The organism is Enterobacter quasihormaechei (assembly GCF_004331385.1).
Classification (GTDB): domain Bacteria; phylum Pseudomonadota; class Gammaproteobacteria; order Enterobacterales; family Enterobacteriaceae; genus Enterobacter; species Enterobacter quasihormaechei.
The window spans coordinates 1-115,343 of record NZ_SJON01000002.1; the positions used below are offsets into that span (position 1 = coordinate 1).

Genomic DNA, 115,343 nt, shown 5'->3' on the forward strand with positions numbered 1-115,343 from the left:
CGTAGGTCTGATGGTGATTTCGGTGGTATCGACACTCTCAGGCGCCTCGATGATATGGCGCACGGCGCGGGCGATATCAGCCGGTTTGAGGGCAATAGCCCGGTACGCATCCATCACCGCCATGGTTTCTTCGTGCGTAATGGTCGAGGCCAGTTCGCTTTCCACCACTCCGGGGTTGACGCAGGTCACGCGGATGTTCGAACTTTCCTGACGCAAACCATCGGAAATGGCCCGGACCGCAAATTTGGTTGCACAATAAACGGCGGCTGTGGGCACAACGGACAAGGCACCGATCGAGCCAATATTAATGATCTGCCCCGAGTTCTGGGCTTCCATAATTGGCAGAACCGCGCCAATTCCCCACAGTACGCCTTTAATATTCACGTCAATGGTGCGTTCCCACTCATCCTGCTTGCCTGCGGAAAGCGGAGAGAGGGGCATAATGCCCGCGTTGTTAATCAGTACGTCAATGCGGCCCCACTTTTCCCGTGCTGCCTGAACGAAGGCAGCCATCGACTGGCGGCGGGTTACATCTAATTCCTGCGCCTCTGCCTCCCCTCCTGCGCTGCGGATTTCTTCAGCCAGAGCGTGGATGCGATCCAGCCTGCGTGCCCCGAGGAATACTTTTGCGCCTGCCTTGCCCAGCTCTCTGGCAATACCTTCTCCAATACCGCTGGAGGCACCGGTAATTAAGATCACTTTGTTCATGTTTTACTCCTTCAGTTGAGTTCAAAGCAATCATAGAGTCTCAACATTGTTTCTTGTATCCTGCCTTTACTGGACTCACTGGTTAGCGATGTTAAACAATGAAAATTGATCTTAATTTGTTACCGCTTTTTCTGGCGGTCGCCGAGGAGCGCAGCTTTAGCGCGGCCGCCGGGCGGCTGGGCATCACCCGTTCCGCTGTCAGCCAGGGGATAAGACGTCTCGAAGATGGGTTTCAGACCCTGCTGGTGATGCGCACCACGCGCTCGGTAAGCCTTACCGAAGCGGGTGAACGGTTGCATAAATCGTTGCAGGGGCCCATCGCCAACATTGAAGCGGCTTTTGACGATGTCACGTCAGACAGCACACCGCGCGGACAGCTCAGGATCGCGGTCACCTCAATTGCGGAAGCGTTTCTTTCTGGCCCCCTGCTCGCCTCGTTTGCGGCAGCGCATCCTGCGGTATCGCTTGATGTCTTCGTGTCAGATGAGGAATTCGATATCGTGGCGGCGGGCTATGACGCAGGGGTGAGGCTGGGCGAAGTTATCGAAAAAGACATGATCGCCGTTCCCCTTACGGGCCAGCAGCGTGAACGGGTGGTGGCTTCACCTTCCTATCTGGCGACGCACAGCGCACCGGCGCATCCCCGAGAGCTGGTCGCTCATCGGTGTATCGGCTGGCGCCCTTCCCCGGACGTCGCACCCTATCGCTGGGAATTTGAAGAAGCAGGCGTCCCTTTCGATGTGGCCATTGAACCACAAATCACCACTAACGATCTGCGTCTTATGCTCAGTCTGGCGCTGGCGGGCGGTGGAATTACCTTTGCCACGGAGGATACCTTCGCGCCGTACATTGAATCAGGACAGCTGGTTTCCTTACTGGATGCGTTTCTTCCGTCTTTTCCTGGCTTCTATCTCTATTTTCCCCAACGCCACAATATGGCCCCCAAACTCAGAGCCCTGATCGAGCACATCCGCCAGTGGCGCCAGCTCCCCGCCACGCAACCTGCTCAGCGATAAACGGTTCCAGCCCTGGATGCAGATTTTCCTCAATCTACCGCGTCCTTTTGATGAGCATCAACGACAGCACAGCGTTACCATGGAAAATGACAAAGGACACGATGGGCAGGACTTTACACAAGGATGGAACCGTAAAAATGCACAGACCAATGGTCGTTATCCTCTTTATTCTTTTGACATTAGCCGCCCTCGTGGAAATCGGCCTAATTTCTTTCGGCTAAACCGGTTACTTCTGAAAGGCCACATTTGTGGCCATTTATTTATTAAACATGAGAAGAAATCACTTTATTTTTTGAGTAGCAGAAATTAAAGGCCCTATGAAAATATATTTTATAAATGAGATAATTTTAAATATATCATACACCAGATAATTTAACCTAACTTAAACCGCAATTAAGCAGCAATTAAACCTAACCAAAATTATATATATATCGCACATTTTAATTATTATTATCGCCCTGCCAGCCCCGTTTTAAGGGTTGCACCTTTTACGCCAAAACCCTTTCGCCACGCGCCCTTGTAGCGAACGAAATATATTCATGCTATCAATTAATTTCCCCTGCAATAACCGCGCTGGGTTTACGAACGCTTAATTTGCATATTCAGACATTTATAGCTATATCATTTTCATAACGAAATAAATCAATACCTGCACAAATAATAAGGCTTATAAATCGCAAATATATAAATAAACAACAGTTTCCTGACTAAATAATTAGCTTTGCCCTGAGGTTGCCACTTTTAATCCTGGCGGGCATCGGTCGTGCTAAAGAAAGTGACGGTAAATTCTGTTTTTTAAACAGTATTTTCGCCGGGAGCGCGCTCATCCCTTCAGAAACGATGGCCTTGTTTGACACGCCGTAACCAATAACTCTGCTGGAGTAATAACTGTATGAGCCAAATATCTGTTATATCTAAATTAACTGGCGTGGAAACGACCACGGAAGGGACACAGATAACACTCGATCACTCATCTGTCGTTAAGCTTAACGTGGATCGAGCCGACATCGCAGGTTACTCCCGCAGCGGAAACGATCTGGTGATCACCCTCAACTCGGGCGAAGTGATTACCCTGAAGAATTTCTACGTCACTGATGCGCAGGGCGTAAGCCAGCTGGTACTTGAGGAGAGTGACGGCGCGCTGTGGTGGATTGAAGATCCAACCGGTGCCGCGACCTATGAATCCATCGCCTCCACCGATGCATTACTGGCGGCGTCAGGGAGCGATGCCGGCGGCGCCGCAGCGTGGCCCTGGGTGCTGGGTGGCCTGGCCGTCGCAGGGGGGATTGCCATCGCGGCGGGAACCGGCGGTGGAGGGGGCGGAGATGACGATAACAACAACCCGAATCCTGGCAATCCGGGAAATCCTTCCGAACCTGATACTACGCCTCCGAATGCCCCCACCAATCTTCAGGTCTCACCTGACGGCAAAACCGTAACCGGTACGGCTGAACCGGGCAGCACGATTACCCTGAAAGATGCCAATGGCAACACCATTGGAACGGGCAAGGTCGGCAGCGACGGTAAATTCACTATCGATCTCGGTACGCCGCTCACCAACGGAGAGCAGATCACCGCCACCGCCACCGATCCGTCCGGCAATACCAGCCAGGGCGGTCAGGTCACGGCACCGGATCTCACCGCGCCGGATGCACCTGCCAATCTGGAGGTTTCACCTGACGGCAAAACCGTAACCGGTACGGCTGAGCCGGGCAGCACCGTGACCCTGAAAGATGCCGACGGCAACACCATTGGAACGGGCAAGGTCGGCAGCGACGGTAAATTCACTATCGATCTCGGTACGCCGCTCACCAACGGGGAGCAGATCACCGCCACTGCCACCGATCCGTCCGGCAATACCAGCCAGGGCGGCCAGGTCACGGCGCCGGATCTCACCGCGCCGGATGCGCCTGCCAATCTGGAGGTTTCACCTGACGGCAAAACCGTGACCGGTACGGCTGAGCCGGGCAGCACCGTGACCCTGAAAGATGCCAATGGCAACACCATCGGCACGGGCAAGGCGGGCAGCGACGGTAAATTTACTATCGATCTCGGTACGCCGCTCACCAACGGGGAGCAGATCACCGCCACCGCCACCGATCCGTCCGGCAACACCAGCCAGGGCGGCCAGGTCACGGCGCCGGATCTCACCGCGCCGGATGCGCCGCAGATTGTCACCGTCAGTGATAACGTGGGCACCGACGCGGGCCCGCTGAGCAACGGACAGCGCACGGACGATGCACGCCCGACGTTTAGCGGCATCAGCGAAGCTGGCACCGTCATTACCTTCTATGACAACGGCAAGCCGATCGGTACCGCCACGGCCGATGCCAGCGGTAAATGGAGCTTTACCCCGTCGACCAACCTGTCTGAAGGAAACCACGCTATTACCACCACCGCGACCGATGCCGCAGGCAATACCAGCCCGGCGTCCACGGCGGTAACTTTCGTGGTAGATACGGTCGCGCCGGGTGCCCCGGCGATCGTCAGCATAACCGATGACGTTGCGCCCAATACCGGCACGCTCGGAAGCGGAAGCACCACGAACGATCCGCGCCCGCAGCTCACCGGCACGGCGGAAGCGGGCTCTACGGTCACCATCTATGACAACGGCATTGCCATTGGCACTGCGGTTGTGGGCAGCAACGGAAGCTGGAGCTTTACGCCGTCGGTAAACCTGAGCGAAGGCAGCCACCAGCTTACCGTACGCGCCACCGACGTCGCCGGTAACACCGGTCCGGCCTCGCCGGCCTTTACCGTAACGGTGGATGTCACCACCCCGCCTACACCAACAGGATTTATCGTTAACGACGATACCGGAGGACTGAAAGGCGCGATTACCGCCGGACAGGTTACCGACGAGTCGCAGCCGCGGCTGACGGGCCGAGGAGAGCCGGGCAGCACGATTACGGTTTACGATAACGGCGTTGCGATTGGCAGCACCACCGTTCTGCCGAACGGTACCTGGAGCATCACGCCGACAACGCCGCTGGCAGAGGGTGCACACTCAATTACCCTGCGCGAAACCGATGCGGCAGGCAACCAAAGCGGCCTGTCTGAGCCGATCAACTTCACCGTCGATCTTACGCCGCCAGACATGCCGGAGGCGACGCTCAACTCCACAGGCACGCAAATCACCGGTACCGCCGAGCCGGGCAGTAAAATTGTCATCACCAACAACGCTGGGGTGCAAATCGGGACCGCCACTGCCGACAGCAACGGCAACTACGTCGCCAACCTCAACCCTGCACAAGTGAACGGCGAGATCATCTCCGTGGTCGCTTCCGATGCGGCAGGCAACCAGAGTTCACCGGCGCTGGTTAACGCCGCGGATATCACCCCTCCTGCCGCACCGGGTAACCTTGTGGTGGCAGAAGACGGGGCAAGCGTCAGCGGAACCGCCGAGCCAAACAGCACGATTATCATTAAAGCGCCAGACGGTACGACCATCGGCCAGGCCACCGCCGGCCCGGATGGCACCTTCACTATCCCGATTTCGCCAGCCCAGACCAACGGCGAGGCCCTTGAAGTGACGGCTACCGACGGCAGCGGCAACACCAGCCCGTCCGGCTTTGCCGACGCGCCAGACAGCACGCCGCCGCAGGCGCCGGAAAATGTGGTTATCTCTGCCGACGGCACCACGGTGACCGGTACAGCCGAGCCGGGCAGCACCGTGACCATTCGTGAAAATGGCGTGAAGGTCGGGGAAGCGGTTGCCGACGATCAGGGTAATTTCAGCGTTGATCTGATCCCGCCGAAAGCCAACGGCGAAGCCCTGACCGCCGATGCCACCGATACCGCCGGCAACACCGGCCCGACCACGCCGTTTGACGCGCCGGACATCACCGCAGCGCAAACCCCGGTCATCACCGGCGTGGTGGACGATGCGCCAGGCGATACCGGTCCCGTCAGCCAGAACGGTCTCACCAACGACAGCACGCCAACCATCAACGGAACGGGCGAGCCAGGCACCACCATCACCCTTTACAGCGGCACTACCGTCATTGGCACCGGTACGGTTGGGCCTGACGGCCAGTGGTCCATCACGCTGGCTACCGCGCTGCCGGACGGCGGGCACGTGCTGACGGCGACTGCGGTTGATGCCGACAACAACCTCAGCGTGACATCGAACACCTGGAGCATCACGGTGGATACCGCCGTTCCGGGCGCCCCGGCCATTACGCAGGTCGTTGATGACGTACCGGGCACTACGGGGGCGCTGGACAGCGATGGCATCACCAACGACACGCTCCCTACCGTGAACGGTACCGGCGAGCCGGGAACCACCGTAACGATCCGTCTGGATGGGCAGGATATTGGTACAGCCCTCGTTAACAGCGCCGGCGCGTGGACCTTTACGCCTGCCACGCCATTAGTGAACGGCCAGCATACCTTCACCGTCGTTGCGAGCGATGCGGCAGGTAATACCAGCGCGCCTTCTGGCGGCTTTACCTTTACCGTCGATACGACTCCGCCACTGGCGGCCACCATTGACACCGTCTCCGATAATATTGGTCCAGTACAGGTTCCGCTTAACAGCGGGGATACTACCGACGATACGCTGCCGCAGTTGCAGGGTACCGCACCGGCAGGCACCACCATCACTATCTACGACGGCACCACCCTGCTCGGCACGGCCGTGCTCGACGGCAGCGGCGGCTGGAGCTTTACGCCAACCACGCCGCTGACGGAGGGTCCGCATTCGCTGACGGTCCACGCCACGGATGAAGCGGGTAACACCACCATCTCGCCACCGTTTGAGCTGGCGATCGACACGACCGCGCCTGCAACGCCGGATATTCCTGACATTACCGTCAACCCGGACGGCGGCACGCCGGGTACTGCCCTGAATCCGGGGGAGACTACCCGCGATACCACGCCAACCCTGAGCGGCTCGGGCACGCCGGGGGATACCGTGAACATTTACGATGGCGCCACCAAAATTGGTGAAGCCGAGATCGACGGCGACGGCAACTGGACCTGGACTCCAACTACCCCGCTGCCTGACGGCACCTACGATCTCTCCCTGACGGTGACCAACCAGGACAGCGCCGGGAACGAAAGCGCGCCGTCCACGCCGGTGACCATTACCATTGACAGCGACGCCCCTGCCGCGCCGGGTGTTCCGGTGGTGACGGACAGCGTGAGCCAGATCACCGGTCCGGTGGCCGATGGCGGATCCACCAACGATCCGCGTCCGGTACTGAGCGGGACCGGTACGCCAAACGACGTCATTACCATCTATGACCAGGTGGGTACAGGCGCGCCGCAGGCCGTAGGCAGCGTTACGGTAGACGGTAACGGCAACTGGACCTGGCGTCCGGAGAGCAACATCGGCGAAGGGACGCACGAATACACGGCGACCGCCACCGATGAATCCGGCAATGAATCTTTGCCATCAGCCGGTATCACGATAACGGTAGATACCCTTGATCCGACTACCCCGGTCATCAGCGACATCGCTGGCGCGCAGAACGGCGGGTCTACTAACGACACTACGCCAACCCTGAGCGGCACCGGCACCACCGGCGAAACGGTGATCATCTACAACAACGGCGTGGAGGTGGATCGCGTTGATGTCGTTAACGGTCAATGGTCCTATACCCTGCCGACGCAAACCGATGGCCCGCTGAACATCACCGTTGCCGCGGTGGATGATGCGGGTAACCTTAGCCCGGTCAGCCCGGTCTTTAGCGTGACGGTCGATACCCAGACGCCAACCGTACCGCAAATTGACGCCGTCTCTGACAGCCAGCTGGCAAACAGCGTGCTTTACACCCGTGACGGCACACCAACCCTTACCGGGATCGGCGAGCCGGGTTCGAACGTAACGGTCACCGTTGACGGCGTCGCCTCTCCGGTCGTGGTGGTGGTTCAGCCGAACGGGACGTGGACCTGGACCGCCGACCCTGCGCTCGCGGAAGGGCCGCACACCTTCTCGGTCGCCGCGAGTGATGCCGCGGGGAATACCTCCGTCAGCTCCGGCGATCTCAGCGTGACGGTGGATACGCTGCCGCCTGCAACGCCAACGAATATCGACATCGCCGAGCAGGGTACGCCGCTGACCGGTACGGCGGAAGATGGCACCACCGTGACGGTACGTGACGCCAACGGCAATATCATCGGAACCGGCGTTGCGACGGGAGGTACCTTCACCATCGCCCTCTCGCCGGCCCAGCTGGATGCCACCACGCTGACGCTGATCGCCACGGACGCAGCAGGAAACGCCAGCCCGTCAACCACCTTTGACGTGCCGGAGTCCACGCTCGATCTGCCTGCGGTACCGGTGATTACGGCAATCAACGATGACGTCGATCCCGTCACGGGCGACGTGAAAGATAAAACCACCAATGACACCACGCCTACCCTTACCGGCACCGCCGATCCGGGCAGCGTGATCGCCATTTATCAGGATGGATCGCTGCTTCCGGTGACCACTGTCGTTGCGGATACCAACGGCAACTGGAGCTACACGCCGCTCCTGCCGCTGACGGAAGGGCCACATACCTTTGCCGTGACCGCCACGAATACCACCACCGGCGAGACCAGCGGGCAGTCGCCGATCGCGACCGTCACCGTCGACCTCACCGCCCCGACAGCGCCAGCCATCGGTGCGGTGACCGATGATGTGGGTCCGGTTACTGGCCCTATCGCCGACGGGCAGAGCACCAACGACAACCGTCCTACCCTCACCGGGACAGGCACGGCCGGGGACACCATTACGATTTACAATAACGGCGACCCGCTGGGCACCGTTCTCGTCGGGCCAACCGGCACCTGGAGCTATACGCCGCCTGCGCTGGATGACGGCAGTCACACCCTGACCGTCACCGCCACCGACCCGGCAGGGAATGAAAGCACCCCATCGGCAGGGATCACCATCGTTGTCGATACCGTCTCCACCACGCCGGTGATAACCAGCGTGACGGATAACGCGGGCAATGCCGCAACGCCTGTACCAAGCGGCGATCCGACCAACGACACCACGCCAACCCTGACCGGCACCGCAGAGCCGAACAGCGTCGTCGCCATATTTGATGGCACCACGCAGATTGGTACCGTGGCAGCAGACAGTACCGGCGCCTGGACCTTTACCCCGGAAACCGCCCTCGGCGAAGGGACGCATGACTTTACCGTCAGAGCGACGGATCCGCAGGGCAACGTTAGCCAGCCGTCCGGCGTCTGGAGCGTCAATATCGATCTGACGGCGCCACAGGTGCCGACGATCGATTCGGTCAGCGACAACGCCCCGGGTGGCGTAACCGGCCCGCTTTCCGCCGGGCAGGTCACCAATGACACCACGCCAACCCTTAGCGGCACCGGCCAGGCGGGCACCACCATTCACGTGCTGAATAACGGCGTGGAGATTGGTACCACCACGGTCGACAGCAGCGGCAACTGGACCTTTACGCCGGATCCGGTCCTGACGGACGGGACGTATAACCTGCGCGTTAACGCCAGCGATGACGTCGGAAACGTCTCCGCCAACTCGCCAGTGTTCGCCTTTACGGTGGATACCGCTGGCCCTGCGGCTCCGGTCGTCACGACGGTGATAGACGACGTGGGCCCGGGAACGGGAACCCTCGCCAGCAACGGGGCCACCAACGACACCCGTCCAACCTTCAACGGTACGGGGGAAGTGGGCGCAACGGTACACGTTATTGTTGATGACGTGGAAATTGGCACGGCGGTCGTCAACGCCCAGGGTACCTGGAGCTTCACGCCGACCACCGCGCTGAGTGAAGGGCCACACACCATTACCTTCAACGCCACCGACGCCGCAGGCAATACCGGCGACACCTCGCCGCCGTTCAACCTGACGGTGGATACGTCGGTACCCGTTGCACCGGTCTTTACGCCAGCCACCGATAACGTTGGCACCGTACTGGGCCCGGTCGCTTCGGGGCAAAGCACAGACGATACCACGCCAACGCTGAACGGCACCGCGGCGGCCAACGCGACCATCACCATTTATGAGAATGGTCAGCAGGTGGGCACCGCCGTGGCGGATGCCAACGGCGTATGGAGCTTCACCCCCGGCACGCTGGCAAACGGCAGCCACACCTGGACCGCCACGGCAACCGACGCCGCGGGCAACGTCAGCCCTGCCTCACCGGGCTTCACGCTGGTTGTGGATACGACCGTGCCTGTCGCGCCCGTTATCACGCAGGCGATTGACGATGTTGGCACCATCACCGGGGCGATCGGTTCCGGCCAGACCACCAACGATCCTCTTCCGCGCCTGGTGGGGACCAGCGAGCCGCTGGCAACCGTGAATATCTATGAGGGCAACACGCTGGTGGGCACCGGTACTGCCGATGCCAACGGCAACTGGACTATCGATATCACCGTGCCGCTGGACAACGGGCCGCATACCTTTACGGCAGAAGCCACGGATCAGGCGGGCAACACCAGCGCGCCATCCGGCGACTTCAGCCTGACCATTGATACCACGCCGCCAGCGCTGCCGGTGCTGACCAGCATCACCGATGACGTCGGTAACGCTGCGACGCCTGTCGCCAACGGCGGGTTAACCAATGATGCCCGACCAACGCTCACCGGTACGGCAGAAGCCGGCGCGACGATCACCATCTTTGATAATGGGGTACAGATTGGCACCGCTGTCGCCACCGGCGGCGCGTGGAGCTTTACGCCATCTACCCCGCTGGCTGACGGGCCGCACAATCTGACCTTCTCCGCCACCGACGCCGTGGGCAACGCCAGCGCGCAGACCGGCGGCTACACCATCAATGTGGATGCCACCGCCCCTGTCGCGCCGGCCATCACCTCGATTGTGGATGATGTGGGAACCGTCACCGGCCCTGTCACCGGCACCAACCCAACCAACGATACGCGTCCAACGTTAAGCGGCACGGCGGAAGCCAATTCCACCGTACGTATTTACGACGGTGCGACGCTGGTGGGTACGGTCACCGCGGATGCCAACGGCAACTGGACGCTGCCGCAAACCAGCACCACGCTGACGGAAGGCGCGCATAACTTCACCGCCACCGCCACCGACGCCGCGGGCAATACCAGCGTGGCATCACCGATTATCACGATTAACGTTGACCTGACGCCGCCACCAGCCCCGGCGGGCCTGGCGGTGATCACCAACGGTACGCAGGTGACCGGTACGGCGGAAGCGGGAAGCACTGTCACCATCACCAGCAGCACCGGAACCGTTCTTGGAACGGCCGTCGCTGACGGTAGCGGGAACTTTAGCGCCACCATCACCCCTGCCCAGACCGCCGGCGAATCCCTGATCGTCTTTGCTACCGATAAGGCCGGTAACGCGGGTATTACCACCTCCGTGATTGCTCCAGTCACGGCGATCCCGAACGCGCCGGTTATCGCCACCATCGACGATAACGTCGGGACGGTGACGGGCAACCTGACCAACGGAAAAACCACCGATGACACCACGCCAACCCTGAGCGGTACGGCGCAGCCGAACGCGACCATCACCCTGTATAACAACGGGGTGCTGATGGGCACGGTCACCGCGAATGCCAGCGGCAACTGGAGCTTCACCACGCCGGTACTGAGTGAAGGCCCGCATGCCTTCACCGCCACGGCGAGCAACGGCTCGGGCACCAGCCCGATTTCCACGCCGACGACCGTGATTGTCGATCTCACTGCGCCAACGGCCCCGACCGGGACCTTCAACGCAGACGGCAGCGTACTGACCGGCAGCGCCGAAGCGGGCAGCACCGTCACCATCCGCCTGGCGGATAATTCAACGGTCACCGCCACGGCGGACAGCAACGGCAGCTGGAGCTACACCTTCCTCAATAAACAGACGGAAGGCCAGACGCTGCAAATCACCGCCACCGATGCGGCAGGCAACGTCTCGCTGCCTGGCTCAGCCCTTGCGCCGGTGGTGCCGCTGTCGGCCAGCACCAACGCTGAGGAGCTTGCGCTGACGACCACCGCCACGGTGACCAACTCGCAGTACAGCGACTACGGTTTCCTGCTGGTGGGCGCCGTGGGTAACGTGCTGACGCTGCTCGGCAACGACACCGCGCAGGTAGGTTTCACCGTCGGCAGCGGCGGCACGGCGGATATTGCCGTGAACGCCAACGCCACGGGTGCCGTGCTTTCCCTGCTCAACACCCTTGAGCTGGTGGTGCAGCGCTTTGACGCCGTCAACAATACCTGGACTACCGTTGTGGATACCGGACAGCCGCAGTTCGCTGACCTGTTGACCCTCGGCGCGGCGGGGGTGTCGCTCAACCTGACCGGCCTGGCGAATGGCCAGTATCGCGTCCTGAGCTACAACACCAACCTGCTGGCAACCGGCTCCTACACCAGCCTCGACGTGGCGGTGAAAGAGACCAGCGCGGGTACCGTGTCCGGCGACACCAGCCTTGCGGGTAACGTGATCACCGACGTTGACCCAACCGCAGGCAGCGACAACGCCCCGGCGGGCACCACCGTCACCGCGGTCACCAACGCCCAGGGCACCACCACCAGCGTTACGGCTGACGGCACGGTGATTCAGGGGCAGTACGGCACGCTGACCATCAACCTGGACGGCAGCTATACCTATAACCTGACCAATACCAGCGCCTCGGTCATTGGCCGCACGGAGAGCTTTACCTACACCATCACCCACAACGGCACCAGCGCCTCGGCAAATCTGGTTCTGTCGCTGGGCGAAGGCGCCACCAGCAGCGGGATCGTGGCCGTGGACGATACCGCCTCGCTGACCTTCGACACGACCGTTGAGGCCATTAACAACGGTCCGTCGTCGCAGGGCGGCTTTACCCTGGTGGGCATTAACCTTGGCAATACGCTGGGGCTGAACCTGCTGGACGATCTGGCCAACCCGATCATCTATAACGTGGAAGAAGGCACCACCCGCACCATGACCGTTCAGGCCTCCGTGGGCGGCGTGGCGCTGGCCTCGGTGTTCGACCTCTACATCTATAAGTTCAACAATGCGACGCAGACCTTCGAGCAGATGCGCGTTGAACCGGGCTGGCTGCGCGCGCCGCTGCTGGGCGGCACCTCGCCGCAGCTGACGCTGAACCTGCCCGCCGGCGAGTACCTGTTCCTGCTGAATACGGCGGCGGGGATCACCGCGCTGACGGCCTACACGCTGAACGTCTTGCAGGATCATGTCTACAGCGTGGCAAGCGTGAGCGAGTCCACCACCGGAGATGTGCTGTCCGACGATATCGCACCGGCGGGTACCGTGGTCTCCGACGTTAACGGCGTGACGGTGAACGGTAATGGTCTGACGGAGATTACCGGCGAGTACGGTACGCTGCGGATCAACGCGGCCGGGGAGTACACCTACACCCTGAAGAGCGGGGTCGGTGCTGACAGCATCAGCACGCCGGATACCTTCGTTTATACCATCACCGCGCCGAACGGCTCGAAAGACACGGCATCGCTGAACATCACCCCAACCGCGCGGCCAATGGACGCGGTGAACGATGTCAGCACGGCGATGGACGTGAACTCGGTACACCGCACCGCAGCCTACTCGGATACCACCGTCGGCTCGGCGAGCTGGAACGCCGCGCTGCTTACCTCAACCCAGGGTACCGGCACCGGTACCTTCGTGGTGGATCCTAATACCGCGCTGCATAACGTGGTGCTGTCGTTTAACGTCGCCTCGCTGCTGACGCTTACCGGGTTAACGGTGGACTGGACGCTGACCAACGGCACCACCACCATCCGATCCGGCTCGTTCAACGGCGGGCTGCTGCTGGGCGGCAGGGCGACCATCAACCTGACGGGACTCGATCTGGAGGCGGGAACCTATACGCTGAACTATACCGGCAAAATGGGGCCACTGGGGGTGGGGAATATCACCGTTACCCCAAGCGTTACCGGCACCAGCTACTCGCTGTCGCAGTTCGACGCCACGGGCACCCACACCGTTGAAGGCAATATCTTCGACGGCACCGGCTCCGCAGGCGCAATGGACCAGCTGCACTCGGTGGATACCCGCCTCAGCATTACCGGCTACGACGGCGTGACCACCACGCTGGATCCGTACACCGGCAGCACGCAGGTGAACATTACGGGCCACTACGGCACGCTGGCGATTGCCGCAGACGGCAGCTACACCTACACGCTCAACCCGGGGATATCGTTCTCTACCATTACCAGCAAGGAGGTCTTTAACTACACCCTGACCGATGCCAACGGTAGTAAGGATACTGCGTCGCTGACCATCAACATGGCGCCGAAATTTGTCAGTTCGGAGCATAACGATCTCATCAGCGGCACGGCCTATGGCGACACGCTGATTTATCAGGTGTTGAACAATACGGCGGGTAACGCAACGGGGGGCAACATCACCAGCGCTGGCGGTGACCACTGGACGAACTTCTCCCTGGCGCAGGGAGACAAGATCGACATTGGCGATCTGCTGGTGGGCTGGAACGGTAGCGCGTCGACGCTTGGGAACTATGTCTCTGTTTCACAAAGCGGTGGCAATACTGTGATCTCCATCGACCGTGACGGCACGGGAGCCGCCTACACTAAATCTACGCTCGTTACGCTTGATAACGTTCAGACCACCTACGACGAGCTTGTAAACCAGCAGCACATCATTACCTGATAGCACGTGCAATAAATGACCCGGGCGCGCAGCGCCCGGGCATAAACAATAAAGCAGTACTCTTTTATTAGGGACAAGACATGGGAAAGAAGATGCCTTACTGGTGGCTCTCGTGCTGCCTGATATCTGTGCCCGCTATCGCGGCAAACCCTGCGGCGATGATTAATACCGGACAATTACGCGAAACGCAGGAACTCCCCTCGTTAAACGGTCGCGTGGCGCCCGTTGCCGGCAAGGCCGCCCCCGGCACGCTTCAGCTGAATGAAGCCGTTAACCGCGCCGTGACCTGGCATCCGGCCATCAGTGAAGCCGTCGGCAAGCTCTATCAGCAGAGCGAAAATGTGGACGTCGCCAAATCAAAATATTACCCACAAATCAACGCTGGCATGGATAACGGCTATACCCACGACGGCGACGATAACGGCTTTACCCCCTCGCTGGTGCTTTCCCTTTCGCAGATGCTCTATGACTTTGGCAAAGTCGCCAGCCAGGTGCGCGCTGAAAACGCGGGCGTCGCCCAGCAGCAGGCTAACGTGCTGGTAAGCATCGACACCATCGCCCACGATACCGCCATCGCCATGGTGCAGGTGCAAACCTGGCAGCAGATGGTCGAGACGGCCAAAGAACAGCTGGACGCCCTGACCTCCATCGGCTCGCTGACGAAGCTGCGTAATGACGAAGGCGCCACGTCGCTCTCTGACGTGGTGCAGACCGACGCCCGTATCGAAGGCGCGCGCGCGCAGCTGATGCAGTATCAGGCCAGCCTCGACAGCTCGCGCGCCACGCTGATGAGCATGCTGGGCTGGGACAGCCTGAACGCGGTCAGCAATGAGTTTCCGCAGAGCCTGGCCCGCAGCTGCGACATCGCCGAGCCGGACGATCGTCTGGTGCCCTCGGTGTTAGCCGCCTGGGCGCAGGCCAACGTCGCGCAGGCTAACCTTGACTACGCCAACGCGCAGATGACCCCTACCGTCTCGCTGGAGCCGGAGGTTCGCCACTATCTTAACGACCGTTACTCCGGCAACGAAACCCGCGACCGCACCCAGTACTCCGCGTGGATAAAGGTGCAGATGCCGCTCTATCAGGGCGGCGGCCTCACCGCCCGGCGTAACGCCGCCGGACACGCGGTGGAATCCGCCCAGTCCACCATTCAGCGCACCCGTCTTGAGGTGCGGCAAAAGCTGCTGGAGGCGCGCAGCCAGGTGATGAGCCTGATGAGCACGCTTCAGATCCAGGGCCGTCAGGAAGCGCTCAGCGCCCGCACCCGCGAGCTGTATCAGCAGCAGTATCTCGATCTCGGTTCCCGCCCGCTGCTCGACGTGCTTAACGCCGAGCAGGAGGTTTATCAGGCGCGCTTTACCCAGCAGCAAACTGCCGGACAGCTGCATCAGCTTCAGCTGAACTGCCTCTACCAAACCGGACGCCTGCGTCACGCGTTCGATCTTGAAAACCGCACCATCCAGACCGTGGAGATCCAGCCATGAAGCAACGCGATATCCCGCAGGGTGAAAACATGACGGATGAGGCGCTGGAGCAGTGGGCGCAGGCGTTTGGCTATGTGGCGACGCGCTATCGCGTTGCCTGCTCGCCAGGCTCGCTCGTCGCGGGCGCGCCGTGGCTGAAAGGCAAACCGATGGTGCCCGCGCTGACTCAGCTCGCCCGTGAAGCCGGGCTGACCTTCCAGTTGCTGACGGCCGACCAGCAGTCCATCAACAGCTGGCGTCTGCCGGTGGTGGTGGAGCTGAACGACGGCAAAATCGGCGTGATCGACAATTTCGACGGCGAGGATACGCTGGAGGTCAGCTTTTTCGACGACAACACGCACACCAACCGCCTGTCGATGAGCGCGATGCTGCCCGCCATCCGCCACGTTATTGCCCTGCGTCCGCTGGCGGCGCTGAAGGACAGCCGCGTGGATGCCTATATCTCAAAATACCGCCCGGACTGGCTCTACCGGCTGGTGATGCGCGACCTGCGCCCTTACAGCTGGGTAATGCTTGCGGCGCTCTTTATCAACGTGCTCTCCCTTTCCGGCATTGTGTTTTCCATGCAGGTGTACGACCGGGTGATCCCCGCCCAGTCCTACCCGACGCTCTACGTGCTGACCATTGGGGTACTGATCGCCACCCTGTTTGGCTTTGTGCTGCGCGTGGCGCGCGGGCACATTATGGATCTGCTGGGCAAGCGCTCGGATCTGCGCGTGTCGGATCGCGTGTTTGGCCACGCGCTGCGGCTGCGCCACAGCGCCATTCCGCGATCGACGGGAAGCTTTATCTCCCAGCTGCGCGAGCTGGAGCAGATCCGCGAGATGGTCACCTCCTCCACCATTTCCACCATCGTCGATCTGCCGTTCTTTATCCTGTTCGTGATCGTGCTGGCGATCATCGCCCCGCAGCTGGCGTGGATCGCCCCGGTCGCGGCGCTGATCATGGTTCTGCCCGGCCTGCTGCTGCAAAAGAAGCTGGCGGAGCTGGCGAAGCAGTCGGCGCATGAATCCACCCTGCGCAACGCGGTGCTGGTGGAGAGCGTGCAGGGGCTGGAGGACATCAAGCTGATGCAGGCGGAGAACCGCTTTTTGCAGCAGTGGAACAGCTATATCCAGATCACCGCCGAATCCGGTCTGCGCACCCGCGAGCTGACCCAGAACCTGATCAGCTGGGGGATGACCATCCAGAGCCTGGTCTATGCCGGGGTGATCGTGGTGGGCGCGCCGATGGTGATCGACGGCACCTTAACCACCGGTTCGGTGGTGGCCGCCTCGATGCTGGCCTCGCGGATGATCGCCCCGATGGCGACGCTGTGCGGCGTGCTGGCCCGCTGGCAGCAGGTTAAAGCGGCCAAAGAGGGGCTGGACAGCATTATGCAGCTGCCGACCGAGAACCAGCGCGAAGAGACGCCGATCCGCCAGGACGTGCTGCGCGGCCACTATCTTTTCGAGCAGGCGCAGTTCCGCTATCACCCGGAAGATCCGCGCATGGCGCTGCGCATTAACCGCCTGGAGATCAAAGCGGGCGAAAAAGTGGCGATCCTCGGGCGCAACGGTGCGGGGAAATCAACCCTGCTACAGGCGATGGCGGGTGGAATGGATCTGGCGGGCGGCGAGCTGCGGCTCGACAACCTCAGCCTGCCGCATCTGGACGTGGCGGACGTGCGGCGAAACGTCGGCTTTATGACCCAGAACGCGCGGCTGTTTTACGGCACTCTGCGCGAAAACATCACGCTCGGCATGCCCCGCGCCACCGACGAAGAGATCTTCGAGGTGCTGGAGATGTGCGGCGCGGCCAGCTTTGTGCAGAAGCTACCAAAGGGGCTGGATTACCCGATTATGGAGAACGGCGTCGGGCTGTCCGGCGGGCAGCGGCAGTCCATTCTGCTGGCGCGGATGCTGCTGCGCGACCCGAATATCGTGCTGATGGACGAACCGACCGCCTCCCTGGATGAACACACCGAGCGGGAATTTATTCAGCGTCTCGGGGCGTGGCTTGGCAACCGTACGCTGGTGGTTGCTACCCACCGCGTGCCGGTGCTGGAGCTGGTGGAGCGCGTGGTGGTGCTTAAAGACGGCATGCTGGTGATGGACGCGCCAAAAGCGCAGGCGCTGAACAACAGCCGTATGCAGCAACAGCAGCAGGCAACCGGACGGGAGTGGAAAAATGAAAATCAGTCAGCGTGACGTCGCCGCAGTAGAAGATCTGGATAACGCGCTCGATTCCGAAAGCGGTTATACCGGCGCCCGGCGCATCGTTTTCTTCTCCCTGGTGATGTTTGTGGTGCTCGGCATCTGGGCGTGGTTCGGAGTGCTGGACGAAGTCTCAACCGGCACCGGAAAAGTGATCCCCAGCTCGCGCGAGCAGGTGTTGCAGTCGCTGGATGGGGGGATCCTCACCGAGCTGAACGTGCACGAAGGCGATCAGGTGCAGGCCGGACAGGTGCTGGCGCGGCTGGATCCTACCCGCTCGGAATCTAACGTTGGCGAAAGCGCGGCGCGCTACCGCGCGTCGCTGGCCTCCAGCGCGCGCCTGTACGCCGAGGTCAACGACCTCCCGCTGAAATTCCCCCCTTCGCTGGCGAAATGGACCGACCTGACCGCCGCCGAAACGCGGCTCTACAATTCGCGTCGCGCCCAGCTGGAGGATACGCAGCGTGAACTCCGCTCCGCGTTAGCGCTGGCCAATAAAGAGCTGGCGATCACCCAGCGGCTGGTAAAAACCGGGGCCGCCAGCCACGTGGAGGTGCTGCGCCTGCAACGGCAGAAAAGCGATCTGGAGCTGAAGCTCACCGACGTGCGTTCTCAGTATTACGTGCAGGCCCGTGAAGCGCTGTCGAAGGCCAACGCTGAGGTGGACATGGTGTCAGCGATCCTGAAAGGTCGGGAGGATTCCGTTACCCGCCTGACGGTGAAATCGCCGGTGCGCGGGATCGTGAAAAACATCAAGGTGACCACCATCGGCGGCGTTATACCGCCCAACGGCGAGCTGATGGAAATTGTGCCGGTGGACGATCACCTGCTGATTGAAACCCGCCTCTCGCCGCGCGACATCGCCTTTATCCACCCTAATCAGGAGGCGCTGGTGAAAATCACCGCCTACGATTACGCGATTTACGGCGGGCTGCACGGGGTGGTGGAAACCATTTCGCCGGACACCATTCAGGACGAAGCGAAGCCGGAGGTGTTCTATTACCGCGTATTCATTCGCACCAGCCAGGATTATCTGGTGAACAAGGCGGGCAGGCATTTTTCGATTGTGCCGGGGATGATTGCGACGGTGGATATTAAGACCGGAGAGAAAACGGTGCTGGATTATATGATTAAGCCGTTTAACCGGGCGAAAGAGGCGCTGAGGGAGCGGTAGTTAAACGCCGGGCGGCGGCTACGCCTTACCCGGCCTACATTTTCGTAGGCCCGCGCAAGCGCAGCGCCGCCGGGCATTAATCCGCACGCAAGACGTGGAATCCGCCTCGAAGAATTAACCTTTAGTCATGCATCACACTTCCCTTCAGCCATGACCAGGGTAATATTACTCGCAAACAAAATGCACTTGCGCACAGTGCAGGAGTGCATTACTATCCACATAGCTTCATGGACTGGAGCTCATAAGCACTATGATTAATCATTTTCGTGATCAATGGCTTAAGGATTTTTTTCTGTATGGGAAATCCAGCAATGTAATCCCTTCTAGCCTTGAATCAGCCTTAGCGAGGAAGCTGGATATGATCAACGCTGCCACCTCGCACCGGGATCTGAGATCCCCGCCGGGCAATATGTATGAATTGCTGAATCCCCCGCTTGCAGGGTACTCGGCGATTCGCGTGAACAGGCAATACAGGTTGGTATTCAGGTGGTCAGAGGGCAAAGCAGACGATCTCTACCTCTCTCCGCACAAATACACGCCATACAAATGAGGCATTACCTATGACTCTTCAACAGGCTCTACGCAAACCCACCACGCCGGGCGACGTGTTGCAGTATGAATATCTTGAGCCGCTCAATCTGAAAATTAGCGATCTTGCGGAAATGCTTAACGTGCACCGTAACACCATCAGTGCTCTCGTTAATAATAATCGTAAACTGACGGCCGATATGGCATTCAGATTGGCCAAGGCATTTGATACCACCATTGAATTCTGGTTGAACCTACAGCTAAACGTCGACGTCTGGGAAGCGCAAACCAATTCCCGGACTCAGGAGGAGTTGAGCCGTATAAAGACGGTCGCGGAAATTATGGCAAAAAGGAAATCAGGCCAGCCGGATGTGGCCTGATCGGTCGTTTTCCCCGGTACGATATTGACCGCACCGGGTTTCACGCATATTTACAGGGAGATTTTCAGGCGTCGAACCGCTTCTTTCAGCTGTTCATCCGTTGGGGTAACGAACGACATGCGCAGCGTTGTCTGGTCCGGTTCGTTGCAGTAGAAGAACTCACCCGGCACAAACACCACGCCGTTGCTCAACGTTTTTTCCAGCCATTTCGTCGTATTCATGCCGTTGTTCATTTTTGCCCACAGGAACATCCCGCCCTTCGGCTTGTGGAACGACATCACATCGCCCAGCTCGGCTTCCAGTTCCGCTGCAAACGTCTGGTATTTCTGGCGATAGGCCTCGCGGATCATTTTAATCTGGTTCGCCAGACGCCCGGTTTTCAGATACTCGTACGTCATCAGCTGCGACAGCGTGCTGGTGTGCAGATCGGTGGTTTGCTTGAGGTTCACCACCGCGCGCTTCAGCCATTCCGGCACCAGCACCCAGCCCACGCGGGTGCCCGGCGCGAGGATTTTGGAGAAGGTAGAGGTGTACACCACGTTATCCTCATTGCCGATATCTTTCGCATGGGCAATCAGCGGGCGGAACGCTTCGTCAGTGTAATTGATCTCGCTGTACGGGTCGTCTTCGATGATCACGAAGTCGTAGCGCTTCGATAATTCCACCAGCTGTTTACGGCGCGCTTCGGAGAGCGTCACGCCGCCGGGGTTACCGAAGGTTGGCACGATATAGACCGCCTTGATGGTTTTCTTCGCCACCAGCGCTTCCAGCTCATCCACTTTCATGCCGTCGCCGTCGGTGCCGACGGATTCAAAATTCGCCTGTGCCAGGCCAAAGACCTGCAACGCGGCGAGGTAGGTAGGACGCTCAACGACGACCGTATCGCCTGGGTTAATTAACGCACGCGCCAGCACGTCCAGAGACTGTTGCGAGCCCGAGGTGATGACCACGTCATCGGCTTTACAGGCGATGCCGCGTCCTTCGCAGATACGCTGGATCTCTTCGCGCAGCCCCGGGACGCCTTCCGTCAGGCCGTACTGGAACGCTTCGCCAAAATGCTGAGACAGCACGGCATCAGCAGCGATTTTTAAACCTTCGTGATCGAACAGGTCCGGGTTAGGAATACCGCCACCCAGCGAAATCACGCCTGCCATTTTGCTATGTTTTAATAATTCACGAATGGCAGAGGATTGCAGGCCCTGCGCGCTGCTGGCGAGTTTGTTTGCAGACATTCTTTGCTTACCTTCTTTTTTTATAGTGTGCCCAATCTTAGCAGAATATGCGCAATAAATTCCGTTAGCTTAGGCAGCGGACGCAAATCCTGACGCCACAGTAAATGCACCGGCCTCGGCGCGGGTGTGAATGCCTCCAGCACCCGTACCAGCCTGCCGCTCGCCAGCTCTTCCGCCACCAGCACTTCCGGTTGCAGCAACAGTCCAGCCCCGGCTCGCGCCGCCATGCGTAACCCGTAGCCGTCATTGCACCTTAAGACGGCATCCCGCTTCCAGCGCACTTCGCCTTCAACACCCGGCAGCCGCCACTCGTTACGCGCCGTCCATACCGTGTGCGACAGGCACAGATGATCCACCAGATCGGCTGGCGTTTGCGGCGTACCGTGGCGCGCCAGATAATCCGGCGAAGCGCAGATCGTCATGTTGTAAGGACACAGGTATTTCGCCACCAGATCGTCATGACGAATCTCACCGATGCGAATGGCCAGATCGACCCCTTCTTCTACCAGATCGACCATTCGATTGGTGAGATCCAGCTCGATGCGCACTTCCGGGTAGCGCTGTAAAAACGAGGCGGTCAGGGGCGCGATAACGCAGCCGCCAAACGACGTGGGGGCCGTCACGCGCAGGGTGCCGGCAGGTGCGGCACGCAGACGTTCAACCGCGTTTTCGGCAATCGAGACCTGCTCCAGCACGCGCCTTGTCTCTTCATAATAAACGCGCCCGGCATCCGTCAGGCTCTGGCGGCGGGTGTTGCGCTCCAGCAGCCGCGTGCCGAGCTGCGATTCCAGCTGTGCAATATACTTCCCGACCATCACCGCCGACATCTCCAGCCGCGACGCCGCGCCGGTAAAGCTGCCGCTCTCTACCACCGCGATAAACGTCTCCATCCCGCGAAGCTTATCCATATTCCAAACCTTTGGTTAGTAATCATCTAACTTTATCCCAGTTTATCTGACTTTTTATTTATTAAAGAATGAGGGCTTACAACATGAGGAGTCGGATATGAAAATCGTCATTATTGGTGCCAGCGGTACGGTCGGTCGTGCAGTCGCAGAAGAGTTAAGCCAACGCCACGAGACGATCCGCGTGGGTCGCACGCAGGGCGATCGTCAGGTGGATATCACCTCTCAGGCGAGCGTACAGGCGCTGTTCGAAAAAATCGGCCCGGTGGATGCGATCGTCTCCGCAACCGGAGGGGTGCACTTCGGCCCGCTCGCAACTATGACCGACGGCGAGTTCAACCAGGGCTTGCAGGATAAGCTGCTGGGGCAGGTTCGTCTGGCGCTGACCGGCCAGCACTACCTGAACGAAGGCGGTTCGATTACGCTGATAAGCGGGATTGTGGCGCACGAGCCGATTGCACAGGGCGTCAACGCCACCACGGTAAACGCGGCGCTGGAAGGGTTTGTCCGCGCCGCGGCCTGCGAACTGCCGCGCGGTATTCGCATTAACCTGATCAGCCCGACGGTGCTGACGGAATCCGCCGAAGCGTATGAGGGCTTCTTCCCCGGCTTTGTAAGCGTTCCCGCCGCGAGCGTGGCGCAGGCCTACCGCCGCAGCGTGGAAGGGGTACAGAGCGGTCGGGTATATAAAGTCGGTTATTAAGCCTTACGGGCGGCGATGAGCACCAGCATCGGGCGCTCCGCCTCTTCGGCCAGCGCGGGCCAGGCGTCAACCTGCGCCTGCGTTGGCCCCCACTCATTGACTTCACTTATCGTTAATCCCGCCTTGACCAGCGCGTTGAGGACCGTACCCAGCGTGCGGTGATATTTGATGACCCCCTCTGCCAGCCAGTTGCTGACGCGCTTGCCTTCGTCCTGATAATGGTTAACGCCCCAGAACCGCTCACCGTTGTCATCGGTGAGCCAGCCCTGACGGGTGGCGCAGGTGTAAATCGGGTGTTCCATCGAGAAGACCAGGCTGCCGCCGGGTTTGAGCGCGCGCTGGACGTTGGCGAATAATATGTCCAGTTGCGGCAGGTAGTGCAGCGCCAGCGAGCTGTAGACCAGATCGAAACTGTTTTCGCGAAGCTGAAGAGAGTCGAGATCGCGACGCTGATAGTGAATCTGCGCGTCATCCGTCAGTTCAGCCGCGCGGGCCAGCATTTTTTCTGAGATATCGACGCCCGTAACCTCGCAAGCGCCCAGCTCGCGCGCCACGCGGCAGAACCAGCCGTAGCCGCAGCCGAGATCGATAACCGATTTTCCGGTTAAATCCGGCAGCATCGCCTTAAGCGCAGGCCACTCCGGCGCGCCGTCCAGCCCCTGCACCGAGCGCGGAAGCTGAGCGTAGCCTTCGAAAAATGCCGGATTGTCGTAGATGTTTTGTGCCATGGCAGATCCCTCTTTAAGAATGTGCCTGGCAGTATACTGCATTGTCGGGTGGCGGCTTCGCCTTACCCGACCTACAAATCTCCGAACCGTAGGCCGGGTAAGCGCAGCGCCACCCGGCTCGCTTTTAGCCAACAACGCCCCAGACAAGGTTCCCCTTGTGGAACGTTGCGGTGCGCGGAGAAATGCGCGCCACCGCCTCGGCGGAGCAGGAGGCGTCCACCAGCACAAAGCTGGCTTCATCCTGCGCTTTCGGCCATACGCGTTCACCTTTATCGTTCAGCGGCAGCACGTCGCCGGTGGCGATGCCGAGCGCGCGGGAGAGCGTCTGCTCGTTCGGGCGAATATAGAGCTGGGCATACAGATTGGCTTTCTCCAGCATGTCCCCCAGACCGTACGGCGACCAGTGGTCGATCACGCTGTCGGTGCCCGTCATCACGAACACGCCCTTCTCCCGCAGCTGCTTCAGCGGCATGTGCAGGGTGCCAATCGGCACGGTGGAGGCGATGGTCACCTGCTGCGCCGCCATGCGGGTGGCTATCTCATCCACCTGCTGCTCGTTGAGCGTCGCCAGCGCGAAGGCGTGGCTGATGGTCAGCTTCCCCTTCAGCTCCGGCGTTTTCTCCACGGTTTCCACCATGTAATTCACCGCCGCCACGCCCGCCGGGCTGGTTTCATGCAGGTGAATATCCACCCCTTTGTCGTAGTCCAGCGCAATCTGGAACATGGTATCGAGCGATTTTTCCATCGCGCCGTCAACGCTGGTTGGGTCCAGCCCGCCCACGTAGTGCGCCCCGGCCTGCATCGCCTCGCGCATCAGCTTTTCAGAGTTGGAGAGCAGCAGACCGTGCTGCGGGAAGGCAACGATTTCGCAGTCGAAACCTGCGCTGCGGCGCGCCAGCACCGCCTGCAAATTCTCCAGGTTTTTCAGGCCGGAAACCGGCTCAATATTGCAGTGGCTGCGGGCAATCGTGGATCCTTTCGACTGGATCAGGTCGATCAGCTTTTCCGCGCGCGCCTGAGTGTAAGGCTGTAACTCCGGCAGCAGCTTCTGTTCCAGGCGGATCATATCCTGAATAGTGGTTCCCGCCGGGCGGTTGAGCGACCGCCACGGGCCGCCGTAAAAGGTTTTATCCAGATGAATGTGCATGTCGCGCATCGCCGGAAGCATCAGTTTCTTACCCGCGTCGTAGTGCGGCAGCGCGGCGTCGGCGTGGCTGTTGTTATCGCGAAGGGCGACGATTTTACCGTCTTTGATCTCCAGCGTTTTCAGCTCGGTGCGAGTGCTTGTCGCCACGCTGCCGTCGACGTTGAACCCGGCCTCCAGCAGCACGTTGTCCAGATAGTAATGTTTTGCGGTGATGTTCATCGGTTTCCCCGTCTCGCAGGTTGCCTTTGCAGAGTCGGCAGCATACGCGACGGAGCCGGTTGCGCCAAACAGCGCGCAGGCGGTGACCATTTTGCCGCTCTGGCTGATAAACTCGCGGCGGCTTTTGTTTTCACTCATCTTATCTTCCTTCATTAACAATGTGGGTACCCGTTTCACCGCGCAGCGCCGCGGGCAGGCAGTCCGGCGAGGTGATGATCACGCGCCTGCCGCCGTGGCGTAAAAACGCCAGCGAGGCGACGATTTTGGGCAGCATGCTGCCCGCCGGGAAGTGGCCTTCGTTCATGTAGCGCGTCATCTGCGCCACGCTGACGGTGTCCAGCGCCTGCTGGTCTGGCTTGCCGAAGTTAACGCAGACATTCTCCACGCCGGTGGTTATCACCAGCACGTCGGCGCAAATCTCACGGGCCAGCAGCGCGGTGGAGAGATCTTTATCAATCACCGCATCGACGCTCTGATAGTCCCCATGCTCGCTGCGCACCACGGGAATGCCTCCGCCGCCCGCGCCGATGACCACAAAACCCTTCTGCGTTAGCGCCTTAATCGCATCCGCCTCGACGATGCGCAGCGGCTGGGGTGAGGCCACCACGCGGCGATAGCCCCGGCCTGAATCCTCGACAAAATGCCAGTCCGGGTGCGCGAGCTGTAGCTCGTCGCGCTGCGCCTCGCTGAAGAACGCGCCGATCGGTTTTGTCGGGTGCGTAAAGCCGGGATCGTTTTTATCCACCTCCACCTGGGTAACGACCGTGACCGCCTTCTGCTCGCCGCGCGCCGCCAGGCGGTTGTTGAGCGCCTGCTGGATGAGGTAGCCGATACCGCCCTGGGTATCCGCCACGCAGTTTGCCAGCGGGGTCAGCGGCAGCCCTTCCCGCTCGTGGGCGATCTCGGCGCGGCGCAGATCCAGCCCCACCTGCGGACCGTTGCCGTGGGTGAGGACGATGTCATAGTCGGAGGCCAGCATTTCGAGCACCGACTCGGCCACCGCTTTGACCGCCTGCGCCTGATGTTCAACCGACTGGCTGGCGTTGTCTTTGATGATGCTGTTGCCGCCGATGGCGACGACCATAAGCTCTTTCATACGTTTTCCTTCGCAACGGTAACTTCAGCGCTCGCAGCTTCACGGCTGTCGAGGAAATGCTTCACCACAAACATCCCGCCCATCATCAGGTAGGCCGTGACGAACATCAGGGAACTGCCCTCGGCAAAGCCCACAACCGGCGCGTGGATCACGCCAAACAGCGCCAGCAGCGCCCCACCTGCGGCGGCGACGGCTCCGCGCAGCGGTTTGTTGATGATGGCGAAGATAGCGATACAGCCCCAGAGCATGCTGGCGAGCGGCGCGCCGTTGCCGAGGTGCATCAGCCCCTCGTAGTAAATCCCTTTGCTGTGCAGCACGTCGGTGCCAATTTTCGCCGCGCTGGTTCCCGCCGCGCTCATCACGCTGTTCATCATGGTCAGCGCCCAGTTAGCGATCCACGGGAACAGGCAGATAAAGATGACGGGCACCTCCACTTTCGGCGTTTCCCGCACCACCTGGTTGGCGGTGACGACGCCGATAAACACCAGAATCGGCACGATAGCGGTCATCGGTATGATGGCGAGCATAAACGCCCCCAGCCCGAACAGCGGCACGATAAACATGGTTACGCCGGACGCCAGCGTGTAGCCGATGCTCGCCCCCATCGCCTTCCAGCCGGGATGGCCCACGTAGACCGTGACCGGGAACGGGTTGCCCATCAGGCAGCCGAGCATGGAAGCCAGGCCGTTCGCCAGCATTACCTTGCGGGTCGGGTACTCATCCCCCGCCGCGTGGGCGCTTTCGATGTTCTCCAGGTCAAAGATGTAGTTCGCCAGCCCCAGCGGCACGGCGGACGCCAGATACGGCAGCGCGTGCGGCAGGCCCTGCATAAAGCTGTCCACGTGAACCTCCGGCGGGTTAAAGCCGAAGGAGGACATAGACGCCTTGATGGCATCCGGGCTTTGCAGTCCGGAAATCCACGCTAATGCCGTTCCGGCAATCAGCAGCAGCAGGCCGGTCGGGATTTTGGCGAAAATCGGCTTTTTACCGAACCAGTTAATGAAGATCAGCAGCAGGACGATGAACGACACGGTGGGCGCTTCGAACGCCTGCAACATCGGGTTCATCGCCAGCAGCAGCAGGCCAAGACCGGACAGGCACGACAGCAGCACGGTACGCGGGATCATCTTGCGGATGGTCTCACCCAGGAACGAGCCGCCCGCGAGGATCATCGCTTCCACGAAGCACCACACCAGGCCAATCTGAATCGCGAAATCCGCATCCCCGGTTTGCTGATAAACCGGCATCAGCACCAGGAAGGTCACGGTAAAAATCGAGGGTGCGCTCGGGCCGGACGGCAGCGCGGTGACGTCCGTACGTCCGGTGGCGCGCGCCATTTGCAGGCCAAACCATGTGTAGCATAAGCTCGCTACCAGCACCGCCAGCCCGAAGGCCGGCGCGATGCGTCCATAAACAATCTCCTTCGGGATGCCGACGACAAAAATGAGCAACCCCATCATGGTCAGCAAATTAGTCAGGTTGTTGGTCATCAACCCGAAATAGGCCGCCCAGTCACCTCTTTTCCACTCCAGTTTCATGTTTTTCATGGATGCATGCCTTATAGAACGTAGCGATCGCGGAAGGTCAACAGCGCCTTTTCAAAACAGCTAAACGGCGGGTGAACGATGCCCGCCCCAATCATGCCGATGCCCGCGTCCTTGTGGGCTATGGCGGTATTGATCACCGGCAGAATGCCGCTGCCCGCCACTCTGGTGATGTCGATGGCGGTTGGAATGCCCATAAACGACAGCAGCGGAATGGTGACGTTCGGATTCTCGCCGAGGGTGATTTCGCGCATCTGGCGGGAGAAGTCGATGGCTTCCTCCACCGTGCCACCCACCAGCGCAACGATGGCCGGCGCCGTCGCCATCGCAAAGCCGCCGATGCCGTAGGTTTCGGTGATGGCGCTATCGCCAATGTCCAGTCCGGAGTCTTCCGGCTTATAGCCTGCGAACATCGGGCCAATCACCTGCTGCGCCGGACCGGTAAACCACTGCCCCGGCAGGCCGGAAACGCGCAGGCCGAACTCGTAGCCGTTGCGCGCCATGGTCGTCACGACGGTGCTGTACTCAATGCCGTGAGCGGCATCCAGCGCGGCTTTACACATCGCCATCCACGTCGGGCCGGAGAAGTAGTCGCTGCTGGCGACAAACTCAAACACCTCGCGCTGCTGCTCCACCGGGTAGCCCGCCTGAATCAGCCCCGGCGTCAGGGCCTGGATCAGCAGCGTGGTGCCCGCGTTGTTGCGGTTGTGGCACTCGTCGCCCATGTGCAGCGCCTGGGCCAGCATCAGGCGCAGGTCGATTTCGCCGATGATGTTTATCGCGTCGCGCAGCATCGGGCCGAGCACGTCGCGCATCCAGTTCAGGCGGTCGATCACGCTCTGGTCGTTAGCCCCCATGCGCAGGATCTTCGCCATCTGCTCGCTGAGGTTGGTGAACGCCCGGTTGCCGTAGGTTTTGTTCTCAACGATGTGCATAAACATCGACGCGGAGGTGACGCCCGCCATGGAGCCCACGCAGTCGTGCTCGTGGCACGGCGAGAAGGTGATGTCGCCTGAAGCCGCCAGCCTTGCCGCGTCCTCCAGATCCGTCGCCAGCCCTTCAAACACCAGCGCACCGGTAACCGCGCCCTTCATCGCCCCGCACATGTTTTCCCAGGCGACGGGTGGACCAGCATGCAGAATGGTGGTGCGGGTCATGCCCGGCACCACGTTAATCGCCTGGTCATAGCCCACCAGCACCGGATGGGACTGGATGATGCGCTCAAGGGCAATGTGGTTCGCGGCGGCGATCTTCTCCGCCAGCGGTTTCTCTGCCAGCTGGTCGAGCGCCTCCACCACCTGCATATTGCCCTGCCCCGGCGGCGTCCAGTCGAGCTGGGTCACGGGAACGTGCTGCTTTTTGAGGTCGTCGCTGAACATAGCAATGCCGACGTTAATGACGTTAAGCGGCTGGTTGAATAAAGTGGTCATTATGCTTTCTCCCCTTTGCAGACAAATTCGCGTGCCAGTAATCCGGTGTTGGTGCTGCTGCTGGCCCAGATGACGCCTGCATCGGTAAGCCGCTGGCACTGCTGCGCCAGCGACTGCGGATCCTGGTCGGTGCCGAGCACGTAGCCGAGGATCTCCAGCGGACGGTTATCGGCTTTCGCAATGGCCTGTGCCTCTTTGATCGCCTCGATCATCACCCCCACCGGATCCTCGTGTGCGCCAAAGCCGAGCACGAAGTCCATCACGATGACGCCCACCTGCGGATCGCGCGCCTCCTGTAGCAGGCGGCTGATGCGGTTAGTCGGGTCAATCATTGGGTGCGGTTTGCCGTTAGTGAAGTCGTCGTCACCGAAGTCAAGGAAGGTGTGGGCCTGGCTGACGCTGATGTCCTTCAGGCGCTTAGCCGGATCGGGCTGGATATTGCTCCAGACATCGTCGAATTTCGCAAGCGCGGCGAACATCGCCTCATCGCACAGGGTGCCGCCGCAGAACAGGCCGCGAATGTACTTCTGCTGCGGCGTCAGGCGGGCGCGCACCTCTTCAATCAGCGGCCAGTTGAGCGGATGTAAATCCAGCGACTCTTTTTTAACGCCGGTAAGCAATACCGCTTTCAGTGCCGCCTCTTTGGTGCCACGGGCAAACTGCAAGCCGTCTTCATCGGCGGGTGGGTCGTTGCGGCCAAGGAAACAGACGACCACGGGCTTGCGGCAGGCGCGCGCGCGGGCCAGCACTTTCCCGGCAACCGCGGGTGCAGGCGGCTTGGAGATGAGCGCAATCACCTGGGTGCCCTCATCCGCCTCAAGCATGTCGATGGCGTCGAGCATCATCAGGCCGCCGATTTTCTCGCTGAGATCGCGCCCGCCGGTGCCGATCAGCTGCGACACGCCGCCGCCGAACTCGTGAATGCGTACGCTCAGCTCCTGGCTGCCGGTGCCGGAGGCGCCCACAATCCCAATCGTCCCGCGACGGACCGCGTTGGCGAAGCACAGCCTCGCACCGTTGATGATGGCGGTCCCGCAGTCTGGCCCCATCATCAGCAGCCCTTTCTCATGCGCCAGCTGCTTCAGCGCCAGCTCGTCGTCGAGCGACACGTTATCGGAGAACAGCATCACGTTAAGATCGTTTTCCAGCGCCTGACGCGCTTCGCGGGCGGCAAAGGTGCCGTTGACGGAAATCACCGCCAGGTTGCTGTCCGGGCGATGGGTTTTGGCGCTGGCAATCGTCGCGTAGCGTGCTTCGTGGCCGCCGCTGCTCGCTTTGCGGGTAAATAAGGCTTCTATTTCCGCCAGCGTTTCATCATTCGCCGCGTCGCCTTTAATCACGATCATCAGGTCGCCATTTTTAGCTTCTGCTAATTCCGGCGTGAGCAGCCCGAGATTTTTCAGAACGCCTTTATTCATTTCCGTCGCCATCGCCACAAATGCCTGTTCGACGCCCGGCAGTTTATTGGCTTTGGTGGAGACCGACATTAAGGAAACCGAATCGAAATACGTGTTCTTTTTTATGACGATTTTGGTTGGCATTATTTTCACCTGTTTAAGATAAAAGGGGGCCGCCGTCGTGCTAATAGCACGTCGGTAACAATGCGTTTTTGATTAATGGCCAGCCGGAACAGGCTGGCCAATTGCGCTATGCGCCTGCCGCCAGCAGCAGGTCTGCTATCGCGTTGAAGCCTTTTTCCCGCGCCAGTTCGAGCGGGGTTTTGCCGTATTTATCGGTCATGTACGGATTCGCGCCGTGATCCAGCAGCAGCTTCACAATTTCCTGCTGCTTTGCGCCGCCGTCGTTTAACACGATGGCTTCCAGCAGCGGCGTCCAGCCGACAAAATTGGTGTGGTTGACGTTAATATCGGTTTTTTCCAGCAGCTCGCGCACGATTTCAACGTGCCCTTTTTCACTGGCAGGGGTTATACCCACGCCGCCAAAACGCGTCAGACGGTCGAGATCCGGATCCGCCGGAAGAACAATGCGCAACAGGGTTAAATCATTCGTCAGGCAGCTAATCAGGAAGGGGTTAAAGCAGGTCTGGTCCTGTTTATCAATATCCGCCCCAGCGGCAATTAAAAATTCCACGCAGGCGTAATGCTTTTTCAGGCTGGCAATAATAATGGCGGTTCTTTTCTGGCGGTTGGTCGCGTTAATATCCACGCCTTTCTTCAGGCAGGCTTTTAGCGCATCGATATTGCCCTCTTCTGCCGCCAGCAGAAATTCTGTAACCAGTGCAGTTGCAGACATATTAAGACTCCCTATGTGTCACTTCTGATGACCTGAGAATAGCAACAGGCTGTTCATAAAAGAATCCGCTTAAAAATGATTCATCGACACGCAATTCATTGTTGAGTTAAATTCAACGGTCAGGCAAAAACGTGCGTCTGTGCAACCTTTTTCTTATGTTTTACCGCGTTCAGGCACCTCAGGCTGCATTATCCTTATGGCTGAAAAAGCCTTACATGACGCGGCCCTGCGTAAAAAGCCAGAACTGTGACCGGCATCAAATTTGATGTAACGTCGTTGTTAAAATATGTTCAAAACTGATGGTCACCCGGAGCCATAATATGAATTCCATCTTTACCGAAGAGAATTTGCTGGCCTTCACCACCGCGGCGCGTTTTGGCAGTTTTAGCAAAGCTGCTGCCGAGCTGGGCGTGACCACCTCCGCCATCAGCTACACCATTAAACGCATGGAGACCGGGCTGGACGTGGTGCTGTTTGTACGCAACACGCGCAGCATTGAGCTGACCGAATCCGGCTTTTACTTTTATCGTAAAGCGACCGACCTGCTGAATGACTTTCACGCCATCAAGCGCGGGATTGATACCATTTCGCAGGGCATTGAGACGCGGGTGCGCATCTGCATTAATCAGCTTTTGTATACGCCACGCCATACCGCGCGTTTGCTCCAGGTGTTGAAAAAACAGTTTCCCACCTGCCAGATCACGGTGACGACCGAGGTGTACAACGGCGTCTGGGATTCCATCATTAATAATCAGGCCAACATTGCCATTGGCGCGCCGGATACGCTGCTGGACGGCGGCGGCATCGATTACACCGAAATAGGCGCAATCCGCTGGGTATTTGCCATCGCCCCGACGCATCCGCTGGCGTTCGCCCCTGAGCCCATTTCTGAAAGTCAGCTGCGTCTGTATCCCAATATCATGGTCGAGGACACTGCGCACACCATCAACAAGAAGGTCGGCTGGCTGCTTCATGGCCAGGAGGCGATTCTGGTACCGGACTTCAACACCAAATGTCAGTGTCAGATCCTGGGGGAAGGTATTGGATTTTTACCGGAGTATATGACGCGGGAGGCGGTAGAGGACGGGCTGCTGGTGACGCGGCGGATCAATAATCCGCGCCAGGACTCGCGCATGCTGCTCGCCACGCAGCATGCGGCGACCGGTCAGGTCACGCGCTGGATCAAACAGCAGTTTGGCCCCGAGGGCGCGCTGACCCGGATCTACAGTGACTTACTGTGGCGTATTTAGCTTTTCGTCTGAACCCAAAACGCGTGGATAAGGCCCGGGAAGTAACCCAGGATGGTCAGAAGAATATTCAGGATAAACGCCCAGCCCAGTCCCTTGCCAAGCAGCACGCCCAGCGGCGGGAGAATAATCGTAAAAACAACACGCCAAAAACCCATAAAAACTCCGTGCAAGCTAACCAATTGAAAAGTATAAAAGACACAACTCTAAGCGTAGCCAGTTTACGGGTAACTGCCATTCGGCACTCGCGCTTTTACCTGCCTTTACCCTCTTTACACTGGCTTAAACCTTGCCTTAAATGCTCTACTGTTCTGAAAATGACCGTAAGGAAACACAATGTCCCTTCCCCTTATTACGCCCCGGCAGGCAAGCACGATGATTGCAGAGGGCGCTAAACTCATCGATATTCGCGACGCCGACGAATTTGCCCGCGAGCATATTCCGGCGGCGCACTCCATCCCGCTGGATTCGTTACCCGGCGGGCTAAACCCAGCACCGGGAGAAACGGTGATTTTCCACTGTCAGTCCGGCGCGCGAACCTCAAACAATGCCGCTCGTCTTGCCCGGGCAGCCTCCCCTGCAAACGCCTTTGTGGTTGAGGGGGGTATTCAGGGCTGGAAGCAGTCCGGGCTGCTGACCGTTGAAGACAGATCGCAACCCCTTCCGCTGATGCGTCAGGTGCAGATCGCCGCCGGGCTGCTGATCCTCTGCGGTGTGGTGCTGGGTTACAGCGTCTCCAGCGCCTTTTTCCTGCTGAGCGGTTTTGTGGGCGCCGGGCTGCTGTTTGCCGGTGTGACGGGTTTTTGCGGCATGGCGCGACTGCTGAAAGTGATGCCGTGGAACCGGCGTACCTGATAAGGGGTATTTGCAAGATTAGACTGTACCCCGCCCCAGGACGTGGGCTATGGTGAAGATCATAACAACGTAAGGAGGTGCTATGTTTTCTGTCGGCGATTATGTTCAACCGCGTCAGGGCGGTCCGAAACTGAAAGTACTCGAAGTGAATGGTGAAAATATTGTGGCCGTACAGGCCAGCAATGAGCAGGGCGAGAATTATAACCTGAAAGCGGCGGACGTGGTTCTGTACTCCGAAGAAGGTGACTTTGGCGTCTGCTGAGTCAATAACCGGGCGGAATACACCGCCCGAATTATCATCAGATCAGAAAATCGTCCAGAGATTTACCGTTTGCCAGCGCGTTCGCAATGGGCTTTGGCGTACGTCCCTGACCGGTCCACGTTTTCTCTTCACCGTTCGCATCGATGAAACGATATTTCGCCGCACGCGCTTTACGTTTTTTAGCCGGCTGGCCCGCATGAGCCAGTTCACCGCCTAACAGATCGCTCGGGGAAATACCGTCAGCCTTCATCAGTTCCAGCAGAGCATTAATTTTTTCCTGCTGCTCAGCGCGTTGACGCTCTAATTCAGCCTGCTCGCTGCGTTTTTCTTCCGTGACCATCCGGACTTTTTCCAGCATTTCTTCCAGAACATCCATGGATAATTCACGCGCCAGCGCCCGGAGCGTACGGATATTATTAAGATTCTGTAACGTTAAAGCCATAATAATGAGAAACCTTTCTTCGTGTGTATAACATAAATCAGGCAACAGAATAATTGATTTTTGTTCTGATATCTACCCACCCTGTCGTTTTGACATTATTGTAAATGTTTTAGAATATCCCGTTAATATAACCCGGAATTATCCGTCAGTTATAATGCGTAATATACCGTCCTGCATCTGGTCAAAAACGCCTGTTTAAAACCGTTCAAAAAACCGTCCTTAAACGCTCGTACAACAAACGTTTCACGCGTGCTCAGATAAGCTAATGGATTGATTTCTTTTAACAAAAACGTTGATGGGAAAGAAAATAACGAAGCGCGCAAAAAACAGACGGCTTTAGAGAATTTTATGGACAAAGCGCCACTAAATAAAGATTAATCACTACTTGTTAGTTAAAAGCCAGAGAGATACGCTATACACTCAAAACAAACCAACCTAAAGCACTAAACGCCGCAGGTAAAACGCCACTTTTTTGTCCTGTTCGAGGAGTTCAGACATGTTCTCACCGCAGTCTCGCCTGCGCCATGCGGTAGCGGATACTTTCGCGATGGTCGTTTACTGTTCCGTCGTGAACATGCTGATTGAAATTTTTCTGTCGGGAATGTCCTTTGAGCAGTCCCTCTCGTCGCGCCTGGTGGCCATTCCGGTGAATATTATGATCGCCTGGCCGTACGGACTGTATCGCGATGCGGTGATGCGTTATGCCCGGCGTATTAGCCCGGCAGGTTGGGTAAAAAACCTGGCTGACGTTCTGGCCTATGTAACGTTCCAGTCCCCGGTGTATGTGGTTATTTTGCTGACGGTGGGCGCAGACTGGCATCAAATTGCCGCCGCGGTAAGTTCGAATATCGTGGTATCAATGCTGATGGGTGCGGTGTACGGTTACTTTCTGGACTACTGCCGTCGCCTGTTTAAAGTCAGCCCCTATAGCCAGGCCAAAGCGTAAGGTGAGGCGACTGGCACATGCCAGTCGCAGAGTTATTGTACGTCGCCAAACAGCCCTTTCAGGAACCGCTCCAGCGCCATACGCGAGCTGAAACCGTGCGGAATACCATAATGTTCATGCGTCTCGCCGCCTAAATAGAGCGGAAATTGCTGATAATGATCGCAGGTTTTAATATCCGAGGCGGGCTCAGCAAATGACAGGCTTCTGTCTTTCAGTGTCGGGTGAATAATGAGAGCAGTACGCCCCATTCTTGCTTCACGGTTAACGTAAACATAATTCTCGCCACGGCGATATCCGTACGCTTTTGATGTTACCTCATCCATGGTGAACCCTTCTTTTTCAAGAACGCGCGCCACCTCATCGGGTCGTAAATACATATCTCTTCCTCATTATCATACCTGCCGGGCAACCTTACAGTATTCAGCATTAGCAGGGCTTTCAGAATATTCCATAAACTGCCCGATAACCCGTGACTGGCTTCAGATATTAAATTTCTGAACTAAACTAAACGGGAACACAAATTATGGAGGATCGTATGTTTAACAGACCGAACCGAAACGATATTAACGACGACACCCAGGATATTCGTAATGATGTCAGCCAATTAGCGGATACGCTGGAAGCGGTGCTGAAATCCTGGGGCTCTGATGCGAAGGATGAAACAGATGCCGCGAAACGTAAGGCTCAGTCTCTGCTGCGTGAAACGCGCGCAAGGATGAATGGCCGCTCACGTACCACCCAGGCGGCCTGCGACATGGCCAGCTGCGCCACCACCTTCGTACGTGAAAAACCGCTGTGTACGCTGGGAACGGTGGCGGCGGTCGGCATTTTTGTCGGCGCCCTGCTTAGCCTGCGTAAGTAAGCGCGAGTTCTTAGCCCCGGTTGCCCCTGGCGCCGGGGCTTTTCTTTGCCGGAAAGCCTGAAGAACATGCACAGCCCGCCCTGCCCCGCCGGGCTCATCATTAGGGCCTTATTAATCCAAATTTCCCATATCTTGTGTGGTTGAAACTTAACGCAACTACATCTAGTATTCCTTTTAGACAGACACACACAACATGACGCGTTTACTCGCGCCGTTCTCTCATTCTAAATGGAAATACGAATCATGAGCATTATTATTTACACTCGTAACGATTGTGTTCAGTGCCACGCCACGAAACGGGCGATGGAGAGCCGCGGCGTGGCTTTTGAGATGGTCAATCTTGATCAGGTGCCCGACGCGGCTGACATCCTGCGGGCGCAGGGTTTTCGTCAGCTTCCGGTGGTGGTTGCCGGTGATACCAGCTGGTCTGGCTTTCGCCCGGATATGATCAACCGTCTTGCCGCTCAGGCCGTCAGTGCATGAGCAGGCTGGTCTACTTTTCCAGCAGCTCGGAAAACACGCTTCGGTTTATGGAGCGCCTCGGGCTGCCTGCGATACGCATCCCGCTGAACGAGCGGGAGCGTATTCAGGTAGACGAACCTTACATACTGGTGGTGCCGAGCTATGGCGGCGGTGGCACCGCGGGGGCCGTTCCCCGTCAGGTGATCCGCTTTCTGAACAATCCCCATAACCGACAGCTGATTCGCGGCGTGATTGCGGCGGGCAATCGTAATTTCGGCGAGGCCTTTGCCCGCGCCGGGGATGTCATCTCTCAAAAATGCGGCGTGCCGTATCTCTATCGTTTTGAACTGATGGGGACACAGCAGGACGTAGAGAACGTGCGTAAAGGAGTGAACGAATTTTGGCAACGACAACCGCAGAACGCGTGATTCAGGCGACGCCGGATTACCACGCATTAAACGCAATGCTTAACCTCTACGACCGCGAGGGGCGCATTCAGCTTGATAAAGATCGTGAGGCGGTGGACGCCTTTTTTGCCGCCCACGTACGCCCGAACAGCGTTACCTTTGGCAGCCAGCGGGAACGTCTCGACTATCTGGTAAAAGAGGGATATTACGAAGAGCGCGTCCTGACCCGCTACGATCGCGCCTTCGTGGAGGCATTGTTTGCACGTGCGCACGCCAGCGGTTTTCGCTTCCAGACGTTTCTTGGCGCATGGAAGTATTACACCAGCTACACCCTGAAAACCTTCGACGGCAAACGCTATTTAGAAAGCTTTGAAGATCGGGTCGTCATGGTGGCCCTGACGCTGGCGCAGGGCGATGAAGCTCTGGCCGAAAGGCTGACGGAGGAGATCCTCTCAGGCCGCTTCCAGCCTGCCACGCCAACCTTCCTTAACTGCGGCAAAGCCCAGCGCGGCGAGCTGGTCTCCTGCTTCCTGCTGCGTATTGAAGACAATATGGAGTCGATTGGCCGTGCGGTGAATTCGGCGCTACAGCTGTCGAAACGCGGCGGCGGCGTGGCGTTTCTGCTCTCAAACCTGCGGGAAGCGGGCGCGCCAATCAAACGCATCGAAAACCAGTCTTCCGGCGTCATCCCGGTGATGAAGATGCTGGAAGATGCCTTCTCCTACGCCAACCAGCTTGGCGCGCGTCAGGGCGCGGGGGCGGTTTACCTGCACGCGCACCACCCGGACATCCTGCGTTTTCTGGATACCAAACGTGAAAACGCCGACGAAAAAATCCGCATCAAAACCCTGTCGCTCGGTGTGGTTATCCCGGATATCACCTTTAAGCTGGCCAAAGAGAATGCCGACATGGCGCTGTTCTCGCCGTATGACGTTGAACGTGTCTACGGCAAAGCGTTTGGCGACGTGGCGATAAGCGAGCTTTATGACGAGCTGGTTGCAGACGATCGCATCCGCAAGAAGTACATCAACGCCCGCGATTTCTTCCAGACGCTTGCGGAAATTCAGTTTGAGTCCGGCTACCCGTACATCATGTACGAGGATACGGTTAACCGCGCCAGCCCGATTGCCGGGCGCATCAACATGAGCAACCTGTGCTCGGAGATTTTGCAGGTCAACAGCACCTCCACCTATGACGAAAACCTCGACTACGCGGACATCGGCAAAGATATCTCCTGTAACCTCGGGTCGCTGAATATTGCCCACACCATGGATTCGCCAGATTTTGGCCGCACGGTGGAAACCGCCGTTCGCGGGCTGACGGCGGTATCGGACATGAGCCACATCCGCAGCGTGCCGTCCATTGAGGCGGGCAACGCCGCGTCGCACGCCATCGGCCTGGGGCAGATGAACCTGCACGGCTACCTGGCGCGGGAAGGCATCGCCTACGGCAGCCCGGAAGGGCTGGATTTCACGAATCTCTATTTCTACACCATCACCTGGCATGCGCTGCATACCTCAATGATGCTGGCGCGCGAGCGCAGCCAGCGGTTCGCAGGCTTTGAGCAGTCGCGCTACGCCAGCGGGGAATATTTCAGCCAGTATCTGGAAGGCGACTGGCAGCCGAAAACCGAAAAAGTGCGCGCGCTGTTTGACCGCGCCGGCATTACCCTGCCGACGCGCGAGATGTGGCAGCAGCTGCGCGACGATGTGATGCGCTACGGCATCTATAACCAGAACCTTCAGGCGGTGCCGCCGACCGGCTCTATTTCCTATATCAATCACGCCACGTCGAGCATTCACCCGATCGTGTCGAAGATTGAAATCCGCAAGGAAGGCAAAACCGGACGCGTCTACTACCCTGCCCCGTTTATGACCAACGACAATCTGGCGCTCTATCAGGACGCCTATGAGATCGGGCCGGAGAAAATCATTGATACCTACGCCGAGGCGACAAAGCACGTGGATCAGGGGCTATCGCTGACGCTCTTCTTCCCGGATACCGCCACCACGCGGGATATCAATAAGGCGCAGATTTACGCCTGGAAGAAAGGCATCAAAACGCTGTACTACATTCGCCTGCGCCAGCTTGCGCTGGAAGGCACCGAAATCGAAGGCTGCGTGTCCTGCGCGCTGTAAGGAGAAAGGATGAAACTGTCACGCGTGAGTGCCGTTAACTGGAACAAGATTCAGGACGATAAAGACCTGGAGGTGTGGAACCGCCTGACCAGCAACTTCTGGCTGCCGGAAAAGGTGCCGCTTTCCAACGATATTCCGGCCTGGCAAACGCTCAGCCACGCCGGGCAGCAGCTGACAATCCGCGTCTTTACCGGCCTGACGCTGCTGGACACGATTCAGAATACCGTGGGTGCCCCCGCGCTGATGAGCGATGCGCTGACGCCGCACGAAGAGGCGGTGATGTCGAATATCAGCTTTATGGAGGCGGTCCATGCCCGCTCCTACAGCTCGATTTTCTCGACGCTCTGCCAGACCAGAGACGTGGACGCGGCCTACGCCTGGAGCGAAGAGAGCGCGTCATTGCAGCGGAAGGCGGAGCTGGTGCTGGAGTATTATCGCGCCGACGAGCCGCTGAAGAAGAAGATCGCCAGCGTGTTCCTGGAATCTTTTCTCTTCTATTCCGGCTTCTGGCTGCCCATGTACTGGTCGAGCCGGGGCAAGCTCACCAATACCGCCGATTTGATTCGCCTCATCATCAGGGATGAAGCGGTACACGGGTATTACATCGGCTATAAGTACCAGAAAGGGCTGGAAAAAGTCAGCACAGCGAAGCAGGAAGAGTTGAAGGGATTTGCGCTCGATTTGCTGATGGATCTGTACGACAACGAGCTGAGCTATACCGAAGAACTGTACGCCGGAACGGGCTGGGAAGAGGACGTAAAAGCGTTCCTCTGCTACAACGCCAATAAGGCGCTGATGAACCTGGGCTACGAGGCGCTTTTCCCGCCGGAGATGGCGGAGGTGAACCCGGCGATCCTCGCGGCGCTGTCGCCCAACGCGGATGAAAACCACGACTTCTTTTCCGGGTCCGGCTCATCGTACGTGATGGGTAAAGCGGTGGAGACGGAAGATGAGGACTGGGATTTTTAATGAGTGAATTAACGTTCGTTAATTAAATATAAAGTTCATTATTCCCGGCCGAATATTTCACTACGTACTACACTGTAATTTCCACGTCATATTCGCCTGAATCACACCGATTCAGGCGGAATTTCCCCATGCAGCAGCAAAAAATTGAGAAAAATTCAAACCGCCCTCAGCCCTTTATTCATGGGAAATTCAGCCGTTTCGCTTGTGGCAAAATTCCGACCTCATGCCCGCTCAGGGTTGTCTCAGATTCTGAGTATGTTAGGGTAATGCCAGTTAACTATTTACCATGGTAATCATATCGACATAAACAAATAACAGGACACTCTCTATTGCATGGCAATTAAATTAGAAGTGAAAAATCTTTATAAAGTATTTGGCGAGCACCCGCAGCGTGCTTTCAAATATATTGAGAAAGGCCTTTCGAAAGAGCAAATTCTGGAAAAAACAGGGCTATCGCTTGGCGTTAAAGACGCCAGTCTGGCCATTGAAGAAGGCGAGATTTTTGTCATCATGGGATTATCCGGTTCGGGTAAATCCACTATGGTTCGCCTTCTCAATCGCCTGATTGAACCCACCCGCGGACAGGTGCTGATTGACGGCGTGGATATCGCCAGAATCTCAGACGCAGAACTCCGCGAGGTGCGCAGAAAGAAAATTGCGATGGTGTTTCAGTCATTTGCGCTGATGCCGCACATGACGGTGCTCGATAATACCGCCTTCGGCATGGAGTTAGCCGGCACGCCCGCTCAGGAACGTCAGGAAAAAGCCCTGGATGCGCTGCGTCAGGTTGGGCTGGAAAATTACGCTCATGCCTACCCGGATGAGCTGTCAGGCGGCATGCGTCAGCGCGTGGGATTAGCCCGCGCATTAGCCATTAATCCAGATATTTTATTAATGGACGAAGCTTTCTCGGCGCTCGATCCCTTAATTCGTACCGAGATGCAGGATGAGCTGGTAAAATTACAGGCCAAACATCAGCGCACCATCGTGTTTATTTCTCACGATCTGGATGAAGCCATGCGTATTGGCGATCGAATTGCCATTATGCAAAATGGCGAGGTGGTGCAGGTCGGTACGCCGGATGAAATTCTCAATAATCCGGCAAATGATTATGTGCGCACCTTCTTCCGCGGCGTGGATATTAGCCACGTATTTAGCGCGAAAGATATTGCCCGCCGAACGCCAAACGGCATTATTCGAAAAACGCCAGGTTTCGGCCCGCGCTCCGCGCTGAAGCTGTTGCAGGATGAAGATCGTGAATACGGTTATCTGGTTGAACGCGGCAATAAATTTGTCGGCGTTGTCTCCATCGACTCTCTGAAAACCGCCCTGAGCGAAAACCAGGGAATCGATGCGGCGTTGATTGACGCTCCGCTTGCCGTGGACGCCGAAACGCCGCTCAGCGAGTTGCTCTCTCACGTGGGTCAGGCGCCTTGCGCCGTGCCGGTTGTCGGGGAAGAGCAACAGTACGTTGGCATCATCTCAAAACGGATGTTGCTACAGGCTTTAGATCGCGAGGGGGCAAACAATGGCTGATCAATCAAACCCATGGGGTACCACTGACGCTGCGGACAGCGCGGCGCAATCTGCCGATGCGTGGGGTTCCACGCCCGCACCTGCCGACGGCGGCGGCGCGGCGGACTGGCTCAACAGCGCACCTGCGCCTGCGCCAGAGCATTTCAATATTATGGATCCGTTCCACAAGACGCTGATCCCGCTGGACAGCTGGGTGACGGAGGGGATCGACTGGGTCGTTACCCACTTCCGCCCGGTGTTCCAGGGGATCCGCATCCCGGTGGATTACATCCTGAACGGTTTCCAGCAGCTGATGCTGGGCATGCCTGCGCCCGTGGCGATTATCCTGTTCTCGCTGATCGCGTGGCAGTTCGGTAGCGCGGGGATGGGCGTCGCCACGCTGATCTCTCTGATTGCCATCGGCGCGATTGGTGCGTGGTCTCAGGCGATGATTACCCTGGCGCTGGTGCTGACCGCCCTGCTCTTCTGCATTGTCATCGGGCTACCGATGGGGATCTGGCTGGCGCGCAGCCCGCGGGCCGCGAAAATTATTCGCCCGCTGCTGGATGCGATGCAGACCACGCCGGCGTTCGTTTACCTGGTGCCTATCGTCATGCTGTTCGGTATCGGTAACGTGCCGGGGGTAGTGGTGACCATAATCTTCGCCCTGCCGCCGATTATTCGCCTGACGATCCTGGGCATTAACCAGGTGCCTGCGGATCTGATTGAGGCCTCGCGCTCGTTCGGCGCCAGCCCGCGTCAGATGCTGTTCAAGGTTCAGCTTCCGCTGGCGATGCCGACCATTATGGCAGGCGTGAACCAGACCCTGATGCTGGCGCTGTCCATGGTGGTAATCGCCTCGATGATTGCCGTTGGCGGTTTAGGCCAGATGGTACTGCGTGGTATTGGCCGTCTTGATATGGGGCTGGCGACCGTCGGCGGCGTCGGGATTGTGATCCTTGCCATCATTCTTGACCGCCTGACCCAGGCTGTCGGTCGTGATTCACGCAGTCGCGGCAACCGTCGCTGGTACACCACCGGCCCTGTCGGGTTACTCACCCGCCCCTTCACAAAATAAGGAACAACGATGCGACATAACGTACTTTTTGCCACAGCGTTTGCGACCCTTGTCTCCACCAGCGCGTTTGCCGCTGACCTGCCGGGCAAAGGCATTACCGTGCAGCCGGTGCAAAGCACCATTTCGGAAGAGTCCTTCCAGACGCAGCTCGTCAGCCGCGCGCTGGAGAAGCTGGGCTATACCGTAAATACCGCCAGCGAAGTGGATTACAACGTGGGCTATACCTCGATTGCCTCCGGTGATGCCACCTTTACCGCCGTGAACTGGCAGCCATTGCACGACGATATGTTTGCTGCCGCAGGCGGTGACAAGAAATTCTACCGCGAAGGCACCTTCGTGACCGGCGCGGCACAGGGCTATCTGATCGACAAGAAAACCGCCGACCAGTATCACATCACCAATATTGAACAGCTGAAAGATCCGAAGATCGCCAGACTGTTCGACACCAACGGCGACGGCAAAGCGGACATGATGGGCTGTTCACCGGGCTGGGGCTGTGAAGCGGTGATCAACCACCAGAACAAAGCGTTCGATCTGGCGAAAACCGTCGACGTGAGTCACGGCAATTACTCCGCGATGATGGCCGACACCATCGCCCGCTTTAAAGAAGGCAAGCCGGTGATCTACTACACCTGGACGCCGTACTGGGTGAGCGACGTGCTGAAGCCGGGCAAAGACGTGGTGTGGTTGCAGGTGCCCTTCTCCTCCCTGCCGGGCGAGCAGAAAGATATCGACACCAAACTGCCGAACGGCATGAACTATGGCTTCCCGGTGAACACCATGCATATCGTGGCGAACAAAGCCTGGGCAGAGAAAAACCCGGCTGCGGCGAAATTGTTCTCGGTGATGAAGCTGCCGCTGGCGGACATCAACGCTCAGAACGCGATGATGCACGCGGGTAAATCGTCCGAAGCCGATATTAAAGGCCACGTGGATGGCTGGATCAAAGCCCACCAGCAGCAGTTTGATGGCTGGGTGAAAGAGGCGCTTGCGGCGCAGAAGTAAAAATACAACATAACCTTACCCCTCACCCTCTCCCCAAAGGGGAGAGGGCTGGGGTGAGGGGATTAACCGCACAAACACACACATAACAATCCCCCAACATTCTCAATCATTGGTTATTATGTTTCCGGAAAAATAATCACTTAACTCACGATTCCTGAAACTAATGACAAAAACATCTCAGGGGCTTAGCCCTGCACTCATCCTTTTAATGTCCGTGGCAACGGGTCTGGCAGTCGCCAGCAACTATTACGCGCAGCCTCTGCTTGATACTATCGCGCGCGCCTTCGATCTTTCCGCCAGCTCCGCCGGCTTTATCGTCACCGCTGCGCAGCTCGGCTATGCGGCAGGGCTGCTGTTCCTGGTGCCATTGGGCGATATGTTTGAGCGCCGGATGCTTATCGTCTCTATGACGCTTCTGGCGGCAGGCGGGATGCTGATCACTGCCAGCAGCCAGTCGTTAACGATGATGATTATTGGCACCGCGCTGACTGGCCTGTTCTCGGTGGTGGCGCAAATTCTGGTTCCCCTTGCCGCTACGCTGGCGTCCCCGGAAAAACGCGGCAAAGTGGTCGGCACTATCATGAGCGGCCTGCTGCTGGGCATCCTGCTGGCGCGAACCGTTGCCGGGCTGCTGGCGAGCCTCGGCGGCTGGCGCACCGTCTACTGGGTGGCGAGCGTGCTGATGGTTATCATGGCGCTGGCGCTGTGGCGCGGCCTGCCGAAAGTGAAGCAGGAGAATCACCTGAACTATCCCCAGCTTCTCGCCTCCGTTTTCAGCCTCTTTACGCAGGATAAACTCCTGCGCACGCGCGCCATTCTGGGGTGTCTTACCTTCGCCAACTTCAGCATCTTATGGACGTCGATGGCATTTCTGCTCGCCGCACCGCCGTTTAACTACTCAGAAGGGGTGATTGGCCTGTTCGGGCTGGCAGGCGCGGCTGGTGCGCTGGGCGCACGCCCGGCCGGTGGGCTGGCCGACAAAGGCAAATCGCATATGACCACCTCCGCCGGGCTGGTGTTGCTCCTGCTCTCCTGGGCGGCCATCTGGTACGGACACGTCTCAGTGCTGGCGCTGATCGTCGGTATTCTGGTGCTCGACCTCACCGTGCAGGGCGTACACATCACCAACCAGACCGTTATTTACCGCGTGAAGCCGGACGCACGTAACCGTCTGACGGCCGGATATATGACCAGCTACTTTATCGGCGGCGCGGCGGGCTCGTTGATCTCAGCCTCCGCCTGGCAGCATGCGGGCTGGACGGGCGTATGCGCCATCGGCGCCATCGTCGCGGCGATAAATCTGCTGGTGTGGTGGCGCGGCTACCACCGCCAGGAAGCAATTCACTAAGTTTTACATTGCTTTGGGCCCCCTGGGGTGTAAAGGGGGCCTGCATCTGTTAATGTAACGGTAATCATTTATCCCAGAAATTTTACTGTGGGTGACATATTTACTACCGGCATGAATAGTTCAGACCCCTGTCCTCACATCCCCTCTTTCGCGGGTATACACCCCACGCTTTCTGTGCTCACCGGGTCACGGATTTACCCGGCGCTTTCTGATGGTGACATTCGTTTGGCGGATATAACCGCACAAATAATTCATTTACATTATTTGTCACTATCGTTACTATATCGGCTGTAATTAATGAGGTTATGCCCAAAATGGATAGTTCGTTTACGCCCATTGAACAAATGCTTAAGTTCCGCGCCAGTCGTCATGAGGACTTCCCGTATCAGGAGATCCTGCTGACTCGCCTGTGCATGCACATGCAGGGTAAGCTGCTGGAAAATCGTAATAAGATGCTGAAAGCGCAAGGGATTAACGAGACGTTATTTATGGCGTTGATTACGCTTGAGTCTCAGGAAAACCACAGCATTCAGCCGTCTGAACTGAGCTGCGCGCTGGGTTCATCCCGTACCAATGCCACCCGTATTGCTGATGAGCTGGAGAAGCGCGGCTGGATCGAACGCCGTGAAAGCGATAACGATCGCCGCTGCCTGCATCTGCAACTGACCGAGAAAGGTCACGAATTCCTGCGCGAAGTGCTGCCCCCGCAGCATAACTGCCTGCACCAGCTCTGGTCCGCCCTCAGCACCGCCGAGCGCGACCAGCTTGAGCACATTACTCGCAAGCTGCTCACCCGTCTGGATCAGATGGATGAAGATGGCGTCATTCTTGAGGCGCTGCGCTAACGCGACGATCCGCTCAACCATCCAGATTTCAAAAGAAAAACTGACAGGCCAGCACGTGAAACTGCTGGCCTTTCTGACAACAGGTCGGCTCAGCCGATGTGAAAATAAAAAGATCGTGGAGAACAACAATGAGCGCAAATGCGGAGAACACTCCCCCGCAGCAACCGGTTAACAAGAAGGGCAAACGTAAGAGCGCCCTTATTCTGCTGACCTTGCTCTTTATTATTATTGCCGTGGCATATGGGATTTATTGGTTTTTAGTATTGCGTCATGTTGAAGAGACAGACGATGCATACGTGGCAGGAAATCAGGTTCAAATCATGGCACAGGTGTCGGGCAGCGTGACGAAAGTCTGGGCTGACAACACCGACTTTGTGAAAAAAGGGGATGTGCTGGTCACGCTCGACCCGACCGACGCCCAACAGGCGTTTGAAAAAGCACAGACGGCGCTGGCCTCCAGCGTTCGCCAGACCCGCCAGCTGATGATCAACAGCAAACAGCTTCAGGCCAGTATCGACGTGCAGAAAACGGCCCTGGCCCAGGCGCAGAGCGACCTTAAGCGTCGTGTTCCTCTCGGCACCGCCAACCTGATTGGCCGTGAAGAGTTGCAGCACGCCCGCGATGCGGTGGCCAGCGCACAGGCGCAGCTGGACGTGGCTATTCAGCAGTACAACGCTAACCAGGCGATGGTGCTGGGCACCTCTCTGGAAAACCAGCCGGCGGTGAAACAGGCGGCGACCGAAGTGCGCAACGCATGGCTTGCCCTGCAACGTACCAAAATCGTCAGCCCGATGACCGGCTACGTTTCCCGTCGTTCCGTACAGCCCGGCGCGCAGATTGGCACCACCACGCCGCTGATGGCGGTCGTTCCGGCGAATAATCTGTGGGTGGATGCGAACTTCAAAGAGACCCAGCTGGCGCATATGCGTATCGGCCAGACCGCAACCGTGGTCAGCGATATCTACGGCGATGACGTGAAGTACACCGGTAAAGTGGTCGGTCTGGACATGGGGACCGGCAGCGCGTTCAGCCTGCTGCCTGCGCAGAACGCCACCGGCAACTGGATCAAAGTGGTACAGCGCCTGCCCGTGCGTATTGAACTGGACGCCAAACAGCTGGCGGACCATCCGCTGCGAATTGGCCTTTCCACGCTGGTGACGGTTGATACCGCCAACCGCGACGGTCAGATCCTCGCAAATCAGGTGCGCAGCACGCCAGCTTATGAAAGTAACGCCCGTGAAATTAGCCTCGATCCGGTTAATAAGCTGATCGATGACATCGTGAAGGCAAACGCCGGTTAATTCGAAGGTGAGCGTTATGCAACAGCAAAAGCCGCAAAAACCGCTGGAGGGGGCGCAGCTGGTCATTATGACCATTGCGCTGTCGCTGGCGACATTCATGCAGGTGCTGGACTCCACCATCGCAAACGTGGCGATCCCAACCATCGCCGGGAACCTTGGCTCATCGCTGAGCCAGGGAACCTGGGTCATTACCTCGTTCGGGGTGGCGAACGCCATCTCCATCCCCATCACCGGCTGGCTGGCGAAGCGCGTCGGTGAAGTGAAGCTGTTCCTCTGGTCGACGATCCTGTTCGTGCTGGCCTCCTGGGCCTGCGGGATGTCCAGCAGCCTGACGATGCTGATATTCTTCCGCGTCATCCAGGGGATTGTCGCCGGGCCGTTGATCCCGCTGTCGCAGAGTTTGCTGCTGAACAACTATCCGCCCGCCAAACGCTCCATCGCGCTCGCTCTGTGGTCGATGACGGTGATTGTCGCCCCGATTTGCGGGCCTATCCTCGGCGGTTACATCAGCGATAACTATCACTGGGGCTGGATCTTCTTCATCAACGTGCCCATCGGTGCGCTGGTGGTGCTGATGACGCTACAGTCTCTGCGCGGTCGCGAAACGCGAACCGAACAGCGGCGGATCGATGGTATCGGTCTGGCGCTGCTGGTGGTCGGCATCGGCAGCCTGCAAATCATGCTCGACCGGGGTAAAGAGCTGGACTGGTTCGCCTCTACGGAAATCATCGTGCTGACGGTGGTCGCCGTGGTCGCCATTAGCTTCCTGATTGTCTGGGAGCTGACGGACGATAACCCGATAGTCGATCTCTCGCTGTTTAAATCGCGAAACTTCACCATCGGCTGCCTCTGTATCAGCCTCGCCTATATGCTCTACTTCGGCGCGATTGTTCTGCTGCCGCAGCTGTTGCAGGAGGTGTACGGCTATACCGCAACCTGGGCGGGGCTGGCCTCCGCGCCGGTGGGGTTAATTCCGGTTCTGCTGTCGCCGATTATTGGCCGTTTCGCCCATAAGCTCGACATGCGCAGGCTGGTGACGTTCAGCTTCATCATGTACGCCGTGTGCTTCTACTGGCGCGCGTATACGTTCGAACCGGGAATGGACTTTGGCGCCTCCGCGTGGCCGCAGTTTATTCAGGGCTTTGCCGTAGCGTGCTTCTTTATGCCGCTGACCACCATTACGCTTTCCGGCTTGCCGCCAGAGCGGATGGCGGCGGCATCGAGCCTGTCGAACTTTACCCGTACGCTGGCGGGCTCCATCGGGACCTCGATTACCACCACGCTGTGGACCAACCGGGAATCGATGCACCACGCCCAGCTGACCGAAGCGGTGAACCCGTTCAACCCTAACGCTCAGCAGATGTATAGCCAGCTTGAGGGGATGGGCATGACGGAGCAGCAGGCGTCCGGCTGGCTTGCCCAGCAAATCACCAACCAGGGGCTGATTATCTCGGCAAACGAGATATTCTGGATATCGGCGGGGATCTTTATCGTCCTGCTGGGGCTGGTGTGGTTTGCCAAACCACCGTTTGGTGCCGGTAGCGGCGGCGGCGGTGCGCATTAACCCTGTTTATGGGTTGCCGGGTGGCGGCTACGCCTTACCCGGCCTACGATAACCGGGCCTCTGTCCGGCCCGGTTGTCCACGATTATCAGTACCGATAAAGGATTGTAGGCCCGGTCAGCGAAGCGCCACCGGGCATCCACGGGCACAATACTAAATGTGCAGTTCCTGAAGTTTTTCTTTTGGCAGGGCCAGCTCGTCGTTGCTGTTTACACGAACATCACGTTCGATGATATGACGGGCAATGTCCTGGGCTTCTTCCAGAGAGTGCATCTGGTAAGTGCCGCACTGGTAAACGTTCAGCTCAGGGATCTGGTTCTGCTCTTTCACCTTCAGCACGTCTTCCATCGCCGCTTTCCACGCATCCGCAACGCGTTTCTCTTCCGGCTGACCAATCAGGCTCATGTAAAAACCGGTGCGGCAGCCCATCGGAGAGATATCGATGATCTCCACGCCGTTGCCGTTCAGGTGGTCGCGCATGAAGCCAGCAAACAGGTGTTCCAGCGTGTGAATGCCTTTCTCCGGCATCACTTCTTTATTCGGCACGCAGAAGCGCAGGTCGAAAACGGTGATCGTGTCGCCGTGCGGCGTGTTCATGGTCTTCGCCACGCGGACTGCTGGTGCTTCCATACGGGTATGGTCGACAGTAAAGCTATCTAATAACGGCATACGTCACCTCCGATAGTGATTTTTTTAAAATAAACTGAACTCTTCTACAGAATGCGCGTCTGAGTATATGAAAGACGCGCATTTGTTATCATCATCCCTGAATTCAGAGATGTATATTTTGGCCACAGCGATGTGGCCTTTTTCTTTTGGTTCAAGCCTGCTTCGCCAGAAACGCCTCAAACGACTCCGTATCCGCCGCTTCGATCGCTTTCTGACGCACAACGGATGCATCGCGCTCCGCCACAAAATCCGCTTCGCTCAGAACCTCTAACGGCTCCTGCATAAGCATCTCACGGTACTCCGCTGACAGTGAACGTCCTGTGCCGCCAATTCCCTGCTCAATCATAGAACGCAGAATGCGTGCCGAGAACGTCAGTTCCGGGTTATCAAAGCTTTCAACCAGTTCGTCGCAGACCTTCTGGTATGCTTCGCCGCCGTACACGCTATCCAGCGTCTGGGCAACGCGCTTCAGGTCATTGAACAGATCTTTCCCCACCTTAGAGAGCGGGAACTGCGCCGTTTCACAGCCAATCCCTAACGTCAGGCCCGGCTTACGCCCTTCCAGAATCACGCGATTCCAGTTGGTACGGGTACACAGCAGCTCGTCGGAACTCATTTCCGGCGCATCCGCCAGGACGCACCAGACCATAAACAGGTCGAGGAAGCGAACCTGCTGCTCGTCAACGCCAATCGGCGAGAACGGGTTGATATCCAGCGAGCGCACTTCAATGTATTCAATCCCGCCGCGCTGTAGCGCATCCGACGGCGTTTCACCGCTGCGCGTTACGCGCTTCGGACGAATCGGCGCATACAGTTCGTTCTCAATCTGCAATACGTTGCTGTTGATTTGCAGGCGCTTGCCGTCTTTTTCGAGGCCGATTTTTTCGTACTCTTCCGACGGAGTTTTGATCGCCCGCTTCAAGCCTGCCACATAGTCGTGCAGATCGTTAAACGTAATTCCGAGATTGCTTTGCGATTTATTGGTATAGCCAAGGTCGCTCAGGCGAAGAGAGGTCGCGTACGGCAGGTAATACATGCCACACTCGGTCTTCTCGAACGGCAGCGTGGTCGGTTTCCCTTGCAGGAACGATGAACAGATGGCCGGCGACGCGCCAAACAGATACGGAATAACCCAGCCAAAACGGTAATAATTGCGGATCAGGCGGAAGTAGCCCGCAGAGATCGCGTCTTTATCCGTTTCACCGCATTTCGCCTGCCAGAACGCCATCGGCAGAGAGAAATTGTAGTGCACGCCAGAGATCGTCTGCATCAGTGCGCCGTAGCGGTTTTTCAGGCCTTCACGGTACAGCGTTTTCATCCGCCCCACGTTAGAGGTGCCGTACTGCGCCAGCTCGATATCCTGCCCCTGCTCGATATAGCACGGCATGCTGAGCGGCCACATACGCTCGTCGCCGAGGTTGCGGGCGGTAAAGCGATGCACATCGCGCATGATCGTCAGCATATGATCAATATCACCGTCTACCGGCGTGATGAACTCCAGCAGCGCTTCGGCGAAATCGGTTGTGATCCATTTATGTGTCAGCGCCGAGCCTAACGCCTTCGGGTGTCCCGTTGTCGCTAAGCTACCATCCGCATTTACGCGCAGCGTTTCGCGCTCAAGCCCACGCTGAATCCCCTTCAGTGCCTGAGGGTGGTTTTCCAGCCAGGCCAGCGCCTGTGATACGTCCGGGATCAATTTGACCTCCCGCCTGTCAAAAAATTGTCACTCAGCATAATTGTAATGGTTGACGATTGAAGGTCGCGAATTCATTCCACCAATTAGTGCCACCACGTCATACCCTGTAGTGTTACCCATGCCAATAAAACATAGCGTAACGCCTTGCCAAGGCACAAAAAAAAGAGCACCGGTCCCCAGGAGATGCGCATCCATCCCGCCAGCAGACACAGTAAATCGCCTATTACAGGCATCCAGCTTAATAACAGCGTGGCAGCGCCATAGCGTTTTAGCCAGCCCACTGCCTTTTCCTGCCAGCGAGATTTTTCGCGTAGCGGAAAGAAACGTCCAAGAATAACGTTAGTCAGCCCTCCAAGGCTATTACCCATTGTTGCTATTAAGACCAGCAACCAGGGCTGACTCACGCCGGACAACAGCATCGCCACCAGTACCACTTCCGAATTCCCCGGCAAGAGGGTGGAGCTTAAAAAACTGCTGGCGAATAATGAAGCAAGTGACAGCGCGTCACTCACAGTAAGCGAACGTCCACCGCCGCCATTCCGGCATCACGCGCGGCCTGAATACCAAAGTCGGCATCTTCAAACACAACGCATTTTGCAGCCGGGACACCCATTAATTCTGCGCAGAGCAGGAAGGTGTCCGGAGCGGGTTTGTGATTTTTAACGTGATCGGCGGCCACGACCGCAGAAAAATAGTGGCGCAGGCCAAGATGGTTGAGTAGCGCTTCAGCAATCGCGCTCTCGCTGCCCGTGCCGACAGACATAGGACGACGCCCGTGCCACGCTTTGACGACGTCAATGAGCGGTAATGGCTGCACGGTGTCCAGCAGTATGGCTTTTACCGCGTCGGTTTTTTCACGCGCGAGCAGGTGCGGGTCGAGATCGGCCTGATTCAGCTCAATCACGGCCTGTGCGATACGCCAGGTGGGCGATCCGTTGAGGGCAATCATCGCCTGTAGATCGAAACGCATACCGTAACGGGCAAGAACGTCGGTCCAGGCCTGGCGATGCGTGGGTTCGGTATCCAGGAGGGTGCCGTCCATGTCGAAGATCAAACCGTCATACTGTGCGTACATCGTGCTCTCGCTAACCGATTAACAAAGCATTACTTTATCGTAAAAGGGGATTTTTGTCGCTGATTGCGAAGTGATAACAACGAGAGTGATTAAGAACTAAACATTGAAGGGGACGACAAGAAGAGATGGTGCATCCGGGAGGATTCGAACCTCCGACCGCTCGGTTCGTAGCCGAGTACTCTATCCAGCTGAGCTACGGATGCATCGGGAAATGCTTTTAGAAACAGTAAATGGTGCATCCGGGAGGATTACTCGGCTGCGCCTCGCCCTGCGGGCCGTTGCTAAAGCAACGTTATCCTCCCTGGTGCTTGCGATTAACTCGCAGACCTTGAAACAACAGCATCGCTGTTATCTCGGAGAATATGGTGCATCCGGGAGGATTCGAACCTCCGACCGCTCGGTTCGTAGCCGAGTACTCTATCCAGCTGAGCTACGGATGCATCAGGGAACTGCTTTCAGAAATAGTAAATGGTGCATCCGGGAGGATTCGAACCTCCGACCGCTCGGTTCGTAGCCGAGTACTCTATCCAGCTGAGCTACGGATGCATCGGGATTTACTACTGTACTGCTCGATATTCATATCACTTCGAAAGCAATATGAAGTAATAGATGGTGCATCCGGGAGGATTCGAACCTCCGACCGCTCGGTTCGTAGCCGAGTACTCTATCCAGCTGAGCTACGGATGCAAAATGGCGGTGAGGCGGGGATTCGAACCCCGGATGCAGCTTTTGACCGCATACTCCCTTAGCAGGGGAGCGCCTTCAGCCTCTCGGCCACCTCACCACACAACGCCTCTTTCGAGTGCTTCGAGTAACTCGTTAAGAGCTTCTCGTCGCTGCGTGGCGCATATATTACTTTCTGGGACTTATAAGTCAAACAATTTTCCACATGCTTTTTTCGTTTGCACAATTCGCACGCAATTCGCATGTAAAAGCCGCAAAGAGAGTGTTTTATAAGCGGATTTTGCAGGCATCTTCACAGAAATCTGTTGAGAGAAGCGGGTCATTTCGACGAGATAAGATTATGAGAGTGGTCAAAAACGAAGCGTTTGAAATAGAACGGTAACTTTATGCAGGAAAAATAGCAGGAGGGTTGCGTCTCGCCCGACAGCGAGACGCGACAATATCAGTAACTGGACTGCTGGGATTTTTCAGCCTGGATACGCTGGTAGATCTCTTCACGGTGGACAGATACTTCTTTAGGAGCGTTAACACCAATACGTACCTGGTTACCCTTTACCCCTAAAACTGTCACGGTGACCTCATCCCCAATCATGAGGGTCTCACCAACTCGACGAGTCAGAATCAGCATTCTTTGCTCCTTGAAAGATTAAAAGAGTCGGGTCTCTTGTATCCCGGCATTATCCATCATATAACGCCAAAAAGTAAGCGATGACAAACACGTAAAGTGTAAGCAGTCACGGCATCACATTCTGTTAAACGTAAGTTTAGCCGATATACACAAACTCAACCTGACTTTATCGTTATCGATAGCGCAGTGAGCAAGACGCCATAACGTTACCGTTATGGCGTCTGCTTGTGCTTTTTAGTTATTACAGTTTCGCGCTTACCCAGCTTTCAACGCTGGCCAATGCCGCGGGAAGTGCCGCCGCATCCGTACCACCGGCTTGCGCCATGTCCGGACGACCGCCACCTTTGCCACCCACCTGCTGGGCGACCATGCCAATCAATTCCCCTGCTTTAACACGGTCTGTCACATCCTTAGAGACGCCCGCAATCAGAGAAACCTTACCCTCTGCGACCGTTGCCAGCACGATAACCGTTGAACCAAGCTGGTTCTTCAGATCGTCGACCATCGTACGCAGCATCTTAGGCTCAACGCCCGCCAGATCGCTGACCAGCAGTTTGACGCCCTTAATGTCTACCGCTTTGCTGGAGAGGTTTGCGCTCTCCTGCGCCGCAGCCTGTTCTTTCAGCTGCTGGAGCTCTTTTTCCAGCTGACGGGTACGATCCAGCGCGACACGCACTTTCTCGCCCAGGTTCTGGCTATCGCCTTTCAGCAGCTGCGCGATCTCATGCAGCTGGTCGCTCTGCGCGTGCAGGCTGGCGATGGCGCCTTCCCCGGTCACCGCTTCGATACGACGAACGCCCGCCGCGGTGCCTGATTCAGAAACGATACGGAACAGACCGATATCGCCGGTGCGCGATGCGTGAGTACCGCCGCACAGTTCGGTAGAGAAGTCGCCCATGCTCAGCACGCGAACGCGGTCGTCATATTTCTCGCCAAACAGCGCCATCGCGCCTTTCTTCTTCGCGTCCTCGAGATCCATAACGTGGGTTTCGATTGGCAGATTACGACGGATCTGGGCATTCACCAGATCTTCCACCGCACGGATTTCAGACGGCTTCATAGCTTCAAAATGCGAGAAGTCGAAACGCAGCATTTTGTCGTTAACCAGTGAACCTTTCTGTGCAACGTGAGTACCCAGCACGTCGCGCAGGGCAGCGTGCATCAGGTGGGTTGCCGAGTGGTTCAGACGAATGCGCGCGCGGCGAGCTTCATCAACGTTGGCCTGAACGCCCTCGCCCACTTTCAGAGAGCCGGAAACCAGTTTGCCCTGGTGACCAATCGCCTGGCCGTATTTCTGGGTGTCGCTTACGCTGAAGCTAAAGCCATTGCCCTTCAGTTCGCCTTTATCGCCAACCTGGCCGCCGGATTCCGCATAGAATGGCGTTTTATCCAGGATAACAACCGCTTCCTGGCCCGCGCTAATGCTGTCTACGGCTTTCCCGTCAACAAACAGCGCGGTCACGTTGCTGGTCAGGGCCAGCTCTTCGTAGCCTTTAAATTCAGACGCGCTATCAACGCGGATCATTGCATTGTAGTCTGCGCCAAAACCGCTGGATTCACGCGCACGACGACGCTGCTCTTCCATTGCGGCTTCGAAGCCGGCTTCGTCAACTTTGATGTTGCGCTCGCGGCAAACGTCAGCCGTCAGGTCAACCGGGAAGCCATAAGTGTCGTACAGGCGGAAAGCCGTTTCGCCATCCAGCGTGTCGCCCTTGAGTTTCGCCAGCTCGTCGTCCAGCAGCGCAAGTCCGCGCTCCAGCGTACGGGCAAACTGCTCTTCTTCGGTTTTCAGAACCTGCTCGACCTGCGCCTGCTGGCGTTTCAGCTCTTCGCCGGCAGAGCCCATCACGCCAATCAGTGGCCCAACGAGCTTATAGAAGAAGGTGTCCTTCGCGCCCAGCATGTTGCCATGACGGATCGCACGACGAATGATACGACGCAGCACATAGCCACGGTTTTCATTCGACGGGATAACGCCGTCGGCAATCAGGAACGCACAGGAACGAATATGGTCTGCGATAACGCGCAGAGACTTGTTGTTCAGATCGGTTGCGCCCGTCACGTCGGCAACGGCTTTGATCAGGGTGCTGAACAGGTCAATCTCATAGTTAGAGTTGACGTGTTGCAGAACGGCCGCGATACGCTCCAGACCCATACCGGTATCGACGGATGGTTTTGGCAGCGGCTCCATGGTGCCGTCGGCCTGACGGTTAAACTGCATGAAGACGATGTTCCAGATCTCAATGTAGCGATCGCCATCTTCTTCCGCGCTGCCCGGAGGGCCGCCCCAAATATGGTCGCCGTGATCGTAGAAGATCTCGGTGCACGGACCGCAAGGGCCGGTGTCGCCCATCTGCCAGAAGTTGTCGGACGCGTAAGGCGCGCCTTTGTTGTCACCGATACGAATGATACGTTCGCGAGGGATACCCACTTCTTTTTCCCAAATGTCGAACGCTTCGTCATCGGTCTCGTACACGGTCACCCACAGACGCTCTTTCGGCAGATTGAACCAGTTTTCACCGGTCAACAGTTCCCACGCGTATTGAATGGCGTCGTGTTTGAAGTAGTCACCGAAGCTGAAGTTACCCAGCATTTCGAAGAAGGTATGGTGGCGCGCGGTGTAACCGACGTTTTCCAGATCGTTGTGTTTACCGCCCGCACGCACGCAACGCTGTGAGGTTGTAGCGCGGGAATAATTACGCTTGTCGAGACCAAGGAATACATCCTTGAACTGGTTCATCCCGGCGTTGGTAAACAGCAGAGTCGGGTCATTGTTCGGTACCAGGGAGCTGCTGGCAACAACCTGGTGTCCCTTACTATGGAAAAAATCGAGAAACGCCTGACGGATCTCAGCGGTGCTCTTGCTCATAATTATCCTGAAATCAAGCTAACGAAATGTCGCAGCAGATCTGTATCTGTAAACAGTTGGACGGACCAGCTACTGGAAAAAGTGGGAATAAGATAAGTTTTCTTTAGTGGGAAGTAAAATCCCGCATGCGTTCAATCGGTAAAATTACGCCAGATATCCTGAATATCTTCCATCAGGAAGCCGCGGTAGAGCAAAAAGCGCTGGATTTTAACTTTTTCTGAAAATTCACGCGGCAGCGGCTCTCCGTATTTACGTACTGCCTGTTCACGCGCCAGTTCGCACCAGTCGATTTCGCTTTCACGCATGGCTTTTTCAATCGATTCACGGGCTACGCCTTTCTGGTTCAGCTCCTGGCGGATACGCGCGGGGCCGTAACCTTTGCGGCCGCGGCTGGCGAGAAAGCGAGCGGCAAAATGGCCGTCATCCAGATAGTGATGCTCATAGCACCAGGCAACCACACGGTCATAATCCTCTGCGGTGGCATCAATGTCTTCTGGCCCATTTTTGCTCATGACGGGCGCTGACAGTTTCCGCCGTAGCTCCTGTTCGCTATGGTCACGCACGGCAAGAATTCGCACGGCCCGATCCAGCAAGCGCGCGTAAGCTGGTCGGCGTGATGTCGGTTCACTCATAAAAAAACCTGTCGATTCAGAAATGCAAAAAGGGCCGCATCAGCAGCCCTTCATTTTTATCCGAGAGGATTAAAAGTCTTCGTTGGTTTCTTCAGCATCCGCGCCATCGACCACGAAATCAGGTTTGGAGTCCTGGTTGCTCAGCAGGAGTTCACGCACCTTCTTCTCAATCTCTTTCGCCGCCGCCGGGTTCTCCTTCAGCCAGGAGATTGCATTCGCTTTACCCTGACCAATCTTGTCACCGTTGTAGCTGTACCATGCGCCCGCTTTTTCAATCAGCTTCTCTTTCACGCCCAGGTCAACCAGCTCGCCGAGGAAGTTGATGCCTTCGCCGTAGAGGATCTGGAACTCAGCCTGTTTGAACGGTGCTGCGATTTTGTTCTTCACAACCTTCACGCGGGTTTCGCTACCGACTACGTTATCACCCTCTTTCACCGCGCCGATACGGCGGATATCCAGACGGACAGAAGCGTAGAATTTCAGTGCGTTACCACCGGTGGTGGTTTCCGGGTTACCGAACATCACACCAATTTTCATACGGATCTGGTTGATGAAGATCAGCAGCGTGTTGGACTGCTTCAGGTTACCCGCCAGCTTACGCATCGCCTGGCTCATCATACGTGCCGCGAGGCCCATGTGAGAGTCACCGATTTCACCTTCAATTTCCGCTTTTGGCGTCAGCGCCGCAACGGAGTCGACGATGATCACGTCAACCGCACCTGAGCGCGCCAGCGCATCACAAATTTCCAGCGCCTGCTCGCCGGTATCCGGCTGGGAGCACAGCAGGTTGTCGATATCAACGCCCAGCTTACGGGCATAGACTGGGTCCAGCGCGTGCTCGGCATCGATAAACGCACAGGTTTTACCTTCGCGCTGTGCCGCCGCAACAACCTGCAACGTCAGAGTGGTTTTACCCGAGGATTCCGGACCGTAGATTTCTACGATACGGCCCATCGGCAAACCGCCAGCGCCCAGTGCGATATCAAGAGAAAGCGAACCGGTGGAGATAGTTTCCACGTCCATGGAACGGTCTTCACCCAGGCGCATGATGGAGCCTTTACCGAATTGCTTTTCGATCTGGCCCAGTGCTGCCGCCAACGCTTTCTGTTTGTTTTCGTCGATAGCCATTATTACTCCTGTCATGCCGGGAGAAGCAACTGCGCTTCACCATGGACTTCTGTTCTGTTGAGGCAATTATACTGTATAGTCATACAGTATCAAGTATTTTGTAGAAATTGTTGCCAGAGCGTTTTTAACGCGTATTCCGTTGCCTGACGACGCACGCTTTCGCGATCGCCGCTGAAGCATTCCCGGCGGGTGATCCCTTCACCTTTTGAGGTGGCAAAGCCAAACCAGACGGTGCCGACAGGCTTCACGTCGCTGCCGCCGTCCGGCCCCGCGATGCCGCTGATTGAGATAGCGTAATCTGCGCGCGCCTCTTTCAGCGCGCCAATTGCCATCTCGATCACCACCGGCTCGCTGACCGCGCCATGCTGTTCGAGCGTGGCTTCACGCACGCCAATCATCTGCGCTTTAGCCTCGTTACTGTAGGTCACAAAGCCGCGTTCAAACCAGGCGGAACTGCCGGCAATATCGGTAATCACTTTCGCCACCCAGCCGCCGGTGCAGGATTCTGCGGTCGTGATAGTCGCGCCGCGCTGCTTCAGCGCCAGCCCTACCACTTCGCTAAGCTGCATCAATTCATGGTCAGTCATTCTCGCTCCAGGCCTTAGAAAAACATGCAGCACAAGATAGCACTTTCTCGAAAGATATGGGGATGCGCGTCGGGTTTTACGAGGGGGCTTCAGAAAATAGCCGGTGCGGGCGCACCGGCTGTGGAGAAGGCAATTACTGGCTGAACGGTGACGCCGCCGGCACGCGCGCCTGGGACACCGCCAGGCCCAGCTGCCACACCGCCATCGCATAGTGCGTACTGTGGTTGTAGCGGGTAATGGTGTAGAAGTTCGGCAGTCCGAACCAGTACTGGTAGCCCGTTCCGACATCCAGGCGCAGCAGGCTCACCTGGTCAACGTTACCCAGCGGCTGCGACGGCGTTAAGCCTGCCGCTGCCAGCTGTGCAACGCTGTATTTGGTCTTAAATCCGTTTTCCAGGCCGAACGCCTCGCCGTTCGCCTGCACCGCCACCTGGCCGCCCGGCGTCCAGCCGTGCGCTTTAAAGTAGTTGGCCACGCTGCCGATGGCGTCTTCGGGATCCCACAGGTTGATGTGACCATCCCCGTTAAAATCTACCGCGTACTGCTTATAGGAAGACGGCATAAACTGGCCGTAGCCCATGGCTCCGGCAAACGACCCTTTCAGATCCAACGGATCGTCCTGTTCGTCTCGCGCCATCAGCAGGAAAGTTTCCAGCTCGGAGGAGAAATACTCCGCGCGGCGCGGGTAGTTGAAGGAGAGCGTCGCCAGCGCGTCGAGGATGCGGGTTTTGCCCATAATGCGGCCCCAGCGGGTCTCTACCCCAATAATCCCGACGATAATTTCCGGCGGCACGCCGTAGACCTGCCAGGCGCGGTTCAGGGCGTCTTCATACTGATTCCAGAACGCCACGCCGTTCTGCACGTTGTCCGGGGTAATAAACTGTTTGCGGTAGCGCAGCCACGCGCCGTTTGGCCCGGTCGGCACCTGGGCCGACGGTGCCTGCCTGTCCATCAGGCGCAGCACGTAGTCCAGACGCTTCGCCTGAGACAAAATGGCATGCAGCTGCTGGCGGTCAAAACCGTGCTTGCTCACCATTTTATCGATGAACTGTTCGGCCGCAGGGTTATTCGCGAAGTCGCCGCCCATCTGCATCATATTATGCTGTGGTTCCAGCAGGAACCCGCCGGAAGGCGCGCCAGCCGTTGGCTGAACGGCTTCAGTTTTGGGTTTGCTACTACAGGCGGACAGAAGAATAAGCGCAGGTAACAGCGCTGCATAACGACGCTTGAACATGTGGCATCCATTTAACGAGTTCGGTAAGAACCCAGTATGGTAAAGCATCCCCGACTCCTCAAGGAAGCGGTTATATGACCGTAAGCAAAATCTTTATCATTGACCACGGTCTGCGCAGGGAGAATGCATTATGATAAGCGCCCCTTCTGTCAGAGGGGGGATGGGAACGATCGTAACCGGAGAGAAAAATGAGTGATTTTCTGTTAAACGCAGGCCGTCAGACCCTGCTGCTGGAACTCCAGGAAGCCAGCCGCCTGCCGGAGCGTCTGGGTGAGGATTTTGTTCGTGCAGCCAACGCTATTATCCACTGCGAAGGCAAGGTCATCGTGGCGGGTATCGGTAAATCCGGCCATATCGGCAAGAAGATTGCCGCGACGCTTGCCAGCACCGGCACTCCGGCGTTTTTCGTTCACCCTGCCGAAGCGCTGCACGGCGATCTGGGGATGATCGAAAGCCGCGACGTGATGCTGTTTATCTCCTACTCCGGTTCAGCCAAAGAGCTGGATCTCATCATCCCTCGCCTGCAAGAAAAATCGGTAGCCCTGTTAGCGATGACCGGAAAACCCCGCTCGCCGCTGGCGCTGGCCGCGAAAGCAACGCTGGATATTTCCGTTGAGCGCGAAGCCTGTCCGATGCACCTGGCCCCCACCTCCAGCACCGTCAACACGCTGATGATGGGCGACGCGCTGGCCATGGCGGTGATGCAGGCGCGCGGTTTTAGTGAAGAAGATTTTGCCCGCTCTCACCCTGCGGGCGCGCTCGGCGCACGTCTGCTCAACAAGGTTCACCACCTGATGCGCACGGACGATGCCATTCCGCAGGTCAAGCTCGACACCAGCGTGATGGACGCCATGCTGGAGCTGAGCCGCACCGGGCTGGGGCTGGTTGCGGTGTGCGACAACGACCGCCAGGTGAAGGGCGTCTTCACCGACGGCGACCTGCGCCGCTGGCTGGTGGGCGGCGGCAAACTGGAGGCGCGGGTATCCGAAGCAATGACCCAGGGGGGGCTGACGCTGAATGCCGAGAGCCGCGCCATTGAAGCCAAAGAGGTGCTGATGAAGCGTAAAATCACCGCCGCACCGGTGGTGGACGGGCACGGCAGGCTGTGCGGCGCGATCAACCTGCAAGACTTCTACCAGGCGGGAATACTTTAACCCTTAAGCCCCAGACGTTTCGCCAGCCTGTGGAGGTTGGCGACGTCCATCTCCAGCGCCCGCGCGCACGCCGCCCAGCTGCGGTTATTCTGCTCCAGCGCGCGGGTAATCATCTGGCGCTGGAACGCATCCGTCGCCTCGCGCAGGTTTTCGTTCACGCTCTCCGGTAAAACTGGCTTAACGGACGGCGTCATTTCCTCATGCAGCGCAAAATGGCGCGCATGAATAACCACTTCATCCCCCGAACGCGTTGCCCGCGCCAGCACCACCGCACGGTGGATCGCATGTTCCAGCTCACGCACGTTACCCGGCCAGCCGTAGCTCAGAAGGTGCGTCCTCGCACCGGGGCTTAGCACCACGCGGGAGAGCCCCATTTTGAGCCGACACTGTTCGCAGAAAAAGCCCGCCAGCAGCACCACGTCGTCGCCCCGCTCGCGCAGCGGCGGCACCGTGAGCGGAAATACGCTCAGGCGGTGGAACAGATCGGCGCGGAAATTCCCCGCCAACACTTCTTCGCGCAGATCGCGGTTCGTCGCCGCCAGCACGCGCACATCCACGCGTAAGCTGCGATCGTCACCCACGCGTTGAATATCGCCATACTGCAACACGCGCAGCAGCTTGGCCTGGAGCGAAAGGGAGAGCTCGCCAATTTCATCCAGGAACAGCGTGCCGTTGTCGGCCATTTCGAACTTGCCGCTGCGGTTGCTGATCGCCCCGGTAAACGCCCCTTTGACGTGACCGAACAGCTCGCTTTCCGCCACGCTTTCCGGCAGCGCCGCACAGTTGAGGTACACCAGCGGGTTCACCGCGCGCGGCGAGGCTTCGTGGATCGCTTTCGCCACCAGCTCTTTACCGGTGCCGGTTTCCCCGAAGATCAGCACGTTTAAATCAGACGCGGCGACAATCTCAATCTCTTTTTTGAGCTGCTCCATGCCCGGTGAAAGGCCGATCATCTCGGTGTGCGCCACCTGCTCAAACGCCGTCGGGCTACCGGGAAGAATATTCTGGCTCTCCAGCTGTTCTATCAGCAGGGCATTGTTCAGCGCCCCGGCCGCCAGCGCGGCAATCAGCCGTAGCTCTTCGTCGCTGAAGGTATCAAACTGATCCGGCGACATGCCGTCGAGGGTTAATGCGCCAATCAGATTCTGCCCGGCGAACAGCGGCAGGCCAATACAGGCGTGCACCTTCAGGCTCTCCTGCCCCGGAATCAGGCCGTCGTACGGATCGGGCAGATCGCTGTCTGCCGGGAAACGCACCACATCGCCCGCGCGGGCAATGGTTTCCAGACGCGGGTGGCCCTCCAGCGTAAAGCGCCGCCCGAGTACGTCCTTCGCCAGGCCGTCGATAGCCAGCGGAATAAACTGCCGCCCTTCGTAACGCAGCAGCGCCGACGCATCGCAATCCAGCACGTGGCGCAACGTGGAGATCAGCCGTTGAAAGCGGTCCTGATGACCAATACCGGTTTGCAGTTCTATGGCGATTTTCGCCAGGACGTCTACGGAAAAGCTCATGTCTGCCTCACTGTCATTTTGACAATACATAATGTCATATTGACAATTTTTAAGATAGTCATAATGACTATCCATTATGGGCCACAAAACAATAAACACTTCAAATTCAATAACATAAAAAGTTGGCACGCAACTTGATATAAGCAAACCATCTTATTTGAAAACGCTGTATTAAGTTGAGGTTGCTATGTCTATTCTGGTTAAAAATAACATTCATTGGGTGGGTCAACGTGACTGGGAAGTACGTGATTTTCACGGCACGGAATACAAAACGCTGCGCGGCAGCAGCTATAACAGCTATCTCATCCGTGAAGGTAAAAACGTCCTGATCGATACCGTCGATCACAAATTCAGCCGTGAGTTCGTGCAGAACCTGCGTGGTGAAATCGACCTGAACGACATCGATTACATCATCATCAACCATGCGGAAGAGGATCACGCCGGGGCCCTGACCGAGCTGATGTCTTATATTCCGGATACTCCGATCTACTGCACCACCAACGCCATTGACTCCATCAACGGTCACCACCACCATCCGGAGTGGAACTTCCACACCGTGAAAACCGGCGATTCGCTGGATATCGGCAACGGCAAGCAGCTGATCTTCGTGGAAACACCGATGCTGCACTGGCCGGACAGCATGATGACCTACATGACCGGTGACGCGGTGCTGTTCAGTAACGACGCCTTCGGCCAGCATTACTGCGACGAACGTCTGTTTAATGATGAAGTGGATCAGACCGAGCTGTTCGAACAGTGCCAGCGCTACTACGCCAATATCCTGACCCCGTTCAGCCGTCTGGTCACGCCAAAAATCACCGAGATCCTCGGCTTCAACCTGCCGGTAGATATGATTGCGACCTCCCACGGCGTGGTATGGCGTGAAAACCCCACCCAGATCGTCGAGCTGTACCTGAAATGGGCGGCGGATTACCAGGAAGACCGCATCACCATCTTCTACGACACCATGTCCAACAACACCCGCATGATGGCGGACGCGATTGCCCAGGGCATCAACGAAGTTGACCCGAACGTGGCGGTGAAAATCTTCAACGTGGCGCGTAGCGATAAAAACGAAATCCTGACCAACGTCTTCCGCTCCAAGGGCGTGCTGGTGGGTACCTCCACCATGAACAACGTGATGATGCCGAAGATTGCCGGACTGGTGGAAGAGATGACCGGCCTGCGCTTTCGTAACAAACGCGCCAGCGCCTTTGGCTCTCACGGCTGGAGCGGCGGCGCGGTAGACCGTCTCTCCACGCGTTTACAGGATGCCGGCTTTGAGATGTCCATGAGCCTGAAGGCGAAATGGCGCCCGGACCTCGACGCGCTGGAAGTCTGTCGCCAGCACGGCCGCGACATTGCACGCCAGTGGGCGCTTGCGCCGCTGCCGCAAACCGCCCCCGCCGCGGCGGTTGCGCCGGAAGCCGTAGCAGAAGCCGCCCCTGCCGCTGCCGACCTCGGCCCTTGCATGCAGTGCAGCGTCTGCCAGTGGATTTACGATCCTGAACTGGGCGAGCCGTTGCAGGATGTCGCGCCGGGTACGCCATGGAGCGAAGTGCCGGACAACTTCCTCTGCCCTGAATGTTCCCTCGGGAAAGACGTCTTTGATGAACTGGCAACGGAGGCAAAATGAGCCACGGCATCGTCATTATCGGCTCGGGTTTTGCCGCCCGCCAGCTGGTGAAAAATATCCGCAAACAGGATACTAACGTGCCGTTGACGGTGATCGCCGCCGACAGCATGGACGAGTACAACAAGCCTGATTTAAGCCACGTCATTAGCCAGAATCAGCGCGCCGAAGATCTCACCCGCCAGACGGCGGGGGAGTTCGCAGAGCAGTTTAACCTGCGTCTGTTTCCGTACACCTGGGTTACGGATATTGACGCCGACGCCCATGTGGTGAAAGCGAAAGAGCATACCTGGCAGTACGACAAGCTGGTGCTGGCAACGGGCGCCTCTGCGTTTGTGCCGCCGGTTGAGGGCCGCGAGCTGATGGTCACGCTCAACAGCCAGCAGGAGTATCAGGCCAGCGAAACCCGGCTACGCGATGCCGCCAGAGTGATGATTGTCGGCGGCGGGCTTATTGGCACCGAGCTGGCGATGGACTTCTGTCGGGCGGGTAAATCCGTCACCCTGGTTGACCACGCGGCCAGCATTCTGTCGGCGCTGATGCCGGCAGAAGTAAGCAGTCGCTTACAGCATCGTCTGACCGACATGGGCGTGCATCTGCTGCTGAAATCGCAGTTGCAGAGCCTGAGCAAAACCGAAACCGGCGTTCTTGCAACGCTCGACCGCAACCGCAGCGTGGAAGTGGATGTGGTTATCGCGGCGACGGGTTTGCGCCCGGAAACCGCGGTGGCGCACCGCGCAGGGGCCGAAATAAACCGCGGCGTGAAGGTAGACAGCTACCTGCAAACCACCCAGCCGGACATTTATGCCCTGGGCGACTGCGCGGAAATTAACGGAAAGGTGCTGCCGTTCCTGCAACCGATTCAGTTAAGCGCCATGTTCCTGGCGAAAAACCTGCTCGGCGGCAGCGCACCGGTGAAGTTACCCGCCATGCTGGTGAAAGTGAAAACGCCGGAATTACCGCTGCATCTCGCCGGTGAAACGCAGCGTCAGGATCTGAACTGGCAAATAGCCATTGATCCCCAGGGCATGGTGGCGCGCGGTACGGATGCTGAGGGTCAGACGCGCGCCTTTGTCGTCAGCGAAGACAGAATGAAGGAGGCCTTCGCGCTGCTGAAATCGCTTCCTGCTTAACCCTCGTAATGCCGGGTGGCGCTCCGCTTACCCGGCCTACTCAACACCAAAACGGCAAACCTTGTAGGCCCGCGCAAGCGCAGCGCCGCCGGGCAAAAACAGGGCTAAGTGGTTCAGGACCGCACCACCAGCCCGTCATAGCCGCGCCAGCGGTAGTTCACCATAGAAATCAGCCAGCAGGCGACAAACAGCCCGACCACCACAAACCCGGCGTCGCCCAGGTTGTCGTTCACCGCGCCAATCAGATCCCACACGCCGCCGCTGAGGGCGAACTTGTCCATCAGCAGACCCAGCGCTTCCAGCCCGCCGATAAACAGCGCCACCACCACCGAGGTGCCGGTGATGGTCATGTTGTAGTACAGCTTGCGCTGCGGCTTGTTGAACGCCCAGCCGTAGGCGCCCACCATCAGCAGGTTATCGAGCGTATCCACCAGCGCCATGCCGCTGGCGAAGAGCGCCGGGAAGATCATGATCGACCACACCGACATCCCGCTGGAGGCGCTGGCGGCGGAGATCCCCAGCACGCCAATTTCGGTGGCCGTGTCGAAGCCCAGGCCAAACAGGAAACCCACCAGATACATCTGCCAGCTTTTATTGACGAGGCGGAAGGTTTTGCCGAACAGCCAGTTCATGACGCCACCCTGCGCAGGCAGCGTAATGTCACCCTGCACGGGCCTGCCGTTTTTCAGCGACTGGAAACTGCGCCAGACGCCGCGCAGGATCACCATATTCACCAGCGCCATCGCCAGCAGGAAGGTGGCGGAGACGGCGGTGCCAATCAGGCTGCCGGTTTCGTGGAACCACGCCATATTTTTTTGAAACGCCGTGGCGGTCGCCGCAATGGCGATGGACGCCAGCACCACGATGGTGGAGTGTCCGAGGGAAAACCATGCGCCCACGCCGGACGGGCGTTTGCCCTGCTGCATCATCTTACGCGTGACGGTATCAATCGCCGCGATATGGTCGGCATCCACCGCGTGGCGCAGCCCGTAACACCAGGCCAGCAGGCTGGCCGCCATCAGCGCCGTACTGCCGCTAAAGGTTTGCCACGCCAGCCCCCAGGCCAGCAGATTAGCCATCACCAGAGCCAGCAGCAGGCACGCTGCACGAGGTTCATTGCGTAAAAGTCGTAACATTTTAAATCCTTTGTGAACATGACCGGGCGGCAGCAATCACCGCCTGCCCGAAGGAGATCGCTCCGTCACCTGCGGGCAGGCGCGAAGGAAACAGAAGCGTGAAATCAGAAAGGTAATGACGAAGGCGCGCGCGCAGCAGGCGATTGTGAAGGACGCCTCCGCTGAAGCACACCGTAGAGAGCGACAGTCGGCGCGCATGCGTTGCCGCCAGTTCACTCAGCCCCTTCGCCAGCGCATCGTGAAATGCCCAGGCGCGCTCGCCGGGTTCCGCCCGCCAGGCCAGCCACTGCTGCCAGAACAGCGTGAGGTTATCCGCCTGTAGCGTCACCGGATGATCGACTCCCGCGCACCGTTCGGCCAGCGCCTCCAGCCGGCACGCGGCTTCGCCCTCATAGCGCTGCGTTTCAATGCCCAGCGCACAGGCCACGGCGTCGAACAGCCGACCACAGGAAGAGGCCAGCGGCGCATTGATACCGCGTGACACCGCCGTTGCCAGCAGCGGCCAGTTTTGACGCTGTACCGCCTCTGTTTCCGGGTACTGCTGCCAGTCGGGTACGAACGCCAGACAGTGGGCGAGCAAATTGCGCCACGGCTGTTTCGCTGCCAGATCGCCCCCGGGCAGCGCGACGGCTGGCAGACCGCCCAGCCGTTCGCAGTCGAGATAGTTCACCCGCAGACACTCGCCGCCCCACAGCGCGCCATTCTCGCCCATGCCTATCCCGTCCAGCGTCAGGGCAATAGCATCCCCGCCGTCCAGCGGCCAGCCGTTCTCCGCCAGACACGCTGCCGCATGCGCGTGATGATGCAGCACGGTTGCAACGGGCAGCCCCTGCGCCTGCGCCCACCGCTGGGCGTGATATCCCGGATGGGCATCGCACACCACGCGTTCCGGCTGAAAAGCGTAAATCTGCTGCATCAGCGCCAGCGCCGCGCGCCACTGGGCGTCAACGCCCTCGTCGCGAAGGTTGCCAAAATGCTGGCTCAGCACCGCCTGGCCGCCGCGCACCAGGCAGAAGGTATTTTTCATGTCCGCGCCGGTGCACAGCATGGGAGGGATATCGCGAAATCCGGCGGGTAATGTGATGGCATCCGGCACAAAACCCCGCGCGCGACGCAGCATTGCGCCCTCCTGATCCATCACCGAATCATCCATCCGTTGCAGAATGTCGCGGTTGTGCAGCAGGAAACCGTCAGCCACGTCGCGGAGCGCTTCCAGCGCCTGCGGGTTGGTGATGGCGGGCGGGCGACCGCTGAGGTTACCGGAGGTCATCACCAGCGGGCGCCGGCACGCCATCACTAACAAATGCTGGATCGGGTTCGCGGGCAGCATCACGCCGACCGTATTGAGCCCCGGCGCAATCTCCTCAGGAAACGCGGGAAGAAAGGCTTTTGGCGTCAGCACAATCGGCGCAGCGGAAGAGCGTAACCGCGTCTGAATGGCCTGCGGCAGATCATCCGCATGGGGGATCATCACCGCCAGCGGCTTCGTCGGGCGCTGCTTGCGTGCCCGCAACGTCTGTACCGCCCGGGGGTTAAGCGCGTCGCAAACCAGATGAAATCCCCCCAGCCCTTTAACCGCCACGATCCCGCCGTTTTTCAGCCTCTCCACCGCCGCGTTTAAGGCCGATTCGCGAGTGGCAACAGTGTCTCCGGCTCGCCACTCCAGCTGCGGTCCACAGTCCGGACAGGCCACCGGCTGGGCGTGAAAACGGCGATCGGCCGGATTGCGGTATTCCGTTTCGCACGGCGGACAGAGGGGAAATGGGGCCATCGACGTGGCCGGTCGGTCATACGGCATGGCGCGGATGATGGTGAAACGCGGGCCGCAGTGGGTGCAGTTAATAAACGGGTAGCGATAGCGACGTTCGCGGGGATCGCGCATCTCCGCCAGGCATGCGGGGCAGGTGGCGGCATCCGGGACGATTTGCGTGTCCATCGCCCCGCTCTCGCTGTGGCGGATGACAAACGCGTCCGGCAGCGTCGTCCAGCTGAACGGCTGCGTTTCAACGTGATCGATACGCGCCAGCGGTGGGCAATCCTGGCGCAGTCTCGCGGTAAAGTCACCCCCACTGCCCACGAGACGCACCAGGACCCCCTCTCCGTCGTTGCACACGTCGCCTGTCAGCTTGAGCCGATGCGCCAGCTGCCAGACGAAGGGCCGAAACCCTACGCCCTGTACTTTGCCACGCACCCGAAGTTGTACGCCGTTCACGCGCATTGCAGCTTAAAACAGCAGCGATGACGAGGTGTCGAACGCCGCGCGGCGGCGTTTTTCGGCACTCATCTGTTCGAGCTTGTCGCGATCGACGCAGACCAGCGCATGCGTCGGACAGGCTTCCATACACGCCGGACCGGCGTCGCGGTGGTAGCAGAGGTCACATTTATTGGCTTCGGCTTTCTCCGCGCGCACGCTCAGCCCGATACCGCTGTTGCGCACCACCGGGCGAACCACCACCTCCATCGCGCCATACGGACACGCCACCACGCAGGTTTTGCACCCAATGCAGCGCTCCTGCATCACGTGCACAAAGCCCTTCTCGCGCTTAATCGCGCCGTTCGGACAGACGTTGGCGCACGGCGCATCTTCGCACTGGCGACAGATAGCGGCGGTGGAAATATTCACGCCTTTAATGACGTGAATGCGCGGCAGGAAGGTGTCGGGAGTCAGAGCGGCGCAATCCTGCTCTGCCTGATGGGACACCACGCACGCGACCTCACAGGTACGGCAACCAATGCATTTACTGGCATCGGCCATAATAAAACGGTTCATCTGCTTCTCCGGCATAACTGTTATGCGCGAAGCTATTCATAAACCGTGCCAGTTTTTAATTTATTGATTTAAAAGAAGATAAATAACTTTGGTCGCTGTCATCGTCATTAGTGACGATGACAGATGTCGACGTCAGCGATGCGGGCCGTCAGTAACGGAGTCGCGCAGGACAAGCTCGCCGGAGAAGGTTTGCTGGTATTTAAACGCACCGCCGTCGAGCATGAAAATCAGGCGGCTGATGGTCTCCTGGATCATCGCCGTCACCGGAATGCGCACGCTGGAGAGAGACGGCACGATGTAGGGCGCAATCGCCACGTCGTCAAAACCGATGACGGACACCGCGTCCGGCATGGCGACGCCGCTCTCGTGCAGCTGCTTGATGGCACCGATCGCCATATCGTCATTGCTCGCCACCAGCGCGGTAAACGCTTCGCCACGGCTGAGCAGCTGTGTGACCGCCGCCGCGCCGCTGGCCGGGCTCCACTTCCCTTCGGCGATCAGCGCGTCGCGCAGGGCAATGCCGTGCTGCGCCAGGGCGTCCCGGTAGCCGGAGAGACGCTCCACGCCGGTCGGTGAATCCAGCGAGCCGGTGATAAACGCAATGTCCCGGTGGCCTTTCGCGATCAGCTGCGAAACCGCGTCCTGACACGACGCTTTATGATCGGACCAGACGCTGTGGCTGCTGTTTTTCCGCAAACGGCGGTTGAGCACCACGATCGGCTGCTCGCATTTGTCGATAATCTCGTCCAGCTCTTCCACGCTCAGAAAACGCGGGTAGATGATCACCGCATCGCAGCGCATATCCAGCAGGTACTGGATCGCCTCGCGCTCTTCTTCGGCGCTGTGTTTACCATCCGCCAGGATCAGCTGACGGCCCTTCTCTTCCGTCATCCGCGCGGCGTTAAACAGCAGCTCGCTAAAGTAGACGCCGTGGTAAAGGGTGTTCGTCACCACCAGCCCCAGTGTCTGGGTGCGTTTGGTCGCCAGGTTACGCGCCAGCAAATTGGGGCGATACCCGCTCTCTTCAATGGCCTGAAAAACCCGGTCTTTGGTCTCCTGGCTAACGTAGCCGTTTCCCGACAGCACCCGGGAAACCGTCGCTTTCGACACGCCCGCCCGCTTCGCCACTTCCAGCATCGTGGTCATAGTGTTATTCCCTTCAAAACCGATGAGCCGCAGTGTACTTCACCGCAGAAAAATTGTCGCAGCAGCGTTGTCACGCTTTTTACGGCCACGAGTGATCGTCATCACGAAACGAAAAAATGCATAAAAAGCGATCTTGTGCGTTCAAAAGAAACTCATGATGATTATGTGAAACCGGTTTCCTACATTTCACACAACGATAACAGGAACATTTCCGATGGCCAAAAACTACGCCGCGCTGGCAAACGACGTTGTCAGCGCGCTGGGCGGCAAAGACAACATCGTCGCCGTCACCCACTGCATGACGCGCCTGCGCTTCGTTCTGAAAGACGAAAACCTTACCGACGCCGCGCGCCTGAAAAGCATCAGCGGCGTGCTCGGCGTGGTGCGCAACGACAACCAGTGCCAGGTGATTATTGGCAATACCGTATCCCAGGCGTACCGTGAAGTGGTGAACCTGCTGCCAGCCAACCTGCAACCTGCCGTACCGGAAGGTCCACAGAAACTCACGCTGCGCCGGATTGGCGCGGGGATCCTCGACGCGCTGATCGGCACCATGTCGCCGCTGATCCCGGCGATCATCGGTGGCTCGATGGTCAAACTGCTGGCGATGATCCTCGAAATGACCGGCGTGCTGGAAAAAGGCGCGCCGACGCTCACCATTCTGACGGTCATCGGCGACGGAGCCTTCTTCTTCCTGCCGCTGATGGTGGCGGCTTCCGCAGCGGTGAAGTTCAAAACCAACATGTCGCTGGCGATTGCCATTGCGGGCGTGCTGGTTCACCCGAGCTTTATCGAGCTGATGGCGAAAGCCGCGCAGGGCGAGCACGTTGAGTTCGCGCTGATCCCGGTGACGGCGGTGAAATACACCTACACGGTGATCCCGGCCCTGGTCATGACCTGGTGCCTGTCGTATATCGAACGCTGGGTGGACAGAATTACCCCGGCGGTGACGAAAAACTTCCTGAAGCCGATGCTGATCGTGCTGATTGCCGCCCCGCTCGCCATCGTGCTGATTGGCCCGCTGGGGATCTGGATCGGTAGCGCCATCTCGGCACTGGTCTACACCATCCACGGCTATCTGGGCTGGCTGTCCGTTGCCATCATGGGCGCGCTGTGGCCACTGCTGGTGATGACCGGGATGCACCGCGTCTTTACGCCAACCATCATCCAGACCATTGCCGAAACGGGCAAAGAAGGGATGGTGATGCCATCGGAAATCGGCGCTAACCTGTCGCTCGGCGGCTCGTCGCTGGCGGTGGCGTGGAAAACGAAAAACCCGGAGCTGCGCCAGACGGCGCTGGCGGCAGCGGCCTCCGCCATCATGGCGGGGATCTCTGAACCGGCCCTGTACGGCGTGGCGGTACGTCTGAAGCGCCCGCTGATTGCGAGCCTGATCAGCGGCTTTATCTGCGGCGCGGTCGCGGGCATGGCAGGCCTTGCCAGCCACTCAATGGCGGCGCCGGGGCTGTTCACCAGCGTGCAGTTCTTCGATCCGGCCAACCCGATGACCATCGTCTGGGTGTTTGGCGTAATGGGGCTGGCGGTTGTGCTGTCGTTTGTTCTGACCCTGCTGTTAGGGTTCGAGGATATTCCGGTTGAAGACGAAGCCGAAAAAGCACGCGCCCTGCAAACCGCACCGGTACAGAACAAAGCAGCAGAAGCATAAACTGAAAGCGAGGTAAGAATGTCTGTTTTTCCACAAGGATTTTTATGGGGCGGCGCGCTTGCCGCAAACCAGAGTGAAGGTGCTTACCGTGAAGGCGGCAAAGGACTGACGACGGTCGATATGATCCCCCATGGCGCACACCGTCTGGCGGTAAAGGTCGGTAAGGAAAAACGGTTTTCGTTGCGTGACGACGAATTTTACCCGAGCCACGAGGCGATTGATTTTTACCATCGCTACAAAGAAGACATCGCCCTGATGGCGGAGATGGGCTTTACGGTGTTCCGCACCTCGATTGCCTGGAGCCGCCTCTATCCGAACGGCGACGAGCCGCTGCCAAATAAAGAGGGCATCGCCTTCTACCGCGCGGTGTTTGAGGAGTGCAAAAAGTACAACATCGAGCCGCTGGTGACCCTGTGCCATTTCGACGTGCCGATGAACCTGGTGACGGAGTACGGCTCCTGGCGCAACCGCAAAATGGTGGATTTCTTCGCCCGCTACGCCCGCACCTGCTTCGAGGCGTTTAACGGGCTGGTGAAATACTGGCTGACCTTCAACGAAATCAACATCATGCTGCACAGCCCGTTCTCCGGCGCGGGGCTGGTGTTTGAGGAAGGTGAAAACGAGGATCAGGTGAAATACCAGGCCGCACACCACGAGCTGGTGGCGAGCGCGCTGGCGACCAAAATCGCCCACGAGGTCAACCCGGAAAACCAGGTCGGCTGCATGCTGGCGGGCGGCAATTTTTACCCGTACTCCTGCAAGCCGGAAGACGTGTGGACGGCGCTGGAGAAAGATCGCGAGAACCTGTTCTTCATCGACGTGCAGGCGCGCGGCAGCTATCCGGCCTACTCTGCCCGCGTGTTCCGCGAAAAAGGCGTCGTGATTGTGAAAGATCCCGGCGACGACGAACTGCTGAAAAACACCGTCGATTTTGTCTCGTTCAGCTATTACGCCTCGCGCTGCGCGTCGGCGGACATGAACGCGGGCAACACCAGCGCGGCGAACATCGTGAAGTCCCTGCGTAACCCGCACGTTCAGGTAAGCGAGTGGGGCTGGGGTATTGATCCTCTCGGCCTGCGCATCACCATGAACATGATGTACGACCGCTACCAGAAGCCGCTGTTCCTGGTGGAAAACGGCCTCGGCGCGAAGGACGTCATTGATGAAAACGGCGAGATCCACGACGACTACCGCATCAGCTACCTGCGCGAGCATATCCGCGCGATGGGCGATGCAATTGCGGACGGCGTGCCGCTGATGGGCTACACCACCTGGGGCTGCATTGACCTGGTGTCTGCCTCAACGGGGGAGATGAGCAAGCGCTACGGGTTTGTGTACGTTGACCGCGATGACGCCGGCAACGGGACGCTGGAGAGAAAGCGTAAGAAATCGTTCTGGTGGTATAAGAAGGTGATTGCGAGTAACGGGGCGGATCTGGCGTAGCCTGTTGCCCGGTGGCGCTACGCTTACCGGGCCTACGGTTTTGTAGGCCGGGTAAGGCGTAGCCGCCACCCGGCACTGCTCAGAGCGGAGAAAACCCGCCGTCCCCAACCCACCCCGCCAGCCGCGAATACACCTCCTCCACCGCCGCCTTCACCGGCGGCGTCATCGGGTAATAAAACCCGACAATGTCCGGCTGGATACCCAAAAACAGCACCTCGCCCACGTCGTCTTTAATCTGATCGACAAGGTAGTTCAGCGGCATATTGTGGGTAGTCATCATAAACATCTCGGCGATGTCGTCCGGGTCAATCAGGCGGATTTCGCCCGGGTTCAGCCCCATATCGGTGGCATCGACAATCAACAGCCTTTCCGGGTGCAGCTCGCGAATGGCCACCACGTCGTTTTCCGGCGCGCTGCCGCCGTCGATTACCACCCAGTCGCCCTGCGGTTTTGCGCCACACATCTCCGCCAGCAGCGGGCCCGCGCCGTCGTCGCCCATCATGCTGTTGCCGACACACAGTAAAACGTCAGTCACGTAATCTCCTCACCATCAGGTAGATGGCGCTCTCCTGATGAATATCGTGCAGCATGCCGAGCAGCGTTTTGCTCCACGCCTGCTGCGCCGGGGTTTGCCTGCCGAGCGCCGCGTCAAAGGCGTTGGCGAGCATCGTGATATGGTTGGCGTCAATAACGATCTCGCCGTACTTCGGTACGCCCTCCATCTTGCGCCGCGCCGGGCTGCCCTCCTCCAGCGTGGCGATCCACGCCAGATATTCCGGCCACGGGCAGCTGAGCGCCGCCTCAAGGCAGTCGATCACCCCGAGGTGGTGCCCAATCGCCAGGCTGTAATAGACCACCTGCTGCGCCGCATCCGGCGTGGCGTCGTTCTCATCAATAAACTTACGGCTCAGCTGGCTGAACACCACCGTTTCACTCATCGGATACGCGCCTCATCCACAATGCTGTTCAGGTTCGCCACGATCTCATTGAGACGCGGATCGTTTTCCGCCTCCAGCCAGCGCGCCACCTGATGGTCGCCCTGGCTCAGCAGGCGCAGGTAATCGTCGGCAATCTGACGCCCGTAACGGTAGCCTGCCAGCCTGCGCGCCGTGCGGTCCACCTTCACGCGCAGCGGCTGCACCATGTCCGGATGCAGAATGGCCGCAGGCTGGTTGTCGATCTCGCCAGGGGCGCGGGCGTGGATCTTCTGCTCCAGCAGGCCGAGCGCCATCGCAAAGCCGTACAGCGTGGCGGCGGGCGTCGGCGGGCAGCCCGGAATATAGACATCCACCGGCACGATTTTGTCGGTGCCGCCCCAGACGCAGTAAAGATCGTGGAAGATGCCGCCGCTGTTGCCGCAGGCGCCGTAGGAGATGCAGATTTTCGGGTCCGGCGCAGACTGCCAGGCGCGCAGCGCGGGCGATCGCATGGCGCGGGTCACCGCCCCGGTAAACAGCAGAATGTCCGCATGTCGCGGGGACGGCACCACTTTGATGCCGAAGCGCTCGGCGTCAAACAGCGGCGACAGGGTGGCGAAGATCTCGATCTCACAGCCGTTGCAGCCGCCGCAGTCCACGCGGTAAACGTAGGCCGAGCGTTTGATTTTTTTCAGCAGCGACGCCTTCATGCTGGCGATGGACTCCTCCACCGTCAGCGGCACCGGAATGCCGTTATCGTCGCGCGGGCCGAGTAAGTTTTCCATCAGCTGGCCTCTCTCATATGGCGGGTTAAATCGATGCGGTCAGACGGCAGCAGGCACTTTTGACGCTTACACTCCGGGCAGGTTTCGAAACTTTCACGGTGCTGCTCCGCGCGGGCGTCGCCGTTGTGCTTCAGCAGCGCGATAGCGTAGTCGATCTCTTTTTGCACGGCGAACGGACGCTTGCAGACGCGGCAGGTGCACAGGGCAAAACGCGACTGCTGGAGAAAATCCTCTTTTTTCCACACCGCCAGCTCGTACTCCTGAGAAAGTCGGATGGCGACCGTCGGGCAGACCTCCTCGCAGCGGCCGCAGAAGATGCAGCGCCCGAGGTTAAACTGCCAGGCCAGCTCGCCGGTTTTAAGATCCGTTTCCACCGTTAAGGCGTTCGACGGGCAGGCGTTGACGCAGGCCGCGCAGCCGATGCACTGCTGCGGGTTATGCTCCGGCTTGCCGCGAAAGTTTTTATCCACCGGGATCGGCTCCAGCGGATAGCTGCTGGTCTGCGCGCCGGTTTTGATCGCTTTTTTGATAAAGGTAAACATGGCGAGTCCTTATTTCAGCGGCGAGTTCTTGCGCTCAATGCTGTAACGCTCAAGCTCTTTGTACGGCACCACCTGGCTTTTCTTCTTACGCACGTCCACCACCGTCATGCGGTCGGTGCAGGAGTAGCACGGATCGAGGCTGCCGATGATCAGCGGCGCGTCAGAGACCGTGTTGCCGCGCAGCATATAGCGCAGGGTAGGCCAGTTGGCGTAGGTCGCCGCACGACAGCGCCAGCGGTAGAGCTTCTGATTGTCGCCGGTCATGCTCCAGTGGATATCATCCCCGCGCGGCGCTTCGGCAAAGCCGAGGGCAAAGCGGTTTGGAATATAGGTGAAGCCTTCCACCATCAGCGGACCGCCCGGCAGGTTGTCCAGGCCGAAGTCGATCATGTTCAGGGCGGTGTAGACCTCGTTGATACGCACCTTGAGGCGAGAAATCACGTCGCAGCCCTGTTCGCTGTGCACGGTCATCGGCAGCAGGCCGTAGCCGACGAACGGGTGATCGGCGCGGGTGTCGCGGGCGTGGCCGCTGGCGCGCACCATCGGGCCGACGTTGCTGAAGTCGCGGGCAATTTCAGGATCAAGACGACCAATCCCGACGGTGCGCTGCTCGATGTTTGGCGTGCTGAGCAGCATGTCCACCAGTTCCTGCACGTCGCGACGCATCTGCTGCGCCAGCTGGCGGGTCTTGATCATGTCGTCTTTCAGCAGGTCGCGGCGGATCCCGCCGATCAGGTTCAGGCCGTAGGTTTTACGCGCCCCGGTGAGAATTTCCGCCATTTTCATCGACGCTTCGCGCACGCGGAAGAACTGCATAAACCCGGAGTCAAAACCGACGAAGTGGCAGGCCAGGCCGAGGTTCAGCAGGTGCGAGTGCAGGCGCTCCACCTCCAGCAAAATAGCGCGGATCATCTGCGCGCGCTCCGGCACCACGATCCCCATGCCGTTCTCCACCGAGGTGGTGTAGGCGGTGCTGTGGGCGAAGCCGCAGATGCCGCACACGCGGTCTGAGAGGAACGTGACCTCGTTGTAGCCCATGCGGGTTTCCGCCAGCTTCTCCATGCCGCGGTGGACGTAGAACAGGCGGTAGTCGGCGTCGATGATGTTTTCGCCGTCAACGAACAGGCGGAAGTGGCCCGGTTCATCGGAGGTGACGTGCAACGGGCCGATCGGCACCACGTTGTTCTTCTTGCTGCCCAGCTCGTTGATGAACTCGTAGGTTTCGCTGTCGGTGGTCGGGGCCGGACGCTGGCGGTAGTCCATGCTGTCCTTGCGCAGCGGATAGAGTTCATCCGGCCAGTCATCCGGCAGCACCAGACGACGCTCGTCCGGCAGGCCGACCGGCACCAGGCCGTACATGTCGCGCACCTCGCGCTCGCCCCAGACGGCGGCAGGTACGCGCGGCGTCACGGACGGGTATTCCGGCTTATTCGGGTCGACCTCGACGCGCACGGTGAGCCAGCACTTCTCGCCCTGCTCCATCGACATCACGTAATACACCGCATAGTTGCCGCAGAGCTGGCGCTCGTCGTTGCCGAACAGCACCGACAGCCACCCGCCCTGCCGGTAGTAAAGAAACTCCACCACTTCCGGCAGATAGTTCACCTTTACGGTAATGGTTACCTGGTCTTTGGTTTGCCAGGATTCCTCCAGCACCACGCCGGGGAAGGCCTGATGCAACGCGGCGAGATACTGCTGACCTTTCTTTTCTTCAGACATAAATACTCTCTTTAATCACGCCACCAGCAAGGAGACGAACGCTAAAAATGCAAAACCAAAACCGGCCCAGGTGATGCGCGAGGTTGCCGCAAAACGAAGACGCGCCATGCTGTTCTCAAACAGGGCGATGACCAGCACGCCGATAAGCAGCTTGAGCGCGGCCACCACCACGGCCAGCAGCAGGCCGCCCACAGAGAAGTGCGTCATCTGCCCCCACGGGAAGAAAACGCCCACGAACATTTGCAACACGACGAGCTGCTTAAGGCTGATGCCCCACTTCAGTACCGCAAAGCCGTAGCCGCTGTACTCGGTAAGCGGCCCTTCCTGTAGCTCCTGCTCCGCTTCCGCGAGATCGAACGGCAGCTTGCCCATCTCAATAAACGTGGCGAACGCGCAGGCGCAGAGTGCCAGCACGAGCGGGATGGAGCGGGCCACCGGCCAGTGGTACACGGTGTCGGTGATAAAGCTGATGTGGGTCGAACCTGCAACCTGCGCGGCCACCCACAGCCCCAGCAGCAGGATCGGCTCCACCAGCACGCCGAGCATCGCCTCGCGGCTGGCGCCGATGCCGCTAAACGGGCTGCCGGTGTCCAGGCCCGCAATCGCAAAGAAGAAGCGCGCGATAGCGAAGAGGTAGATGAGCGTGATCAGATCGCCGAGCACCGGCAGCGGCGAGCCTACCGTGATCACCGGCAGCGCGGTGGCGATGGTCAGCATCACGCCGACCATCACAAACGGCGTCAGGCGGAACACCCAGCCTGCGGCATCCGGTGCGACGCTCTGGCGGGAGAGCAGCTTGAAGAGATCGCGGTACTCCTGGAGCACGCCAGGCCCGCGACGGTTGTGCATTCGGGCGCGCGCCACGCGCGTGATGCCCGACAGCAGTGGCGCGGCGGCGAACAGCACCAGCGCCTGAAGAATTGCCAGTAACAGACTCATGTCAGGCTCCTCGTGAAATCACAATCACCACCAGCACCGCCAGCTCGATCAGCGCCAGTCGGCGGAACAGCACGGGCACGGCAGCGCTCTGCCAGCCCGGCACCCAGCCCTGCGGGTTAAGCCACTGGCGCAGCTTCAGCACGGCGGCAAAGTTCTCCTTCACCGGCATGGCAAAACCGTGGGCGGTGATAACCATCGACGGCTCGTGTTCGTAACCGCAGGCCCACGCCGCGCCGCGCGAGCGGGAGGCGAGACGGTCACGTCTGAAGAACAGCATCAGCACGAACGGCAGCAGCGGTGCGGCAATCAGCAGCAGCGCCATCATCGGCTGGGAGACAACGGTATGCGCCGTCGCCAGCGGCAGCGGAATGGCGTGGCCCAGCAGCGGCAGCAGCCATGGCGCGGCAACCCCGCCCGCGATGCAGCACAGCGCCAGCGCGACCACGCTGGTGGCCATCAGTACCGGGGCGCAGCAGGCGTTTTCCGCTTCGCGGGTGCGCGGCGCGCCGAGGAAGGTGACGCCGTAGACCTTCGCCATGCACATCACCGCCAGCGCGCCGGTGATCGCCAGGCCCACCGCCAGCAGCGGGCCGAGTAAACGTCCGATAAACGCGTCGCTCTGGCCGAGCGCGAAGAAGGACTGGTAAATCACCCACTCTCCGGCAAAGCCGTTCAGCGGCGGCAGCGCGGCCATCGCCATCAGCCCCACCAGCATCGCTAGCGAAATGACGGGCATCTTTTTACCCATGCCGCCGAGCTTTTCGATATCGCGGTGCCCGGTGCGGAACCAGACGCTGCCCGCGCCGAGGAACAGGGTGCTTTTAAACAGGCTATGGTTGACGAGGTGATACAGACCGCCGATAAACCCGGCGGCAATCAGCGCCGGCTGGTTGAGCGCCAGCCCGGTGACGCCCGCGCCCATGCCGAGCAGGATAATCCCGATGTTTTCCAGGGTGTGGTACGCCAGCAGGCGCTGGATGTTGTGCTCCATCAGGGCGTACAGCCCGCCGACAAAGGCGGTGATCATCCCCGCAATCAGCAGCGCCACGCCCCACCACAGCGGCGGCTGACCGCCCGTCAGGGTTATCATAAGGACGCCGAACAGACCGACCTTCATTACCACCGTCGAAAACAGCGCGGCGGCGGGCGCAGAGGCGTTCGCATGCGCCTGCGGAACCCAGCCGTGCAGCGGGATAATCCCGGCCAGCAGGCCAAAGCCGACGACGCCCAGCAGCCAGACGTCGTTGCCCAGCGTCTGGCCGTTAAGCGCGGCAAAGTCCAGGGTGCCGAAACGCTGCCACACCAGCCAGCAGGCCAGCGCCAGCAGCAGCGTGCCGAGGCGTCCGAGTGCAAACCACAGCTTGCCGGAGGCGCTGCATCCGGTCAGGAACACGCCGCACAGCGCCATGATTTCGGCCATCACCACCAGCGCGCCAAGGTTGCTGGCGATAACCGTGCAGACCGCGGCGGCCATCAGCAGGTTAACCAGCAGGCCGTTCGCTTTGGTCTGCTGATGGCGGTGCCAGTCGATATTAAACAGGCTGATAAACAGCCCGCACAGGCCAAAGGTCACCAGCCAGATGGCGTTCAGCGGCGTGAGTTCAACGGCGTGGTGAATCAGCGGAAGGGTTGTGTCGACGGGTTGGCCGTCGATCAGGACAACGCCGCCCGCCGCCAGCGTCATCAGGCTGCCGACCGCCCCGCCGATGCCGGCGATCCAGCCGCTCAGCGTTTTATGGAAGGAGACGATCGGCGCCAGGACCGCGGCGGCGGCAAACCAGGCCACGCCGCTGGTCATCATTACTATCGCGTTCATTTCGCCCCCTCGTTTAGCGCCCGCAGCAGCGAAAGATCGCCGACGTCGGTATTAATGGTCAGCTCGCGCTTACGCTTGCTGGTGCGGGCAATATCGCGAATGTTAACCAGGACCAGCGCCCGGGTCGGGCAGGTCCGCACGCAGGCCGGACCCTGCTCATCAAAGCTGCACAGGTCGCACTTCACCGCGACGGCGCGCACGCCCGGCACCCAGTCCAGCAGCGTGCTCACGCGTGCCGGAGCCGGTGGCGCAGGCGGCGCTTTCGGGGGGTTGGCATTCGCCGGAATATGCAGCGGACGGCTGCCGGAAAATTCAATGGCACCGAACGGACAGGCGATGGCGCACAGCTTGCAGCTCACGCACAGGCTTTCGTTCAGCTGCACTGCGCCATCGACGCGGGTGATGGCGTTGACGGGACAGACGCCCGCGCACGGGGCATCTTCACAGTGGTGACAGAGCTGCGGGGCAGACTCTTTCTCATTACGCATGACGCGCAGGCGCGGCATGGACTGGAGCCCGTGCAGGCGGTGCGTTTCCGAGCACGCCGCCTCACAGGTCCGACAGCCAATACAGACCGTCGAGTCAGCAATTACAAAACGGTTCACCGGGCAATCCTCTGGTGATGGTCATTTTTGACGAAAAAAACTGTCTTATCGACACTTCTCGACACGCGTTTTTCAGGCCACGTTCGCTGAGGATTTTCCGTCGATCAGCTGTTTCAGGTTGATTGGCCGATCATGCTCAACGGCGGCGTAGAGGCCGTTGTAAACCGGCGCGATTTTCTCCAGATAGTGCTCCAGCACCTGCTGGCGATCGCGGTTGCTGACGTGACCGTCCACCATGCCGTCGGCCATCAGCTGCGCCCGGGCGATGCAGTGCCTGTCGCCCTCTTTCGTCTCGACGTAGTACTCAATCGTGTGGCTGTTGAAGGTCTCCGCCAGGGTGACGTAAATCGTAAAGTGACCGAACAGCACAAAGCGCATGTCCCCCTGCGCTGCACAGCTCATGGCGTGATGCAGGTGGGCCTTCGACAGCGTAATCCCCTGGATCAATGAATTGCAGTACAGGTGCCATTGCTCCTGGAGCTGCTGATGACGTTGCGCGATGTAATCCGCTTTTTCGCTAATTTCCCAAATAGTCATAAAAGGTATCCGGTTAATGGAGTTAGCGGCTGTTAAGCAGATTTCGTGCCAGTTTTTAATTGCTTGATTTAAATGAATTTTACAGGAAAGCATACTGTCACCGCCGCGGTGTCGACGTGTCATTTCGACAGCGTTGACATCGTCACGCCGTAGCAAAAACCAAGCTGGCACCGTTATTGCATTGAAGGGGCAATTCATTAAGGAGGCGTCATGCACGAAATCACCCTCTGCCAGCGAGCCCTGGAACTTATCGAACAGCAGGCTGTGCAGAACCACGCAAAACGCGTGACCGGCGTCTGGCTGAAGGTCGGCGCCTTTTCCTGCGTCGAGACCAGCGCCCTCACCTTCTGTTTTAAACTGGTGTGCCGCGGCACGCTGGCGGAAGGCTGCGCGCTGCATATCGAGGAGCAGCAGGCAGAGTGCTGGTGCGAGCAGTGTCAGCAGTACGTCACGCTGCTTTCATCGAAGGTGCAGCGTTGTCCGCAGTGCCAGAGCAGCGGGCTGCGCATCGTGGCGGATGACGGCATGCAGATCCAGCGCCTCGAAATCGAGAAGGAGTAAGTTATGTGTAGTACCTGCGGTTGCGCCGAAGGCAACCTGTATATAGAAGGGGATGAACACCGTCCTCACTCCGCGTTTCGCTCCGCGCCCTTTTCCCCTGCCCCGCGTCCCGCGGCGGCACTGACCGGCATCACCTTTGCGCCGCAGCGTTCCGACGCGGGCGACCTGCATTACGGCCACGGCGAAGCGGGTACCCACGCGCCGGGCATGAGCCAGCGCCAGATGCTGGAGGTGGAGATCGACGTGCTGGACAAAAATAACCAGCTCGCCGCCCGCAACCGCGCCCGCTTTGCGGCCCGTCAACAGCTGGTGCTCAACCTGGTCTCCAGCCCCGGCTCCGGTAAAACCACCCTGCTGACCGAAACCCTCAAACGGCTGAACCAACGCATCTCCTGCGCGGTGATCGAAGGCGATCAGCAAACCGTTAACGACGCGGCGCGCATCCGCGAAACCGGCACGCCCGCCATTCAGGTTAACACCGGCAAGGGCTGTCACCTGGATGCGCAGATGATTGCCGACGCAGCCCCTCGCCTGCCGCTGGAAGCGCACGGCATTCTGTTTATCGAAAACGTCGGCAACCTGGTGTGCCCGGCAAGCTTCGACCTTGGCGAACGGCATAAAGTGGCGGTGCTCTCCGTTACCGAAGGAGAGGACAAGCCGCTGAAGTATCCGCATATGTTTGCCGCCGCCTCCCTCATGCTGCTGAACAAAGTCGACCTGCTGCCGTACCTCAACTTCGACGTGGATAAGTGCGTGGCTTACGCCCGGGAAGTGAACCCGGACATTGAGATCCTGCTGGTTTCCGCCACGCGCGGTGACGAAATGGACGCCTGGCTGAACTGGCTGGAGAGCGAACGATGTGCATAGGCGTTCCCGGACAAATTCATTCCATTGACGGCAATCAGGCCAGGGTGGAGGTCTGCGGCATCCTTCGAGATGTCGACCTGACGCTGGTGGGCAGCCACGACGAAACCGGCGCATCGCGTCTCGGTCAGTGGGTGCTGGTCCACGTGGGGTTTGCCATGAGCGTGATTAATGAGGAGGAAGCCCGCGACACGCTGGACGCGCTACAGAATATGTTCGACGTTGAGCCGGACGTGGGCGCCCTGCTGTATGGGGAGGAACGATAACACATGCGTTACGTTGATGAATATCGCGCACCTGAGCGGGTGTTGCAGCTTATCGATCGCCTAAAATCCCGCGCGTCGCTGCTGGACTATACGGCAGACCGGCCGCTGCGGATCATGGAAGTCTGCGGCGGCCACACCCACGCCATCTTCAAATTTGGCCTCGACCAGCTGCTGCCGGAGAACATCGAGTTTATCCACGGCCCCGGCTGTCCGGTGTGCGTGCTGCCGATGGGGCGCATCGACAGCTGTCTCGACATCGCCAGCCGGCCCGGCGTGATTTTTTGCACCTTTGGCGACGCGATGCGCGTGCCGGGGAAAAATGGCTCGCTGCTCCAGGCAAAGGCGCGGGGCGCGGACGTGCGGATTGTCTACTCCCCGATGGATGCCCTGACGCTGGCAGAGGCTAACCCTGACCGCAAGGTCGTCTTTTTCGGGCTGGGTTTTGAAACCACCATGCCCGCCACCGCCATCACCCTCCAGCAGGCGAAAGCCCGCAACGTCACTAACTTTTTCTTTTTCTGCCAGCACATCACGCTGATCCCCACGCTGCGCAGCCTGCTTGACGCGCCGGATAACGGCATCGACGCGTTTCTGGCGCCGGGCCACGTCAGCATGGTCATCGGCACAGACGCCTACGGTTTTATTGTTGAACAGTACAATCGTCCGTTAGTGGTGGCTGGATTCGAGCCACTTGATCTACTGCAAGGCGTGACCATGCTGGTTGAGCAGAAAATAGCGGCCCTGAGTGCGGTGGAAAATCAGTATCGCCGCGTGGTGCCCGATGCCGGAAATAGACGGGCACAGCAGGCGATAGCCGACGTGTTTAGCGTGGAAGGCGACGGCGAATGGCGCGGGCTGGGGCTGATTGCGGAATCCGGCGTGCACCTGACGCCTGCGTATCGCGCCTTCGACGCCGAAGCGCATTTCCGCCCGCAGCCGCAGCAGGCGTGCGACGATCCCCGCGCCCGCTGTGGCGACGTGCTCACCGGCAAATGTAAACCTCATCACTGCCCGTTATTTGGCAACGCCTGTAACCCGCAAACCGCGTTTGGTGCGCTGATGGTCTCCTCCGAAGGGGCATGCGCCGCGTGGTATCACTATCGCAACCAGGAGTGTGAAGCATGAACACGGTGGAAATGGCGCACGGAAGCGGTGGACAGGCGATGCAGCAGCTGATTAACCGGCTGTTCATGGAAGCCTTTGATAATCCCTGGCTCGCCGAGCAGGAGGATCAGGCGCGCATCGCGCTCTCAACCCTCACCGCACACGGTGACCGGCTGGCGTTCTCCACCGACAGCTACGTGATTGACCCGCTGTTCTTCCCGGGCGGCGATATCGGCAAGCTCGCCGTCTGCGGCACGGCAAACGACGTGGCCGTCAGCGGCGCCATTCCGCGCTACCTCTCGTGCGGGTTTATCCTCGAAGAAGGATTACCGATGGAGACGCTCGCGGCAGTGGTCAACAGCATGGCGCACACCGCCCGCGAGGCGGGGATCGCTATCGTGACCGGGGATACCAAGGTGGTACAGCGCGGCGCGGCGGATAAGCTCTTCATTAACACCGCCGGCATGGGGGCTATCCCTGCCGACATTCACTGGGGCGCGCAGCGGCTTTCGGTGGGCGACGTGCTGATCGTCAGCGGAACGCTGGGCTGCCACGGGGCAACCATCCTGAACCTGCGCGAAGGCCTGGGGCTGGACGGCGATCTGCGCAGTGATTGCGCGGTCCTCACGCCGCTGATCCAGACGCTGCGAACGGTGCCCGGCGTAAAAGCGCTGCGCGACGCCACCCGCGGCGGTGTCAATGCCGTGGTGCATGAGTTTGCCGCCAGCAGTGGCTGTGGTGTTGAGCTTAACGAGCGCAGCCTGCCCGTCAGGCCTGCCGTTCGCGGCCTGTGCGAACTGCTGGGACTCGACCCGCTTAACTTTGCCAACGAGGGCAAGCTGGTGATTGGCGTGGAACGCCAGTCTGCCGGGGCGGTGCTGGAGCAGCTACGTGCCCATCCTTCAGGGAAAGAGGCCGCCATTATAGGTGAAGTGGTTGAGCGCAAAGGGGTGCGCCTGACCGGGCTATACGGCGTGAAGCGCACGCTGGATCTGCCGCACGCTGAACCGTTACCCCGAATTTGCTAGACCGCGCCAAAAGCGGTCAGCGCTGACGTTTTTTTTGCCAGTTTCTATTGGAAAGCAATAATGCCGTATACACCGATGAGCGATCTTGGACAGCAGGGCCTGTTTGACATCACGCGCATACTTTTACAACAGCCCGACCTTGGCGCATTGAGCGATGCCCTGACCCGGCTGGTCAGGCAGTCAGCGCTGGCGGACAGCGCCGCCATTGTGCTCTGGCATAGCGCAACCCACCGCGCGAGCTATTTCTCAACGCGTGATAACGGCAAAATCTTCGAATATGAAGATGAAACGTTTCTGGCCCACGGCCCGGTGCGGCGTATTCTCTCCCGCCCGGAAGCCCTGCACTGCAATTTTGACCAGTTTCGCCAGGCCTGGCCGAAGCTGGCAGAGAGCAACCTTTATCATCCGTTCGGCCACTACAGCATGCTGCCGCTGGCGGTGGAGGGACAAATTTTTGGCGGCTGCGAGTTTATCCGCACTACCGACCAGCCCTGGACCGAGGCGGAGTACGAGCGGTTGCATACCTTCACACAGATTGTGTCCGTCGTGGCAGAGCAGATCCAAAGCCGCGTCACCAATAACGTGGATTACGACCTGCTGAGCCGCGAGCGCGATAACTTCCGTATTCTGGTCGCCATCACCAATGCCGTACTCTCGCGTCTCGATATGGACGAGCTGGTGAGCGAAGTCGCCAAAGAGATCCATCACTATTTCAGGATCGACGCCATCAGCATCGCGCTGCGCGGGAACCGGAAAGGCAAGCTGAACATCTACTCCACCCACTACCTTGATGAAGCTAACCCGGCGCACGAGCAGAGCGAGGTGGACGAAGCGGGAACCTTGTCTGAACGGGTATTTAAAAGCAAAGAGATCCTGCTGCTGAACCTGAGCGAGCAGGATCCGGTAGCGCCCTACGAGCGGATGCTGTTTAACACCTGGGGCAACAAGATCCAGACCCTGTGCCTGCTGCCGCTGATGTCCGGCAACACCATGCTCGGCGTGCTCAAACTGGCGCAGTGCGATGAAGCCGTATTCACCACCGCCAACCTGAAGCTGCTGCGCCAGATCGCCGAGCGTATCTCCATCGCGCTCGATAACGCCCTCGCCTATCAGGAGATCCACCGCCTGAAAGAGCGGCTGGTGGACGAAAACCTGGCGCTGACCGAGCAGCTCAACAACGTGGACAGCGAGTTTGGCGAAATCATCGGGCGTAGCGATGCCATGTACAGCGTGCTTAAGCAGGTGGAGATGGTGGCCCAGAGCGACAGCACGGTGCTGATCCTCGGTGAAACCGGCACCGGGAAAGAGCTGATTGCCCGGGCGATCCACAACCTGAGTAACCGCAACAGCCGCCGGATGGTGAAGATGAACTGCGCGGCGATGCCAGCTGGCTTGCTGGAAAGCGATCTGTTCGGCCACGAGCGCGGCGCCTTTACCGGCGCCAGCAGCCAGCGGCTGGGCCGTTTTGAGCTGGCGGATAAAAGCTCTTTGTTCCTCGACGAAGTGGGCGATATGCCGCTGGAGCTTCAGCCTAAGCTGCTGCGCGTTTTGCAGGAGCAGGAGTTTGAGCGTCTCGGCAGCAATAAGCTGATCCAGACCGACGTGCGTCTGATTGCCGCCACCAACCGCGATCTGAAAAAGATGGTCGCCGACCGCGAGTTTCGCAGCGATCTTTACTATCGCCTGAACGTCTTCCCGATTTGCCTGCCGCCGCTGCGCGAGCGCCCGGAAGATATCCCCCTGCTGGTGAAGGCCTTTACCGCGAAGATTGCCCGCCGGATGGGGCGGAATATCGACAGTATTCCTGCCGAAACGCTACGTACTCTTTCGGCGATGGAGTGGCCGGGGAACGTGCGCGAGCTGGAAAACGTCATTGAGCGCGCGGTACTGCTGACGCGCGGGAACGTCCTTCAGCTCTCTTTGCCTGAGGTCACCCATCAGGAAGCCCCCACGCTTTCGGCAGAAGTCGCGCAGGAGGGCGAAGATGAATATCAGCTGATTTTGCGCGTGCTGAAAGAGACCAACGGTGTGGTGGCCGGACCGAAAGGCGCGGCGCAACGGCTGGGGCTGAAGCGCACCACCCTGCTCTCGCGCATGAAGCGTCTGGGAATTGATAAAGAGAGCCTGATTTAACCCGTCATTCCGGCGCCGTTCATGGCGCCGCTTTTCATTACTCTGCGTAATTGTTCCACGTTGACACAATATATTTTCCTCTGTATAAAATTCCGCCTTAATAATGCGTTTCATTTGCATCAACATAATTTTAATGAAGGGTAGCGTTTAATGAAAAAGGTTCTCTGTGCGTTAGGCCTGACGGTTGCATCAATGAGTACAGCTCTGGCTACCACGTACCCGCTCACGATAGAAAACTGCGGGTATAAAGAGACATTCACCAAAGCGCCCGAGCGCGTCGTTGCCCTGGGTCAGAATACCGTTGAGATTTTGTTGCTGCTGGGTCTGGAAGATAAGGTGAAAGCCAGCGCGTTCTGGCCGACCAAAGTCTTGCCGCAGCTGGCGGAGCAAAATGCCAAAATCAACACCCTGACGGTAGAAATCCCGACCCTTGAATCCATCCTTTCGCAAAACCCCGACTTCGTACCTGCTCAGCTGCCGCTGCTGCTCGGACCGGAAAGCAAGGTTGCCAAACGAGAAGATCTGGCGACCGTGGGGGTAAACAGCTACCTGTCGCCGGGCATGTGCGCCACCAAAAAAGCAGCGGGCGACATGTACGGCAGTCGTCAGAAGCTCTGGGACATGACCTACCTTTATAAAGAGATCGAAGATTTCGCTAAAATTTTCAACGTCGAAGCGCGCGGCCAGGCCGTTATCGCCGATTTCAAAAAACGTGAAGCAGACCTGCGCCAGGAATTTGGCAAAAACAAAAAAGACCTCTCCTTTGTTTTCTGGTTCTCAAGCTCCTCGCCTTCGGCTGACGCCTATGTAGGCGGTAAAAACAGTGCCTCCGGCTTTATTGCCAACGTGCTGGGCGGCCATAACGCCATTACCTCTGAGACCGAATGGCCGACCGTGGGCTGGGAAAGCATTATTGCCGCCAATCCGGACGTGATTGTGGTTTCAAGCCTGGATCGTAACCGCTGGGCACTGGATAACGCCGAAGAAAAAATCAAATTCCTGAAAAGCGATCCTGCCGTCAGCCAGCTCGACGCGGTGAAGAAAGGTCATATCGTGATAATGGATGGTCAGGCCATGAACCCGACGATCCGCACGCTTTACGGTGCTGAACAGGTCGGCGAACAGCTCAGAAAACTGGGACTGAACTGATGACCACCGCCGTACTTCAGATGCGTCAGGGCGTATTCCTGACCGCATCGTGCCTGCTCGCGTTCGTGCTGCTGTTTCTGGCGATCGCCTTTGGCGTGAGCCTCGGCGAGCTGTCTATCCCGCTGAACAACGTGTTCTACGCCATCAGCAATAAGCTGGGGCTGACCGACGTTCCGCTCAACCGCATCTATGAGAGCGTGATCTGGGACTTTCGCCTCAGCCGCGCGCTGGTGGCGGCGTGCTGCGGCGCCGGGTTAGCCATTTGCGGCGCCGTGCTGCAAAGCCTGTTGAAGAATGCGCTGGCGGAACCTTACGTGCTCGGCGTGTCGGCGGGGGCGTCAACGGGCGCAGTCTCGGTCGTCGTGTTGGGTCTCGGCACCGGCGCGGTGTCCCTTTCTGCGGGTGCGTTTGCCGGGGCGTTCGCCGCCTTTGCGTTTGTCGCCTTTCTGACGAACGGCGCGCGCGGCGGCAATGAACGTACCATTCTGGCGGGCGTGGCGGCCTCTCAGCTGTTTAACGCCATCACCGCCTATACCATCAGCACCTCTGCCAGCGCACAGCAGGCGCGCGACGTGATGTTCTGGCTGCTGGGCAGCTTTAGCGGCGTACGCTGGCCTGAGTTTCAGCTGGCGCTGGTGGTCGTGCTGGCGGGGCTTGCCGTCTGTCTTTACTACTCCCGCGCGCTGGACGCCTTTACCTTTGGTGATGATGCCGCCGCCTCGCTGGGCATTGCCGTGCCCTGGGTGCGCCTGGCCTTGTTCACCACCACGGCCCTGATCACCGCGACCATTGTCAGTATGGCGGGCTCGATTGGTTTTGTGGGGCTGGTCGTGCCGCACGTTATGCGTTTCCTGTTCGGGCCGCTGCACCGCACGCTGCTGATTGCCAGCGCGCTGGCGGGGGCGATCCTGATGGTGCTGGCCGACATCGCCTCGCGGATGCTGATTGCCCCGCAAAGCCTGCCGGTTGGCGTCGTTACCGCGCTGGTGGGCGTACCGTTCTTCGCCGTGATTATCTACCGCTCAAGGAATAAATGATGAGCATCTGCGCCAACAATATCACCTGGAAGGTAGGTAAAAAGGTTATCGTGAATAATGTTTCGCTGAAGGTTTCCCAGGGCGAAACGGTGGGTCTGCTTGGCCCTAACGGCTGCGGTAAATCCTCGCTGTTGCGCATTCTGGCGGGCCTGCGTCGCCCGGATGCCGGATGCGTAACGCTCGACGGACAGGACATTGCCCGCATCGCCAAAAAGCAGCTGGCGCGCCGCGTGGCGTTTGTTGAACAGCACGGAATGACCGACGCCAATATGCGCGTGCGTGACGTGGTCAAACTGGGGCGTATTCCGCACCACTCCCCCTTCTCGAACTGGAGCGCGCAGGATGACGAAACCGTCACCGCCGCCCTGCAACGCGTGGATATGCTGGATCGCAGCGAACAGGGCTGGCTGAGCTTATCCGGCGGCGAGCGTCAGCGGGTACATATCGCCCGCGCCCTGGCGCAAACGCCTACCGAGATCCTGCTGGATGAACCGACCAATCACCTGGACATTCATCACCAGATGCAGCTCATGCAGCTCATCAGCGAGCTGCCGGTAACCAGCATCGTCGCCATTCACGATCTGAATCACGCGTCCATGTTCTGCGATTCGCTGATCGTGATGCAGCAAGGGCAGATTGTAGCGACCGGAACCCCGCAGGCCATTTTATCCGAGGAACTCCTCTGGAACGTATTCAGAGTGAAAACCAGAATTGAGATCTCGCCGTACCACGGCAAAAAGCACATTCATTTTATCGTGTAGGGACAAGTTAAAATGATGCCTCTTCGCCCTGCCACCACCCTCTGGCCGCCCGTTCTGCTGGGCAGCCAGTTTGTGTTTAATATCGGCTTTTACGCGGTCGTTCCCTTCCTGGCGATCTTCTTACGTGACGATATGCTGCTCTCCGGCGGGCTGATCGGGCTGGTGCTGGGGCTGCGCACCTTCTCCCAGCAAGGAATGTTTATTGTCGGCGGCGCGCTTTCAGACCGGTTTGGCGCGAAGAGCGTGATCCTCAGCGGCTGCATTGTCCGCGTGGTGGGTTATCTGCTGCTGGCCTTTGGGCAATCGCTGTGGCCCATCATTCTGGGGGCCTGTCTGACGGGCATTGGCGGCGCGCTGTTCTCACCGTCAATAGAAGCCCTGCTGGCAAAAGCGGGAACGCAAAGTGAGGCAACGGGTAAACGCAGCCGTGCGGAGTGGTTTGCGCTGTTTGCGGTGTGCGGTGAACTCGGCGCTGTACTCGGCCCGGTGATGGGTGCCCTGCTGACGGGGCTGGGTTTTCGCCAGGTTGCGCTCGCTGGCGCAGGGATATTTATCGTTGCGCTGGTGGTGCTCTTTTTCTCCCTGCCTGCGGCGCCCCACAGCACGAAGCCGCTGAAAATTCTGCCCTGGTGGACGACGTTCCGTCAGCCGCGTTTCGTCGCCTTTATCATTGCGTACAGCTCATGGCTGTTAAGCTATAACCAGCTTTATCTGGCGCTGCCGGTGGAGATCCAGCGCGCCGGTGGCAGCGAGAAAGACCTGGGACCGCTGTTTATGCTGGCCTCAGTGCTGATTATTGTTCTGCAATTGCCCCTCGCCCGCTTCGCCCGAAAAGTGGGCGCGGTGAGGATTTTACCGGTGGGCTTTTTGCTGCTCTCCGCCTCGTTTGCCAGCGTGGCGCTCTTTGCGGCGACTGAGCCACCGGAAGGCTGGCTGCGCCTGCTGCCCTCCGCAAGCCTCGTCACTCTGTTAACGCTCGGACAGATGTTGCTGGTGCCGTCGGCAAAAGATTTGATCCCATATTTTGCCGAGGAGTCGACGCTTGGGGCGCACTATGGCGCGCTCTCCACCGCCGGCGGCGTTGCGGTGCTGGCGGGGAATTTTGGGTTAGGCAGTCTGCTGGACAAGGCGCTGGTGCCCTCAACGCAAGCCATTTACCCCTGGCTGCTGCTGGCGGTATTTCCGCTGTGCAGCGCCGTCGCCCTGAGCGTGATTTGTCGCCCATTGCAGCGCTGAGTCAATTATTTTTTGGGCCGATACTTTTCCGGTAATTCCGGCACCGGACGGCGATCGTCGATCAGATGACGGATAGTCAGAATCGGATGACGCCATAACATTCTTGGCCCTGCCCAGCGCATCACCTGCTTCATCTCTTCCCGTCTGGCGGGCTGATAGCAGTGTACAGGGCACTGTTTGCAGGCGGGCTTTTCCTCACCGAACACGCATTTATCCAGCCGCTTATCGGCATACGCCTTCAGCGCCTGATAATGTCCTTCTTCCCTTGAAGCCTCAGGACACTGGCGTTCATACAGCGCGATCATTCTGGCGATCGTCTTTTTCTCGCGTGAAATACGTTTACCGGACATGACGTCGTCCTCACCAATAAAGTGCATTTATAATACCTTTTTATCTGCGCATTTTCAGTCATTGCATTCCAATTTCTGAAGCGTCCTTCCAGAATTACCCGTCCACCCGCTGCTTTTTACTGGTATTTTATACAGGCATGAAGTACCACCTTTGCCCTGTTCACCGGAGAGCCTATGCAGCAGATCGCGATCGCCAAACCCTATCGTCACTTAAAAGTGGGTTACTTCAGAAAACGCCATGAAGATCGTAAAACGAAAATCCCAAAACGCTACAGCGTACACGCCGCGCTGAGCCTGAAGGGCGACTGGCTTGAAAAGGCGGGGTTTACCACCAACTCTCAGGTTCGGGTGGGCGTCGAGCACGGGAAAATCGTCATTGAGTTGATGGCGGAAGATGCCTCGTAAAGTCGTGACTTTTTTCTGCGCCGCACCTTTTTTTCATGCGACAATAGAAGGAACAATCGGCCATTGAGCCGCTCAAAGCGTAATATTTTCAAAGAAATGGATATCATAACTCCATGAGCACAATCGACAATTTCGACGCACATACGCCGATGATGCAGCAGTATCTGAAGCTGAAAGCACAGCATCCGGAAATTCTGCTGTTTTACCGTATGGGCGACTTTTACGAGCTTTTTTATGACGATGCGAAACGTGCGTCTCAGTTGCTCGACATTTCCCTGACGAAACGTGGCGCGTCGGCAGGTGAGCCAATCCCGATGGCGGGCATCCCGCATCACGCGGTTGAAAACTATCTGGCGAAACTGGTGAACCAGGGCGAGTCTGTCGCCATCTGCGAACAAATTGGCGACCCGGCAACGTCGAAAGGCCCCGTTGAGCGCAAGGTCGTGCGCATCGTCACGCCGGGAACCATCAGCGATGAAGCCCTGCTTCAGGAGCGCCAGGATAACCTGCTGGCGGCCATCTGGCAGGACGGTAAAGGGTTTGGCTACGCCACGCTGGACATCAGCTCCGGTCGTTTTCGCCTGAGTGAACCGGCTGACCGTGAAACCATGGCGGCCGAGCTACAGCGTACCAATCCGGCAGAACTGCTCTACGCAGAGGATTTCGCCGAGATGGCGCTGATCGAAGGCCGCCGCGGCCTGCGTCGTCGTCCACTGTGGGAGTTCGAAATTGATACCGCGCGCCAGCAGCTGAACCTGCAATTTGGCACGCGCGATTTGATTGGCTTTGGCGTGGAAAATGCACCGCGCGGGCTGTGTGCAGCAGGCTGCCTGTTGCAGTACGTGAAGGATACGCAACGTACCGCCCTGCCCCATATCCGTTCTATTACCATGGAGCGTCAGCAGGACAGCATCATCATGGATGCCGCCACGCGCCGCAACCTGGAGATCACACAGAACCTCGCTGGTGGCATTGAAAACACGCTGGCGTCGGTTCTCGACAGCACGGTTACTCCAATGGGCAGCCGTATGCTTAAACGCTGGCTGCATATGCCGATTCGCAATACCGAAACGCTCATCGGCCGCCAGCAAACCATTGCCGCATTGCAGGATCGTTACACCGAGTTGCAGCCGGTGCTGCGTCAGGTGGGTGATCTTGAGCGAATCCTTGCACGTCTGGCATTGCGCACCGCGCGTCCACGCGATCTCGCCCGTATGCGTCACGCTTTCCATCAGTTGCCGGAACTGCGCGCTCAGCTGGAAGAAGTCGACAGCGCGCCGGTGCAAAAGCTCCGCGAAACAATGGGCGAATTTAACGAGCTTCGCGAGCTGCTGGAACGCGCCATCATTGATGCGCCACCTGTTCTGGTGCGCGATGGCGGCGTCATTGCCCCGGGTTACAACGAAGAGCTGGACGAATGGCGCGCGCTGGCCGATGGCGCGACGGATTATCTGGATAAGCTGGAAATCCGCGAGCGTGAACGTCTGGGGCTCGATACCCTTAAAGTCGGTTACAACGCCGTACACGGCTACTATATCCAGATCAGTCGTGGCCAGAGCCACCTGGCACCGATTCACTACGTTCGCCGCCAGACGCTGAAAAACGCCGAGCGCTATATTATCCCCGAGCTGAAAGAGTACGAGGACAAAGTTCTCACGTCGAAAGGTAAAGCGCTGGCGCTGGAAAAACAGCTTTATGACGAGCTGTTCGATATCCTGATGCCGCACCTGGCTGACCTGCAACAGAGCGCCGCCGCGCTGGCCGAGCTGGATGTGCTGGTAAACCTGGCCGAGCGCGCCGAGACGCTGAATTACACCTGTCCAGCCTTCACTGACAAACCCGGCATTCGCATTACCGAAGGCCGACACCCGGTGGTTGAGCAGGTGCTGAACGAGCCATTTATTGCCAACCCGTTGAACCTGTCACCGCAGCGAAGAATGCTGATCATTACCGGCCCCAACATGGGCGGTAAAAGTACCTATATGCGCCAGACAGCCCTCATCGCGCTGCTCGCCTATATTGGCAGCTACGTTCCTGCGCAGAAGGTTGAGATTGGTCCTGTCGACCGTATCTTCACCCGTGTAGGTGCGGCGGACGATCTGGCGAGCGGTCGCTCCACCTTTATGGTCGAGATGACCGAAACCGCCAACATACTGCATAACGCAACAGAGAATAGTCTGGTGTTGATGGATGAAGTGGGACGCGGTACGTCCACCTATGACGGCCTGTCTCTGGCCTGGGCGTGTGCGGAAAGTCTGGCAAATAAAATCAAGGCGCTGACGCTGTTCGCGACTCACTATTTCGAACTGACACAGCTGCCAGAGAAAATGGAAGGCGTGGCTAACGTCCATCTTGATGCGCTTGAGCACGGCGATACCATCGCCTTTATGCACACGGTGCAGGACGGCGCGGCAAGCAAGAGTTATGGCCTAGCCGTCGCCGCGCTGGCGGGCGTGCCGAAAGAGGTGATTAAGCGCGCGCGTCAGAAATTGCGTGAGCTGGAAAGCTTGTCACCGAATGCGGCAGCCACGCAGATAGATGGCACGCAGATGTCGCTGCTGGCGGCCCCGGAAGAGACGTCTCCAGCCGTGGAAGCGCTGGAAAACCTGGATCCGGACTCGCTGACGCCGCGTCAGGCGCTGGAGTGGATTTATCGGCTGAAAAGCCTGGTTTAGTTCTCTGCGGTCTGTTTTGCCGGGTGGCGGCTTCGCCTTACCCGGCCTACAAAACCCGTAGGCCCGGTAAGCGCAGCGCCACCGGGCAGAAGACCGCACAATATCATCGCCCGGTAAGCCTGGCACCGCCGGGCTTTTCCCTTACAGCAGAGGCGGGATCGTCGGCACCTGCGGTGCCTCGTCAATATCCTTCTGCGTCATACGGAATGCTTCAGGATAGTGTTCACGGCTGGTCCGGCGCAGCGGTTCGGTATTGCGCCAGGTATACAGACAGTGCTGACACTGGTATACCGTCCAGACACCTTTCACCGGTGATGTTGCCATCACTTCGATATGTTCATCGGCACAACGTGGACAAATCATTTTTTCCTCCTTATTGACGTGCCGCCAGCATCGCGGTCAGTTTTTCGGCCCAGGCTTTGGTTTCAGGGAGATCCTGTACCGGCTGGCTGTAGTGGCCACGGTTGTCCGGGGCGACAGGCGTGGTGGCATCAATGATCAGCTTGTCAGTGATCCCCGCCGGGCTGGAGCCGGGGTCAAGCTCCAGCACAGACATATTCGGTAGCTGTACCAGATCGCCCGCGGGATTGACCTTCGATGACAGCGCCCACATTACCTGCGGCAGGTTAAACGGATCGACGTCCTCATCCACCATAATCACCATCTTCACGTAGCCCAGACCGTGCGGCGTGGTCATGGCGCGGAGCCCGACCGCACGAGCAAAACCGCCGTACCGTTTTTTGGTGGAGATAATCGCCAGCAGGCCGTGTGTGTACATGGCGTTAACCGCCTGCACCTCCGGGAATTCTGCCTTCAGCTGCTGATAAAGCGGCACGCAGGTGGCGGGCCCCATCAGATAATCAATTTCGGTCCACGGCATCCCCAGGTAGAGAGATTCGAAAATGGGTTTGGTGCGGTAAGACACTTTATCGATGCGCACGACCGTCATGTTGCGTCCACCGGAGTAGTGCCCGGTAAACTCGCCAAATGGCCCTTCAATCTCGCGTTTCCGGCCTTCAATCACCCCTTCCAGGATCACTTCCGACCCCCACGGCACATCGAAACCGGTCAGCGGGGCCGTCGCAATCGGATATGGGCTTTCGCGTAGCGCGCCGGCCATCTCATATTCGGACTGATCGTATTTCAGCGGCGTGGCGCCCATCAGGGTGATGATCGGATCGTTACCCAACGTAATCGCAATGGGCAGATCTTCGCCGCGCTCTTCGGCCTTATGCAGATGCAGTGCGATATCATGCATCGGCACCGGTTGCAGGCCCAGCTTACGCTTGCCCTTCACTTCCATCCGATAAATACCGACGTTCTGCTTGCCGAAGTGATCGGGGTCGAGCGGATCGCGCGAGACAACGCACGCCTTATCAAGATAAAAACCCCCGTCGCCGTCGTTCAGGCGGAACAGCGGCAGAATGTCGAACAGGTTGATGTCTTCTCCGTCAACCGTATTCTCCGCCCAAGCCGGGTTTGCACGACGCTCTGGCGCGACCGGAAATTTGTCCCAGCGACGAATAAACTCGTCGATCTGTTTTTTCACCGGGGTATTCGCCGGCAGCCCCATCGAAATGGCGTGGTTTTGCCACGAGCCGATGGTGTTCATCACCACGCGGGCATCGGTGAAGCCGCGGATATTATCGAACCACAGCGCAGGCGCGCCATCGCCAATGCGCCCGGTAGCGTTGGCGGCCGCCGCCAGATCCGGCTCCGCGTTAACCTCTTCCTCAATTTTCAGCAGCTGCCCTTGCTCATCGAGCGCCTGCAAGAAGCTTCTCAAATCATCAAATGCCATCGTTATTCTCCTGTGAAAAATGTTTCGCTGCCTGCAAACCCTTCCAGCGTCGGGCTTTTTTATGCTCCAGACCAAACTGGTCGAGCACCCGTGTCACGATGTGCTGGGTGATGTCATCGGCGGTTTGCGGGTGGTTGTAGTACGCAGGCATAGGCGGCACCATCGCCACGCCCATGCGTGAAAGGGCAAGCATGTTCTCAAGATGAATGGTGCTGAGCGGCGTTTCACGAGGAACGAGCACCAGCTTGCGCCCCTCTTTCAGCACCACGTCTGCCGCACGCCCCACCAGCCCTTCGGCGTAGCCCGCGCGGATACCCGCCAGCGTTTTCATGCTGCACGGGATGACGATCATGCCGTCGGTGCGAAACGAGCCGGAGGAGATGGTGGCAGCCTGATCGGCAGGGCTATGAACGACATCCGCCAGTGCGGCAACGTCATGCGCGGTGAAGGGGGTTTCCAGCTCAATCGTGGTTTTTGCCCACTTCGACATCACCAGATGCGTTTGCACATCAGGCATTTCCCGCAGCGCCTGCAACAGCGCCACGCCTAATGGCGCACCCGTCGCGCCCGTCATTCCTACAATCAGTCTCATTCAGCACCTCAATAAATTTGTTCGTATACGAACATATTAAGTAAACTACTCCTGGATCCTGCGCCTGACAAGATCGTTCGTACACGATCACACTTATCGCTAAAAACTCTCGCGTTAAAATTCAGGCCGAGAGCGGCTATCATAGAAGGAGTATTTTTCCGTCGGAGTGTTCATGGAGTTAAGACAAGAAGCTTTTCACCTGCTACGCCAGCTTTTTCAACAGCATACCGCCCAGTGGCAGCACGCTTTGCCCGAGCTGACCAAGCCACAATATGCGGTGATGCGGTCGATAGCTGAAAATCCTGGCATAGAGCAGGTTGCACTGACTGACGTCGCGGTGAGCACCAAAGCGACGCTGGCGGAAATGCTGAGCCGTATGGAATCACGCGGTCTGGTCAGGCGCGAGCACGATCCTGCGGACAAGCGCCGTCGCTTTGTCTTCCTGACGGCTGAAGGTGAGGCCCTGCTGGGAAGCAGTAAACCGATTGGAAATAAGGTGGATGAGGCGTTTTTAGGGCGCCTTAACGACGCAGAACGAGAGCAATTTGTAGCGCTCATCATAAAGATGATGCACGATTAACCAGCCCTGACGCGCATGAAATCAATAAACGTGCGCACTTTTGCTGGCACATGCTGGGCATCGGGATAGACGGCATAAATGCCCTGCTGAGCAAACGTATACGCCGGTAACAGCGAGACCAGATCCCCCGCCTCCAGTGCGTTTCGCACCAGCCACTCCGGCAACAGCGCCACCCCACATCCGGCGAGGGCAAAAGCCATCAGCGCCTGGGCACTGTCAGCATACAGGCGCGGTGCTTTTTTGATCTCAAAGGACACCGGATGTCTATCAACACCTTTCACCTGCCAGCGCAGCGGCGAAGTTAAACGCTCGTGAATAATCCAGTCAGCGTCTGCCAGTTGCTCCAGCGATTCAACCGGGTGGTTTGCCAGCCAGCCTGGCGTTGCCACGGGCAGGATGGTGAAGGTGGTAATCAATGCGGCGTGATAGCGCGAATCGGCAAGCGTACCCAGCCGAATAGCGACATCGAAGCGCTCCGCGATAAGATCGGCATGCACAGAGGACGAGACATGCCGCACGCGAAGGTCCGGATGCTGCTGGCTAAATTCAGCCAGCAACGGCACCACCACCTGCGAGCCATACTCGGGCGTGGTGGTGATCCGCAGTTCTCCCGTCAGCCCGGCATGGTTGGCGCGAACGTCATCCTGCAATCGCTCGGCATCCCTTAACAGCATCACGCTTCGCTGATGAAAAAGCCTTCCTGCCTCGGTCAGCGTCAGGCGACGGGTGGATCGCAGCAGCAGCGTTACACCCAGCTCCTCTTCAAGCTGACGAATATGGAAACTGACCACCGCTTTTGTCAGCCCCATCGCCTCCGCCGCGGCGGTGAAACTGCCGGTGTCCGCTACGGCGATAAACATCGCCGTTCGCTGTAGATTAAGCATCGCTTGCCTGGCTTACTGTCAAAATAATGTTGACAGTATATCGTGCTTTGTCGCGTTTATCCGTAACGCCGGGGCCGATACGATACGCCACCTCACCGGAGGAACTTCCATGACGTATCGCAGCAAAATCGCCGTTATCTTTCTGCTCGGCTTTTTCCTTGATTTGATAAACATGTTTATTGCCAGCGTCGCCTTTCCGGCAATGGCCCACGCGTTTAATACCACGCCATCTGCGCTTGCCTGGGTCAGTAACGGATACATTGCCGGGCTGACGTTAGTCATCCCTTTCAGCAGCATCCTGACGCGCCGCGTCGGGCCGAAGCGCGTTATCCTGCTCTCGCTGGCCCTCTTTAGCGCGGCTTCCGTTGCGGCGGGCCTCTCCTCTTCGCTGGAAAGTCTGATTGCATGGCGAGTAGCGCAGGGGGCCGGAGGTGGTTTACTGATCCCGGTTGGCCAGGCGCTGACCTGGCAACAGTTTAAGCCTCACGAGCGGGCCAGACTCTCCTCGGCGGTGATGCTGGTCGCACTGCTTGCCCCGGCCTGCTCACCGGCTGTGGGCGGCATGCTGGTTCAGACATTAAGCTGGCGCTGGATATTTTTTGCCACCCTGCCCGTCGCCATCGTTACCTTTGTTTTGGCCTGCGCGTGGCTTAAAACAGAAGTATCACCGATAAAAACCACCAGGAGAGTAAATCTGTCTTTGCTGGCGGATCCGCTTTTGCGCTTATCCATGCTTATCTACGTGTGCGTACCCGGCATCTTTATTGGCGTAAACGTAACGGGCATGTATTACCTCCAGAACGAGGCCAATATGACACCCGCCGCAACGGGGATGCTTATGCTGCCGTGGTCTGTGGCCTCATTTTTAGCTATCACCGCGACAGGACGCTATTTCAACCGTATCGGCCCCCGGCCGCTGGTGGTCATCGGTTGCCTGTTGCAGGCGGCGGGCATTCTGCTTTTAATTAACGTCACTTCGGCAATGCTGTTACCTGCCGTTGCGTTTGCGCTGATGGGAGCCGGGGGAAGCCTGTGTAGCAGCACGGCTCAGAGCAGCGCGTTTTTGACGGTGCGGCGGGAAGATATGCCAGATGCCAGCGCGCTGTGGAATCTGAATCGTCAGCTGAGCTTTTTTATGGGCGCCCTGCTGCTGGCCCAGGTGCTGAGCACCATGCAGGCGAATATCGCGCCGCTGGCCGCCTGGCACGGGATGTTTATTTTTGCCGCAGCCATCACCCTGCTGCCCATACTGTACGTCTGTCGTCTTAACAACGCGCAGCTGCTTGCGCATCTGCAACAGGAGCAACCATGACGCATTTCGAACAAGAGATCTTCGACATCCACGTCGCACTTGAAAACTGGTTAGGTGAAGGCAAAGGCGATCCCGATGCCCTGCTCGCCCGTTTCCACCCGGACTTTCTGATGGTCACGCCAGGTGGCACACCTTTAGACCATCACGCCCTTGCTCAATTTTTAAACGCGCAGCGTGGAGCCCGGCCTGGGCTCTGGATCGGCATTGATGCGTTAAGGACGCTACAGACGTGGGACAACGGCGCGGTGCTTCATTACCGGGAGACGCAAACCCGACCAGGCCAGCCCGTTAACGTGCGCTGGTCAACCGCGGTGCTCAATCAGGAAGGCGATACCATCACCTGGCGTTTGCTGCACGAAACGGCGCAATCGTAAGGCATAAAAAAGGCCCGTCTCACGACGGGCCTTTTTCTGACGAATGGTTGCTTACTCGCGGAACAGCGCTTCGATATTCAGACCTTGCCCTTGCAGGATTTCACGCAAGCGGCGCAGACCTTCAACCTGAATCTGACGAACACGTTCACGGGTCAGGCCAATCTCACGGCCGACGTCTTCCAGTGTCGCAGCTTCATACCCCAGTAAACCGAAACGACGTGCCAGCACTTCACGCTGTTTGGCGTTCAGTTCGAACAGCCATTTAACGATGCTCTGTTTCATGTCATCGTCCTGCGTGGTGTCTTCCGGGCCGTTGTCTTTTTCATCGGCCAGGATGTCCAGCAGCGCTTTTTCGGAGTCGCCACCCAGCGGGGTGTCAACCGAGGTAATGCGCTCGTTGAGACGCAGCATACGGCTTACGTCATCAACCGGTTTGTCGAGTTGCTCTGCAATCTCTTCCGCACTTGGCTCGTGGTCCAGCTTATGGGACAACTCGCGCGCGGTACGCAGATAAACATTCAACTCTTTGACGATGTGAATCGGCAGTCGAATCGTACGGGTCTGGTTCATAATAGCCCGTTCGATGGTCTGACGAATCCACCAGGTCGCGTAGGTTGAGAAACGGAACCCGCGTTCCGGGTCAAACTTCTCAACTGCGCGGATGAGACCTAAGTTGCCCTCTTCAATCAGATCCAGCAGAGCCAGACCACGATTGCCGTAACGGCGGGCAATTTTCACGACCAGTCGCAGGTTACTTTCGATCATGCGACGACGCGAGGCAACATCACCACGCAAAGCACGACGTGCGAAATAGACTTCTTCTTCGGCCGTTAGCAGTGGGGAGTAACCAATCTCCCCAAGGTAAAGCTGAGTCGCGTCCAGCACACGCTGTGTGGCACCCTGCGATAACAGCTCTTCTTCAGCCAAATCGTTATCACTGGGTTCCTCTTCTACTAAGGCTTTTTCGTCAAAAGCCTCTGATCCGTTCTCATCAAATTCCGCGTCTTCATTTAAATCATGAACTTTCAGCGTATTCTGACTCATAAAGGTGGCTCCTACCCGTGATCCCTGGACGAGACACCCTGGCTGGCATGCCCCGTCAATTTATCGCTGCGGTAAATATTGCAGCGGGTTTACGGATTTCCCCTTGTAACGAATTTCAAAATGCAAGCGTGTAGAACTGGTTCCGGTGCTACCCATGGTAGCGATTTTTTGCCCCGCCTTAACTTCTTGTTGTTCCCGGACCAGCATCGTGTCGTTATGGGCGTAGGCACTCAGGTAATCATCATTATGTTTGATGATAATAAGATTACCGTAACCGCGCAGTGCGTTACCGGCATAGACAACGCGTCCGTCTGCGGTCGCGATGATTGCCTGTCCTTTACTGCCTGCGATATCGATCCCTTTGTTCCCCCCCTCAGAGGTTGCAAAGTTCTCGATAATCTTGCCGTCAGTTGGCCAGCGCCAGGTATTGATTGACGAGCTGGCATTCTGACTGCTTGCAGTCGGTACAGTAGAGCTAACCACAGGTGCCGTAGTCGGTGCTGTGACAACAGTCGCAGTACCTTTATTATTCGGCAACATTTTGTTAGCACTCTGATCACCTGAATCCTCAGAATACGTAATTACAGGTTGGGAAGCAACCGTCGTGGTGGTTTTTTGTGCAGGGGTAACGCTGTTATTTTGCGCGGTGACGTCGGCAGCCGAAACGGTGTTGCCTGGCGTAAGCGGTGTCCCCGTCGCGTTGCCAACCTGAAGCGTTTGCCCAACTTCCAGAGCATACGGGGCCTGGACGTTGTTTCGCTGTGCCAGATCGCGGAAATCGTTCCCGGTGATCCAGGCGATATAGAACAGCGTGTCGCCGCGCTTCACGGTATAGGTGCTGCCGCCGGTATAGCTACCTTTCGGAATGTTCCCATACTTGCGGTTATACACTATGCGGCCATTTTCGGTCTGAACAGGCTGATCGACTGGCTGAATCTGCGTAGGCTGCGTAACTGGACGCTGAACCGGCTGGATCTGCGGAATTTGCTGCGCCGTTGAGGTGCCCATTTTAGGCGGAGGCGTGATCAACATTCCGCTGGACGTGTTACCCGAGCCGCTGGTTCCATTCACGGAACTGACGGGCGCAGGCGCGTTATTCGAATTTGAACAGCCTGCCAGCCAGAGCGAAACCAGTGATAATGCCGCAACACGGCTGATGGTGAATTTTGGGCTTCCCGCGCTCATTTATCCCCCAGGAATGTGTTAACTACCAGTGACTTAAAAATAACCGTGATGGCACGAACCTATCGCGCCACACCATACGCTGAATTTGCCTTAATAACCCTGGAAAAATCCGAGTCTCAGGCCAGCTCACCCTTAACCAGGGGCACAAAGCGCACGGCTTCCACGGTATCGATAATATACTCGCCGCCGCGTCGACGAACGCGCTTCAAAAGCTGCTGCTCATCGCCGACGGGCAAAACCAGAATGCCGCCCTCGTCCAGCTGCGAGAGAAGTGCAGCGGGGATTTCAGGTGGCGCTGCCGTGACAATGATGGCGTCAAACGGGGCGCGAGCCTGCCAACCCTGCCATCCATCACCGTGGCGTGTCGATACATTATGTAAATCAAGCTGTTTCAGGCGACGGCGCGCCTGCCACTGTAACCCTTTAATCCGTTCCACCGAACAGACATGGTGCACAAGGTGGGCCAGGATCGCGGTTTGATACCCTGAACCGGTGCCAATTTCCAGCACCCGGGATTCTGGCGTTAATTCCAGAAGCTCCGTCATCCGCGCCACCATGTAGGGCTGCGAAATCGTCTGGCCTTGCCCAATGGGCAGCGCCACGTTTTCCCACGCTTTGTGTTCAAACGCCTCATCTACAAACTTCTCACGGGGAACCTGAGCAAGCGCATCCAGCACCTGCTCGCTGGCGATCCCCTGAGCGCGTAATTGTTCCAGAAGAGTTTGTACACGTTTACTTACCATTGCGCGTTCACTCCGACCCGATCTAACCAGTCCGACACCACATCATGCGCGCTATAAGCGGTTAAATCCACGTGCAACGGCGTAACGGAAACGTATCCCTCATCCACCGCAGCGAAGTCGGTGTCTGGCCCGGCATCGCATTTATCTCCCGGCGGGCCGATCCAGTACAGGGTATTGCCGCGCGGATCCTGCTGGGGAATAACCTGATCGGCAGGATGGCGACTCCCGCAGCGCGTCACGCGAATCCCTTTAATCTCGTCCAGCGGGAGATCCGGCACGTTAATATTGAGGATACGTCCGGTGCGCAGCGGCTCGCGGCCAAGCGCACGGAGAAGGGAGCAGGTCACCGCGGCGGCAGTGTCGTAGTGGGTGTGACCGTTTAACGAGACCGCCAGCGCCGGGAACCCCAGGTGACGCCCTTCCATCGCCGCGGCCACGGTACCGGAGTAAATCACATCATCGCCAAGATTTGGCCCGGCATTGATGCCGGAGACCACAACGTCCGGTCGCGGGCGCATCAGCGCGTTCACGCCCAGAAACACGCAGTCGGTCGGCGTCCCCATCTGAACGGCAATATCGCCATTCTCAAAGGTAAAGGTGCGTAGTGAAGACTCCAGCGTCAATGAGTTAGACGCGCCGCTGCGGTTACGATCGGGAGCCACGACCTGCACATCCGCAAATTCACGGAGGTGTTTCGCCAGCGTCTGAATACCTGGCGCATGGATCCCGTCATCGTTACTCAGCAATATTCGCATAATCACCCGACGTGTTGATAAGTTCCCTGACAACACTGGTGGCAAAGCTACCTGCCGGCAGCCAGAAGCGTAACTCGACGGTTACGTCATCCCACCAGTTCCAGCTCAGCTGTTGCGGGTAGAGGAGCATCGCACGGCGTGCCGCCTCGACCTTTTCCCGCACCAGCAATGATTGTAATTCCGGCGCATCCGCCACCGCTGACTCCTCAAAAACCCGCGCCTCGCCCTGGGTTCCCCAGTCGCCTGAGCCCGGCAAGGCGGCGGTGATCATCAGCGCTTTAGCGTCCACGCGCGACTGGACATCGGCCATCTCTTCGGCCGTTGCCACAAACCAGCTTCCGCGTCCCGCTAATTGTAGCGCATCGCCGACAACAACTTGATTCGCGTCCGGTTTTTTCAGCCGTTCGCTCACAATCTGATTAAACAACGCGCTGCGGGCTGCCGACAACCAAAAACTGCGTTTATTACGATCGCGCACCGGTGCATCGCTTTGCGCCCAGCGCAGCGCGCCCAGCAGGTTGCTGCCGCCGATCCCAAAGCGCTGCGCGCCGAAATAGTTCGGCACGCCGCGTTCGTTAATGGCCTTCAGGCGTTTTTCAACGTCTTCGCGGTCGGTCACTTCGCGCAGTACCAGGGTAAAGGCATTGCCTTTCAGTGCGCCCAGACGCAGCTTGCGCTTGTGGCGGGCGTACTCCAGCACCTTACAGCCTTCAAGCTCAAATTTGCTTAAATCAGGCATCGCATTGCCGGGCACGCGGGCACAAAGCCACTGCTCGGTCACGGCGTGCTTATCTTTCTGCCCGGCGAAGCTCACCTCGCGGGCGTGAATGTTGAGGTATTTTGCCAGCGCGTCCGCCACGAAGCGGGTGTTGCAGCCGTTTTTCAGGATGCGCACCAGAATGTGCTCGCCTTCGCCGTCCGGCTCAAAGCCGAGATCTTCCACCACCACGAAATCTTCAGGGTTGGCCTTCAGCAGCCCATTGCCCTGCGGTTTACCGTGCAGATACGTCAGATTATCGAAATCGGTCATTTGGCCGCCTTCACCAGCAGCGCCACGGCCTCACAGGCAATGCCCTCGCCACGGCCGGTAAAGCCCAGCTTCTCCGTGGTGGTGGCTTTGACGTTGACGTCGTCCATATGGCAGCCCAGATCTTCAGCAATAAACACGCGCATCTGCGGGATATGCGGCAGCATCTTCGGCGCCTGAGCAATGATCGTCACGTCAACGTTGCCGAGGGTGTAGCCCCTGGCCTGAATGCGGCGCCACGCTTCGCGCAGCAGCTCGCGGCTGTCCGCGCCCTTAAAAGCAGGATCGGTGTCCGGGAACAGTTTGCCGATGTCGCCCAGCGCGGCGGCACCCAGCAGCGCGTCGGTCAGCGCGTGCAGCGCCACGTCGCCGTCAGAGTGCGCCAGCAGGCCTTTTTCGTAAGGAATACGCACGCCGCCAATGATAATTGGGCCAACGCCGCCAAAGGCGTGTACATCAAAACCGTGTCCAATACGCATTATGCCTTCTCCTGAGAGGTCGTACGGGTAAGATAAAATTCCGCGAGCTGTAAGTCTTCCGGGCGCGTCACTTTTATATTATCAGCGCGCCCTTCAACAAGCGTGGGGTGAAAACCGCAATACTCCAGCGCCGAGGCTTCGTCCGTAATGGTCGCACCTTCTTTAAGCGCACGCGTTAAGCAGTCGTGGAGTAATTCGCGGGGGAAAAATTGTGGCGTCAGCGCGTGCCATAAATCAACGCGCTCAACGGTGTGCGCAATCGCCGGTTTACCCGGTTCGCCACGCTTCATGGTGTCACGCACCGGCGCGGCCAGAATACCGCCCACTTTACTGGTTTCACTCAGGGCCAGCAGACGCGACAGATCGTCGTGATGCAGACAGGGACGCGCGGCATCGTGCACCAGCACCCACTGCGCGTGTCCGGCAGCCTGAATGCCCGCCAGAACGGAGTCGGCCCGCTCGGCGCCGCCGTCAACAACGGTAATCTGAGGATGATTTGCCAGCGGAAGCTGCGCAAAACGCGCATCGCCGGGGCTGATGGCAATCACAACGCGCGTCACCCGAGGATGCGCCAGCAGCGCTGCCACGGCGTGCTCGAGGATCGTTTTATCACCAATTGAGAGGTACTGCTTGGGACACTCTGTCTGCATGCGCCGGCCAAAACCTGCGGCCGGCACCACGGCACAGACGTCCGAAAAAGTTGCTGCCATGTCGTAATCCTGGGCCTGATTATCGATTGTTTTGTGCGGAGCCCTGATTGCGTTTAGACGCATCCGGAACCAGACGATAAAACGTTTCGCCCGGCTTAGTCATACTGAGTTCATTGCGTGCGCGCTCCTCAATCGCCTCCTGGCCGCCATTGAGGTCATCAATTTCAGCAAAAAGTTGATCGTTACGCGCTTTAAGTTTGGCGTTTGTCGCCTGCTGTGCCGCGACGTCATCGCTCACCCGGCTGTAGTCGTGCAGTCCGTTTTTGCCGAACCACAGCGAATATTGCAGCCAGACCAGCAAAGCCAGCAACAGCAGCGTTAGTTTACCCATCCTGCCCCCTGAAAAAACGGCATCATCATCCCATAACTTTCCGCTGGACTCTACTGCGGGGTTTTAATTATGCCGTAAGTTAGCCCATCAGCCATAAAAACAGCAGACCAAAGATGACCACAACGGTGGCAATAGTGATGAGGGTACTATACAGGAGCTTGCCGTTAAAAAGGGAGTGCAGCGCAACGCCGACAACCACCGCAACGGGCATCAGCGCGAGGAAGAAAGGCCAGGTATAGAGGAAGAAGAAGAGTGTGTTTCCACCGTAGATCAAAAACGGGATACCCAGCGCCAGTAACCACGACACGAAGCCGACAATCGCCCCAGGAAAGGACCAGGTCGTCTCGTCGTCGGTCGTTAACGGTTCCGACCCGGTGGTAATAATGTAGTTTTCACTGTTGCGCATAGCTAATCCTGTGACCGTGACTCATCGCTCGGGAAGACAGCTCCCGAACGATACCGTCTCAGGATCTGATAATATCGTCCCGTCTGAGCAGGTCTAATAATTGGCTTACTAAATTTGTTACCAATTGTTGGCCTTCCAGATGAATCTCAGGGGATTCAGGCGCTTCGTAAACCGCGTCAATCCCGGTGAAGTTTCGCAGCTCTCCCGCGCGGGCTTTTTTGTACAGTCCTTTTGGATCGCGCGCTTCGCAGATCTCAAGCGGCGTATCCACAAACACCTCAATGAAGCGATTCTGCCCCACGCGCTCACGCACCGTCTGACGTTCAGCGCGGTGCGGCGAGATAAACGCCGTCAGCACCACCAGCCCGGCATCCGCCATCAGGCTGGCGACCTCTCCCACCCGACGAATATTCTCTTTGCGGTCAGCATCGCTGAACCCCAAATCACTGCACAGGCCGTGACGCACGTTGTCGCCATCCAGCAGATAGGTGCATACTCCCTGCTGATGCAGCGCCTCTTCCAGGGCGCCTGCCACCGTGGATTTACCGGAGCCAGACAGCCCGGTAAACCACAGCACAACCCCACGGTGACCGTGGAGCTGTTCGCGCTGGGCGACGGTGACCGGATGAGGATGCCAGACGACGTTCTCATCATGGGCAGCCATTACTTGCCTCCCAGCAGATCGCGTGCGCCCCAGTGCGGGAAGTGCTTACGCACCAGCGCGTTCAGCTCCAGTTCAAACGCGCTGAACTCAGAGGCCACGGCAGCCTGCGCGTTTGGCTCGCGCACCATCCCGGCACCGACGGTGACGTTCGTCAGTCGGTCGATGAAGATCAGCCCGCCCGTCACCGGGTTCTGCTGATATGGATCCAGCACCAGCGGCTCGTCGAAGGTCAGGTCCACCAGGCCAATGCCGTTCAGCGGCAGCTCGCTTACGTCGCGCTGGGTCAGGTTGTTGATGTCCACCTGGAACTGAATGCCGTCCACGCGGGCACGGGTTTTCTTCCCGGCAATTTTCATATCGTAGCTCTGGCCTGCGGTCAGCGGCTGTTCCGCCATCCACACCACGTCCACGGATGCGCCCTGCACCGCCGCCAGCGTTTCCTTCGCGTCAACCAGCAGATCGCCACGGCTGATATCAATCTCGTCTTTCAGTACCAACGTCACCGCTTCACCTGCCCCGGCTTCGTCCAGATCGCCATCAAAGGTAACAATACGGGCAATGGCCGATTCCACGCCGGACGGCAGCACCTTCACGCGCTGGCCCACGTTGACGGAGCCGGACGCAATGGTGCCCGAGAAGCCGCGGAAATCGAGATTCGGGCGGTTAACGTACTGCACCGGGAAGCGCATCGGCTGGGTCTCAACCACGCGCTGAATTTCAACGGTTTCCAGCACTTCCAGCAGCGTTGGGCCGCTGTACCACGGCATCTTCGCGCTCTGAGAGGCGACGTTATCCCCTTCCAGCGCCGAGAGCGGCACGAAGCGAATATCCAGGTTGCCCGGCAGCTGTTCAGCAAAGGTCAGGTAGCTCTGGCGGATCTCGTCGAATCGCGCTTCGCTGTAGTCCACCAGGTCCATTTTATTGACCGCCACCACCAGGTGTTTGATCCCCAGCAGCGTAGAGATAAAGCTGTGACGACGGGTCTGATCCAGCACGCCTTTGCGGGCGTCGATCAGCAGGATCGCCAGGTCGCAGGTGGAGGCGCCGGTTGCCATGTTGCGGGTGTACTGCTCATGCCCCGGGGTGTCGGCGATAATAAACTTGCGCTTCTCGGTGGAGAAGTAGCGATAGGCCACATCAATGGTGATGCCCTGCTCACGCTCCGCCTGCAAGCCGTCCACCAGCAGCGCCAGATCGAGTTTTTCGCCCTGGGTACCATGACGTTTACTGTCGTTGTGCAGGGAAGAGAGCTGATCTTCGTAAATCTGGCGCGTGTCGTGCAGCAAACGACCAATCAGGGTACTTTTCCCGTCATCAACGCTGCCGCAGGTCAGGAAACGCAGCAGGCTTTTGAACTGTTGGGCGTGCAGATAAGCTTCCACGCCGCCTTCATCGGCAATTTGTTGGGCAATAGTCGTGTTCATGGCGGCTCCTTAGAAATAACCCTGACGTTTCTTCAGCTCCATGGAGCCTGCCTGGTCGCGGTCAATCACGCGGCCCTGTCGCTCACTGGTGGTCGACACCAGCATCTCCTCGATGATCTCCGGCAGCGTCTGCGCGTTCGATTCCACCGCGCCGGTCAACGGCCAGCAGCCGAGAGTACGGAAACGGACCATCTGCTTCTTGATCACTTCGCCCGGCTGTAAATCAATACGATCGTCGTCGATCATCATCAGCATGCCGTCGCGCTCCAGCACCGGACGCTCGGCGGCCAGATACAGCGGAACGATTTCAATATTTTCCAGATAGATGTACTGCCAGATATCCAGCTCGGTCCAGTTGGAGAGCGGGAAGACGCGAATGCTTTCGCCCTTGTTGATCTGGCCGTTGTAGTTGTGCCACAGCTCCGGGCGCTGGTTTTTCGGGTCCCAGCGGTGGAAGCGATCGCGGAAGGAGTAGATTCGCTCCTTGGCGCGGGATTTCTCCTCGTCGCGGCGCGCGCCGCCGAAGGCCGCGTCGAAACCGTATTTATTCAGCGCCTGCTTCAGCCCTTCGGTTTTCATGATGTCGGTATGCTTGGCGCTGCCGTGCACGAACGGGTTGATGCCCATCGCTACCCCTTCCGGGTTTTTGTGCACCAGCAGCTCGCAGCCGTAGGCTTTGGCGGTACGGTCGCGGAACTCGTACATCTCGCGAAATTTCCAGCCGGTATCCACGTGCAGCAGCGGGAACGGCAGCGTGCCCGGATAAAACGCTTTACGCGCCAGGTGCAGCATGACGCTGGAATCTTTACCGATGGAATACATCATCACCGGGTTAGAAAACTCGGCGGCCACTTCGCGGATAATATGGATACTTTCCGCTTCAAGCTGCCGCAGGTGAGTCAGTCGTTTTTGGTCCATAACCGTTCCTTAAGCCAAATTGATAACAGAAGACCCGAAGCCTTCTGTGTCGGTTGTGTGCTGGAACCAGGCGAGCGTGCTGTGCAGCTGCACCACTTCTCCCACCACGATCAGGGCGGGCATCGGGGCATCTTTCGCCAGGGTTGCAAGGTCTTGTAATGTGCCGATAGCGACGTGCTGATCGACGCGTGTTCCGCGGGAAATCACGGCTACCGGCGTCGTCGCATCGCGACCGTGCTGAATAAGCTGTTCGCTGATGTCTGCCGCCTTCATCGTGCCCATATAAATCGCCAGCGTTTGTCGACTCTGGGCCAGATGCGACCAGTCAAACGGCGTGCTGTCGGCTTTATAGTGCCCGGTCACGAAGGTTACGCTCTGGGCGTAATCGCGATGGGTTAGCGGAATACCGGCATAGGCGGTGACGGCAGATGCCGCCGTAATGCCGGGGACCACCTGAAACGGAACGCCCGCTTCGGCTGCCGCCTGCAATTCTTCGCCACCACGTCCGAAGATAAACGGGTCCCCCCCTTTCAGGCGCACCACGGTCTTGCCCGCTTTCGCGGCGGCAATCAGCATCTGGTTAGTGTCGTGCTGCGGCACGGAGTGCTCGCCGGCGCGTTTGCCGACGCAAATTTGCTCCGCGTCCCGGCGGATCAGCTCGCGGATGCCGTCGGTGACCAGGTGGTCGTAGAACACCACGTCCGCATCCTGAAGCACCTGGAGGCCACGCAGCGTCAGCAGCCCGGCATCGCCCGGCCCGGCGCCCACCAGAATGATCTCCCCGCCCGTACTGCCGGGGTTATCCAGCTCGTCCTGGAGGACTTGCTGCGCCGCCGTCTCGTTGCCGGCATGCATCAGGCTGGCAAAGCGTCCGCGAAAAACGCGCTCCCAGAAGCGGCGGCGTTCCGCCACGCTGGTGAGACGGGTTTTCAGGTGGCTGCGCCAGTAGCTGGCTTTCTCCGCCATGCGTCCGAGGCTGGTTGGCAGCAGCGCTTCGATTTTTTCCCGCAGCACGCGCGCCAGCACCGGTGCGGTACCGCCGGAGGAGATCGCCACCAGCAGCGGCGAGCGATCAACAATCGACGGGAAGATAAATGAACACAGCGGCTGGTCGTCTACCACGTTAACCAGACGGTGACGGGCCTGGGCGGCGTCGGAGATGCGCCGATTGAGCGCCCGATCTTCGGTTGCCGCAATGACCAGCACTACGCTGTCTATCTGTGACGCTTCAAAATCCGCCTCTTCTACGACCTGCACCTGCGCCCCTGCGCGCTGCAAAAACGCGATTTTGCGATCGGCAATTTCACCCGTCCCGACAACCAGTACCGGTCGGTCTTTCAGGGTGGCAAAAAGGGGGAGATAGTCCACAGGCAACAACTCGCTAACAACAAGGAATAAGGGGACTATAGGGGGCGGCTTAGATCGAATGAAATTACGAATTGGAATGAGTAGTTACTCAATGGAATAACGCCGTGGAAAAGCAAATATCAAAAAGTGCTTAACACGCGAAATTTCGGGCATTTAAGAGCAATTCAAATTGTGTCTACCCGATCACAGTTTCATACTATGCGGGTTAAAATTTTGCTCTGTTTTTAAGGACTCACTATGTTTTCCGCAATGCGCCACCGATTCGTTGCCCTGGCGCTCGGCGTTTGCTTTATCCTTCCGGCTCAGGCAAAAAATCAATCTTACGGTGAAATAGCCAGTATGCAGGCACGGCATATTGCGACTGTCTTTCCGGGCCGCATGACCGGCACCCCAGCCGAAATGCTCTCGGCAGACTATATTCGTCAGCAGTTTGCGGATATGGGCTACGAAAGCAACATTCGCGCTTTTCACAGCCGCTACATCTTTACCTCACGGAATAAAACGCAAAACTGGCATAACGTGACCGGCAGCACGGTGATTGCGGCGCATGAGGGGAAAGCGGCTGAGCAGATTATCATCATGGCGCATCTTGATACCTACGCCCCGATGAGCGACGCCGATATTGACAATAACCTCGGCGGGTTGACGCTTCAGGGGCTGGATGACAATGCGGCAGGGCTGGGCGTCATGCTTGAGCTGGCCGAACGGCTGAAGAATATTCCAACGGAATACAGCATTCGCTTTGTGGCGACCAGCGGCGAAGAAGAAGGAAAACTCGGCGCTGAGAATCTCCTCAAACGTATGAGCCCTGCGGAGAAGAAAAATACGCTGTTAGTGATTAACCTCGATAATCTGATCGTTGGCGATAAGCTCTATTTTAATAGCGGACAGAGCACGCCGAGCAGCGTGCGTAAACTCACCCGCGACCGCGCGCTGGCGCTTGCCCGTTCGCATGGCGTCTATGCCGCGACAAACCCGGGCGGTAATCCGGATTATCCAAAAGGCACGGGCTGCTGTAATGACGGTGAAGTGTTTGATAAGGCCGGCATCCCGGTGCTGTACGTCGAGGCGACGAACTGGACGCTGGGCAAAAAGGACGGCTATCAGCAGCGCGCCAAATCAAAGGCGTTCCCGAACGGGACCAGCTGGCATGACGTGCGGCTGGATAATCAGCAGCACATTGATAAAACGCTGCCGCAGCGGATTGAGCACCGCAGCCGGGATGTCGTGAAAGTGATGCTGCCGCTGGTGAAGGAGCTGGCGAAAGCGGGCAAAGCCTGATGTCGTTAAGCCCGGTGGCGGTTACGCCTTACCGGGCCTACGTTTCGTGCCGTTATAGGCCCGGTAAGCGCAGCGCCACCGGGCGAAAAAACATTACCCTTCGTGCAGCCCGCACTCGCGCTTCAGCCCAAAGAATCGCGTCTCTTCTTCGGCCATTCCCGGTTCCCATTTGCGCGTGGTGTGGGTATCCCCCACTGACAGGTAGCCCTGATCCCACAGCGGATGGTACTTCAGCCCGTGTTTTTGCAGGTACTGATACACCGTGCGGTTATCCCAGTCGATGATCGGCAGCACTTTGAACACGCCGCGCTGCACAGCCAGTACCGGTAAGGTTGCGCGGCTCCCGGACTGCTCCCGGCGCAGGCCGGCGAACCAGGTCTGGGCGTTCAGCTCTTTCAGCGCCCGGTTCATCGGCTCGACTTTGTTGATTTCATTGTATTTCTCAATGCCTTCAACGCCCTGCTCCCACAGCTTGCCGTAACGCGCCTCCTGCCATGCCGCGCTTTCCGTTGCGCGATAAACCTTCAGGTTCAGCCTGAGCTTGTCTGTCAGCTCGTCGATAAACTGGTAGGTCTCCGGGAACAGGTAGCCGGTATCGGTGAGGATCACCGGAATGTCCGGACGGATCTGATTCACCAGATGCAGGCTGACCGCTGCCTGAATGCCAAAGCTCGACGAGAGCACGTAGTCTCCCGGCAGATTTTCCAGCGCCCAGGCCACGCGCCCTTCGGCGTCGAGCTTTTCCAGCTGGGCGTTGGTTTCTGCCAGGGCCAGAATGCGTTCGACTTTTGGCAGCGCATTCAGGGCGTTTAGATCGAGTACGGACATAAGAACCTCGTTTGCCTGTTTCGCCGGGCGGCACTGCGTTTGCCCGGCCTACAAACCCGTAGGCCCGGTAAGCGAAGCGCCACCGGGCAAAGGATGGGTTATTCCCAGAAATCCCGTGCGGGATCGAGCACCGGGCGAATGATACCCGCGCGTACCGTAAAGTCTCCGAAGCCTTCACCCGCTTCGCGCTCTTTTGCCCAGCGTCCGACAAGCACGTCGAGGGAATCGAGAATTTCCGGCTCGGTGATGTTCTCGCGGAACATACGCGGGATGCGCGTGCCGATACGGTTACCGCCCAGGTGCAGGTTATAGCGACCCGGCGCTTTACCCACCAGCCCCAGCTCGGCCAGCATCGCGCGACCACAACCGTTCGGGCAGCCCGTCACGCGCATAACAATATGCTCGTCCGGAATGCCGTGTTTTTCCAGAATCGCTTCCACTTTGTCGGTGAATGACGGCAGGAAACGCTCGGCTTCGGCCATCGCCAGCGGACAGGTCGGGAACGATACGCAGGCCATGGAATTTTCACGCTGCGGCTTCACCGCGTTCATCAACCCGTGCTCGCGCGCCAGCTCTTCAATTCTCGCCTTTTCGCTTTCCGGCACGCTGGCGACGATCAGGTTCTGGTTAGCGGTGATACGGAACTCGCCTTTGTGGATCTTCGCGATTTCCAGCAGGCCGGTTTTCAGCGGACGGCCCGGATAATCCAGAATACGGCCATTTTCAATGAACAGCGTCAGGTGCCAGTTATTGTCGATACCTTTGACCCAGCCGATGCGATCGCCGCGGCCGGTAAATTCATAAGGGCGGATCGGCTCAAATTTGATGCCCGCGCGACGCTCCACTTCTTCTTTGAACGTCTCCACGCCGACGCGTTCGAGCGTGTATTTGGTTTTCGCGTTTTTACGGTCGGTACGGTTGCCCCAGTCGCGCTGGGTAGTGACCACCGCTTCCGCCACGGCCAGCGTGTGTTCCAGCGGCAGGAAACCGAACTCGGTCGCGGTGCGGGCGTAGGTTTTCTTGTTACCGTGCTCGATGGACAAACCGCCGCCCACCAGCAGGTTAAAGCCGATCAGCTTGCCGTTTTCCGCAATCGCCACGAAGTTCATGTCGTTGGCGTGCAGATCGATGTCGTTCTGCGGCGGGATCACCACCGTGGTTTTGAACTTACGCGGCAGATAGGTCTGGCCGAGGATCGGCTCTTCATCGGTGGTGGCGACTTTTTCCTGATCGAGCCAGATCTCCGCATAGGCGCGGGTGCGCGGCAGCAGGTGCTCGGAAATTTTCTTCGCCCACTCATACGCTTCGGCGTGCAGCTCGGACTCGTACGGGTTCGAGGTGCAGAGCACGTTACGGTTCATGTCGTTGGCGGTCGCCAGCGCGTCCAGGCCCACGGAGTGCAGCATCTGGTGAACCGGCTTCACGTTCTTCTTCAGAATGCCGTGGAACTGGAAGGTCTGACGGTTGGTCAGACGAATGCTGCCGTAAATCGTGTTGTCATGGGCAAACTTGTCGATCGCCTGCCACTGTTTCGTGGTGATGATCCCACCCGGCAGACGGCAGCGCAGCAGCATTGCGTGACGCGGCTCCAGCTTCTGTTCTGCACGCTCGGCGCGGATATCGCGGTCGTCTTGCTGGTACATTCCGTGGAAACGGATCAGCAGGAAGTTGTCACCTTTAAAACCGCCGGTCAGGCCGTCATTCAAATCTTCGGCAATGGTACCGCGCAGGTAGTTGCTCTCTACCTTCATGCGCTCGGCATCAGTCAGTTTGCCTTCGACCACCAGTGGGCCAGGATGTTTTTCGCTCATTAGTAGACATCTCGCTGATAACGGCGCTCTACGCGCA

At 58.5% G+C, this 115,343-nt stretch carries 103 protein-coding genes and 5 tRNA genes (1 of these 108 running past the window's edge); 45 read left to right on the forward strand and 63 right to left on the reverse strand.

What is annotated here, in order from left to right; all coding sequences use genetic code 11:
• Positions 1-708 (reverse strand): SDR family oxidoreductase (locus E0L16_RS02625; protein ID WP_131636262.1); only part of this gene is annotated, 708 nt, incomplete at its 3' end.
• Between the two features lie 98 nt (positions 709-806).
• Between E0L16_RS02625 and E0L16_RS02630 the strand changes: the two genes are divergently transcribed.
• From E0L16_RS02630 to E0L16_RS02660, 7 genes are all read left to right on the forward strand, one after another.
• A complete protein-coding gene (locus E0L16_RS02630) occupies positions 807-1,724 on the forward strand; it encodes a LysR family transcriptional regulator (protein ID WP_102751119.1) in 918 nt (305 codons plus the stop codon).
• An 892-nt stretch (positions 1,725-2,616) separates the two neighbouring features.
• On the forward strand, positions 2,617-14,304 hold the full coding sequence (locus E0L16_RS02635) for a BapA/Bap/LapF family large adhesin (RefSeq protein ID WP_131636263.1): 11,688 nt from the start codon (positions 2,617-2,619) through the stop codon (positions 14,302-14,304).
• Positions 14,305-14,384: 80 nt separating this feature from the next.
• Complete coding sequence (locus E0L16_RS02640; protein WP_131636264.1) at positions 14,385-15,788, forward strand: TolC family outer membrane protein; 1,404 nt, start codon at positions 14,385-14,387, stop codon at positions 15,786-15,788.
• Positions 15,785-17,977, forward strand: a complete 2,193-nt coding sequence (locus E0L16_RS02645) for a type I secretion system permease/ATPase (protein WP_131636265.1) — start codon at positions 15,785-15,787, stop codon at positions 17,975-17,977. Before E0L16_RS02640 ends, E0L16_RS02645 begins: the two co-directional genes overlap by 4 nt.
• Complete coding sequence (locus E0L16_RS02650) at positions 17,958-19,157, forward strand: beta-barrel domain-containing protein (RefSeq protein WP_063451808.1); 1,200 nt, start codon at positions 17,958-17,960, stop codon at positions 19,155-19,157. The genes E0L16_RS02645 and E0L16_RS02650 overlap by 20 nt, the downstream gene beginning before the upstream one ends.
• 250 nt (positions 19,158-19,407) lie before the next feature.
• Positions 19,408-19,707: a type II toxin-antitoxin system RelE/ParE family toxin gene (locus E0L16_RS02655; protein WP_131636266.1), complete on the forward strand. Its 300-nt coding sequence runs from the start codon at positions 19,408-19,410 to the stop codon at positions 19,705-19,707.
• 10 nt (positions 19,708-19,717) lie between these two features.
• Complete coding sequence (locus E0L16_RS02660; RefSeq protein ID WP_107533573.1) at positions 19,718-20,065, forward strand: HigA family addiction module antitoxin; 348 nt, start codon at positions 19,718-19,720, stop codon at positions 20,063-20,065.
• Between the two features lie 50 nt (positions 20,066-20,115).
• Here the strand turns inward: E0L16_RS02660 and E0L16_RS02665 are convergent, their stop codons facing one another.
• The gene (locus E0L16_RS02665) at positions 20,116-21,297 is read right to left on the reverse strand and encodes an aminotransferase-like domain-containing protein (RefSeq protein WP_131636267.1); all 1,182 of its coding nucleotides are present in this window, start codon (positions 21,295-21,297) and stop codon (positions 20,116-20,118) included.
• A 20-nt stretch (positions 21,298-21,317) separates the two neighbouring features.
• A complete protein-coding gene (locus E0L16_RS02670; protein WP_131636268.1) occupies positions 21,318-22,205 on the reverse strand; it encodes a LysR family transcriptional regulator in 888 nt (295 codons plus the stop codon).
• Positions 22,206-22,302: 97 nt separating this feature from the next.
• Between E0L16_RS02670 and E0L16_RS02675 the strand changes: the two genes are divergently transcribed.
• Positions 22,303-22,905 (forward strand): short chain dehydrogenase, encoded by a 603-nt coding sequence (locus E0L16_RS02675; protein ID WP_131636269.1) that lies wholly within the window; start codon positions 22,303-22,305, stop codon positions 22,903-22,905.
• On the opposite strand, the gene E0L16_RS02680 is transcribed toward E0L16_RS02675, so the two are convergent.
• The 7 genes from E0L16_RS02680 to E0L16_RS02710 all read right to left on the reverse strand — a co-directional run bounded on the left by E0L16_RS02680 (position 22,902) and on the right by E0L16_RS02710 (position 31,322).
• Entirely contained in the window at positions 22,902-23,633 is a 732-nt protein-coding gene (locus E0L16_RS02680) for a class I SAM-dependent methyltransferase (RefSeq protein WP_131636270.1), read from the reverse strand. The genes E0L16_RS02675 and E0L16_RS02680 overlap by 4 nt on opposite strands.
• A 124-nt stretch (positions 23,634-23,757) precedes the next feature.
• Entirely contained in the window at positions 23,758-25,137 is a 1,380-nt protein-coding gene (locus E0L16_RS02685) for an amidohydrolase family protein (protein WP_131636271.1), read from the reverse strand.
• A 1-nt stretch (position 25,138) separates the two neighbouring features.
• Positions 25,139-26,095 carry a carbamate kinase family protein gene (locus E0L16_RS02690; RefSeq protein ID WP_131636272.1) on the reverse strand — a complete coding sequence of 319 codons (957 nt, stop codon included), beginning with the start codon at positions 26,093-26,095 and terminating at the stop codon, positions 25,139-25,141.
• Positions 26,092-27,642: a xanthine permease gene (locus E0L16_RS02695; RefSeq protein ID WP_131636273.1), complete on the reverse strand. Its 1,551-nt coding sequence runs from the start codon at positions 27,640-27,642 to the stop codon at positions 26,092-26,094. Before E0L16_RS02695 ends, E0L16_RS02690 begins: the two co-directional genes overlap by 4 nt.
• Before the next feature lie 11 nt (positions 27,643-27,653).
• The gene (locus tag E0L16_RS02700; RefSeq protein WP_207388498.1) at positions 27,654-29,069 is read right to left on the reverse strand and encodes a YlbE family protein; all 1,416 of its coding nucleotides are present in this window, start codon (positions 29,067-29,069) and stop codon (positions 27,654-27,656) included.
• The gene (gene fdrA / locus E0L16_RS02705; protein ID WP_131636274.1) at positions 29,069-30,610 is read right to left on the reverse strand and encodes an acyl-CoA synthetase FdrA; all 1,542 of its coding nucleotides are present in this window, start codon (positions 30,608-30,610) and stop codon (positions 29,069-29,071) included. The genes E0L16_RS02700 and fdrA overlap by 1 nt, the downstream gene beginning before the upstream one ends.
• A 106-nt stretch (positions 30,611-30,716) precedes the next feature.
• Positions 30,717-31,322 (reverse strand): ankyrin repeat domain-containing protein, encoded by a 606-nt coding sequence (locus E0L16_RS02710; RefSeq protein WP_131636275.1) that lies wholly within the window; start codon positions 31,320-31,322, stop codon positions 30,717-30,719.
• A 320-nt stretch (positions 31,323-31,642) separates the two neighbouring features.
• Here E0L16_RS02710 and E0L16_RS02715 point away from each other — a divergent pair, with 320 nt between their 5' ends.
• Positions 31,643-32,572 carry a LysR substrate-binding domain-containing protein gene (locus E0L16_RS02715; protein ID WP_063869462.1) on the forward strand — a complete coding sequence of 310 codons (930 nt, stop codon included), beginning with the start codon at positions 31,643-31,645 and terminating at the stop codon, positions 32,570-32,572.
• On the opposite strand, the gene E0L16_RS02720 is transcribed toward E0L16_RS02715, so the two are convergent.
• Positions 32,569-32,727 carry a YqaE/Pmp3 family membrane protein gene (locus E0L16_RS02720; protein WP_003862203.1) on the reverse strand — a complete coding sequence of 53 codons (159 nt, stop codon included), beginning with the start codon at positions 32,725-32,727 and terminating at the stop codon, positions 32,569-32,571. The two genes, E0L16_RS02715 and E0L16_RS02720, sit on opposite strands and share 4 nt — an antisense overlap.
• A gap of 178 nt (positions 32,728-32,905) precedes the next feature.
• Between E0L16_RS02720 and E0L16_RS02725 the strand changes: the two genes are divergently transcribed.
• The gene (locus E0L16_RS02725) at positions 32,906-33,424 is read left to right on the forward strand and encodes a rhodanese family protein (protein ID WP_131636276.1); all 519 of its coding nucleotides are present in this window, start codon (positions 32,906-32,908) and stop codon (positions 33,422-33,424) included.
• An 82-nt stretch (positions 33,425-33,506) separates the two neighbouring features.
• Entirely contained in the window at positions 33,507-33,686 is a 180-nt protein-coding gene (locus E0L16_RS02730) for a YodC family protein (protein WP_131636277.1), read from the forward strand.
• A gap of 37 nt (positions 33,687-33,723) precedes the next feature.
• Here E0L16_RS02730 and stpA read toward each other — a convergent pair whose 3' ends face one another.
• On the reverse strand, positions 33,724-34,128 hold the full coding sequence (gene stpA, locus E0L16_RS02735; protein ID WP_063869457.1) for a DNA-binding protein StpA: 405 nt from the start codon (positions 34,126-34,128) through the stop codon (positions 33,724-33,726).
• A gap of 496 nt (positions 34,129-34,624) precedes the next feature.
• Between stpA and alaE the strand changes: the two genes are divergently transcribed.
• Entirely contained in the window at positions 34,625-35,074 is a 450-nt protein-coding gene (gene alaE, locus E0L16_RS02740; RefSeq protein ID WP_063869455.1) for an L-alanine exporter AlaE, read from the forward strand.
• 32 nt (positions 35,075-35,106) lie between these two features.
• On the opposite strand, the gene E0L16_RS02745 is transcribed toward alaE, so the two are convergent.
• Complete coding sequence (locus tag E0L16_RS02745; protein ID WP_006811693.1) at positions 35,107-35,451, reverse strand: DUF2002 family protein; 345 nt, start codon at positions 35,449-35,451, stop codon at positions 35,107-35,109.
• 158 nt (positions 35,452-35,609) lie between these two features.
• On the opposite strand from E0L16_RS02745, the gene E0L16_RS02750 reads away from it, so the two are divergent.
• The 12 genes from E0L16_RS02750 to emrB all read left to right on the forward strand — a co-directional run bounded on the left by E0L16_RS02750 (position 35,610) and on the right by emrB (position 48,568).
• The gene (locus tag E0L16_RS02750) at positions 35,610-35,936 is read left to right on the forward strand and encodes an ElaB/YgaM/YqjD family protein (protein ID WP_063869453.1); all 327 of its coding nucleotides are present in this window, start codon (positions 35,610-35,612) and stop codon (positions 35,934-35,936) included.
• Positions 35,937-36,179: 243 nt separating this feature from the next.
• The gene (gene nrdH, locus E0L16_RS02755) at positions 36,180-36,419 is read left to right on the forward strand and encodes a glutaredoxin-like protein NrdH (protein ID WP_063451831.1); all 240 of its coding nucleotides are present in this window, start codon (positions 36,180-36,182) and stop codon (positions 36,417-36,419) included.
• On the forward strand, positions 36,416-36,826 hold the full coding sequence (nrdI, locus tag E0L16_RS02760; RefSeq protein ID WP_131636278.1) for a class Ib ribonucleoside-diphosphate reductase assembly flavoprotein NrdI: 411 nt from the start codon (positions 36,416-36,418) through the stop codon (positions 36,824-36,826). The genes nrdH and nrdI overlap by 4 nt, the downstream gene beginning before the upstream one ends.
• Positions 36,799-38,943 carry a class 1b ribonucleoside-diphosphate reductase subunit alpha gene (gene nrdE, locus E0L16_RS02765; protein ID WP_131636279.1) on the forward strand — a complete coding sequence of 715 codons (2,145 nt, stop codon included), beginning with the start codon at positions 36,799-36,801 and terminating at the stop codon, positions 38,941-38,943. Before nrdI ends, nrdE begins: the two co-directional genes overlap by 28 nt.
• 9 nt (positions 38,944-38,952) lie before the next feature.
• A complete protein-coding gene (gene nrdF / locus E0L16_RS02770; RefSeq protein WP_131636280.1) occupies positions 38,953-39,912 on the forward strand; it encodes a class 1b ribonucleoside-diphosphate reductase subunit beta in 960 nt (319 codons plus the stop codon).
• Between the two features lie 333 nt (positions 39,913-40,245).
• Entirely contained in the window at positions 40,246-41,448 is a 1,203-nt protein-coding gene (proV, locus tag E0L16_RS02775) for a glycine betaine/L-proline ABC transporter ATP-binding protein ProV (RefSeq protein WP_063869443.1), read from the forward strand.
• Positions 41,441-42,505 (forward strand): glycine betaine/L-proline ABC transporter permease ProW, encoded by a 1,065-nt coding sequence (proW, locus tag E0L16_RS02780; protein ID WP_063869441.1) that lies wholly within the window; start codon positions 41,441-41,443, stop codon positions 42,503-42,505. The genes proV and proW overlap by 8 nt, the downstream gene beginning before the upstream one ends.
• A 9-nt stretch (positions 42,506-42,514) precedes the next feature.
• Positions 42,515-43,510, forward strand: a complete 996-nt coding sequence (gene proX, locus E0L16_RS02785) for a glycine betaine/L-proline ABC transporter substrate-binding protein ProX (protein WP_063869439.1) — start codon at positions 42,515-42,517, stop codon at positions 43,508-43,510.
• Between the two features lie 163 nt (positions 43,511-43,673).
• Positions 43,674-44,858, forward strand: coding sequence for an MFS transporter (locus E0L16_RS02790; protein WP_107533585.1), 1,185 nt, complete (start codon positions 43,674-43,676; stop codon positions 44,856-44,858).
• Between the two features lie 314 nt (positions 44,859-45,172).
• Positions 45,173-45,703: a multidrug efflux transporter EmrAB transcriptional repressor EmrR gene (gene emrR / locus E0L16_RS02795; RefSeq protein WP_017694792.1), complete on the forward strand. Its 531-nt coding sequence runs from the start codon at positions 45,173-45,175 to the stop codon at positions 45,701-45,703.
• Between the two features lie 128 nt (positions 45,704-45,831).
• Positions 45,832-47,004 (forward strand): multidrug efflux MFS transporter periplasmic adaptor subunit EmrA, encoded by a 1,173-nt coding sequence (emrA, locus tag E0L16_RS02800; RefSeq protein WP_064909826.1) that lies wholly within the window; start codon positions 45,832-45,834, stop codon positions 47,002-47,004.
• Positions 47,005-47,020: 16 nt separating this feature from the next.
• A complete protein-coding gene (gene emrB, locus E0L16_RS02805) occupies positions 47,021-48,568 on the forward strand; it encodes a multidrug efflux MFS transporter permease subunit EmrB (RefSeq protein WP_006811709.1) in 1,548 nt (515 codons plus the stop codon).
• Between the two features lie 151 nt (positions 48,569-48,719).
• On the opposite strand, the gene luxS is transcribed toward emrB, so the two are convergent.
• The 15 genes from luxS to mltB form a co-directional block, all read right to left on the reverse strand.
• The gene (gene luxS, locus E0L16_RS02810; protein WP_063451839.1) at positions 48,720-49,235 is read right to left on the reverse strand and encodes an S-ribosylhomocysteine lyase; all 516 of its coding nucleotides are present in this window, start codon (positions 49,233-49,235) and stop codon (positions 48,720-48,722) included.
• A 151-nt stretch (positions 49,236-49,386) separates the two neighbouring features.
• Entirely contained in the window at positions 49,387-50,931 is a 1,545-nt protein-coding gene (gshA, locus tag E0L16_RS02815; protein ID WP_131636281.1) for a glutamate--cysteine ligase, read from the reverse strand.
• An 83-nt stretch (positions 50,932-51,014) separates the two neighbouring features.
• Complete coding sequence (locus E0L16_RS02820; RefSeq protein ID WP_017692791.1) at positions 51,015-51,443, reverse strand: YqaA family protein; 429 nt, start codon at positions 51,441-51,443, stop codon at positions 51,015-51,017.
• Positions 51,440-52,006, reverse strand: coding sequence for a fructose-1-phosphate/6-phosphogluconate phosphatase (gene yqaB, locus E0L16_RS02825; RefSeq protein WP_063869432.1), 567 nt, complete (start codon positions 52,004-52,006; stop codon positions 51,440-51,442). The genes E0L16_RS02820 and yqaB overlap by 4 nt, the downstream gene beginning before the upstream one ends.
• A 126-nt stretch (positions 52,007-52,132) precedes the next feature.
• Positions 52,133-52,209 (reverse strand) — tRNA-Arg (locus tag E0L16_RS02830).
• Positions 52,210-52,369: 160 nt separating this feature from the next.
• Positions 52,370-52,446 (reverse strand) — tRNA-Arg (locus tag E0L16_RS02835).
• Between the two features lie 29 nt (positions 52,447-52,475).
• Positions 52,476-52,552, reverse strand: a tRNA-Arg gene (locus E0L16_RS02840).
• Positions 52,553-52,616: 64 nt separating this feature from the next.
• Positions 52,617-52,693, reverse strand: a tRNA-Arg gene (locus tag E0L16_RS02845).
• Between the two features lie 4 nt (positions 52,694-52,697).
• A tRNA-Ser gene (locus E0L16_RS02850) sits at positions 52,698-52,790 on the reverse strand.
• Positions 52,791-53,132: 342 nt separating this feature from the next.
• Positions 53,133-53,318, reverse strand: coding sequence for a carbon storage regulator CsrA (csrA, locus tag E0L16_RS02855; protein ID WP_000906486.1), 186 nt, complete (start codon positions 53,316-53,318; stop codon positions 53,133-53,135).
• A 241-nt stretch (positions 53,319-53,559) separates the two neighbouring features.
• Entirely contained in the window at positions 53,560-56,187 is a 2,628-nt protein-coding gene (alaS, locus tag E0L16_RS02860) for an alanine--tRNA ligase (RefSeq protein WP_063869430.1), read from the reverse strand.
• A 131-nt stretch (positions 56,188-56,318) separates the two neighbouring features.
• Positions 56,319-56,819 carry a recombination regulator RecX gene (gene recX / locus E0L16_RS02865; protein WP_107533589.1) on the reverse strand — a complete coding sequence of 167 codons (501 nt, stop codon included), beginning with the start codon at positions 56,817-56,819 and terminating at the stop codon, positions 56,319-56,321.
• Between the two features lie 69 nt (positions 56,820-56,888).
• Positions 56,889-57,947: a recombinase RecA gene (recA, locus tag E0L16_RS02870; protein WP_022649140.1), complete on the reverse strand. Its 1,059-nt coding sequence runs from the start codon at positions 57,945-57,947 to the stop codon at positions 56,889-56,891.
• An 89-nt stretch (positions 57,948-58,036) separates the two neighbouring features.
• Positions 58,037-58,534: a nicotinamide-nucleotide amidase gene (pncC, locus tag E0L16_RS02875; protein WP_063869426.1), complete on the reverse strand. Its 498-nt coding sequence runs from the start codon at positions 58,532-58,534 to the stop codon at positions 58,037-58,039.
• Positions 58,535-58,667: 133 nt separating this feature from the next.
• Positions 58,668-59,768 (reverse strand): lytic murein transglycosylase B, encoded by a 1,101-nt coding sequence (gene mltB, locus E0L16_RS02880; RefSeq protein ID WP_172807027.1) that lies wholly within the window; start codon positions 59,766-59,768, stop codon positions 58,668-58,670.
• Positions 59,769-59,956: 188 nt separating this feature from the next.
• Between mltB and gutQ the strand changes: the two genes are divergently transcribed.
• Positions 59,957-60,922 (forward strand): arabinose-5-phosphate isomerase GutQ, encoded by a 966-nt coding sequence (gutQ, locus tag E0L16_RS02885; RefSeq protein WP_131636282.1) that lies wholly within the window; start codon positions 59,957-59,959, stop codon positions 60,920-60,922.
• Here gutQ and norR read toward each other — a convergent pair.
• Positions 60,919-62,433 carry a nitric oxide reductase transcriptional regulator NorR gene (gene norR, locus E0L16_RS02890; RefSeq protein WP_131636283.1) on the reverse strand — a complete coding sequence of 505 codons (1,515 nt, stop codon included), beginning with the start codon at positions 62,431-62,433 and terminating at the stop codon, positions 60,919-60,921. The two genes, gutQ and norR, sit on opposite strands and share 4 nt — an antisense overlap.
• A gap of 187 nt (positions 62,434-62,620) precedes the next feature.
• On the opposite strand from norR, the gene norV reads away from it, so the two are divergent.
• Together norV and norW are read left to right on the forward strand one after the other, a co-directional pair.
• The gene (norV, locus tag E0L16_RS02895; RefSeq protein WP_107533591.1) at positions 62,621-64,069 is read left to right on the forward strand and encodes an anaerobic nitric oxide reductase flavorubredoxin; all 1,449 of its coding nucleotides are present in this window, start codon (positions 62,621-62,623) and stop codon (positions 64,067-64,069) included.
• Positions 64,066-65,199, forward strand: coding sequence for an NADH:flavorubredoxin reductase NorW (gene norW, locus E0L16_RS02900; RefSeq protein ID WP_131636284.1), 1,134 nt, complete (start codon positions 64,066-64,068; stop codon positions 65,197-65,199). The genes norV and norW overlap by 4 nt, the downstream gene beginning before the upstream one ends.
• 113 nt (positions 65,200-65,312) lie before the next feature.
• Here norW and E0L16_RS02905 read toward each other — a convergent pair whose 3' ends face one another.
• The 4 genes from E0L16_RS02905 to E0L16_RS02920 all read right to left on the reverse strand — a co-directional run bounded on the left by E0L16_RS02905 (position 65,313) and on the right by E0L16_RS02920 (position 70,251).
• Positions 65,313-66,335 carry a HoxN/HupN/NixA family nickel/cobalt transporter gene (locus E0L16_RS02905; protein ID WP_112792758.1) on the reverse strand — a complete coding sequence of 341 codons (1,023 nt, stop codon included), beginning with the start codon at positions 66,333-66,335 and terminating at the stop codon, positions 65,313-65,315.
• Between the two features lies 1 nt (position 66,336).
• Entirely contained in the window at positions 66,337-68,553 is a 2,217-nt protein-coding gene (gene hypF, locus E0L16_RS02910; RefSeq protein ID WP_131636285.1) for a carbamoyltransferase HypF, read from the reverse strand.
• Positions 68,554-68,559: 6 nt separating this feature from the next.
• Positions 68,560-69,105, reverse strand: a complete 546-nt coding sequence (gene hydN, locus E0L16_RS02915) for an electron transport protein HydN (RefSeq protein ID WP_063869411.1) — start codon at positions 69,103-69,105, stop codon at positions 68,560-68,562.
• 132 nt (positions 69,106-69,237) lie between these two features.
• Positions 69,238-70,251, reverse strand: coding sequence for a LacI family DNA-binding transcriptional regulator (locus E0L16_RS02920; protein WP_131636286.1), 1,014 nt, complete (start codon positions 70,249-70,251; stop codon positions 69,238-69,240).
• 214 nt (positions 70,252-70,465) lie between these two features.
• Between E0L16_RS02920 and ascF the strand changes: the two genes are divergently transcribed.
• Together ascF and E0L16_RS02930 are read left to right on the forward strand one after the other, a co-directional pair.
• On the forward strand, positions 70,466-71,917 hold the full coding sequence (gene ascF / locus E0L16_RS02925) for a PTS cellobiose/arbutin/salicin transporter subunit IIBC (protein ID WP_131636287.1): 1,452 nt from the start codon (positions 70,466-70,468) through the stop codon (positions 71,915-71,917).
• 18 nt (positions 71,918-71,935) lie between these two features.
• Positions 71,936-73,360, forward strand: a complete 1,425-nt coding sequence (locus E0L16_RS02930; RefSeq protein WP_131636288.1) for a 6-phospho-beta-glucosidase — start codon at positions 71,936-71,938, stop codon at positions 73,358-73,360.
• 79 nt (positions 73,361-73,439) lie between these two features.
• Here E0L16_RS02930 and hycI read toward each other — a convergent pair whose 3' ends face one another.
• The 9 genes from hycI to hycA all read right to left on the reverse strand — a co-directional run bounded on the left by hycI (position 73,440) and on the right by hycA (position 81,220).
• The gene (hycI, locus tag E0L16_RS02935; RefSeq protein ID WP_131636289.1) at positions 73,440-73,895 is read right to left on the reverse strand and encodes a hydrogenase maturation peptidase HycI; all 456 of its coding nucleotides are present in this window, start codon (positions 73,893-73,895) and stop codon (positions 73,440-73,442) included.
• On the reverse strand, positions 73,888-74,298 hold the full coding sequence (locus E0L16_RS02940) for a formate hydrogenlyase maturation HycH family protein (protein WP_063869405.1): 411 nt from the start codon (positions 74,296-74,298) through the stop codon (positions 73,888-73,890). The genes hycI and E0L16_RS02940 overlap by 8 nt, the downstream gene beginning before the upstream one ends.
• Complete coding sequence (locus E0L16_RS02945) at positions 74,295-75,062, reverse strand: NADH-quinone oxidoreductase subunit B family protein (protein ID WP_028014210.1); 768 nt, start codon at positions 75,060-75,062, stop codon at positions 74,295-74,297. Before E0L16_RS02945 ends, E0L16_RS02940 begins: the two co-directional genes overlap by 4 nt.
• Positions 75,062-75,604, reverse strand: coding sequence for a formate hydrogenlyase complex iron-sulfur subunit (locus E0L16_RS02950; protein ID WP_063451859.1), 543 nt, complete (start codon positions 75,602-75,604; stop codon positions 75,062-75,064). Before E0L16_RS02950 ends, E0L16_RS02945 begins: the two co-directional genes overlap by 1 nt.
• A 9-nt stretch (positions 75,605-75,613) precedes the next feature.
• The gene (gene hycE, locus E0L16_RS02955) at positions 75,614-77,323 is read right to left on the reverse strand and encodes a formate hydrogenlyase subunit HycE (protein WP_112792752.1); all 1,710 of its coding nucleotides are present in this window, start codon (positions 77,321-77,323) and stop codon (positions 75,614-75,616) included.
• 15 nt (positions 77,324-77,338) lie between these two features.
• On the reverse strand, positions 77,339-78,262 hold the full coding sequence (locus tag E0L16_RS02960) for a respiratory chain complex I subunit 1 family protein (protein ID WP_131636290.1): 924 nt from the start codon (positions 78,260-78,262) through the stop codon (positions 77,339-77,341).
• A gap of 1 nt (position 78,263) precedes the next feature.
• The gene (hycC, locus tag E0L16_RS02965) at positions 78,264-80,078 is read right to left on the reverse strand and encodes a formate hydrogenlyase subunit 3 (RefSeq protein WP_131636291.1); all 1,815 of its coding nucleotides are present in this window, start codon (positions 80,076-80,078) and stop codon (positions 78,264-78,266) included.
• Positions 80,075-80,683, reverse strand: a complete 609-nt coding sequence (locus E0L16_RS02970; protein WP_131636292.1) for a 4Fe-4S dicluster domain-containing protein — start codon at positions 80,681-80,683, stop codon at positions 80,075-80,077. Before E0L16_RS02970 ends, hycC begins: the two co-directional genes overlap by 4 nt.
• Positions 80,684-80,755: 72 nt before the next feature.
• Positions 80,756-81,220, reverse strand: coding sequence for a formate hydrogenlyase regulator HycA (gene hycA / locus E0L16_RS02975; protein ID WP_063451864.1), 465 nt, complete (start codon positions 81,218-81,220; stop codon positions 80,756-80,758).
• A gap of 210 nt (positions 81,221-81,430) precedes the next feature.
• Between hycA and hypA the strand changes: the two genes are divergently transcribed.
• The 10 genes from hypA (at position 81,431) to E0L16_RS03030 (ending at position 91,359) form a co-directional block, all read left to right on the forward strand.
• Positions 81,431-81,781, forward strand: a complete 351-nt coding sequence (hypA, locus tag E0L16_RS02985) for a hydrogenase maturation nickel metallochaperone HypA (protein WP_131636293.1) — start codon at positions 81,431-81,433, stop codon at positions 81,779-81,781.
• Between the two features lie 3 nt (positions 81,782-81,784).
• Positions 81,785-82,648, forward strand: coding sequence for a hydrogenase nickel incorporation protein HypB (gene hypB / locus E0L16_RS02990; protein WP_131636294.1), 864 nt, complete (start codon positions 81,785-81,787; stop codon positions 82,646-82,648).
• Positions 82,639-82,911: a HypC/HybG/HupF family hydrogenase formation chaperone gene (locus E0L16_RS02995; RefSeq protein ID WP_063869393.1), complete on the forward strand. Its 273-nt coding sequence runs from the start codon at positions 82,639-82,641 to the stop codon at positions 82,909-82,911. Before hypB ends, E0L16_RS02995 begins: the two co-directional genes overlap by 10 nt.
• A 3-nt stretch (positions 82,912-82,914) precedes the next feature.
• The gene (gene hypD / locus E0L16_RS03000) at positions 82,915-84,036 is read left to right on the forward strand and encodes a hydrogenase formation protein HypD (protein WP_131636295.1); all 1,122 of its coding nucleotides are present in this window, start codon (positions 82,915-82,917) and stop codon (positions 84,034-84,036) included.
• The gene (gene hypE / locus E0L16_RS03005; RefSeq protein WP_131636296.1) at positions 84,033-85,043 is read left to right on the forward strand and encodes a hydrogenase expression/formation protein HypE; all 1,011 of its coding nucleotides are present in this window, start codon (positions 84,033-84,035) and stop codon (positions 85,041-85,043) included. Before hypD ends, hypE begins: the two co-directional genes overlap by 4 nt.
• A 60-nt stretch (positions 85,044-85,103) precedes the next feature.
• Complete coding sequence (gene flhA / locus E0L16_RS03010; RefSeq protein WP_063451870.1) at positions 85,104-87,176, forward strand: formate hydrogenlyase transcriptional activator FlhA; 2,073 nt, start codon at positions 85,104-85,106, stop codon at positions 87,174-87,176.
• A 150-nt stretch (positions 87,177-87,326) separates the two neighbouring features.
• Entirely contained in the window at positions 87,327-88,325 is a 999-nt protein-coding gene (gene eitA / locus E0L16_RS03015) for a siderophore ABC transporter substrate-binding protein EitA (RefSeq protein WP_131636297.1), read from the forward strand.
• Complete coding sequence (locus E0L16_RS03020) at positions 88,325-89,362, forward strand: FecCD family ABC transporter permease (RefSeq protein ID WP_063869386.1); 1,038 nt, start codon at positions 88,325-88,327, stop codon at positions 89,360-89,362. Before eitA ends, E0L16_RS03020 begins: the two co-directional genes overlap by 1 nt.
• Complete coding sequence (gene eitC, locus E0L16_RS03025) at positions 89,362-90,123, forward strand: siderophore ABC transporter ATP-binding protein EitC (RefSeq protein WP_131636452.1); 762 nt, start codon at positions 89,362-89,364, stop codon at positions 90,121-90,123. The genes E0L16_RS03020 and eitC overlap by 1 nt, the downstream gene beginning before the upstream one ends.
• Positions 90,124-90,138: 15 nt before the next feature.
• Entirely contained in the window at positions 90,139-91,359 is a 1,221-nt protein-coding gene (locus E0L16_RS03030; protein ID WP_131636451.1) for an MDR family MFS transporter, read from the forward strand.
• 5 nt (positions 91,360-91,364) lie between these two features.
• Here E0L16_RS03030 and E0L16_RS03035 read toward each other — a convergent pair whose 3' ends face one another.
• Positions 91,365-91,709 (reverse strand): nitrous oxide-stimulated promoter family protein, encoded by a 345-nt coding sequence (locus E0L16_RS03035; protein WP_063452023.1) that lies wholly within the window; start codon positions 91,707-91,709, stop codon positions 91,365-91,367.
• Between the two features lie 174 nt (positions 91,710-91,883).
• On the opposite strand from E0L16_RS03035, the gene E0L16_RS03040 reads away from it, so the two are divergent.
• Both E0L16_RS03040 and mutS read left to right on the forward strand, forming a co-directional pair.
• On the forward strand, positions 91,884-92,114 hold the full coding sequence (locus E0L16_RS03040) for a SymE family type I addiction module toxin (RefSeq protein ID WP_112792742.1): 231 nt from the start codon (positions 91,884-91,886) through the stop codon (positions 92,112-92,114).
• A 113-nt stretch (positions 92,115-92,227) separates the two neighbouring features.
• Complete coding sequence (gene mutS / locus E0L16_RS03045) at positions 92,228-94,789, forward strand: DNA mismatch repair protein MutS (protein ID WP_131636298.1); 2,562 nt, start codon at positions 92,228-92,230, stop codon at positions 94,787-94,789.
• 141 nt (positions 94,790-94,930) lie between these two features.
• On the opposite strand, the gene E0L16_RS03055 is transcribed toward mutS, so the two are convergent.
• Genes E0L16_RS03055 through E0L16_RS03065 form a run of 3 tightly spaced genes read right to left on the reverse strand, consistent with a single transcriptional unit; the run spans position 94,931 to position 97,182 of the window.
• Positions 94,931-95,152: a non-oxidative hydroxyarylic acid decarboxylases subunit D gene (locus E0L16_RS03055; protein ID WP_033146398.1), complete on the reverse strand. Its 222-nt coding sequence runs from the start codon at positions 95,150-95,152 to the stop codon at positions 94,931-94,933.
• A 10-nt stretch (positions 95,153-95,162) separates the two neighbouring features.
• Complete coding sequence (locus E0L16_RS03060) at positions 95,163-96,590, reverse strand: non-oxidative hydroxyarylic acid decarboxylases subunit C (RefSeq protein ID WP_063451877.1); 1,428 nt, start codon at positions 96,588-96,590, stop codon at positions 95,163-95,165.
• Positions 96,580-97,182, reverse strand: a complete 603-nt coding sequence (locus E0L16_RS03065) for a non-oxidative hydroxyarylic acid decarboxylases subunit B (protein ID WP_131636299.1) — start codon at positions 97,180-97,182, stop codon at positions 96,580-96,582. The genes E0L16_RS03060 and E0L16_RS03065 overlap by 11 nt, the downstream gene beginning before the upstream one ends.
• 172 nt (positions 97,183-97,354) lie before the next feature.
• Here E0L16_RS03065 and E0L16_RS03070 point away from each other — a divergent pair, with 172 nt between their 5' ends.
• Positions 97,355-97,762, forward strand: coding sequence for a MarR family winged helix-turn-helix transcriptional regulator (locus E0L16_RS03070; RefSeq protein ID WP_063451879.1), 408 nt, complete (start codon positions 97,355-97,357; stop codon positions 97,760-97,762).
• Here the strand turns inward: E0L16_RS03070 and E0L16_RS03075 are convergent.
• Positions 97,759-98,646 carry a LysR family transcriptional regulator gene (locus tag E0L16_RS03075; RefSeq protein WP_107533609.1) on the reverse strand — a complete coding sequence of 296 codons (888 nt, stop codon included), beginning with the start codon at positions 98,644-98,646 and terminating at the stop codon, positions 97,759-97,761. The genes E0L16_RS03070 and E0L16_RS03075 overlap by 4 nt on opposite strands.
• 109 nt (positions 98,647-98,755) lie before the next feature.
• Between E0L16_RS03075 and E0L16_RS03080 the strand changes: the two genes are divergently transcribed.
• Together E0L16_RS03080 and E0L16_RS03085 are read left to right on the forward strand one after the other, a co-directional pair.
• On the forward strand, positions 98,756-99,958 hold the full coding sequence (locus E0L16_RS03080; protein ID WP_131636300.1) for an MFS transporter: 1,203 nt from the start codon (positions 98,756-98,758) through the stop codon (positions 99,956-99,958).
• The gene (locus E0L16_RS03085) at positions 99,955-100,332 is read left to right on the forward strand and encodes a DUF4440 domain-containing protein (protein WP_131636301.1); all 378 of its coding nucleotides are present in this window, start codon (positions 99,955-99,957) and stop codon (positions 100,330-100,332) included. Before E0L16_RS03080 ends, E0L16_RS03085 begins: the two co-directional genes overlap by 4 nt.
• A gap of 51 nt (positions 100,333-100,383) precedes the next feature.
• Here the strand turns inward: E0L16_RS03085 and rpoS are convergent, their stop codons facing one another.
• From rpoS to cysG, 13 genes are all read right to left on the reverse strand, one after another.
• A complete protein-coding gene (gene rpoS / locus E0L16_RS03090) occupies positions 100,384-101,376 on the reverse strand; it encodes an RNA polymerase sigma factor RpoS (protein ID WP_022649182.1) in 993 nt (330 codons plus the stop codon).
• A gap of 60 nt (positions 101,377-101,436) precedes the next feature.
• Positions 101,437-102,561 (reverse strand): murein hydrolase activator NlpD, encoded by a 1,125-nt coding sequence (nlpD, locus tag E0L16_RS03095; protein WP_131636302.1) that lies wholly within the window; start codon positions 102,559-102,561, stop codon positions 101,437-101,439.
• Between the two features lie 116 nt (positions 102,562-102,677).
• The gene (locus E0L16_RS03100) at positions 102,678-103,304 is read right to left on the reverse strand and encodes a protein-L-isoaspartate(D-aspartate) O-methyltransferase (protein ID WP_063451884.1); all 627 of its coding nucleotides are present in this window, start codon (positions 103,302-103,304) and stop codon (positions 102,678-102,680) included.
• A complete protein-coding gene (gene surE, locus E0L16_RS03105; protein WP_006811764.1) occupies positions 103,298-104,059 on the reverse strand; it encodes a 5'/3'-nucleotidase SurE in 762 nt (253 codons plus the stop codon). Before surE ends, E0L16_RS03100 begins: the two co-directional genes overlap by 7 nt.
• Positions 104,040-105,089, reverse strand: a complete 1,050-nt coding sequence (truD, locus tag E0L16_RS03110; RefSeq protein WP_131636303.1) for a tRNA pseudouridine(13) synthase TruD — start codon at positions 105,087-105,089, stop codon at positions 104,040-104,042. The genes surE and truD overlap by 20 nt, the downstream gene beginning before the upstream one ends.
• Positions 105,086-105,565, reverse strand: a complete 480-nt coding sequence (ispF, locus tag E0L16_RS03115; protein WP_063451887.1) for a 2-C-methyl-D-erythritol 2,4-cyclodiphosphate synthase — start codon at positions 105,563-105,565, stop codon at positions 105,086-105,088. The genes truD and ispF overlap by 4 nt, the downstream gene beginning before the upstream one ends.
• Positions 105,565-106,275: a 2-C-methyl-D-erythritol 4-phosphate cytidylyltransferase gene (gene ispD / locus E0L16_RS03120; protein WP_131636304.1), complete on the reverse strand. Its 711-nt coding sequence runs from the start codon at positions 106,273-106,275 to the stop codon at positions 105,565-105,567. The genes ispF and ispD overlap by 1 nt, the downstream gene beginning before the upstream one ends.
• Before the next feature lie 19 nt (positions 106,276-106,294).
• Positions 106,295-106,606: a cell division protein FtsB gene (ftsB, locus tag E0L16_RS03125; RefSeq protein WP_003862095.1), complete on the reverse strand. Its 312-nt coding sequence runs from the start codon at positions 106,604-106,606 to the stop codon at positions 106,295-106,297.
• A gap of 79 nt (positions 106,607-106,685) precedes the next feature.
• Positions 106,686-107,012 (reverse strand): DUF3561 family protein, encoded by a 327-nt coding sequence (locus E0L16_RS03130; protein ID WP_063869363.1) that lies wholly within the window; start codon positions 107,010-107,012, stop codon positions 106,686-106,688.
• A 58-nt stretch (positions 107,013-107,070) separates the two neighbouring features.
• The gene (gene cysC, locus E0L16_RS03135; protein WP_131636305.1) at positions 107,071-107,676 is read right to left on the reverse strand and encodes an adenylyl-sulfate kinase; all 606 of its coding nucleotides are present in this window, start codon (positions 107,674-107,676) and stop codon (positions 107,071-107,073) included.
• Positions 107,676-109,100, reverse strand: coding sequence for a sulfate adenylyltransferase subunit CysN (gene cysN, locus E0L16_RS03140; RefSeq protein WP_131636306.1), 1,425 nt, complete (start codon positions 109,098-109,100; stop codon positions 107,676-107,678). The genes cysC and cysN overlap by 1 nt, the downstream gene beginning before the upstream one ends.
• Before the next feature lie 9 nt (positions 109,101-109,109).
• Complete coding sequence (cysD, locus tag E0L16_RS03145; RefSeq protein WP_008499613.1) at positions 109,110-110,018, reverse strand: sulfate adenylyltransferase subunit CysD; 909 nt, start codon at positions 110,016-110,018, stop codon at positions 109,110-109,112.
• Between the two features lie 9 nt (positions 110,019-110,027).
• Positions 110,028-111,386, reverse strand: coding sequence for a siroheme synthase CysG (gene cysG / locus E0L16_RS03150; RefSeq protein ID WP_131636307.1), 1,359 nt, complete (start codon positions 111,384-111,386; stop codon positions 110,028-110,030).
• A 237-nt stretch (positions 111,387-111,623) separates the two neighbouring features.
• Between cysG and E0L16_RS03155 the strand changes: the two genes are divergently transcribed.
• Positions 111,624-112,667, forward strand: a complete 1,044-nt coding sequence (locus E0L16_RS03155) for an aminopeptidase (protein ID WP_107533615.1) — start codon at positions 111,624-111,626, stop codon at positions 112,665-112,667.
• Between the two features lie 93 nt (positions 112,668-112,760).
• Here E0L16_RS03155 and cysH read toward each other — a convergent pair whose 3' ends face one another.
• From cysH to cysJ, 3 genes are all read right to left on the reverse strand, one after another.
• Positions 112,761-113,495 carry a phosphoadenosine phosphosulfate reductase gene (cysH, locus tag E0L16_RS03160; RefSeq protein ID WP_003862694.1) on the reverse strand — a complete coding sequence of 245 codons (735 nt, stop codon included), beginning with the start codon at positions 113,493-113,495 and terminating at the stop codon, positions 112,761-112,763.
• A gap of 98 nt (positions 113,496-113,593) precedes the next feature.
• Complete coding sequence (gene cysI, locus E0L16_RS03170; protein ID WP_131636309.1) at positions 113,594-115,306, reverse strand: assimilatory sulfite reductase (NADPH) hemoprotein subunit; 1,713 nt, start codon at positions 115,304-115,306, stop codon at positions 113,594-113,596.
• A protein-coding gene (gene cysJ, locus E0L16_RS03175; RefSeq protein ID WP_131636310.1) for an NADPH-dependent assimilatory sulfite reductase flavoprotein subunit crosses the window boundary here: on the reverse strand, positions 115,306-115,343 show its 3' end. The gene runs 1,768 nt beyond the window's last position; only the last 38 of its 1,806 coding nucleotides appear in the window; its start codon lies off the right edge, out of view — the gene reads right to left on this strand; its stop codon occupies positions 115,306-115,308. The genes cysI and cysJ overlap by 1 nt, the downstream gene beginning before the upstream one ends.

Coding starts and splice junctions, on each gene's coding strand:
- alaE (WP_063869455.1), top strand. CDS start 34,625: ATGTTCTCACCGCAGTCTCGCCTGCGCCATGCGGTAGCGGATACTTTC.
- E0L16_RS02665 (WP_131636267.1), bottom strand. CDS start 21,297: ATGTCTGCAAACAAACTCGCCAGCAGCGCGCAGGGCCTGCAATCCTCT.
- rpoS (WP_022649182.1), bottom strand. CDS start 101,376: ATGAGTCAGAATACGCTGAAAGTTCATGATTTAAATGAAGACGCGGAA.
- E0L16_RS02920 (WP_131636286.1), bottom strand. CDS start 70,251: ATGACCACGATGCTGGAAGTGGCGAAGCGGGCGGGCGTGTCGAAAGCG.
- fdrA (WP_131636274.1), bottom strand. CDS start 30,610: ATGCCAACCAAAATCGTCATAAAAAAGAACACGTATTTCGATTCGGTT.
- E0L16_RS02725 (WP_131636276.1), top strand. CDS start 32,906: ATGTCCCTTCCCCTTATTACGCCCCGGCAGGCAAGCACGATGATTGCA.
- hycC (WP_131636291.1), bottom strand. CDS start 80,078: ATGAACGCGATAGTAATGATGACCAGCGGCGTGGCCTGGTTTGCCGCC.
- ascF (WP_131636287.1), top strand. CDS start 70,466: ATGGCCAAAAACTACGCCGCGCTGGCAAACGACGTTGTCAGCGCGCTG.
- yqaB (WP_063869432.1), bottom strand. CDS start 52,006: ATGTACGCACAGTATGACGGTTTGATCTTCGACATGGACGGCACCCTC.
- E0L16_RS02715 (WP_063869462.1), top strand. CDS start 31,643: ATGAATTCCATCTTTACCGAAGAGAATTTGCTGGCCTTCACCACCGCG.
- hycA (WP_063451864.1), bottom strand. CDS start 81,220: ATGACTATTTGGGAAATTAGCGAAAAAGCGGATTACATCGCGCAACGT.
- nlpD (WP_131636302.1), bottom strand. CDS start 102,561: ATGAGCGCGGGAAGCCCAAAATTCACCATCAGCCGTGTTGCGGCATTA.
- ftsB (WP_003862095.1), bottom strand. CDS start 106,606: ATGGGTAAACTAACGCTGCTGTTGCTGGCTTTGCTGGTCTGGCTGCAA.
- E0L16_RS02645 (WP_131636265.1), top strand. CDS start 15,785: ATGAAGCAACGCGATATCCCGCAGGGTGAAAACATGACGGATGAGGCG.
- E0L16_RS02640 (WP_131636264.1), top strand. CDS start 14,385: ATGGGAAAGAAGATGCCTTACTGGTGGCTCTCGTGCTGCCTGATATCT.
- E0L16_RS03040 (WP_112792742.1), top strand. CDS start 91,884: ATGCAGCAGATCGCGATCGCCAAACCCTATCGTCACTTAAAAGTGGGT.
- emrB (WP_006811709.1), top strand. CDS start 47,021: ATGCAACAGCAAAAGCCGCAAAAACCGCTGGAGGGGGCGCAGCTGGTC.
- E0L16_RS02650 (WP_063451808.1), top strand. CDS start 17,958: ATGAAAATCAGTCAGCGTGACGTCGCCGCAGTAGAAGATCTGGATAAC.
- hypD (WP_131636295.1), top strand. CDS start 82,915: ATGCGTTACGTTGATGAATATCGCGCACCTGAGCGGGTGTTGCAGCTT.
- E0L16_RS02745 (WP_006811693.1), bottom strand. CDS start 35,451: ATGTATTTACGACCCGATGAGGTGGCGCGCGTTCTTGAAAAAGAAGGG.
- cysN (WP_131636306.1), bottom strand. CDS start 109,100: ATGAACACGACTATTGCCCAACAAATTGCCGATGAAGGCGGCGTGGAA.
- surE (WP_006811764.1), bottom strand. CDS start 104,059: ATGCGAATATTGCTGAGTAACGATGACGGGATCCATGCGCCAGGTATT.
- eitA (WP_131636297.1), top strand. CDS start 87,327: ATGAAAAAGGTTCTCTGTGCGTTAGGCCTGACGGTTGCATCAATGAGT.
- E0L16_RS02675 (WP_131636269.1), top strand. CDS start 22,303: ATGAAAATCGTCATTATTGGTGCCAGCGGTACGGTCGGTCGTGCAGTC.
- E0L16_RS03130 (WP_063869363.1), bottom strand. CDS start 107,012: ATGCGCAACAGTGAAAACTACATTATTACCACCGGGTCGGAACCGTTA.
- cysH (WP_003862694.1), bottom strand. CDS start 113,495: ATGTCCGTACTCGATCTAAACGCCCTGAATGCGCTGCCAAAAGTCGAA.
- ispD (WP_131636304.1), bottom strand. CDS start 106,275: ATGGCAGCAACTTTTTCGGACGTCTGTGCCGTGGTGCCGGCCGCAGGT.
- E0L16_RS02655 (WP_131636266.1), top strand. CDS start 19,408: ATGATTAATCATTTTCGTGATCAATGGCTTAAGGATTTTTTTCTGTAT.
- mltB (WP_172807027.1), bottom strand. CDS start 59,768: ATGTTCAAGCGTCGTTATGCAGCGCTGTTACCTGCGCTTATTCTTCTG.
- norV (WP_107533591.1), top strand. CDS start 62,621: ATGTCTATTCTGGTTAAAAATAACATTCATTGGGTGGGTCAACGTGAC.
- E0L16_RS02710 (WP_131636275.1), bottom strand. CDS start 31,322: ATGTCTGCAACTGCACTGGTTACAGAATTTCTGCTGGCGGCAGAAGAG.
- E0L16_RS03075 (WP_107533609.1), bottom strand. CDS start 98,646: ATGCTTAATCTACAGCGAACGGCGATGTTTATCGCCGTAGCGGACACC.
- gutQ (WP_131636282.1), top strand. CDS start 59,957: ATGAGTGATTTTCTGTTAAACGCAGGCCGTCAGACCCTGCTGCTGGAA.
- E0L16_RS02690 (WP_131636272.1), bottom strand. CDS start 26,095: ATGAAAGAGCTTATGGTCGTCGCCATCGGCGGCAACAGCATCATCAAA.
- hypB (WP_131636294.1), top strand. CDS start 81,785: ATGTGTAGTACCTGCGGTTGCGCCGAAGGCAACCTGTATATAGAAGGG.
- E0L16_RS02630 (WP_102751119.1), top strand. CDS start 807: ATGAAAATTGATCTTAATTTGTTACCGCTTTTTCTGGCGGTCGCCGAG.
- alaS (WP_063869430.1), bottom strand. CDS start 56,187: ATGAGCAAGAGCACCGCTGAGATCCGTCAGGCGTTTCTCGATTTTTTC.
- E0L16_RS03100 (WP_063451884.1), bottom strand. CDS start 103,304: ATGGTAAGTAAACGTGTACAAACTCTTCTGGAACAATTACGCGCTCAG.
- nrdH (WP_063451831.1), top strand. CDS start 36,180: ATGAGCATTATTATTTACACTCGTAACGATTGTGTTCAGTGCCACGCC.
- E0L16_RS02750 (WP_063869453.1), top strand. CDS start 35,610: ATGTTTAACAGACCGAACCGAAACGATATTAACGACGACACCCAGGAT.
- E0L16_RS02945 (WP_028014210.1), bottom strand. CDS start 75,062: ATGGAAAACTTACTCGGCCCGCGCGACGATAACGGCATTCCGGTGCCG.
- nrdF (WP_131636280.1), top strand. CDS start 38,953: ATGAAACTGTCACGCGTGAGTGCCGTTAACTGGAACAAGATTCAGGAC.
- norW (WP_131636284.1), top strand. CDS start 64,066: ATGAGCCACGGCATCGTCATTATCGGCTCGGGTTTTGCCGCCCGCCAG.
- eitC (WP_131636452.1), top strand. CDS start 89,362: ATGAGCATCTGCGCCAACAATATCACCTGGAAGGTAGGTAAAAAGGTT.
- pncC (WP_063869426.1), bottom strand. CDS start 58,534: ATGACTGACCATGAATTGATGCAGCTTAGCGAAGTGGTAGGGCTGGCG.
- cysC (WP_131636305.1), bottom strand. CDS start 107,676: ATGGCTGCCCATGATGAGAACGTCGTCTGGCATCCTCATCCGGTCACC.
- nrdI (WP_131636278.1), top strand. CDS start 36,416: ATGAGCAGGCTGGTCTACTTTTCCAGCAGCTCGGAAAACACGCTTCGG.
- recA (WP_022649140.1), bottom strand. CDS start 57,947: ATGGCTATCGACGAAAACAAACAGAAAGCGTTGGCGGCAGCACTGGGC.
- E0L16_RS03155 (WP_107533615.1), top strand. CDS start 111,624: ATGTTTTCCGCAATGCGCCACCGATTCGTTGCCCTGGCGCTCGGCGTT.
- E0L16_RS02660 (WP_107533573.1), top strand. CDS start 19,718: ATGACTCTTCAACAGGCTCTACGCAAACCCACCACGCCGGGCGACGTG.
- hypE (WP_131636296.1), top strand. CDS start 84,033: ATGAACACGGTGGAAATGGCGCACGGAAGCGGTGGACAGGCGATGCAG.
- hydN (WP_063869411.1), bottom strand. CDS start 69,105: ATGAACCGTTTTATTATGGCCGATGCCAGTAAATGCATTGGTTGCCGT.
- mutS (WP_131636298.1), top strand. CDS start 92,228: ATGAGCACAATCGACAATTTCGACGCACATACGCCGATGATGCAGCAG.
- E0L16_RS02905 (WP_112792758.1), bottom strand. CDS start 66,335: ATGTTACGACTTTTACGCAATGAACCTCGTGCAGCGTGCCTGCTGCTG.
- emrA (WP_064909826.1), top strand. CDS start 45,832: ATGAGCGCAAATGCGGAGAACACTCCCCCGCAGCAACCGGTTAACAAG.
- stpA (WP_063869457.1), bottom strand. CDS start 34,128: ATGGCTTTAACGTTACAGAATCTTAATAATATCCGTACGCTCCGGGCG.
- E0L16_RS03070 (WP_063451879.1), top strand. CDS start 97,355: ATGGAGTTAAGACAAGAAGCTTTTCACCTGCTACGCCAGCTTTTTCAA.
- E0L16_RS02700 (WP_207388498.1), bottom strand. CDS start 29,069: ATGACCACTTTATTCAACCAGCCGCTTAACGTCATTAACGTCGGCATT.
- E0L16_RS02730 (WP_131636277.1), top strand. CDS start 33,507: ATGTTTTCTGTCGGCGATTATGTTCAACCGCGTCAGGGCGGTCCGAAA.
- recX (WP_107533589.1), bottom strand. CDS start 56,819: ATGAGTGAACCGACATCACGCCGACCAGCTTACGCGCGCTTGCTGGAT.
- E0L16_RS03065 (WP_131636299.1), bottom strand. CDS start 97,182: ATGAGACTGATTGTAGGAATGACGGGCGCGACGGGTGCGCCATTAGGC.
- E0L16_RS03020 (WP_063869386.1), top strand. CDS start 88,325: ATGACCACCGCCGTACTTCAGATGCGTCAGGGCGTATTCCTGACCGCA.
- hypF (WP_131636285.1), bottom strand. CDS start 68,553: ATGCGCGTGAACGGCGTACAACTTCGGGTGCGTGGCAAAGTACAGGGC.
- cysD (WP_008499613.1), bottom strand. CDS start 110,018: ATGGACCAAAAACGACTGACTCACCTGCGGCAGCTTGAAGCGGAAAGT.
- hycE (WP_112792752.1), bottom strand. CDS start 77,323: ATGTCTGAAGAAAAGAAAGGTCAGCAGTATCTCGCCGCGTTGCATCAG.
- E0L16_RS02670 (WP_131636268.1), bottom strand. CDS start 22,205: ATGGATAAGCTTCGCGGGATGGAGACGTTTATCGCGGTGGTAGAGAGC.
- norR (WP_131636283.1), bottom strand. CDS start 62,433: ATGAGCTTTTCCGTAGACGTCCTGGCGAAAATCGCCATAGAACTGCAA.
- E0L16_RS02930 (WP_131636288.1), top strand. CDS start 71,936: ATGTCTGTTTTTCCACAAGGATTTTTATGGGGCGGCGCGCTTGCCGCA.
- E0L16_RS02950 (WP_063451859.1), bottom strand. CDS start 75,604: ATGTTTACCTTTATCAAAAAAGCGATCAAAACCGGCGCGCAGACCAGC.
- E0L16_RS02680 (WP_131636270.1), bottom strand. CDS start 23,633: ATGGCACAAAACATCTACGACAATCCGGCATTTTTCGAAGGCTACGCT.
- E0L16_RS02635 (WP_131636263.1), top strand. CDS start 2,617: ATGAGCCAAATATCTGTTATATCTAAATTAACTGGCGTGGAAACGACC.
- E0L16_RS02940 (WP_063869405.1), bottom strand. CDS start 74,298: ATGAGTGAAACGGTGGTGTTCAGCCAGCTGAGCCGTAAGTTTATTGAT.
- hypA (WP_131636293.1), top strand. CDS start 81,431: ATGCACGAAATCACCCTCTGCCAGCGAGCCCTGGAACTTATCGAACAG.
- truD (WP_131636303.1), bottom strand. CDS start 105,089: ATGACCGATTTCGATAATCTGACGTATCTGCACGGTAAACCGCAGGGC.
- ispF (WP_063451887.1), bottom strand. CDS start 105,565: ATGCGTATTGGACACGGTTTTGATGTACACGCCTTTGGCGGCGTTGGC.
- emrR (WP_017694792.1), top strand. CDS start 45,173: ATGGATAGTTCGTTTACGCCCATTGAACAAATGCTTAAGTTCCGCGCC.
- proX (WP_063869439.1), top strand. CDS start 42,515: ATGCGACATAACGTACTTTTTGCCACAGCGTTTGCGACCCTTGTCTCC.
- luxS (WP_063451839.1), bottom strand. CDS start 49,235: ATGCCGTTATTAGATAGCTTTACTGTCGACCATACCCGTATGGAAGCA.
- E0L16_RS02685 (WP_131636271.1), bottom strand. CDS start 25,137: ATGAGTGAAAACAAAAGCCGCCGCGAGTTTATCAGCCAGAGCGGCAAA.
- proW (WP_063869441.1), top strand. CDS start 41,441: ATGGCTGATCAATCAAACCCATGGGGTACCACTGACGCTGCGGACAGC.
- flhA (WP_063451870.1), top strand. CDS start 85,104: ATGCCGTATACACCGATGAGCGATCTTGGACAGCAGGGCCTGTTTGAC.
- E0L16_RS02695 (WP_131636273.1), bottom strand. CDS start 27,642: ATGAAAAACATGAAACTGGAGTGGAAAAGAGGTGACTGGGCGGCCTAT.
- E0L16_RS03035 (WP_063452023.1), bottom strand. CDS start 91,709: ATGTCCGGTAAACGTATTTCACGCGAGAAAAAGACGATCGCCAGAATG.
- E0L16_RS03080 (WP_131636300.1), top strand. CDS start 98,756: ATGACGTATCGCAGCAAAATCGCCGTTATCTTTCTGCTCGGCTTTTTC.
- E0L16_RS03030 (WP_131636451.1), top strand. CDS start 90,139: ATGCCTCTTCGCCCTGCCACCACCCTCTGGCCGCCCGTTCTGCTGGGC.
- E0L16_RS03060 (WP_063451877.1), bottom strand. CDS start 96,590: ATGGCATTTGATGATTTGAGAAGCTTCTTGCAGGCGCTCGATGAGCAA.
- E0L16_RS02995 (WP_063869393.1), top strand. CDS start 82,639: ATGTGCATAGGCGTTCCCGGACAAATTCATTCCATTGACGGCAATCAG.
- proV (WP_063869443.1), top strand. CDS start 40,246: ATGGCAATTAAATTAGAAGTGAAAAATCTTTATAAAGTATTTGGCGAG.
- cysI (WP_131636309.1), bottom strand. CDS start 115,306: ATGAGCGAAAAACATCCTGGCCCACTGGTGGTCGAAGGCAAACTGACT.
- csrA (WP_000906486.1), bottom strand. CDS start 53,318: ATGCTGATTCTGACTCGTCGAGTTGGTGAGACCCTCATGATTGGGGAT.
- E0L16_RS02790 (WP_107533585.1), top strand. CDS start 43,674: ATGACAAAAACATCTCAGGGGCTTAGCCCTGCACTCATCCTTTTAATG.
- E0L16_RS02960 (WP_131636290.1), bottom strand. CDS start 78,262: ATGAGTCTGTTACTGGCAATTCTTCAGGCGCTGGTGCTGTTCGCCGCC.
- E0L16_RS03055 (WP_033146398.1), bottom strand. CDS start 95,152: ATGATTTGTCCACGTTGTGCCGATGAACATATCGAAGTGATGGCAACA.
- E0L16_RS02720 (WP_003862203.1), bottom strand. CDS start 32,727: ATGGGTTTTTGGCGTGTTGTTTTTACGATTATTCTCCCGCCGCTGGGC.
- E0L16_RS03085 (WP_131636301.1), top strand. CDS start 99,955: ATGACGCATTTCGAACAAGAGATCTTCGACATCCACGTCGCACTTGAA.